General features: G+C 50.2%; 99 protein-coding genes, 2 tRNA genes and 3 rRNA genes (2 of these 104 only partly in view). 39 read left to right on the top strand and 65 right to left on the bottom strand.

The window, feature by feature from the left end; all coding sequences use genetic code 11:
* On the bottom strand, positions 1 to 185 hold the start of the coding sequence (locus F5I99_RS03235; protein WP_151053626.1) for a flavin prenyltransferase UbiX. It extends 439 nt beyond the left edge of the window; 185 of the gene's 624 nt are visible here — the first part of the coding sequence; its start codon is at positions 183 to 185; its stop codon lies off the left edge, out of view.
* On the bottom strand, positions 178 to 1,548 hold the full coding sequence (gene mpl / locus F5I99_RS03230; RefSeq protein ID WP_151053625.1) for a UDP-N-acetylmuramate:L-alanyl-gamma-D-glutamyl-meso-diaminopimelate ligase: 1,371 nt from the start codon (positions 1,546 to 1,548) through the stop codon (positions 178 to 180). Before mpl ends, F5I99_RS03235 begins: the two co-directional genes overlap by 8 nt.
* 196 nt (positions 1,549 to 1,744) lie before the next feature.
* Here mpl and F5I99_RS03225 point away from each other — a divergent pair, with 196 nt between their 5' ends.
* Positions 1,745 to 2,719: a class 1 fructose-bisphosphatase gene (locus F5I99_RS03225; RefSeq protein WP_151053624.1), complete on the top strand. Its 975-nt coding sequence runs from the start codon at positions 1,745 to 1,747 to the stop codon at positions 2,717 to 2,719.
* Positions 2,720 to 2,828: 109 nt separating this feature from the next.
* Positions 2,829 to 3,368, top strand: a complete 540-nt coding sequence (gene ppa / locus F5I99_RS03220) for an inorganic diphosphatase (protein WP_151053623.1) — start codon at positions 2,829 to 2,831, stop codon at positions 3,366 to 3,368.
* An 86-nt stretch (positions 3,369 to 3,454) separates the two neighbouring features.
* Here the strand turns inward: ppa and F5I99_RS03215 are convergent, their stop codons facing one another.
* Positions 3,455 to 4,762 carry a uracil-xanthine permease family protein gene (locus F5I99_RS03215; RefSeq protein WP_151053622.1) on the bottom strand — a complete coding sequence of 436 codons (1,308 nt, stop codon included), beginning with the start codon at positions 4,760 to 4,762 and terminating at the stop codon, positions 3,455 to 3,457.
* A 98-nt stretch (positions 4,763 to 4,860) separates the two neighbouring features.
* Entirely contained in the window at positions 4,861 to 5,487 is a 627-nt protein-coding gene (upp, locus tag F5I99_RS03210) for a uracil phosphoribosyltransferase (RefSeq protein WP_151053621.1), read from the bottom strand.
* Positions 5,488 to 5,690: 203 nt separating this feature from the next.
* Here upp and F5I99_RS03205 point away from each other — a divergent pair, with 203 nt between their 5' ends.
* Positions 5,691 to 6,251: a hypoxanthine-guanine phosphoribosyltransferase gene (locus F5I99_RS03205; RefSeq protein WP_151053620.1), complete on the top strand. Its 561-nt coding sequence runs from the start codon at positions 5,691 to 5,693 to the stop codon at positions 6,249 to 6,251.
* A 22-nt stretch (positions 6,252 to 6,273) separates the two neighbouring features.
* Here the strand turns inward: F5I99_RS03205 and F5I99_RS03200 are convergent, their stop codons facing one another.
* A complete protein-coding gene (locus F5I99_RS03200; protein ID WP_151053619.1) occupies positions 6,274 to 7,041 on the bottom strand; it encodes a ParA family protein in 768 nt (255 codons plus the stop codon).
* A 253-nt stretch (positions 7,042 to 7,294) separates the two neighbouring features.
* On the opposite strand from F5I99_RS03200, the gene aroQ reads away from it, so the two are divergent.
* From aroQ to F5I99_RS03140, 12 genes are all read left to right on the top strand, one after another.
* Positions 7,295 to 7,735 (top strand): type II 3-dehydroquinate dehydratase, encoded by a 441-nt coding sequence (gene aroQ / locus F5I99_RS03195; RefSeq protein ID WP_151053618.1) that lies wholly within the window; start codon positions 7,295 to 7,297, stop codon positions 7,733 to 7,735.
* A gap of 41 nt (positions 7,736 to 7,776) precedes the next feature.
* Positions 7,777 to 8,232 (top strand): acetyl-CoA carboxylase biotin carboxyl carrier protein, encoded by a 456-nt coding sequence (gene accB / locus F5I99_RS03190; RefSeq protein ID WP_151053617.1) that lies wholly within the window; start codon positions 7,777 to 7,779, stop codon positions 8,230 to 8,232.
* A gap of 31 nt (positions 8,233 to 8,263) precedes the next feature.
* The gene (gene accC / locus F5I99_RS03185) at positions 8,264 to 9,604 is read left to right on the top strand and encodes an acetyl-CoA carboxylase biotin carboxylase subunit (RefSeq protein ID WP_151053616.1); all 1,341 of its coding nucleotides are present in this window, start codon (positions 8,264 to 8,266) and stop codon (positions 9,602 to 9,604) included.
* Between the two features lie 60 nt (positions 9,605 to 9,664).
* Positions 9,665 to 10,561, top strand: a complete 897-nt coding sequence (gene prmA, locus F5I99_RS03180) for a 50S ribosomal protein L11 methyltransferase (RefSeq protein WP_151053615.1) — start codon at positions 9,665 to 9,667, stop codon at positions 10,559 to 10,561.
* Positions 10,562 to 10,567: 6 nt separating this feature from the next.
* A complete protein-coding gene (locus tag F5I99_RS03175; protein WP_151053614.1) occupies positions 10,568 to 11,344 on the top strand; it encodes a DUF3426 domain-containing protein in 777 nt (258 codons plus the stop codon).
* A gap of 138 nt (positions 11,345 to 11,482) precedes the next feature.
* The gene (dusB, locus tag F5I99_RS03170) at positions 11,483 to 12,463 is read left to right on the top strand and encodes a tRNA dihydrouridine synthase DusB (protein ID WP_151053613.1); all 981 of its coding nucleotides are present in this window, start codon (positions 11,483 to 11,485) and stop codon (positions 12,461 to 12,463) included.
* 24 nt (positions 12,464 to 12,487) lie between these two features.
* Positions 12,488 to 12,766, top strand: coding sequence for a DNA-binding transcriptional regulator Fis (fis, locus tag F5I99_RS03165; protein WP_151058919.1), 279 nt, complete (start codon positions 12,488 to 12,490; stop codon positions 12,764 to 12,766).
* A gap of 32 nt (positions 12,767 to 12,798) precedes the next feature.
* Positions 12,799 to 14,382, top strand: coding sequence for a bifunctional phosphoribosylaminoimidazolecarboxamide formyltransferase/IMP cyclohydrolase (gene purH, locus F5I99_RS03160; RefSeq protein ID WP_151053612.1), 1,584 nt, complete (start codon positions 12,799 to 12,801; stop codon positions 14,380 to 14,382).
* A gap of 18 nt (positions 14,383 to 14,400) precedes the next feature.
* Positions 14,401 to 15,687 (top strand): phosphoribosylamine--glycine ligase, encoded by a 1,287-nt coding sequence (gene purD, locus F5I99_RS03155; RefSeq protein ID WP_151053611.1) that lies wholly within the window; start codon positions 14,401 to 14,403, stop codon positions 15,685 to 15,687.
* 17 nt (positions 15,688 to 15,704) lie between these two features.
* Complete coding sequence (locus F5I99_RS03150) at positions 15,705 to 16,076, top strand: histidine triad nucleotide-binding protein (protein WP_225307630.1); 372 nt, start codon at positions 15,705 to 15,707, stop codon at positions 16,074 to 16,076.
* An 81-nt stretch (positions 16,077 to 16,157) separates the two neighbouring features.
* The gene (locus tag F5I99_RS03145) at positions 16,158 to 17,123 is read left to right on the top strand and encodes a bifunctional enoyl-CoA hydratase/phosphate acetyltransferase (RefSeq protein ID WP_151053609.1); all 966 of its coding nucleotides are present in this window, start codon (positions 16,158 to 16,160) and stop codon (positions 17,121 to 17,123) included.
* Position 17,124: 1 nt separating this feature from the next.
* The gene (locus F5I99_RS03140; RefSeq protein ID WP_151053608.1) at positions 17,125 to 18,309 is read left to right on the top strand and encodes an acetate/propionate family kinase; all 1,185 of its coding nucleotides are present in this window, start codon (positions 17,125 to 17,127) and stop codon (positions 18,307 to 18,309) included.
* A 56-nt stretch (positions 18,310 to 18,365) separates the two neighbouring features.
* Here F5I99_RS03140 and rlmB read toward each other — a convergent pair whose 3' ends face one another.
* Positions 18,366 to 19,103, bottom strand: a complete 738-nt coding sequence (rlmB, locus tag F5I99_RS03135) for a 23S rRNA (guanosine(2251)-2'-O)-methyltransferase RlmB (RefSeq protein WP_151053607.1) — start codon at positions 19,101 to 19,103, stop codon at positions 18,366 to 18,368.
* Between the two features lie 167 nt (positions 19,104 to 19,270).
* Between rlmB and F5I99_RS03130 the strand changes: the two genes are divergently transcribed.
* Entirely contained in the window at positions 19,271 to 19,747 is a 477-nt protein-coding gene (locus F5I99_RS03130) for a YbhB/YbcL family Raf kinase inhibitor-like protein (protein WP_151053606.1), read from the top strand.
* A gap of 69 nt (positions 19,748 to 19,816) precedes the next feature.
* Here F5I99_RS03130 and F5I99_RS03125 read toward each other — a convergent pair whose 3' ends face one another.
* Together F5I99_RS03125 and pdxR are read right to left on the bottom strand one after the other, a co-directional pair.
* Positions 19,817 to 20,839, bottom strand: coding sequence for a potassium channel family protein (locus tag F5I99_RS03125; protein ID WP_151053605.1), 1,023 nt, complete (start codon positions 20,837 to 20,839; stop codon positions 19,817 to 19,819).
* 177 nt (positions 20,840 to 21,016) lie between these two features.
* On the bottom strand, positions 21,017 to 22,450 hold the full coding sequence (pdxR, locus tag F5I99_RS03120; RefSeq protein ID WP_151053604.1) for a MocR-like pyridoxine biosynthesis transcription factor PdxR: 1,434 nt from the start codon (positions 22,448 to 22,450) through the stop codon (positions 21,017 to 21,019).
* Between the two features lie 94 nt (positions 22,451 to 22,544).
* On the opposite strand from pdxR, the gene F5I99_RS03115 reads away from it, so the two are divergent.
* Both F5I99_RS03115 and F5I99_RS03110 read left to right on the top strand, forming a co-directional pair.
* Positions 22,545 to 23,141, top strand: a complete 597-nt coding sequence (locus tag F5I99_RS03115; protein ID WP_151053603.1) for a pyridoxamine 5'-phosphate oxidase family protein — start codon at positions 22,545 to 22,547, stop codon at positions 23,139 to 23,141.
* 77 nt (positions 23,142 to 23,218) lie between these two features.
* Positions 23,219 to 23,515, top strand: coding sequence for a 2Fe-2S iron-sulfur cluster-binding protein (locus F5I99_RS03110; RefSeq protein WP_151053602.1), 297 nt, complete (start codon positions 23,219 to 23,221; stop codon positions 23,513 to 23,515).
* A 42-nt stretch (positions 23,516 to 23,557) separates the two neighbouring features.
* Here F5I99_RS03110 and F5I99_RS03105 read toward each other — a convergent pair whose 3' ends face one another.
* Together F5I99_RS03105 and F5I99_RS03100 are read right to left on the bottom strand one after the other, a co-directional pair.
* Positions 23,558 to 25,039, bottom strand: coding sequence for a sensor domain-containing diguanylate cyclase (locus F5I99_RS03105; protein ID WP_225307526.1), 1,482 nt, complete (start codon positions 25,037 to 25,039; stop codon positions 23,558 to 23,560).
* A 190-nt stretch (positions 25,040 to 25,229) separates the two neighbouring features.
* A complete protein-coding gene (locus F5I99_RS03100; protein WP_151053600.1) occupies positions 25,230 to 27,200 on the bottom strand; it encodes a sigma-54-dependent Fis family transcriptional regulator in 1,971 nt (656 codons plus the stop codon).
* A gap of 397 nt (positions 27,201 to 27,597) precedes the next feature.
* Between F5I99_RS03100 and F5I99_RS03095 the strand changes: the two genes are divergently transcribed.
* The gene (locus tag F5I99_RS03095) at positions 27,598 to 29,412 is read left to right on the top strand and encodes an NAD(P)/FAD-dependent oxidoreductase (RefSeq protein ID WP_151053599.1); all 1,815 of its coding nucleotides are present in this window, start codon (positions 27,598 to 27,600) and stop codon (positions 29,410 to 29,412) included.
* Positions 29,413 to 29,726: 314 nt separating this feature from the next.
* Here F5I99_RS03095 and F5I99_RS03090 read toward each other — a convergent pair whose 3' ends face one another.
* The gene (locus tag F5I99_RS03090) at positions 29,727 to 31,763 is read right to left on the bottom strand and encodes an NADH:flavin oxidoreductase (protein WP_151053598.1); all 2,037 of its coding nucleotides are present in this window, start codon (positions 31,761 to 31,763) and stop codon (positions 29,727 to 29,729) included.
* Between the two features lie 144 nt (positions 31,764 to 31,907).
* Here F5I99_RS03090 and F5I99_RS03085 point away from each other — a divergent pair, with 144 nt between their 5' ends.
* The gene (locus F5I99_RS03085) at positions 31,908 to 32,531 is read left to right on the top strand and encodes a TetR/AcrR family transcriptional regulator (protein WP_225307525.1); all 624 of its coding nucleotides are present in this window, start codon (positions 31,908 to 31,910) and stop codon (positions 32,529 to 32,531) included.
* A 9-nt stretch (positions 32,532 to 32,540) separates the two neighbouring features.
* On the opposite strand, the gene F5I99_RS03080 is transcribed toward F5I99_RS03085, so the two are convergent.
* The 18 genes from F5I99_RS03080 to rpoE form a co-directional block, all read right to left on the bottom strand.
* Entirely contained in the window at positions 32,541 to 32,711 is a 171-nt protein-coding gene (locus tag F5I99_RS03080) for an oxidoreductase-like domain-containing protein (RefSeq protein ID WP_151053597.1), read from the bottom strand.
* 66 nt (positions 32,712 to 32,777) lie between these two features.
* Positions 32,778 to 33,434 (bottom strand): adenylate kinase, encoded by a 657-nt coding sequence (gene adk, locus F5I99_RS03075; protein WP_151053596.1) that lies wholly within the window; start codon positions 33,432 to 33,434, stop codon positions 32,778 to 32,780.
* Positions 33,435 to 33,560: 126 nt separating this feature from the next.
* Entirely contained in the window at positions 33,561 to 36,176 is a 2,616-nt protein-coding gene (gene ppc, locus F5I99_RS03070; protein WP_151053595.1) for a phosphoenolpyruvate carboxylase, read from the bottom strand.
* Positions 36,166 to 36,978, bottom strand: a complete 813-nt coding sequence (mazG, locus tag F5I99_RS03065; RefSeq protein WP_151053594.1) for a nucleoside triphosphate pyrophosphohydrolase — start codon at positions 36,976 to 36,978, stop codon at positions 36,166 to 36,168. Before mazG ends, ppc begins: the two co-directional genes overlap by 11 nt.
* Entirely contained in the window at positions 36,978 to 39,251 is a 2,274-nt protein-coding gene (relA, locus tag F5I99_RS03060; protein ID WP_151053593.1) for a GTP diphosphokinase, read from the bottom strand. Before relA ends, mazG begins: the two co-directional genes overlap by 1 nt.
* A 27-nt stretch (positions 39,252 to 39,278) precedes the next feature.
* Positions 39,279 to 40,184, bottom strand: coding sequence for a cysteine synthase CysM (gene cysM / locus F5I99_RS03055; RefSeq protein ID WP_456093917.1), 906 nt, complete (start codon positions 40,182 to 40,184; stop codon positions 39,279 to 39,281).
* Between the two features lie 80 nt (positions 40,185 to 40,264).
* The gene (gene acpS, locus F5I99_RS03050; RefSeq protein ID WP_151053592.1) at positions 40,265 to 40,639 is read right to left on the bottom strand and encodes a holo-ACP synthase; all 375 of its coding nucleotides are present in this window, start codon (positions 40,637 to 40,639) and stop codon (positions 40,265 to 40,267) included.
* On the bottom strand, positions 40,636 to 41,409 hold the full coding sequence (gene pdxJ / locus F5I99_RS03045) for a pyridoxine 5'-phosphate synthase (protein WP_151053591.1): 774 nt from the start codon (positions 41,407 to 41,409) through the stop codon (positions 40,636 to 40,638). The genes acpS and pdxJ overlap by 4 nt, the downstream gene beginning before the upstream one ends.
* Complete coding sequence (recO, locus tag F5I99_RS03040; protein WP_151053590.1) at positions 41,406 to 42,095, bottom strand: DNA repair protein RecO; 690 nt, start codon at positions 42,093 to 42,095, stop codon at positions 41,406 to 41,408. The genes pdxJ and recO overlap by 4 nt, the downstream gene beginning before the upstream one ends.
* Positions 42,095 to 42,994, bottom strand: a complete 900-nt coding sequence (gene era, locus F5I99_RS03035; protein WP_225307524.1) for a GTPase Era — start codon at positions 42,992 to 42,994, stop codon at positions 42,095 to 42,097. Before era ends, recO begins: the two co-directional genes overlap by 1 nt.
* Entirely contained in the window at positions 42,987 to 43,676 is a 690-nt protein-coding gene (gene rnc, locus F5I99_RS03030; protein ID WP_151053588.1) for a ribonuclease III, read from the bottom strand. The genes era and rnc overlap by 8 nt, the downstream gene beginning before the upstream one ends.
* Positions 43,673 to 44,053 (bottom strand): DUF4845 domain-containing protein, encoded by a 381-nt coding sequence (locus F5I99_RS03025; RefSeq protein ID WP_151053587.1) that lies wholly within the window; start codon positions 44,051 to 44,053, stop codon positions 43,673 to 43,675. Before F5I99_RS03025 ends, rnc begins: the two co-directional genes overlap by 4 nt.
* A gap of 10 nt (positions 44,054 to 44,063) precedes the next feature.
* Positions 44,064 to 44,873: a signal peptidase I gene (gene lepB, locus F5I99_RS03020; protein ID WP_151053586.1), complete on the bottom strand. Its 810-nt coding sequence runs from the start codon at positions 44,871 to 44,873 to the stop codon at positions 44,064 to 44,066.
* Positions 44,874 to 44,880: 7 nt separating this feature from the next.
* Positions 44,881 to 46,680: a translation elongation factor 4 gene (lepA, locus tag F5I99_RS03015; protein ID WP_151053585.1), complete on the bottom strand. Its 1,800-nt coding sequence runs from the start codon at positions 46,678 to 46,680 to the stop codon at positions 44,881 to 44,883.
* A gap of 156 nt (positions 46,681 to 46,836) precedes the next feature.
* Positions 46,837 to 48,258, bottom strand: coding sequence for a DegQ family serine endoprotease (locus F5I99_RS03010; RefSeq protein ID WP_151053584.1), 1,422 nt, complete (start codon positions 48,256 to 48,258; stop codon positions 46,837 to 46,839).
* A gap of 20 nt (positions 48,259 to 48,278) precedes the next feature.
* Complete coding sequence (locus tag F5I99_RS03005) at positions 48,279 to 48,716, bottom strand: SoxR reducing system RseC family protein (RefSeq protein WP_191905936.1); 438 nt, start codon at positions 48,714 to 48,716, stop codon at positions 48,279 to 48,281.
* A 6-nt stretch (positions 48,717 to 48,722) separates the two neighbouring features.
* Positions 48,723 to 49,559 carry a MucB/RseB C-terminal domain-containing protein gene (locus F5I99_RS03000; RefSeq protein ID WP_151053582.1) on the bottom strand — a complete coding sequence of 279 codons (837 nt, stop codon included), beginning with the start codon at positions 49,557 to 49,559 and terminating at the stop codon, positions 48,723 to 48,725.
* Positions 49,560 to 49,590: 31 nt separating this feature from the next.
* Complete coding sequence (rpoE, locus tag F5I99_RS02995) at positions 49,591 to 50,181, bottom strand: RNA polymerase sigma factor RpoE (RefSeq protein WP_151053581.1); 591 nt, start codon at positions 50,179 to 50,181, stop codon at positions 49,591 to 49,593.
* Positions 50,182 to 50,410: 229 nt separating this feature from the next.
* On the opposite strand from rpoE, the gene nadB reads away from it, so the two are divergent.
* Positions 50,411 to 52,072: an L-aspartate oxidase gene (nadB, locus tag F5I99_RS02990; RefSeq protein ID WP_151053580.1), complete on the top strand. Its 1,662-nt coding sequence runs from the start codon at positions 50,411 to 50,413 to the stop codon at positions 52,070 to 52,072.
* On the opposite strand, the gene F5I99_RS19940 is transcribed toward nadB, so the two are convergent.
* The 4 genes from F5I99_RS19940 to F5I99_RS02975 form a co-directional block, all read right to left on the bottom strand.
* Positions 51,999 to 52,370, bottom strand: a complete 372-nt coding sequence (locus tag F5I99_RS19940; RefSeq protein ID WP_407670346.1) for a protein YgfX — start codon at positions 52,368 to 52,370, stop codon at positions 51,999 to 52,001. The two genes, nadB and F5I99_RS19940, sit on opposite strands and share 74 nt — an antisense overlap.
* Before the next feature lie 52 nt (positions 52,371 to 52,422).
* Positions 52,423 to 52,677: an FAD assembly factor SdhE gene (locus tag F5I99_RS02985; RefSeq protein ID WP_151053579.1), complete on the bottom strand. Its 255-nt coding sequence runs from the start codon at positions 52,675 to 52,677 to the stop codon at positions 52,423 to 52,425.
* A 289-nt stretch (positions 52,678 to 52,966) separates the two neighbouring features.
* Complete coding sequence (locus F5I99_RS02980; protein ID WP_151053578.1) at positions 52,967 to 54,073, bottom strand: alkene reductase; 1,107 nt, start codon at positions 54,071 to 54,073, stop codon at positions 52,967 to 52,969.
* Positions 54,074 to 54,076: 3 nt separating this feature from the next.
* Positions 54,077 to 55,381 (bottom strand): SGNH/GDSL hydrolase family protein, encoded by a 1,305-nt coding sequence (locus F5I99_RS02975; RefSeq protein WP_225307523.1) that lies wholly within the window; start codon positions 55,379 to 55,381, stop codon positions 54,077 to 54,079.
* A 111-nt stretch (positions 55,382 to 55,492) separates the two neighbouring features.
* On the opposite strand from F5I99_RS02975, the gene F5I99_RS02970 reads away from it, so the two are divergent.
* Positions 55,493 to 56,404: a LysR substrate-binding domain-containing protein gene (locus tag F5I99_RS02970; protein WP_151053577.1), complete on the top strand. Its 912-nt coding sequence runs from the start codon at positions 55,493 to 55,495 to the stop codon at positions 56,402 to 56,404.
* Between the two features lie 120 nt (positions 56,405 to 56,524).
* Here the strand turns inward: F5I99_RS02970 and rrf are convergent.
* The 4 genes from rrf to tyrS form a co-directional block, all read right to left on the bottom strand.
* Positions 56,525 to 56,640 (bottom strand): 5S ribosomal RNA (rrf, locus tag F5I99_RS02965).
* A 142-nt stretch (positions 56,641 to 56,782) separates the two neighbouring features.
* Positions 56,783 to 59,777, bottom strand: a 23S ribosomal RNA gene (locus tag F5I99_RS02960).
* A 327-nt stretch (positions 59,778 to 60,104) separates the two neighbouring features.
* A 16S ribosomal RNA gene (locus F5I99_RS02955) occupies positions 60,105 to 61,641 on the bottom strand.
* Together the 16S, 23S and 5S rRNA genes form the textbook arrangement of a ribosomal RNA operon.
* Before the next feature lie 466 nt (positions 61,642 to 62,107).
* Positions 62,108 to 63,400, bottom strand: a complete 1,293-nt coding sequence (gene tyrS / locus F5I99_RS02950; protein ID WP_151053576.1) for a tyrosine--tRNA ligase — start codon at positions 63,398 to 63,400, stop codon at positions 62,108 to 62,110.
* A gap of 185 nt (positions 63,401 to 63,585) precedes the next feature.
* Here tyrS and F5I99_RS02945 point away from each other — a divergent pair, with 185 nt between their 5' ends.
* Entirely contained in the window at positions 63,586 to 64,695 is a 1,110-nt protein-coding gene (locus F5I99_RS02945; RefSeq protein ID WP_225307522.1) for an anhydro-N-acetylmuramic acid kinase, read from the top strand.
* An 11-nt stretch (positions 64,696 to 64,706) separates the two neighbouring features.
* Here F5I99_RS02945 and erpA read toward each other — a convergent pair whose 3' ends face one another.
* Together erpA and argC are read right to left on the bottom strand one after the other, a co-directional pair.
* Positions 64,707 to 65,054: an iron-sulfur cluster insertion protein ErpA gene (erpA, locus tag F5I99_RS02940; RefSeq protein WP_151053575.1), complete on the bottom strand. Its 348-nt coding sequence runs from the start codon at positions 65,052 to 65,054 to the stop codon at positions 64,707 to 64,709.
* Positions 65,055 to 65,127: 73 nt separating this feature from the next.
* A complete protein-coding gene (gene argC, locus F5I99_RS02935) occupies positions 65,128 to 66,162 on the bottom strand; it encodes an N-acetyl-gamma-glutamyl-phosphate reductase (RefSeq protein WP_151053574.1) in 1,035 nt (344 codons plus the stop codon).
* A gap of 244 nt (positions 66,163 to 66,406) precedes the next feature.
* On the opposite strand from argC, the gene hemL reads away from it, so the two are divergent.
* Both hemL and F5I99_RS02925 read left to right on the top strand, forming a co-directional pair.
* Positions 66,407 to 67,690 (top strand): glutamate-1-semialdehyde 2,1-aminomutase, encoded by a 1,284-nt coding sequence (gene hemL, locus F5I99_RS02930; protein ID WP_151053573.1) that lies wholly within the window; start codon positions 66,407 to 66,409, stop codon positions 67,688 to 67,690.
* Between the two features lie 10 nt (positions 67,691 to 67,700).
* Complete coding sequence (locus tag F5I99_RS02925) at positions 67,701 to 68,333, top strand: hypothetical protein (protein WP_151053572.1); 633 nt, start codon at positions 67,701 to 67,703, stop codon at positions 68,331 to 68,333.
* Here the strand turns inward: F5I99_RS02925 and F5I99_RS02920 are convergent.
* Together F5I99_RS02920 and mrcB are read right to left on the bottom strand one after the other, a co-directional pair.
* Positions 68,327 to 68,944, bottom strand: a complete 618-nt coding sequence (locus tag F5I99_RS02920) for a tetratricopeptide repeat protein (protein WP_151053571.1) — start codon at positions 68,942 to 68,944, stop codon at positions 68,327 to 68,329. The genes F5I99_RS02925 and F5I99_RS02920 overlap by 7 nt on opposite strands.
* A gap of 10 nt (positions 68,945 to 68,954) precedes the next feature.
* Positions 68,955 to 71,315 carry a penicillin-binding protein 1B gene (gene mrcB / locus F5I99_RS02915; protein ID WP_151053570.1) on the bottom strand — a complete coding sequence of 787 codons (2,361 nt, stop codon included), beginning with the start codon at positions 71,313 to 71,315 and terminating at the stop codon, positions 68,955 to 68,957.
* 46 nt (positions 71,316 to 71,361) lie between these two features.
* On the opposite strand from mrcB, the gene F5I99_RS02910 reads away from it, so the two are divergent.
* Positions 71,362 to 72,891, top strand: coding sequence for a bifunctional aminoglycoside phosphotransferase/ATP-binding protein (locus F5I99_RS02910; protein ID WP_151053569.1), 1,530 nt, complete (start codon positions 71,362 to 71,364; stop codon positions 72,889 to 72,891).
* Here the strand turns inward: F5I99_RS02910 and F5I99_RS02905 are convergent.
* Complete coding sequence (locus F5I99_RS02905) at positions 72,888 to 74,057, bottom strand: pyridoxal phosphate-dependent aminotransferase (RefSeq protein WP_151053568.1); 1,170 nt, start codon at positions 74,055 to 74,057, stop codon at positions 72,888 to 72,890. The genes F5I99_RS02910 and F5I99_RS02905 overlap by 4 nt on opposite strands.
* Positions 74,058 to 74,261: 204 nt before the next feature.
* Here F5I99_RS02905 and dksA point away from each other — a divergent pair, with 204 nt between their 5' ends.
* The 9 genes from dksA to F5I99_RS02860 all read left to right on the top strand — a co-directional run bounded on the left by dksA (position 74,262) and on the right by F5I99_RS02860 (position 85,591).
* Complete coding sequence (gene dksA, locus F5I99_RS02900; protein WP_151053567.1) at positions 74,262 to 74,693, top strand: RNA polymerase-binding protein DksA; 432 nt, start codon at positions 74,262 to 74,264, stop codon at positions 74,691 to 74,693.
* Positions 74,694 to 74,708: 15 nt separating this feature from the next.
* Positions 74,709 to 75,587 carry a tRNA glutamyl-Q(34) synthetase GluQRS gene (gluQRS, locus tag F5I99_RS02895; RefSeq protein WP_151053566.1) on the top strand — a complete coding sequence of 293 codons (879 nt, stop codon included), beginning with the start codon at positions 74,709 to 74,711 and terminating at the stop codon, positions 75,585 to 75,587.
* A 165-nt stretch (positions 75,588 to 75,752) separates the two neighbouring features.
* Positions 75,753 to 78,683, top strand: coding sequence for an ATP-binding protein (locus tag F5I99_RS02890; protein ID WP_151053565.1), 2,931 nt, complete (start codon positions 75,753 to 75,755; stop codon positions 78,681 to 78,683).
* Between the two features lie 11 nt (positions 78,684 to 78,694).
* On the top strand, positions 78,695 to 80,044 hold the full coding sequence (locus F5I99_RS02885) for a sigma-54-dependent transcriptional regulator (protein WP_151053564.1): 1,350 nt from the start codon (positions 78,695 to 78,697) through the stop codon (positions 80,042 to 80,044).
* Between the two features lie 475 nt (positions 80,045 to 80,519).
* On the top strand, positions 80,520 to 82,019 hold the full coding sequence (gene pcnB, locus F5I99_RS02880) for a polynucleotide adenylyltransferase PcnB (RefSeq protein WP_151053563.1): 1,500 nt from the start codon (positions 80,520 to 80,522) through the stop codon (positions 82,017 to 82,019).
* Positions 82,012 to 82,500 carry a 2-amino-4-hydroxy-6-hydroxymethyldihydropteridine diphosphokinase gene (folK, locus tag F5I99_RS02875; protein ID WP_151053562.1) on the top strand — a complete coding sequence of 163 codons (489 nt, stop codon included), beginning with the start codon at positions 82,012 to 82,014 and terminating at the stop codon, positions 82,498 to 82,500. The genes pcnB and folK overlap by 8 nt, the downstream gene beginning before the upstream one ends.
* Before the next feature lie 42 nt (positions 82,501 to 82,542).
* Entirely contained in the window at positions 82,543 to 83,334 is a 792-nt protein-coding gene (gene panB / locus F5I99_RS02870) for a 3-methyl-2-oxobutanoate hydroxymethyltransferase (protein ID WP_151053561.1), read from the top strand.
* A 5-nt stretch (positions 83,335 to 83,339) separates the two neighbouring features.
* Positions 83,340 to 84,188, top strand: a complete 849-nt coding sequence (gene panC, locus F5I99_RS02865) for a pantoate--beta-alanine ligase (RefSeq protein WP_151053560.1) — start codon at positions 83,340 to 83,342, stop codon at positions 84,186 to 84,188.
* A gap of 221 nt (positions 84,189 to 84,409) precedes the next feature.
* Positions 84,410 to 85,591, top strand: a complete 1,182-nt coding sequence (locus tag F5I99_RS02860) for an acetyl-CoA C-acetyltransferase (RefSeq protein WP_151053559.1) — start codon at positions 84,410 to 84,412, stop codon at positions 85,589 to 85,591.
* A gap of 143 nt (positions 85,592 to 85,734) precedes the next feature.
* On the opposite strand, the gene F5I99_RS02855 is transcribed toward F5I99_RS02860, so the two are convergent.
* Positions 85,735 to 86,571: a 6-carboxytetrahydropterin synthase gene (locus F5I99_RS02855; protein WP_151053558.1), complete on the bottom strand. Its 837-nt coding sequence runs from the start codon at positions 86,569 to 86,571 to the stop codon at positions 85,735 to 85,737.
* Positions 86,572 to 86,705: 134 nt separating this feature from the next.
* Between F5I99_RS02855 and rsuA the strand changes: the two genes are divergently transcribed.
* From rsuA to F5I99_RS02840, 3 genes are read left to right on the top strand one after another with little or no spacing between them, the layout of a single operon-like run.
* A complete protein-coding gene (gene rsuA / locus F5I99_RS02850) occupies positions 86,706 to 87,416 on the top strand; it encodes a 16S rRNA pseudouridine(516) synthase RsuA (RefSeq protein ID WP_151053557.1) in 711 nt (236 codons plus the stop codon).
* The gene (locus F5I99_RS02845) at positions 87,413 to 88,489 is read left to right on the top strand and encodes a methyltransferase (protein ID WP_151053556.1); all 1,077 of its coding nucleotides are present in this window, start codon (positions 87,413 to 87,415) and stop codon (positions 88,487 to 88,489) included. Before rsuA ends, F5I99_RS02845 begins: the two co-directional genes overlap by 4 nt.
* The gene (locus F5I99_RS02840) at positions 88,486 to 89,142 is read left to right on the top strand and encodes a YciC family protein (RefSeq protein WP_151053555.1); all 657 of its coding nucleotides are present in this window, start codon (positions 88,486 to 88,488) and stop codon (positions 89,140 to 89,142) included. Before F5I99_RS02845 ends, F5I99_RS02840 begins: the two co-directional genes overlap by 4 nt.
* A 121-nt stretch (positions 89,143 to 89,263) precedes the next feature.
* On the opposite strand, the gene pnp is transcribed toward F5I99_RS02840, so the two are convergent.
* From pnp to ftsH, 19 genes are all read right to left on the bottom strand, one after another.
* Positions 89,264 to 91,372, bottom strand: a complete 2,109-nt coding sequence (gene pnp, locus F5I99_RS02835) for a polyribonucleotide nucleotidyltransferase (RefSeq protein WP_151053554.1) — start codon at positions 91,370 to 91,372, stop codon at positions 89,264 to 89,266.
* A gap of 180 nt (positions 91,373 to 91,552) precedes the next feature.
* The gene (rpsO, locus tag F5I99_RS02830; RefSeq protein WP_151053553.1) at positions 91,553 to 91,822 is read right to left on the bottom strand and encodes a 30S ribosomal protein S15; all 270 of its coding nucleotides are present in this window, start codon (positions 91,820 to 91,822) and stop codon (positions 91,553 to 91,555) included.
* A gap of 115 nt (positions 91,823 to 91,937) precedes the next feature.
* Complete coding sequence (gene truB / locus F5I99_RS02825) at positions 91,938 to 92,900, bottom strand: tRNA pseudouridine(55) synthase TruB (RefSeq protein WP_151053552.1); 963 nt, start codon at positions 92,898 to 92,900, stop codon at positions 91,938 to 91,940.
* A gap of 6 nt (positions 92,901 to 92,906) precedes the next feature.
* Positions 92,907 to 93,299 (bottom strand): 30S ribosome-binding factor RbfA, encoded by a 393-nt coding sequence (gene rbfA, locus F5I99_RS02820; protein ID WP_151053551.1) that lies wholly within the window; start codon positions 93,297 to 93,299, stop codon positions 92,907 to 92,909.
* 9 nt (positions 93,300 to 93,308) lie between these two features.
* The gene (infB, locus tag F5I99_RS02815) at positions 93,309 to 95,861 is read right to left on the bottom strand and encodes a translation initiation factor IF-2 (RefSeq protein ID WP_151053550.1); all 2,553 of its coding nucleotides are present in this window, start codon (positions 95,859 to 95,861) and stop codon (positions 93,309 to 93,311) included.
* 27 nt (positions 95,862 to 95,888) lie between these two features.
* Positions 95,889 to 97,379 (bottom strand): transcription termination factor NusA, encoded by a 1,491-nt coding sequence (gene nusA, locus F5I99_RS02810; protein ID WP_151053549.1) that lies wholly within the window; start codon positions 97,377 to 97,379, stop codon positions 95,889 to 95,891.
* A gap of 30 nt (positions 97,380 to 97,409) precedes the next feature.
* Positions 97,410 to 97,865, bottom strand: coding sequence for a ribosome maturation factor RimP (rimP, locus tag F5I99_RS02805; RefSeq protein ID WP_151053548.1), 456 nt, complete (start codon positions 97,863 to 97,865; stop codon positions 97,410 to 97,412).
* Between the two features lie 392 nt (positions 97,866 to 98,257).
* Complete coding sequence (locus F5I99_RS02800) at positions 98,258 to 99,634, bottom strand: GGDEF domain-containing protein (RefSeq protein WP_151053547.1); 1,377 nt, start codon at positions 99,632 to 99,634, stop codon at positions 98,258 to 98,260.
* Between the two features lie 233 nt (positions 99,635 to 99,867).
* Complete coding sequence (locus F5I99_RS02795) at positions 99,868 to 100,719, bottom strand: ABC transporter permease (protein ID WP_151053546.1); 852 nt, start codon at positions 100,717 to 100,719, stop codon at positions 99,868 to 99,870.
* A gap of 15 nt (positions 100,720 to 100,734) precedes the next feature.
* On the bottom strand, positions 100,735 to 102,039 hold the full coding sequence (locus tag F5I99_RS02790) for an ABC transporter permease (RefSeq protein WP_225307521.1): 1,305 nt from the start codon (positions 102,037 to 102,039) through the stop codon (positions 100,735 to 100,737).
* Positions 102,008 to 103,108 carry an extracellular solute-binding protein gene (locus tag F5I99_RS02785; RefSeq protein ID WP_151053545.1) on the bottom strand — a complete coding sequence of 367 codons (1,101 nt, stop codon included), beginning with the start codon at positions 103,106 to 103,108 and terminating at the stop codon, positions 102,008 to 102,010. Before F5I99_RS02785 ends, F5I99_RS02790 begins: the two co-directional genes overlap by 32 nt.
* Before the next feature lie 53 nt (positions 103,109 to 103,161).
* On the bottom strand, positions 103,162 to 104,274 hold the full coding sequence (locus F5I99_RS02780; protein WP_151053544.1) for an ABC transporter ATP-binding protein: 1,113 nt from the start codon (positions 104,272 to 104,274) through the stop codon (positions 103,162 to 103,164).
* A 333-nt stretch (positions 104,275 to 104,607) separates the two neighbouring features.
* Positions 104,608 to 104,684, bottom strand: a tRNA-Met gene (locus tag F5I99_RS02775).
* Between the two features lie 15 nt (positions 104,685 to 104,699).
* Positions 104,700 to 104,785: transfer RNA gene (locus F5I99_RS02770), tRNA-Leu, on the bottom strand.
* A 25-nt stretch (positions 104,786 to 104,810) separates the two neighbouring features.
* A complete protein-coding gene (gene secG, locus F5I99_RS02765; RefSeq protein WP_151053543.1) occupies positions 104,811 to 105,182 on the bottom strand; it encodes a preprotein translocase subunit SecG in 372 nt (123 codons plus the stop codon).
* A 4-nt stretch (positions 105,183 to 105,186) separates the two neighbouring features.
* The gene (gene tpiA / locus F5I99_RS02760; protein WP_151053542.1) at positions 105,187 to 105,969 is read right to left on the bottom strand and encodes a triose-phosphate isomerase; all 783 of its coding nucleotides are present in this window, start codon (positions 105,967 to 105,969) and stop codon (positions 105,187 to 105,189) included.
* 47 nt (positions 105,970 to 106,016) lie between these two features.
* Positions 106,017 to 107,366, bottom strand: coding sequence for a phosphoglucosamine mutase (gene glmM / locus F5I99_RS02755; protein WP_151053541.1), 1,350 nt, complete (start codon positions 107,364 to 107,366; stop codon positions 106,017 to 106,019).
* Between the two features lies 1 nt (position 107,367).
* Positions 107,368 to 108,234, bottom strand: coding sequence for a dihydropteroate synthase (gene folP, locus F5I99_RS02750; protein ID WP_225307520.1), 867 nt, complete (start codon positions 108,232 to 108,234; stop codon positions 107,368 to 107,370).
* 115 nt (positions 108,235 to 108,349) lie between these two features.
* Entirely contained in the window at positions 108,350 to 110,356 is a 2,007-nt protein-coding gene (gene ftsH, locus F5I99_RS02745) for an ATP-dependent zinc metalloprotease FtsH (protein ID WP_151053540.1), read from the bottom strand.
* A 397-nt stretch (positions 110,357 to 110,753) separates the two neighbouring features.
* Between ftsH and F5I99_RS02740 the strand changes: the two genes are divergently transcribed.
* Entirely contained in the window at positions 110,754 to 111,062 is a 309-nt protein-coding gene (locus tag F5I99_RS02740; RefSeq protein ID WP_151053539.1) for a YhbY family RNA-binding protein, read from the top strand.
* A gap of 94 nt (positions 111,063 to 111,156) precedes the next feature.
* On the opposite strand, the gene greA is transcribed toward F5I99_RS02740, so the two are convergent.
* The 3 genes in view from greA to carA are tightly spaced (at most 28 nt apart) and all read right to left on the bottom strand, a layout consistent with a single transcriptional unit that may run on beyond the window.
* Positions 111,157 to 111,636 (bottom strand): transcription elongation factor GreA, encoded by a 480-nt coding sequence (gene greA / locus F5I99_RS02735; RefSeq protein WP_151053538.1) that lies wholly within the window; start codon positions 111,634 to 111,636, stop codon positions 111,157 to 111,159.
* Entirely contained in the window at positions 111,633 to 114,854 is a 3,222-nt protein-coding gene (gene carB, locus F5I99_RS02730) for a carbamoyl-phosphate synthase large subunit (RefSeq protein WP_151053537.1), read from the bottom strand. Before carB ends, greA begins: the two co-directional genes overlap by 4 nt.
* Positions 114,855 to 114,882: 28 nt before the next feature.
* On the bottom strand, positions 114,883 to 115,343 hold the final stretch of the coding sequence (gene carA, locus F5I99_RS02725) for a glutamine-hydrolyzing carbamoyl-phosphate synthase small subunit (RefSeq protein ID WP_191905935.1). Its footprint extends 676 nt past the window's final position; the window shows 461 of its 1,137 coding nt (coding positions 677–1,137); the start codon falls outside the window, past its right edge; the stop codon is at positions 114,883 to 114,885.

Here is a 115,343-nt window from a genome sequence, read left to right as displayed (position 1 = left end):
GCGTCAGGCGTACCGGGTAGATTGATATCAGTTTCGGTTGCAACAACCACCTGAGCCGCTTTGGAAACCATCATCAACACTTGATAGTCAGCCTGCAACAGACATTGCAACAGCCGCAAACCATACTGCGCACCGGAGGCTCCAGTCAGGGCCAGCGTTACCCGTCCTTTAAACGCATCAGTCATACGGCTGCTCCTTAAGAGCGCTCAAAAGTTTAGCATGAATACCACCAAAGCCGCCATTGGACATGATCACCAGATGCATGCCTGGTCGAGCCTGCCGCACCAGTTTCTCAACCAGTTGATCTATATCATCGCAAACTTCCGAGGGCACCGGACAGTCAGCGGCAAGTGACTCAAGGGACCAGTCCATCGCTGGAGGCTGATACCAGTATACCTGGTCAGCCTGTTCAGTGGATGCCATTAGCCTGTCGCTATGTGAGCCCAGACGCATGGTATTGGAGCGAGGCTCAATAACCGCTACCAGCGGCGCATCACCGATCTGAGCACGCAGCCCTGCCAGGGTAGTTGCAATAGCAGTGGGATGGTGAGCAAAATCATCATACACACTCACGCCACCGACCTGCCCAAGCAGCTCCATACGCCGTTTGACGCCGGAAAACTCACTCAGCGCCTGTATAGCCTGAGAGGGCAGCACTCCGACATGACGTGCCGCCACCAACGCATTCAGGCCATTCATGACGTTGTGATCACCACTCAATGACCAATTAACTTCACCTAGCTTTACCCCCTGATGGTATACAGCAAAATGACTACCATCCGATTGCAACAAATGTGCCGACCACTCGGTTTGCCCATGCAGCCCCGTGAGTTGCCGCTCACTCCAACAGCCCATAGCAACCACCTCATCCAGTGCAGGCACATCAGCCGGACGGATCAACAGGCCATTACCCGGCACCAAGCGATTCAGGTGATGAAACTGTCGCTGGATCGCGGCCAGATCCGGAAAAATATCGGCATGATCGTATTCCAGGTTATTCATAATCAATGTACGTGGTTGATAATGAACAAATTTGGAACGCTTATCAAAAAAAGCTGTATCGTATTCGTCAGCTTCAATCACAAAAAATGGCGTACTACCCAGTCGTGCAGAACAATCAAAGCCCTGCGGGACACCACCAATCAAAAAGCCTGGCGCCATACCGGCCTGATCCAGTATCCAGGCCAGCATAGTTGCTGTCGTCGTTTTACCATGTGTTCCGGCAACCGCCAACACCCAGCGGCCGGGAAGCAGATGATCATGCAACCACTGCGGTCCAGAAGTATAAGGCAGCCCCTGTTCCAGCATGTACTCCACACAGGGGTTACCGCGCGACATGGCATTGCCGACAATGACCAGATCCGGTGCAGGTTTCAGTTGAACAGGGTCATATCCCTGAATCAATTCAATACCTTGCATTTCTAATTGCGTACTCATTGGCGGATAGACATTTTGATCCGAACCGGTCACCCGGTGACCCGCCTCCCGTGCCAGTATAGCCAGCGACCCCATGAAGGTTCCGCAGATACCAAGAATATGTATATGCACCTTTAACCCGTCCTCAGAAAAACGTCCCAGATCATAACAGTTTTACCTAAAGCTGTTTATCCCTTACGCAAACGCAGCATGGTCTTTTTTAACTAGACACTATTATGCATTTGTGCGTTTTTTCGCGTACAATCGACGCTATTGTAAGGAACACACAAACATCTGCCTGTAAACCATGCTGGGGACCGAGCACGCCATGCAACTGCTGAGCAACTTTCTTAAGCACAAAAAAATCGATACTGAACTCGTTGAACTCATTGACACCCTAATGCTGGCCTGCAAGGAAATTGCATTGCAACTGCGTGAAGGAGAGCTGGCGGGCGTACTGGGCATATCAGACAACACCAATATTCAGGGTGAAACCCAGAAAAAACTCGACATCATCTCCAACGAAATTTTGAAAAAAGTTCTTTTGGACAATCCCTTAGTTCGTGGTGTCGCCTCTGAAGAGGAAGATCATGCGGTCTTCGGCAACCCTGAAGGACGCTTTCTTGTCACTTTTGACCCGCTGGATGGATCATCCAATATAGATATTAACGTATCTGTCGGCACTATTTTTTCAGTACTGGAAGTACCAGCGGGTGAACATGAAGACTCCGATTCGCTGTTTTTACAGCCCGGCACTCAACAGCTGGCGGCCGGATATGTTCTTTACGGGCCTCATGCGGTTCTGTCACTGACAACCGGCGACGGTGTCAACATGTTTACCCTGGCACACACCGGTGACTTCCTGCTAACACAAGAGGATGTAACAGTACCGGAAACAACCGCTGAGTTTGCCATTAACATGTCCAATCAGCGCTTCTGGGAACCCGCCATGCGCAACTATATTGATGATCTTCTGGCAGGTACCGAAGGCCCCCGTGCTCAGAACTACAACATGCGCTGGATCGCCTCGATGGTGGCTGAAGTTCATCGTATTTTGACCCGTGGTGGTCTGTTTACCTATCCATGGGATTCCCGCGATCCGAAAAAACCCGGCAAGCTTCGCCTGATGTACGAAGGCAATCCGATGAGCATGCTGATTGAACAGGCCGGTGGTGTATCCAGCACCTGCTACCAGCGCATCATGGAAATTCAGCCTGAACACATACATCAGCGCGTCTCTGTAGCACTGGGATCACGCGAAGAGGTCAAGGCACTAGTCGAATACCATCAGAAACCTGAGTAAAGGCACAGGACTGACTGACCCTAAGTCGTATAGCGAGCGGGCAGCTCAGTCTTTAAAATACGCTGATTAGCCGGAATTATTTTTCAACTGTTATTACAGGAACCTACTCATGAGTTTTGTAAACGTACCTTCAGGCAAAGACCTGCCAAATGATATTTACGTCGTCATCGAGATCCCGGCTGAGAGCTCGCCGGTTAAATACGAAATAGACAAAGACTCTGACGCCGTGTTTGTTGACCGTTTTATGGCCGCACCAATGTTTTACCCAGCCAACTATGGCTACATCAACCACACGCTGGCCGATGATGGTGACGCATTGGACGTTCTGGTAATCACGCCTTATCCCGTTGTTGTTGGCTCTGTTATTCGCTGCCGCCCTGTTGGCATTCTCAACATGACTGATGAAGCCGGTGAAGATGCCAAACTGGTGGCCGTACCACACGAAAAACTTTCTAAAGCCTACGGCGACATTCAGGATGTCGAAGACCTGCCACAGCTGACCAAAGACCGTATTGCACACTTTTTCGAAAACTACAAAAAGCTGGAAGTCGGCAAATGGGTCAAGGTTGAAGGCTGGTCAAATGCCGAAGCCGCACGCCAGGCCATTATGGACTCTGTTGCCGCTTACGAAGCAGACGCTAAAAAATAAACCTGAATCCTAGCACCACCTCCCTCCTCCCATAGCAGTGCATGGCACTGACTTGCTGGAGAGAGGGGAGGGGGAGCTATCAAGTATTAGTCCCGGGCGTGTTTAACCAGATCTTCAACCACTTCCTGCTCCACATGCAGATCATCATCGTCCTGACGACTGGCTGGCAGAATCAGATTCAGCAGGATGGCAACAATGCCGCAGAGGCTAACGCCTTTCAGGCTCATGTCCCCATCACCTAACGCCATACCACCAATACCAAACACCAATACGGTTGCCACTATCACCAGATTACGCTGCTCGGCCATATCCACGCGCGCCTTGATCAGTGTGTTCATCCCCACCGCCGCGATAGATCCAAACAGCAGAATCAAGATGCCGCCCATGACAGGGGTTGGTATGGTTTGCAACAGCATGCCAAATTTGGCCACAAATGCCAGCAATATAGCAAAACAGGCAGCCCAGATCATAATTACCGGGTTAAACGCCCGAGTCAGCATTACCGCCCCGGTCACTTCTGAGTAAGTCGTATTCGGTGGGCCACCAAACAGTGCTGCCGCCGATGTCGCCACACCATCACCAAAGAGCGTACGATGCAGACCCGGTTTTTTGACGTAATCTTTACCCGTCACATTACCGATTGCGATCATATCGCCCACATGCTCGATAGCCGGGGCGATAGCAACGGGAATCATGAAGAGTATAGCCTGCAAGTGAAACTCCGGCATGATGAACCCAGGCATAGCCAGCAGCGGCGCATCCCGCACAGCGGCAAGATCCACCATCCCCATTATCCAGGCCGCAATATAACCCACCACCACCCCACAGAGTATCGGCAACAGGCGGAATATACCCTGTGCAAATACAGCTACAGCTCCGGTTGTCACCAATGCAGCCATCGCTACGATCATGGCATCCTGATAAGGATAGATTTCAAATGAACCATCACCCGCCTTACCCATCGCCATATTGACAGCAATGGGCGCCAGACCCAGACCGATAATCATAATCACCGGCCCTGTAACCACGGGCGGCAAAAGGCGGTGCAAAAAGCCAACACCTTTAATACGTACCAGCGCAGCCAAACACATATAGGCAACACCGGCCGCAAACAATGCGCCCATAGTCGCCGGCACTCCCCAGTGTTGTACCGAAAAAACCACCGGCGCAATAAACACAAAAGAAGATGCCAGAAAGATCGGTACACTGGCGCCAGTAATGAGATGGAAAAGCAAGGTACCAATACCTGCGGTAAACAGCGCTACACTTGGATCCAGGCCAGTCAATAACGGCATCAGCACCAACGCGCCAAATGCCACAAACAGCATTTGCGAGCCTGCCAGTGCGGTGCGCCAGTGAAAAGGCTTGTCTGTACCCGCTGTAGATTCACGCATCATTGACTCCTTTATATAATAGAATGTTCAGACAACCCTGGCTCAGCTCTCGCAAGCAACAAGCCGATGACTTTGCGCCACTGCCAAGCTGGAGCACCTTATCGAGTACCAAAAATCTTATCACCGGCATCACCCAGTCCAGGGATGATATAGCCCTGCTCATTCAGATGAGAATCTATAGACGCGGTAAAGATATCCACATCCGGATGTGCTGCGGTGACCTTTTTGATACCTTCAGGTGCAGCCACCAACACCAGTGCACGTATACTGCTGCAACCGGCGTTTTTGAGCATGTCGATAGTGGCAATCATAGAACCACCCGTTGCCAGCATCGGATCCACTATCAACGCCATACGTGAATCGATATCACTCGCCAGTTTTTCAAAATAGGTAACCGGTTCCAGAGTCTCTTCATTGCGGTATACTCCGACCACAGAGATTTTGGCACTGGGCACCAGCTCCAACACGCCATCCAGCATACCCAGACCTGCACGCAAAATCGGCACTACAGTGATTTTTTTCCCCTTGATGCGCTGCACTGTAACCGGACCATTCCAACCCTCTATTTCGTAGGACTCCAACTCCAGATCTTTGGTAGCCTCGTAAGTCAGCAGACAACCCACCTCAGCAGCCAACTGCCTGAACCCACGAGTACTTTTATCAACCGACCGCATTAATCCCAGTTTATGCTGTACCAATGGATGCTTAATTTCATGCAGACTCATGCCAAACTCCTCAATCTTTTCAGTTAATCCTGCCAAGGGCAATTCAATGCCTGCAATTCTTAGGGAAATACCGACGCATTTCAATCAATTTAGTTTTATCTTCTATAAAGACGGTTGCCCTTTGCTGATCAGAACAGTATTGTTCTGCGTTTATTGACCCGGAATGTTCCAGGGTTTTTATCCGACACAAAAGAGCCAAATGCATGACACAGGTTGAATTGGACGAAATCAAACAGATCTATCAGGAAGCCGATCTGCTGTTTAGTAGTGAACAAGTGGACCAGGCCATCAACCATATGGCCGAGGCGATCAGCGCCTCGCTGAGTGAGCAGAACCCAGTAGTTTTCTGCGTAATGAATGGTGGGCTAGTGATAACCGGGCAACTGCTAACTCGGTTGAATTTTCCTCTTGAAGCCAGCTATTTGCATGCCACACGTTACCGTAATACCACGTCAGGTCACTCCCTTGAATGGAAAGTCCCTCCCATGTCCGCGTTTCGTGGCCGCCCGGTACTGATTGTTGATGACATTTTGGATGAAGGCCACACCCTGGTTGAAATCATGGATCACTGCCGACGCGAAGGTGCCAGCGCCGTGTACGCGGCGGTATTAATCGACAAACGCCATGACCGCAAGGCCCAGCCTGGACTGAAGGCCGAATTTACCGGCCTGGAAATTGAAGATCGCTACATCTTCGGTTACGGTATGGATTACAAAGGCTACTGGCGAAACGCCCCCGGCATCTTTGCCGTCAAAGGGTTATAACAAAGGCACAAACAACTCAAGCTCAGCAATGCAACTCTTCATAAAGCGCCAGAAACTCTTGTGTCAATTTATGCGCAGGTGCCATATAAATCAATGGACTGGCCGCATTATGCGATTCTTTCATCTTTACTGATGAAGAAATGCGTGAACGCATGACTGGAACAGTTTCATTTTCTAACTCTTTCACCATACGTTGCGGCAAGGATGCCCGTGGCTGAAACTGATTGACCACTATCCCCTCCACCGTTAACGCCGCATTATGATCAGCGCGGGTTTCGTCAATATTATTCAGCAAACTGTATAGTGCCTGCCGGGCAAACTCATCGCAATCGAACGGAATCAAGCAGCGTTCAGCGCCAGCCAGAGCAGACAGAGTAAAAAAATTGAATGCGGGCGGTGTATCTATATAGATAGCATCAAAGCTTGCACACAGCTCGACCAAGGCATCGCGTAATTTATAAATTTTGTGCTTACTTTCCAACTTTGACTGCAGATCGGTCAAATCGGGGTTGGACGGCAACAGCCAGAGATTCTCAAAGGGTGTTTCATGCACATAATTCATCGGCGGATGTGGCTTAAGCTGAAAGGACAAGGTCTGCTCAAAAAAATCGCGCACATCAGTCTGGGGTAAGTTGGAGTCATCACCGAGCAGGTAATGTGTTGAATTACACTGAGGATCCAGGTCAATCACCAGTGTCCTCAACCCCTTGAATGCACTGATAGCCGCCAGGTTGACCGTAATACTGGACTTACCTACGCCACCTTTCTGATTAAATACCACACGAATCATAGCCTATACTCCGATGCGAAACGCTTTCTGCTTCTGCCCTGAAAAATCTATGGCACTATGCTACGAATAGCCCTTAGTGGTCAACGGTCTGAAAGTCTCAGAGTGAACCTATTGTTACACCTGCCTAGCTAAATGTGCTTAACTTCGGCTAACTGGCAGCTAACAGACAATTCAGTCCGAACAAAATAGACACACTGTCTAATTTCAGGCAAACTACGACTTTTATCGCATCGGGACAGAATACTGCCTGCTTATGGTTAAATTACTGCTTATTAACGGCCCCAATCTAAACCTGCTCGGCACTCGTGAACCGCACCTATACGGAAGTCAGCGCCTTCAGGATATTGAAAGTGCTTTAACCCTTGAAGCACAACAACTGGGTGCTGAATTGCATTGCTTTCAGAGTAATGCTGAGCATGCGTTAATTGAGCGTATACACCAGGCCCGTGATGAGCAAATAGACTTTATCCTGATCAACCCGGCAGCCTATACGCATACCAGCGTTGCACTTCGGGATGCATTAGCTGGCGTTGCGATTCCGTTTATTGAAATACACCTGTCCAATGTTCACGCCCGAGAGCCTTTCCGGCATCATTCCTATCTGTCGGACTTGGCAAAAGGGGTTATTTGCGGACTTGGCACAGATGGGTACCGATTTGCGCTTCAAGCTGCACTTAACAGCCTAAAGCCTTAACTGATTTTTACCGTCACTCCCAACCAGAGAAGCGAAACAGAATGGATATTCGTAAAGTTAAAAAGCTCATTGAGCTACTTGAAGAATCAAACATTAACGAAATTGAAATCAAAGAAGGCGAAGAGTCTGTTCGCATAAGCCGTGGCGCCACAGTCACCTCAGCCCCGGTTTATCAGCAAGCGCCGGTTTATCAACAGCAACCCCAGCCAATGGCACAGCCAGTCGCCGCAGAGTCAGAGAAGGCTGCAGAAGCCACTCCACGAGGCCACGTGGTTCGCTCGCCGATGGTCGGCACTTTCTACTCAGCCCCCTCACCCAGCTCACCGGCGTTTGCTGAAATCGGCAAATCCATCAAAGTGGGTGATGTGATCTGCATCGTTGAAGCGATGAAGATGATGAACCAGATTGAATCCGACAAGGCCGGTGTCATCGAAGCCATACTGGTCGAAGACGGACAGCCGGTTGAGTATGATCAGCCCCTGTTTACAATTGTCTGATCAACTATACTGACGCAAGGATCTTTTCAAGATGCTGGATAAAGTGCTGATTGCAAACCGTGGTGAAATAGCACTACGTATTCTGCGGGCATGCAAGGAGCTGGGTATTCGCACCGTTGCTGTGCATTCGCAGCCTGACCGGGACCTGATGCATGTACGACTGGCTGATGAAGCCGTTTGCATTGGTCCTGCGCCCTCCAACAAAAGCTACCTGAACATTCCTGCACTGATCAGTGCAGCCGAAGTGACTGATAGTATCGGCATTCACCCCGGGTATGGTTTTCTGGCCGAAAGCGCCGCCTTTGCTGAGCAGGTAGAGCGCTCAGGCTTTACCTTTATAGGCCCGACGGCCGAAGTGATCCGCCTGATGGGCGACAAGGTATCCGCCATTGCGGCGATGAAAAAGGCCGGCGTACCCACCGTACCAGGATCTGACGGCCCACTCCCTGATGACAGCACCGAACTTTACGCGATCGCCGAACGTATTGGCTATCCGGTGATTGTCAAAGCGGCTGCCGGTGGCGGTGGGCGCGGAATGCGAGTGGTTCATTCAGAGGCCAGCCTGCTGAACGCCATCCACGTAACCCGCTCTGAAGCCGGTGCGGCCTTTGGTGATGACACCCTGTATATGGAAAAATTTCTGGAAAACCCACGCCATGTGGAAATCCAGGTGCTCGCCGATGGACAGGGCAACGCGGTACATCTGTATGACCGTGACTGCTCCATGCAGCGTCGCCACCAAAAGGTTGTCGAAGAAGCCCCCGCGCCAATGATCGATGAACAAGCCCGTCAAAAGGTCTTTAAGTCCTGCGTTGATGCTTGTTTGCACATTGGCTACCGAGGTGCAGGAACCTTTGAGTTCCTCTACGAAGATGGCAATTTCTATTTCATCGAAATGAATACCCGCGTTCAGGTAGAGCACCCGGTGACGGAGATGGTAACCGGTATCGATATCGTCAAGGAGCAATTGAAAATTGCCTCCGGCATGCCGTTATCTTTCACACAGGAAGATATTCAGCTTCGCGGGCATGCATTCGAATGCCGTATCAATGCAGAGGATCCGAAAACCTTCTTGCCCTGCCCAGGTAAAATTTCGCATTTCCATGCACCGGGCGGCAATGGCATCCGTGTTGATTCTCACCTGTATGACGGCTACACCGTGCCGCCTCACTACGATTCATTGATCGCCAAGCTGATCAGCTACGGGGAAGACCGTGCAATCGCGCTGAAACGCATGCAGAACGCACTGGATGAAACCATGATTGATGGAATACGTACCAATATCCCGCTGCACATGGAAATTGTCCGCGATGCCAACTTTGCTAAGGGTGGCGTAAACATTCATTACTTGGAGAAAAAGCTCGGACTGTAAAGTCCGGTCAACTCTTCTAAAAGCCCGCTATTGCGGGCTTTTGTTTCAGGAACCTACGCTATGTCATGGTTGCAAATTACCATCCCCACCCCGCCCGAGCAAGCCGAACTATTTGAAGACCTGCTGCTGGAAGCCGGTTGTGCCGCCGTAACCTTTCAAGATGCTGAAGACAACCCGATTTTTGAACCCGACCTGGGAACCACGCCACTATGGCAGTCCACCGTAGTGACCGGTCTGTTTTCCGCCGAGCATGATTTGCCATCTACCCTGGCTTTCATTCGTACAGAGCTGGACGCACGTCTGGCGGATGATCAACCCACCCCACAAGTAAGTGCCGAAATCCTTGAAGACAAGGACTGGGAGCGCGCCTGGATGGATACCTACCACCCAATGCGCTTCGGTCAGCGCTTATGGGTTTGCCCCAGTTGGCGCGATGTGCCTGATCCAACTGCAGTAAACCTGCTGCTGGATCCTGGACTTGCTTTCGGCACAGGCACCCACCCAACCACCGCACTGTGTCTTGAATGGCTGGATGCTCAAACGCTAGAGGGACTCCAGGTGACAGATTACGGCTGCGGCTCGGGCATCCTGGGTATCGCCGCACTACTGCTGGGCGCAGAATCTGTTGTCGCTGTCGATATCGATCAACAGGCGCTGACCGCTACCCGTGACAACCTGTCGCGAAACCAGCTTCCAGATAGCAAACTGACGGCCTACCTACCTGAACAGGTTCCGCAGCTACAGACCGACCTGCTAATTGCCAATATACTGGCGGGTCCTCTGGTTCAGCTCGAACCAGTTTTTGCGGCGCTACTCAAACCAGGTGGTAAACTGCTTTTGTCAGGGCTGTTACAGCACCAGGCCAGCGAAATTCAGGCTGCCTATGCCGATAGTTTCATCGTCGATGATCCAGTTGAGAAAGACAACTGGATCCGCATTACAGCCATACGCCGGTAACCTGTTATGAAGAAACTGGTTGCACAATGCCCGTCCTGCCAGACACGCTACAATGTTACTCAAGGACAACTAAAAGTTGCCGATGGACGGGTCCGATGTGGTCAGTGTCTGACAGTATTTCGGGCAGTCAACTCACCTTCCAAGACCGAGACCGCTCCTTCAACAGCCAAGCCCAAAGCATCCAGCCACCCTGACACACAGAAAATACAACCAGATACTCCAAAGCCCAAAACTGACCCTCTGACACTGCTTCGACAGATGCAGCCAGACCCACCGGAACTGAGTCCGGCACCCCCCCGTTCTGCATCCGCACCGACATGGTCTATTGTCGGTTCATTTCTGGCACTAGTGTTACTGGCGGGACAATATCTCTGGTTCGAGCGTGCGAACCTGGCTCAGAAGCCACTACTGGTCCCAGTCTATATCGCACTTTGTGATCAGCTAGACTGTGCGCTACCCAGCTATCAAAGCCTGCTATGGTTGCAAACCTCACATTTGCTGGTACGCAGCCAGGCTGAACAGTCTGATACTCTGGAAGTACTAACCGGACTGGTCAACACCAGCCCTCTACCCGTGCCACTGCCCATCATGCGATTGCAATTTACCGATGCCAGTGGCCGCATAATTGCGGCCACTGATTTTCAACCAGATGCCTACCTTGGCAACAGCGATACAACCCAACTGCAGCCAGGACAACGGCAAGCAGTTCGCCTGCTACTGCAGCGCCCTGCACCTGGCCATCTGGGTTATGAACTGGATTGGTTACCGTCTGCAACTCACTGAAGCACCCAACAGATCAAAAAATCATCAGATTCGACTTGGAGCACCCGCACTTAAGGGGTATCATTGTCCCCCTTCCGAGAAACTACCCTGTTACGGCACACTAGTGTCGGATGTTTTCTGACCCCATTAAGGTATTGCATGTTCCGGATCGGCCCCTACAGTATCAACAGCAAGGTGATCCTGGCTCCCATGGCAGGGATTACTGATCGGCCCTTTCGACAGCTGTGTCGTCGGCTGGGCGCAGGCATGACTGTATCCGAAATGGTCATATCCGATACGACTTTCTGGAAAACCCGCAAATCAGCCTATCGTCTGGACCATACCGGTGAAATTACACCTCGCTCTGTTCAAATTGCCGGAGCAGACCCTGTCATGATGGCTGAAGCTGCCCGGATGAATGCAGCGCGTGGTGCTCAGATTATTGATATCAATATGGGATGCCCAGCGAAGAAGGTTTGTAACCGGGCCGCAGGTTCTGCGCTGATGCGTGAACCTGAACTGGTGAAGGAGATTCTGGAGGCTGTAGTCAAAGCAGTCGACCTGCCGGTGACGCTGAAAATGCGCACAGGCTGGTGCCACGACAGCCGCAATGCAGTTGAACTGGCCAGGATGGCTCAGGCTATAGGCATTCAAGCACTGGCAGTACATGGCCGGACGCGTGCTGATGGTTATCGCGGTGACGCTGAGTACGACACAATCATGCGTATTCGCGACGTCATTGAGATCCCCCTGTTTGCCAATGGTGACATTAACTCTCCAAAGAAAGCCAAACAGGTACTGGATGAAACAGGCGCCGATGCCGTTATGATCGGACGTGCTGCTCAGGGCCGCCCTTGGCTGTTTAGGGAGATTAATCATTATCTGCAAACCGAGCAGATACTGCCATCAGCCAGCCTGAATGAAATCAGTCAGATCATGCAGCAACATCTGCAGGAACTACACCTGTTTTATGGTGAGCTACTGGGTGTGAAAATTTCCCGCAAGCATATTGGCTGGTACATGCAACACTTCGAGCAGGGACAGGCTTTTCGGAAGCATTTTAATACAATCGAATCAGCAGAACTCCAGAGCAGTGCCTTGGCCGAGTTTTTAGCGACCCAGTGTCGCACTGCTGCCTGACATCAGGATAAGCTTATGAACGCAATGGATAACAAAGTTGTGAAAAACGCCGCTCTCACACAGCAGACAACACCGCCTCAGACACTTCGTGACAATGTGCACCAGTCCATGACCAGCTACTTCAAGCAGCTTGACGGACAGCCGGTTACTGATGTGTATCAAATGGTGCTGTCAGAAATTGAAGCACCACTATTTGAAAGTGTGATGAACTATACTAAAGACAATCAGACCAAAGCCTCTGAGTTGCTCGGTCTGAACCGCGGCACCCTGCGAAAGAAACTGAAACAGTACGGTCTCCTGTAATTTCCGAACTCACAATCTGGTCTGAATAACTTATGTCACAGCTCCCTGTCACCCAAGTTCGCCGTGCGCTGATCAGCGTATCCGATAAAACTGGTATTACCGAATTCGCCAAAGCGCTCAGCGATAGAGGCGTAGAAATTCTGTCCACTGGCGGCACCTTCAAACTGCTGCGTGAACATCAAATCCCAGCCATTGAAGTGTCTGATCACACCGGCTTTCCGGAAATGATGGATGGGCGTGTCAAAACCCTGCATCCAAAAATTCACGGTGGCATTTTGGGACGTCGTGGTCAGGACGATGCCATCATGGCCGAGCATGCCATCGCACCGATCGATATGGTTGTCGTGAACCTCTACCCCTTTGCCGAAACCATAGCCCGCCCGGATTGCGATCTGGCCATGGCGATAGAGAATATCGACATTGGTGGTCCAACCATGGTGCGTTCGGCAGCTAAAAACCACAAGGACGTCGCCATAGTTGTTAATGCAGATGACTATGACAGTATCATTCACGAACTGGATGCCTCTCAAGGCCTGACCCACGCCACTCGCTTCGATCTCGCCATCAAAGCCTTCGAGCACACCGCCGCTTACGATGGCATGATCGCCAACTACCTGGGCACCGTCATTGAAGGTGACGAGCTGGAACCCGCCAGTTTTCCGCGCACCTTCAACACCCAGTTCATCAAGGCACAAGAGATGCGTTACGGTGAAAACCCGCATCAGAAAGCGGCCTTCTATGTCGAGGCCAACCCGGCTGAACCTTCGGTTGCTACAGCGCGTCAGGTACAGGGTAAAGCTCTATCTTACAATAATGTGGCCGACACAGATGCCGCACTGGAGTGCGTCAAACCCTTCCGCGAGCCAGCGTGCGTCATTGTCAAACATGCCAACCCCTGTGGTGTGGCGATCGGTGACAATCTGCTGGAAGCCTATAACCGTGCCTTCCAGACCGACCCGACGTCAGCTTTTGGCGGCATCATCGCCTTTAACCGCGAACTGGATGGTAAAACGGCGCAGGCCATTGTGGATCGCCAGTTTGTCGAAGTTATCATTGCCCCGAAAGTCAGTGCAGAAGCCTCAGACATAGTCGCCGCCAAGCCGAATGTTCGCTTGCTTGAGTGTGGTGAATGGAGTGAGCAACGCAGTGCGGCCTTAGACTACAAGCGTGTCAACGGTGGCCTGCTGATTCAGGATCGTGATATCGGCATGATTGATGTATCGCAACTGAAAATTGTCACTGAACGTCAACCCTCCGAGCAGGAAATCCGTGATCTGCTGTTCTGCTGGGAAGTGGCTAAATTCGTCAAATCCAATGCCATCGTCTATGCTCGGGACGGACAAACCATCGGTATAGGTGCTGGCCAGATGAGCCGTGTTTATTCAGCCCGCATCGCCGCCATCAAAGCAGCCGATGAAGGACTCGAAGTCAAAGGCTCAGTCATGGCGTCAGATGCCTTTTTCCCTTTCCGCGATGGTATAGACTCTGCCGCAGATGCAGGCATTACCGCCGTGATACAACCGGGTGGCTCTATGCGTGATCAGGAAGTGATCGATGCTGCCAATGAACATGGCATGGCGATGGTCTTCACCGGCATGCGTCATTTCCGTCATTAATCCGGGTCAGGAGACAAAATGAAGGTATTAATTATAGGTTCAGGCGGGCGCGAACATGCGCTGGCCTGGGCGGTTGCCCAAGACACTAATGTACAGCAGGTTTTTGTAGCGCCTGGCAATGCAGGCAGTGCCACAGAAGCAAAAGTTAGCAATGTAGATCTGCAAGCCATGGATACCCAAGGTCTGATCGATTTTGCTCATGCCAACCAGGTGGACCTGACCATCGTCGGACCAGAAGCACCGCTGGTCGCTGGAGTTGTTGATCAGTTCCTGGCCGAGGGGTTGAAAATTTTCGGCCCCAGTGCCGCCGCGGCTCAACTGGAAGGCTCCAAGGCCTTCACCAAAGACTTCCTGGCGCGACAGCATATTCCGACAGGCACCTACGGCAACTTTACTGAAGTGGAACCTGCGCTGGCTTACCTGCGCCAGCAGGGCGCACCTATTGTCATCAAAGCCGATGGACTGGCGGCAGGCAAAGGAGTCATCGTCGCCATGACTCAGGATGAAGCGGAAGCCGCCGTCAAAGACATGCTGGCAGGCAATGCTTTTGGTGATGCTGGCCACCGGGTGGTGATCGAAGAGTTCCTGGAAGGTGAAGAAGCCTCCTTTATCGTTATGGTCGATGGTGAGCATGTCTTGCCTATGGCCACCAGCCAGGATCACAAACGTGTCGGTGATGCTGACACCGGCCCCAATACCGGCGGCATGGGTGCTTATTCACCGGCACCGGTGGTTTCTGCAGAGATTCACCAGCGCATTATGCGAGAGGTGATTATGCCCACTGTTAAAGGCATGGCCGCTGAAGGCAACCCTTACACGGGCTTTCTTTATGCAGGCTTGATGATCAGCCCAGCTGGCGAGCCCAAGGTCATCGAATACAATTGTCGCTTTGGTGATCCGGAAACCCAACCGATCATGATGCGCCTGAAAACAAGCCTGGCCGAACTCTGCCTGGCGGCGCTGGATCAGCGACTTGATCAGGTCACCGCTGAGTGGGATGACCGCCCAGCCGTGGGTATTGTGATGGCGGCTGGCGGCTACCCGGGCGACTATCGCAAAGGTGACGAAATTGAGCTGCCGGCAAATGCTGCCAGTGACTGTAAAATTTTCCATGCTGGCACCGCATTGAAAGGTGATCAGGTGGTGACGGCAGGTGGTCGAGTGCTCTGCGTTACTGCCCTTGGAGACACTGTTGGTGAAGCGCAACAACGAGCCTATCAGACGGTACATCAAGTCCGCTGGCAAGATGCCTTCTACCGTCATGACATCGGCTATCGTGCCATAGCCCGTGAGCAACAGGACTAACCTTGCAGGAGAAGATGATGGACTGTTTATTTTGTAAAATCGTCAACAACGAAATTCCGGCAGACATTGTCTATCAGGATGACAAGGTCGTAGCCTTTATGGATATCAATCCACAGGCACCCTTCCATGCCCTGATCATACCGCGCAAGCACATTGCCACGCTCAATGACATCACAGTAGCCGACTGTGAAACGGTTGGACACCTGCAATGGGTCGCTGCAAAGCTGGCCGCCGAACAGGGCTTTGCCGAAGACGGCTACCGTACCGTGTTTAACTGCAACAGCCATGCAGGGCAGACAGTCTATCATATTCATCTGCATCTTCTCGGCGGCAAACCACTGGGATGGCCACCCTATCAGGACACGCTGAAAGTTAACCTTAACAACTGAAGTGACTCTTATGCTGCAGTGCGTCATAATAGCTTTAAGTCTGTTATTATGACGCACAGTGACTAACCAAGGAGTCAGACAATGACTGAGAACAACCCATCCGCCAACTTGCGCAAAGAACGCCCACCAGTCCATGACCAGCTAGAATTTTTTATCGAGCAAGCACGCCAGGCAACCCCTATCCGCACGGCCGTTGTCCACCCGGTTGATCACAACAGTCTAATGGGTGCTATAGAAGCGGCTGAGCAGGGCCTGATTGAGCCATTACTGGTCGGCCCAGAGCACAAGATCCGTGCGGCGGCCGAGGCTGAAGGCATTGATCTTTCCCCTTACGAAATCGTCAGTACCGAGCATAGTCATGAAGCGGCTGAACGTGCTTGTGGACTGGTTCGTAGCGCAGAAGCCGTTGCCCTGATGAAAGGCAGTCTGGGCACATCCGAACTGCTTGCCGCTATTATCCACAAAACCAAAGGCATTCGCACTGAACGTCGTCTCAGTCATGTTTGGGTGTTCGACATTCCGAACTATCATAAGCCACTGGTTATCACCGATGCCGCCATTAACGTAGCACCTGACCTGCTGACAAAACGCGATATCGTTCAGAACGCGATTAATTTCTGCCATTCACTGGGTATTCACAAACCCAAAGTAGCTATTCTCGCCGCCGTCGAAAAAGTGAAACCTGCCATGCAGAGCACCATTGATGCCGCCGCGTTGTGCAAAATGGCTGATCGAGGCCAGATTACCGGAGCAATTCTGGATGGCCCCCTGGCGTTTGATAACGCCATATCCCTGCAGGCAGCAATCGATAAACACATAGAGTCCCCTGTATCAGGCGAAGCTGATATTCTGCTGGCACCTGATCTGGAATCCGCCAATATGATTGCCAAACAGCTGATCTATCTGGCTGGCGCTAAATCTGCCGGGCTTGCCGTGGGTGCCAAAGTGCCAATCATACTGACCAGCCGCGCAGAAGGCACGTTGGGACGCCTGGCCTCCTGTGCCATGGCTTCTCATATGGTCCACCATCCAGAAAAGGATAGCTGATATGAAAACGCTGCTGACCGTTAACGGTGGATCGTCCAGTCTGAAATGTGGCCTTTATAAGGTTAGCCTGGAGGGCCTAGAAAATCTGTGTGTAGTTAAGCTCGGCAACTTGCTAGGTGAAGGCGTGCGCTTTGGTGCTACTGATGCTCAGGGCGCACCACTGGAAACTCGTACTCTGGATATGGGCGACTGTGGACGGGAGCAGCGTCATCAGGCGGCACTCAATGAAGTGCTAAACTGGCTGCAGAAACAGTATCCAGGCCATGAGTTGATCGCAACGGGGCACCGAATCGTGCACGGTGGCAATGATTTCAGCAAACCGGTATTGATGACCGATGAAGTCAGCAGTCAACTGTTGCAGTTTATTCCACTCGCTCCGCTGCATCAGCCTTACAACCTGAAGCTGATAGAAGCGATCAAGAATCTGCTGCCGGAGCTACCCGCTGTGGGCTGCTTTGACACCATGTTTCATACCAGCCAATCACACTTAGAACGACTCTATGCCATTCCTAAGCATTTAACCAACGAAGGCGTGATCAAATACGGCTTTCATGGGCTGTCTTATGAGTTTATTCTGCATCAACTGCGTCAAACAGATAGTAGTCAGCTAAAAACCGTTGTATGTCACCTGGGTGCCGGTGCCAGCATGTGCGCTATCAGTAATCAAAAATCTGTGGCATCCAGTATGGGCTTTACTGCTGTAGAAGGCTTACCCATGGGCAGCCGATGCGGCAATATAGATCCAGGTGTCATTCTGTATTTGATGCGCGAATATGCTATGGATGTTGATGCCATTGAAAAGCTACTTTACAAAGAAAGCGGCTGGTTTGGTGTATCCGGTGGCATCAGCTCAGATATGCTGGAACTACACAAGGCAGGTCATCCAGATGCAGAGGAAGCTATCGACCTGTTTTGCCTGAGGATTGCTGAAGAAGCTGGACGCCTTGCCGCGGCAATGGGTGGCATAGAGCAGATCGTCTTTACCGGTGGTGTTGGTGAAAATGATGCTGATGTACGTAGCCGAGTTGTTGAACGCTGCAACTGGCTCGGAGCAGAACTTGACAGCGAGGCCAACCAAAAGAATGCCCTCATCATCAATACCGACAGTTCAACGCTGGCATTGCGTGTCATCCCTACCGATGAAGAGATGATGATCGCCATGCATACGCTCAGTAAGATCAACTAAGTTTCCGCTCATACCTTAGCCAGGTCCGGCGTACGCCGGACCAATTCTTAGATTGCTCAGAGACTGCGTTGACGCACTATCTCGAACAAGCACACCCCTGTCGCCACCGAAACATTCAGACTGCTGATACTACCCAGCATGGGAATCTTGATCAGTTGATCGCAACGCTCCCGAGTCAGACGACGCAGACCTTTACCCTCGGCACCCATCACCAGGGCAGCAGGTCCTTTCAAATTGGCTTCAAATAGCGTCTGCTGCGCTTCCCCAGCTGTACCCGTGATCCATACACCAGCCTGCTGCAATGCCTGCAGGGTGCGAGACAGGTTAGTCACCTGTATGTAAGGCACAATCTCAGCAGCACCACAAGCCACCTTACTGACGGTAGCATTCAGCGGCGCTGATTTGTCTTTCGGTGCAATCACCGCCAGCACACCCGCTGCCTCAGCCGTACGCAGACAAGCACCCAGGTTGTGTGGATCAGTGACGCCATCCAGAATCAGAAACAGTGGATTTTCCAGCTGTTGAGCAAGCAGCTTCTGTAGATCAGACTCATCACCAGCGCTGATCGCTTTACAGTCCGCCACTACACCCTGATGAACCCCATCTACCATTCCATCCAGTCGTTTCCGGGCACTGCGCTGCACGGTAATACCAGCAGCTTCGGCCTGTTCCAACAAACGGTTCAGGCGATCATCGTCACGGCCTTCTTGGACAAACAAAACTTTGATCCGCACCGGATCACGCTGCAACACGGAACTGACGGCATGAAGCCCAAACACTCGCTCTGAGGACATGAAAACCCAACCCTTGAAAATAAATACCGATTTTAGCAGAAATTAGTGCCTAGGTTGCAGTTGTCGCAAGGAACCAGGAATATTGCCGCAACACAAGCTTGAAAAGCCTGCTGCCAACGTCAATACTGAAAGCCCAACACCTTATCACTTGATTAAAGGAGCAGCGCATGGCTTTCGCACTCTCAAGCATCCAATTAACCAGCAACGCTTTCCCAGCCGGCGGCCAGATTCCCAGCAAACATACCGGTGAAGGAGATAACATTTCCCCCGCTCTGGCCTGGGATTCTGTTCCAGAAGGCACCCAAGCCTTTGCCCTGATCTGCCATGATCCAGATGCACCCTTGATTAAGCAGGGCAGCTATGGTTTTGTACATTGGGTGCTGTATAACCTGCCTGCCGATTTACGTAGTCTGGTTGAAGGCAGTACCGAAGGGACGTCTGGTGTTAACGATTATGGAAAAAACGGTTATGCAGGCCCTATGCCTCCCGAAGGGCATGGTCTGCACCACTACTATTTCTGGATCCTGGCACTGGAACGTCCGTTGCAACTACCGGCAGGACTGAGCATGGCTGAGCTGCTGGAAAAAACCGAGCCGTATTTGCTCGGTGTCAACCGGTTAGTGGGTACTTATCAGCGAGACTAAAACACCACTTCAAGCCCTGTAAGGACAAGGATACTAACCTGATTTCAGTCAGACTTGGCTGCTGGACAACTAGGCTAACAGAGCGGGGAGTCGTTTAGCAGCGATGTAAAACAAAATGTCGCCGGGCACTACCCTGAGTGTTAGTGGGGGATTGAGTTCGATCGACTGACCTCCATCCTTCCTAACTCCTATCAGGGTGGCATCATATTCGTGTTTTAGCTTATTAAACAGAGGCTCATACTCGACCTTGTCACCATTATATTTGCTACTGAACTGTGTCATTCCATCACTACTATCCAGCAGTTGTTTATGCAACTGACTTGAACCTGGATCGATAGTCGACTTGGCTAGGAGCTCAACAGATACCGACGGTATGATCTCAATACCAGGACAGTGTGACAGTAACAAATCGCCAATAGATTCATCTTGAAAATAGGCTGTTTTATGGCTGCTGGGGCTGACTTTTTGGCAATATAAGGCTGTAGTTAACGTAACATCGTCCAATGGCGTATCAATAATGATACGATCGGCGGTATCCAGACAGGCTTTAGCCATTGTTTCTTGGTGAGAAAACGACTCTACTTTCACAAACCCAATTTTATTCGGCATCGGGTTTTCAATGTCCTTGGCTACGCACAGGACAACTCGACGGTGGTGTGCATTATGTTTATCTAACAGCAATTCAATGAGTCGTATTGTACGTTGCTCGTTCCAGCCGATAATGACAGTGTGGTTTTGTGTATTCAAATGACGTAGCCCTCTTCTTCCTTTAAATGCTCGTTCAGACAAGGCAAAACTCACGCGAGCAATCAAAAATGCAAATATGCTTAACCCGACGGGAATAACCCATAAACTAACAACAACCTTACCCCAGAAAGTAGTCGGTGACAGGTCACCATAACCGACGGTTGATGCGGTGACGGCAAGCCAGTAGCCAAAGTTCTCCAAGATTATAATGTCTTGTTCACCGGCCAGGTTGAGCAGTAGGTAACTAATCAGAACATACAGCAGGGTTACTGCTAACGTTGAACTCGCGTTCGCTTTAAAAAAAACAGAAAAAACGACATGTTTGACTTTTTCAACTAATAACACCTGAAATATTACTCCTTTAATTACCCCTGAATAACAAGAGACAGGTATCGGCTCATATCTTGTGTGATAGGACTGGCATCCTCTCTAACTGATATCCCTTGCCACTTTATCATTCACTAGCCAGCACGACTTAATCCACCCAGGTTTCAACTATGGCGAACATAAGTGTACGTTAAATCATAAACTATACGCTCGAACCAAATGCGAAACAGCCTGCGCCATCCGATCAACAGGGTCTGCACTAAACCCCAGTATCAGCCCCTGTTGATCGGTCAGTGGATCATAGGCCGATAAAGGGCGAGCACCTATACCGGCATTATTGAGCCGCTGGCACAAAGGTTGATCCAGGTGGTCAGGCGGCAATGCCTGTACCAGGTGCATCCCTCCACCCGCGTCGATCATCGGCAATTCTGATAAGGGAGAAGCTGATATCAACGCCATTAATGCTTCTCGGCGCTGCTGATACAACTGGCGCATCTTTTTCAAATGCCGACTGTAATGCCCTTCAGCCATGAATTGCCCCAGCGCATGCTGAGGTAGGCGTGTCAGCCCCCCATCCTGGTATCCACGTAGCTTAAGCATACCAGGAACCAAAGCCGGTGGAAGTACCAAATACCCCAAGCGCAAGGACGGAAACATGGTGCGACTGAAGGTACCGGTATAAATAACACGCTGTTTCCTACTTAAAGCGTACAAGGCCGTGATTGGCTGTCCAGTCGCAAATTCGCAGTCAAAATCATCTTCAATAATCCAGCAACGTTGCTGTTCAGCCCAGTTAAGCAGCGCTAAACGGGCCGTTAAGGTCAAGGTATGCCCCAACGGAAAGTTACGTGATGGCGTCACGCACAAACATTTTGCCACCAGCCCACTAGGCAGCCCTTGCTGCAAAGACTGCCAGCTAATGGACTCTACCTTGGCTCCGGCGGCACGCATCACCGCTGCCGTACCAGGGTAGCCAGGAGATTCCACTAACGCTTTATCACCTGAACCCAGCAGCAACTCAGCTACAAAATGCAGGGCTTGCTGTGAACCTGAGGTAATCAGCAATTGTGATGCGTCCACCTGAATACCACGGCGCATAGCCAGATGCTTAACCAGTTCGTCCCGCAACAACGGCTCACCTGCCAGCGGGCTGTGCTGCAGCAGAGGCCGGGAAGTAGACTGATTCAAACAGCGCTTCCACTGCGGCAAGGGAAAAGCATCTAAAGCCGGTAGCGCAGGCTGCAAACGCTGAGAAACCCGTGTTTCAGGTATGCGGAAGGCTTGCAGCGCATCCAGACGATGATTCAAGTCAGGTAGAGCCTGTTGCGGATAGACATCAGGATCAGCCACGGGGGCATGACGCAACAGATGGGCAGGCAACTCAACAACGAAACTGCCTGCGCCCTGACGCGCTTCAATATAGCCTTCGGCTTGTAGTAACTCATAGGCCTCCTTCACGGTATTGCGGGACAAACCTAGTTGCCGGGCAAGATCCCGTGTAGCAGGCAACTGTTCACCACTCTTCAGCTCGGCATTGAGTATCGCTTGCTGCAGCCAGGCAAACACCTGGCGATAACGTGGCAGGCTTGGATCAGCCATAGGATTGAAAGGTGTTCGCGGTAGACGCATCAAAATTGGACCTATAAATTTACTATAAATTGGATCTTTTCCAATCCATTTTAGCTCTCTACACTGGCTTTTATCCACAGTGAAGGAAATGACTATGAGCGAATACCCGATCAATGAGCGAAACCGTGTTATCCGTGGTCCCAAGCGGGCCAATTATGATCAGGCCGTTATTCATGCCATTATTGATGAAGCCCTGGTGTGTCATCTTGCCTGTGGCGATGAGCAGACATCTTATCTTCAACCCACCCTGCACTGGCGTATAGGCGAAACTCTGTATGTACACGGCTCTGCTAAAAACGGGCTGTTCCAACGGCTGATGAACGGGGCCGAAGGCAGCATTGCCATTACCTTGTTGGATGGGATAGTGTTTGCGCGCTCAGCCTTTCACCATTCGGTGAACTACCGTAGTGTTATTCTGTATGGTAAAGCCAGATTGGTGACCGATGAGCAGGAGAAATGTGCGGCATTGGATGCGCTGATGGAGAAGTTCCATACAGGCCGCTCAAAAGAAGCACGTCCTGCCAATGCCACTGAACTGAAAGCCACCAGTGTATTGGCGTTTACGCTAAGCAACATTGCAGCTAAAGTCAGAACCGGCGGGCCAGTGGATGATCCAGAGGATATGCAACTTCCAGTTTGGGCGGGTGTTCAACCGATACAGCTGCAACTGGGCGAGATTATCTACGAATAATCAGTTTACTGGCAGGCTTTGGCAGGAGAGACTATACGCCAAGATAGCAACCAGGGTTTTGGCCAGGCCATATCGGTATGACTGAAATAACATTACAGCTGGACGATACACCTATAGTCACCTTATCCGCCCATACGGAAAAGAGTCTCTTTGACACGCTGACCGATGCGGATATTTTGCTGCGCAAAGCCTGTATAAACGGCGCCTGTGGTGTCTGCCGCTGTCGATTGATATCTGGCACTATCGATTATCGGGGGCGTCACCCCTATGGGCTCAATGACGGCGAACAGGCCGATGGCTGGATACTGCCCTGCATCGCCTTCCCGAAAACAGATCTGAAGCTGATGCGGCTAAAACCACAGGCACCCAAATAGTACGCCCCGAACCTTTGAACTTGAACAGTCAACTCGAAACATCTAACGATACCGGTCACGCTCGGCATACCAGCGTTTCTTATCCTCATACATGCGCTCATCGGCACGCTTTAGTACGTCTTCCGGCGGAACCTGATCAGAGTGCGCCAGACCAACGCTGAGTTCAATACGCACATCCATAGCAGCGCCCTGATCGGTTGACAACGACACCTTCTGTCCCTTGACGTGGTGGTCAATACGCTTCACCAATGCTCTGGCGCCTTGACCCGTTTCATCTCTACAGAGGATAACAAACTCATCCCCTCCAAATCGAAACAGACGATCATGCTCTCTACAGGTAGCGCGTAGGGCATTGGCAACGCTACAAATCAACTGATCACCCGCTATGTGCCCGTACTGATCGTTGATCGGTTTGAGGCCAATCAGATCAATCAAAATAACACTAAAGTGAGCATCCATATTGTCACGAAGCCTCGCTTCAGCATCGGCAATTTCTTGTTCCAATCGACCCCGATTATAGATGCCGGTCAGTGCATCCCGTTCAGCTGCTGATTTCAATTCCAGTGAGAGCAACTTATTGGCAATAGTGGTACTGAGTTGCTTTAGTAACAATCTCATCGATTGCCGCTCTTCCTCCGGTAGCTTCCGTCCATGAATCAGTAACAACCCTTGAAAACGATCCACACGCTGCTTCAACGGAAACACAAAACTATTATCATCCTGATCAGCGATGCTGACGAACTGCCCTTTAGGTAAATACTCGCACACGCGCGACAACTGGCAACGCAATAGGGCGCGTTGTTCCTCGTCCAGATCTGAGGTATAGGCGGCAAAGTTCAGGGTATCAGACTCGTCAGGATCCTTGAGTACAAAACCAAAAGATTGATTCGGATAGAGTCCTTGCAACACTTTCAAGGCCTCGTCGACCAAGAGTTCAAGGGTTTCAGACTGATCACCCAGATCAGTCAGTTTGAGCATGGTTAAAAAAATAACATTCTTCTTTTCGGCATCGTTTTTAGTACGAAACAGCCGCTGGTTCTGTATGGAAAGCACCCTGGCAACTACAAAAATATAGACCTGCAGCGCGACCATAGTAATGATTTCGATGCCCAGCGGGGCCTCGGGTGACCAATGTACTCCAAACAACAAGGCACCGACTAACAGGCCCAACCCATAACAGGCGGCGGCTCGTATAAATTGGGGGACGCCCCCAGTCATGGTGTTATTGAGAATGACCGTAGCCAGCAAAGTAAAGCTGACCCAGCCAGAAAACTCGATTGCAACCGTCCATAGCGCCAGCATAAATGCATCGAACAGCATGGCAGAAATTTCGATGCCCTTGGGTGACTCGCGTAAACGATCGAACCAATACACACAATGGGGGTACAGCAGAAAGTAGACAGCCGCAAGGACATAGAGTCCGGCGGACCAGTCGCGAACATAAGTCAGCCAGGAAATGGCAACAAAAATCGCACCGAACCCGAGAACTCGGGGCGTGTAATTGATGCGCGTTAACCGGGGCATGCGTTTACGGCGCAAATCTCTAGCAACCGTAGTCAGCGTTCTATCTCCTGATTATTAATTTTTGGCGTCTTTGGAGCATAATCCGCCTATTTGGAATAGGCAAACCGTCCTCCCGATCAAATAACAAGTGAAATACGCTTTCGCATCACTTTTAAGCCCGTTTTTTAACCGATAGCGTTGCAAATGGGCTTTACACATCCTTTGGCATAACAATGTTCAGCTTTTTAATCCGCCGGTATACGGTGGGACGCGATACGCTCAATTGTTTAGCAACCGCAGATATGTTCCAACGCTGCTGCCGCAGTAGGTTCAGCAGGATTTGTTGTTCAGAAGTTTGTGAGTAGCTGTCGGTAATGTCTGATTGGGAAAGCTCGTAAGGCGTTTGCATTGGGAAAGAAAAAACCGGCCGCTCAGGTTGATGTGTTGTAATTTCTTTAGGCAAGTGGTGTACGGTGATTTCACCAGCTTCACTGATGGCTTCTGCAAAGGTCAACACATTAGCAAGCTGCCTGATATTGCCAGGCCATGCATAAGCGAGTAAGGCGCTCACCGCATCGGCTCTTAGCCGGATATTGGGGTTAATCTGCTGTAGCAAGGCTTGGATAAGGTACTGCTTGTCGGCACGTGCTCTGAGTGTAGGCAGTGTTAGTGTTGCTCCGTTTAAACGATAGAATAAATCTTCGCGAAAGCGGCCCTCTGCAACAAGTTTCTGAATATTACAGTGGGTCGCCGCCAACACTCTAATGTCCAGGTCAATAGGTGTTACTGCGCCCAAGGGTAACACCTGCCCTTCTGCCAAGACGCGCAGCAAACGAGTTTGCAGATGTAAGGGCATATCGCCGATTTCATCTAAAAAGAGTGTGCCACCGTTTGCTTGCTGGATGATCCCTTTTGCACCTTTTGCACGCCCCCCAGTAAAGGCACCCGGTACATATCCAAATAACTCACTTTCGATCAAAGAGTCAGGAATAGCAGCACAATTGACAGCCATAAACGCACTGTCGGCTCGATGGCTCGTGGCATGAATCGCCTGTGCCAACACCTCCTTACCCGTGCCTGTTTCGCCGAGAATAAGCAAGCTCACATTTTTATTACGTAAGCGTTTTGCCAAACTTAGGGTTTGGCGCATGGCGGGATCATCGGCACATAAACGGTCTAATGCAGGAACTGGCTCAGCTTGCTGCGTAACGCTGGGGGCCATGAAGAACCGACTCGCTGTAGGCGACTTCGGCTCAATAAGTGTGCCGTACAAGGTTTGCTGAGTCCCCTCTACCCGGAAAGCGCGCGTGCCATCATGACAAGCATTAATGGATAAAATGTCTTGCCATTGGCACTCAAGCAGCTCAGGTAATGAAAGCTTTTGCAGATCAATTTTGTTGAGTTGCATGAGCAAGTCCCGTGCGGCGGTGTTAGCTGCCAGCACCTCACCTTGTTCATCCAGAGCAAACAACAATTGTCCGCTTACTTGTACAAGTTCTCGGGATTGATCACACTTAAACACTAAATGATGACGATAACGCCTTAAAAAATAGACGTCTTCAATTAAGCGCGCATAGAGCTGGGTCAGGTGCAAGGCAAAATTCTGGCTCTCAGGTGTGCGGGATGAATTTAGGGCAGAGATATCCAGAACCGCAAGCAACTGACCCGACGGGTCTTTTATCGGAGCAGCGGTGCAAGTTAAGCTAATGTGTGAACTATCAAAATGATCAAGCCGATGGCAGGTAAGCGCTTGCTGTTCCTGGATGCACGTACCCACTGCCGAGGTGCCTGCGTATTGCTCATTCCAGTCGGCGCCCAAGTAAAGTCCCGCCTTATGCAAGCGCTCATCACGCTTATCCCCCAGGAACTGAACAGTGATACCACGATAATCACTTAATAACAGGACATAACCCAAGCTGGCGACCTGAGCATATAACTGTTCTACGCCTGCTCGCGCCACGTTCAAGAACTCATCGACTGAATCTTGATGCTCGCGCAAGGTTTGCTGCGTGACAATGCGTGCAGGTCTCGGTTGGCAAGGATCTAAACCATATTCACTCAAACAGCGCTTCCACGAACGGCCAATGAGTTCATGTATGGGCGCATAGCGCCTAGGTGCGGATTGATGCCCACCATAGCTAAGTATTGTGTCTATATGACGACGCTGGCTTAAGTTATGCATGTTTTTCCTTGGTCCGCGACTGTTATTTTTATTGCACGGCACTCCCGAGTTTACTCTGTAAAAGACTGGCTTTCTATCTTTCTATATAGGGCTGATGTGATCGCGTTACACCTGTAAAGCTGAGCTTGGTTTCACGTTACAGTTGTGACTAGAACAGGTTACAGCTGTAAAAAAACCTGTAGCAATTCTTCAGCCCATCGCCGCCACACTCTGCGCAATAAATATAAAATATCATTTTAATTCAATGATATAAAAACTAAAACCATTGAAACACTGCGCTTTGGCACGCTTACTGCTCTATCTCTGTTATCAACATTGCCCTGTGATGCTCCTGCCCCCATGAGCAATGCTGGTGTTAACGCAGTAACAAAAACAATAGTCTGCATTGGAGAGATCTATGACTCGTACCACACTCACCCCAAATCATAAGCCGACACTTGACGCCGTCGCCTGGGTGGAAAAATTAGCGGCTGCATTGAGTTCCGACACACCGACGCAAGCGGCTCAATTATTTGAGAAGGAGGGCTACTGGCGCGACCTGGTCGCCTTTACCTGGAACATAAAAACCCTGGCTGGCCGATCAGCTATCAGTGAAATGATCGCAGCGACTATGGCAACGGTGGCCCCTAGCAACTGGCGCGTGGAACAAGATGCTACCGAAACAGACGGGGTAGTCGAAGCCTGGATTACCTTCGACACCAAGGAAGCCACAGGCCGAGGCTATCTGCGACTTCGCGATGGGCTGGCATGGACCTTCTTAACCACCATGACTGAGTTAAAGAATTACCCCGAAAAACGCAATAAGCTCCGCCCTAAGGGAGCAGAACATGGTGCCAATAAGAACCGCCAGACATGGTTAGAAAAGCGCCAGCATGAGCAAGCCACCCTGGGTTATAGCGAACAACCTTACTGTTTGATCATTGGTGGTGGCCAGGGCGGTATTGGCTTAGGCGCTCGGCTTCGACAGCTTGAAGTACCGACCATTATTATTGATGCACTGCCTAAGCCCGGAGATACCTGGCGTAATCGTTACAAATCACTCTCATTGCACGATCCCATCTGGTATGACCACATGCCCTATATCCCATTTCCCGAAAACTGGCCGGTATTCACCCCCAAGGATAAGATCGGTGATTGGTTAGAAATGTACACCAACGTCATGGAGTTGAACTACTGGGGCTCCACCCGTTGCACCCAGGCAAAATATGACGAAGATAAACAGGAGTGGACAGTTGAAGTCGATCGCAATGGCGAAAAACTGACACTTCACCCCAAGCAGTTGGTTCTGGCAACGGGCATGTCGGGTATCCCTAACATTCCGGATATACCGGGTATGGATGTGTTTGAAGGTGAACAGCATCACTCTAGTAAACACCCTGGAGGTGAAGCTTACAAAGGCAAAAAATGCGTCGTTCTTGGTGCGAATAACTCAGCTCATGATATCTGTTGTGCCCTTTGGGAAAATGAAGCTGACGTTACTATGATTCAGCGCTCCTCTACACATATCATCAAATCCGATTCACTGATGGAGCTGGTGTTAGGTGGGCTCTATTCTGAAGAAGCTGTTGAAAATGGTATGACGACTTACAAGGCCGATCTCACATTTGCATCCATACCTTTTGAAATCATGCCACAGTTCCACATTCCTGCTTACCAAGCCGTAGCGGAAAAGGATGCTGAGTTTTACCAACGCTTAACCGATGCAGGCTTCCTGCTTGATTTCGGTGAGGATGGTTCAGGCCTGTTCATGAAATACCTGCGCCGAGGTTCAGGCTATTATATTGATGTCGGGGCATCGGATTTAGTGGCTAACGGAGAGATCAAACTAAAATCAGGCGTATCGATTGAGCGCATCAAAACTAACTCAGTGGTGCTGACCGACGGTACTGAACTGGACGCAGACTTGATTGTATATGCTACCGGTTTTGGGTCGATGAATGGCTGGGCTGCTCAAATCATCTCTCAAGAAGTTGCTGACAAAGTTGGCAAATGTTGGGGTATGGGTTCGAACACCGCCAAAGATCCCGGTCCATGGGAGGGAGAGCTGCGCAATATGTGGAAACCGACACAGCAGCAAGCGCTGTGGTTCCATGGCGGCAACTTGCATCAGTCCCGGCACTACTCTCAATACCTGTCCTTACAAATAAAAGCGCGCATGGAGGGGATCGAGACGCCGGTGTATGGCATGGAACCGGTGCATCATCTGAGTTAGCAAACTGCACACTAAGCTAACAGAATGAAGACAACTGCAGTTTCTGAAAGCCGGTGAATGGGTGGAAAACCATTGATTCCAACACCGGCTTTGACGAATCCGGCTATGTTGTCTAACCTTAAACTGTTGTATTTACTAACAAGATAATTGGAGCTACCTATGTCAGCAAGCAAAAAGAAACTCAAAAGTGCAATTAAAGCCACCAAGGCCAAAGTAGCCAAGCAAGAAAAGAAAGTGCAGAAGCTGAAGAAAAAACTGAAAAAAGCCTGACTGTTCTTTGCCAAAGAAAGCCCGGCAGTGCCGGGCCGTGTTGATTAAATATCTTTAACCAGTCGCAGCGCATCATAAATTGCGGCGTGGGTATTACGCGCTGATACGGCATCGCCGATACGGTATAAGCGGAACTGTCCTTCAGGGTTAGAAATCAGTGTTTGCGGCGCTCCCGCAATCAAGGTTTCATAATCCACCGCCCCCAGGTTGACTGACTGGGGCTTGAGTTCAAAATACAGATCATCCAGTGGCAGGGTGCCGTGATTGACGACCACCTGATCGACATGACGAGTATTCAACACACCGCCATAGTCGCTGCCCAGCCGAGCCAGCAATCCCCCTTCATGACGCTCTACCGACTCTAATCGGTAGGTCACTGTAAAGGTGACATCATGCTTTTGCAGACTGCGCATATAGGGTACCAGATTCATCGCCATGACTTCTGGGGCGAAGGTTCTGTCAGGGGTCATAATCTCGACCTTGGCACCACTGGCGGCTATAACTTCAGCGGCCTGAAGCGCCGCATGATCCCCGGCATCGTCATAAATCAATACATTCTTACCTGGCCTCACATCACCGGCGATAATATCCCAGGTCGATACCACCAGCTCATTACCCTGTGCCAATACCTCGGTATGCGGCAAGCCACCGGTTGCAATAATTACCACATCGGGCGCTTCGCTCATTACATCATCGACTTCAGCCCAGGTATTGAAGCGAAAATTCACCCCCAGCGTTTCACATTCCGCCATACGCCAATCAATAATACTGATCATCTCGCGCCGCCGTTCATTCTGCGCCGTTAAACGCACCTGACCACCCGGCAAGGCCGCCGCTTCCATCACTGTCACCGCATGGCCGCGTTCAGCCGCCACGCGTGCGGCTTCCAGTCCAGCGGGTCCAGCTCCCACCACCAGAACCTTTTTATGTTCCATCGCTGGCGGAATATCATGTGGCATGGTCAGCTCACGACCTGTGGCTGGATTATGAATGCAGTAGGCATCCCCACCCTGATAAATACGGTCAAGACAGAAGTTAGCGCCAACACAGGGACGGATGCGCTCCTCCTGTCCAGCCAGAATTTTGCGCACAATATGCGGATCGGCCATATGCGCACGGGTAAGGCCCACCATATCCAGTTTGCCGGAATCGATAGCGTAACGTGCGGTAGCGATATCCGGAATTTTGGCCGCATGAAAGGTCGGCATACCGGTACGTTTACGCACCTCACCGGCAAAATCCAGGTGTGGGGCATTGCGCATCCCTTGTACCGGGATCACATCGGTTAAACCGGCATCGGTATCGATATGCCCCCGTATGACATTCAGAAAGTCGACCATACCACTGTCTTTAAAGCGATCTGAAATCAGCAGACCCTCCTCCATAGTCAGGCCACCTTGCAGCTGCTCATCGGCGGTATAACGCACACCGACAATAAACTGCTCACCGACGCGTTTACGGATTTCGCGTAAGACGTCAAACGTAAACTTGAGTCGGTTATCCAGAGAGCCACCATAAGGCCCCTCCAGCGTATTGGTCAGCGGTGACCAGAACTGATCCATCAGATGCCCGTATGCCTGCAACTCGATACCATCCAGACCCGCCGCATACATGCGCTCAGCCGCATCGGCATAATCCTTGATAATCCGTTCGATATCCCAGTCTTCCATTTTTTTCGGAAAGGCACGGTGACTGGCTTCGCGATGATGTGAAGGTGAAACCACATTTAACCAGTCACCCTTGGCCCAATGGGTCCGGCGTCCCAAATGAGTCAACTGCAGCATGATCGCCGTACCATGCTCGTGACAGGCATCCGCCAGGTCGCGCATATAGGGCACCACTTCATCCTTGTAGGCCAAAATATTGTTGAACACTGGCGGGCTGTCTTTAGACACCGTCGCCGAGCCTGCGGTCATGGTCAGGGCAATACCCGCTTTTGCCCGTTCCGCATGATAGGCACGGTATTTGGCTTTAGGCATGCCATCTTCCGGGTAAGCCGGTTCATGCGCGGTGGTCATGATGCGGTTTTTCAGCGTCAAGTGCTTCAGCTGATAGGGTTGCAGCAAAGGATCTTTGGACATGTGAACGGCCTCCGGCGATGGTTACATATAGGTTTTTAAACCCGTATGCATTGAGATTAGTTAAAATGTACACATGTGTCAATTATAAGTACATAAGTGAACATTAGATTGCCATGAACGACCAAAGACCGTATTCTTCGCGACATGAATATGCCTGAAACCGGCTGGCGCGGCTCGCCAGAAATATGGATAGATATTGCCTATGACACGCTGATAACGCGTGGTGTGGAAGCTGTGCGTATACAACCCTTAGCCAAGCAACTGGGGCTATCGCGTACCAGTTTTTACTGGTTTTTCAAGGACCGGGAGGCGCTACTAGAGGCACTGATACAACGCTGGCGAGATAAGAATACCGGCAACCTGATTCAGCAGACTCAAGCCTATGCCGAAAACATCACCGAGGCCGTACTGAATCTGTTTGACTGCTGGCTTGATCAAGCACTGTTTGATGATGCCTTTGAGTTTGCGATGCGTAACTGGGCGTTACAATCAGCCGATGTGGAAGCCGAAATCGAACAGGCAGACCAACGACGACTGCAAGCGATCCGTGAGATGTTTGAACAGTTCGGCTTTGCTAGCCAGGAAGCCGATATTCGCGCGCGTACTATTTATCTGACTCAGATAGGTTATGTTTCCATGCGCACCCATGAAAGCCTGACCGTGCGTATGACACGTATTGAACATTATGTACGGGTATTTACCGGCCAATCTGCTTCAGCAAACCAGCTTAAACGCTTTTATCATCGACATAGTGCTTCACTGGGTTGAAAGCTCAGGTTATGACTGGGATTTTTGGGACTCCTGAGCTTCAACAGTCTGTTTCTGTGCCATCCATAAACGTCGTTGTTGGTAATACACATCCCAGACACAAGGGTCGCAGGATCCGCCGCCACAGCATTCACTGGGTGCGGGTGGTAAAGGCTCATCTATTATTACGGTATCAGTCATCGAAAATCATTAGCGGTATCTGTTAAAAAAGAGGCCAAGCCCTGACTGTGCAGGGCTTGGTTGTTATCAACCTTGTAAGCTGGAAAATACTTTATCGCGGATATCTTCAACACTGCCAACACCAGCTACATATACATAAGTCGGTGCGGTAGCTGCATCCTGTTCGGCCCAGCTTTTATAATAGTTAATCAAAGGCTTGGTTTGATCATGGTAGACATTCAGGCGCTGACGCACGGTGTCTTCCTGATCATCTTCACGCTGCACCAGATCATCACCAGTGACATCATCCTTACCTTCGGTTTTCGGTGGATTAAATGTTACATGGTAGGTCCGACCAGAACCAGGGTGAACACGACGGCCACTCATGCGCTTGATAATTTCCTCATCATCCACATCGATTTCAACCACAGCATCAATTTTAACACCGGCTTCTTTTAGTGCATCCGCCTGCGGAATCGTTCTGGGGAAGCCATCGAACAAGAAGCCATTGGCACAATCTGCTTCGGTGATGCGTTCTTTAACCAACCCAATAATGATGTCATCAGACACCAATCCACCCTCATCCATGACCTTCTTCGCTTGTATACCCAGTGGGGTACCCGCTTTGACCGCCGCGCGCAGCATATCACCTGTAGAGATCTGCGGAATGCCGAACTTTTCAGTAATAAACTGTGCTTGAGTACCTTTACCGGCACCAGGTGCGCCGAGCAGAATAATTCGCATTGAGGGTTTTCTCCTGATTTATTTGTAATAAGTCACTATTCCGGCTTTTTCACCCAAGCCGGACGCAAGTAAAATAGTATCCGAGGGTAACGTCATGAGTTATCCTGCCACAATTCGACATTAGCACTAGCCGGTGTTGCGCATACCTGCCGAAATGCCAGCCATGGTAACCATTAATGCTTGCTCCAGACGCTGGTCCGGCTGGTTACGGTCTCGATACAAAAGCTCGACCTGCAAAAAATGCAATGGATCCAGATAAGGGTTTCGCACCTCAATAGACTGACGAATGATCGGATTTTCTGACAAGAGTTGCGTTTCCTGTTTAATCTGCTTAACCAGTCCAACGCAGTGCTTGAGCCGGTCTCGCAAACTGGCACCCAGTACTCCGAGTTCATCCGAAGTGAGACGTTTTTCATAATAAGCGGCAATGCTGGCATCACTTTTAGCCAGCACCATCTCCAACATATCAATATTGGTGCGGAAGAAGGCCCAATCGCGGTAAAGTTGCTGTAATCGAGACAGCTCACCACGTTCAATCGCCTCTCCCAGTGCTGTATCAGACCCCAACCAGGCTGGCAGCATCAGCCGAATCTGTGTCCAGGCAAAAATCCAGGGAATCGCTCGAAGGCTTTCCACTCCGCCGTCCACACGCCGCTTTGCTGGCCTTGAACCCAATGGTAACTTTGCCAGTTCCTGTTCCGGTGTCGTGGAACGGAAATAAGGCACAAACTGTGGATCTTCTCGGATAACAGAACGGTAACCACGCAAACCGGCGCCAGCTAACCCATCCATATACTGACACCAGGAATCATCGGCTGGTGCACCTGGGCAGAGCGTTGCCTGAAGTACCGCCCCTGTGTAGAGCTCCATATTACGAATAGCAATTTCTGGGACACCGAATTTAAACCGGATCATCTCACCCTGTTCAGTGACTCGTAAAGCGCCAGCGACTGAGCCCGGCGGCTGTGACAGAATAGCGGTATGACTGGGACCACCTCCTCGACCCACGGTACCCCCCCGACCATGGAACAGCGTCAGGTGTACACCCTCCTGCTGACATACTCGGGTCAGGGCTTGCTGGGCGCGATACTGCCCCCAGGCAGCAGCTAACTGCCCCGCATCCTTGGCGGAATCTGAGTAACCAATCATCACTTCCTGACGGTTCTCAGTATAGGCTTTATACCAATCGATATTCAGTAACGCAGCAATACAGTCCGGTCCGCCTTCCAAATCATCCAGGGTCTCAAATAGGGGGACTACACGGATATTCCAACCAATGCCCATCTCTTTCAGCAACAGGATCACGGCCAATACATCCGAGGGTTTGCTGGCCATGGAGATGACATAGGATCCCAGCGAGTCCGGCGCCGTTGCAGCCACCACCTGGCAAGTGTCCAACACCTCTTTAACGGCATCTGATGGCTGCCACTGATGGGGTATCAGCGGGCGGCGGGACTGGAGTTCGCGCAGCAGGAACGCCTGTTTATTATTTTCAGACCAACTGGCATAGCTGCCTAGCTGATAGAAGCGGGTCAGTTCATCAAACACCTCAGTATGACGATCGGCATTCTGGCGTATATCAATTTTTACCAAAGCCAAACCAAAACAGGATACCCGGCGGATAATATCTTCCAACAGCCCGGCAGCAATATTCGCCATACCGCACTCGGTCAGAGAGCGATGACACAGCAGCAGGGGTTGCAGCAACTCCTGGTCACTGGTGATCCACTGGCTGGTATCGGCTGGCAAACCACTCAACTGATCAGCAATACCTCTGCGAGTGGCTTCCAGCCGACTTCGCAACCCACCCAGCAGTGCCCGATATGGCTCGGCGGCTTGTTCACCCACCTGCTCACGTAACTCTGGTGTGGCTTGATGCATCGACAACTCTTTTCTAAGCTCATCAATATCCTGAGCAAACAGATCGGCAGCCATCCAGCGCGACAACTGCAAAACCTCCGCCGTTACCTTGGCAGTGACATTCGGATTACCGTCACGATCACCACCCATCCAGGAGGAAAAGCGTACCGGTGAACTGTCTAACGGAAGTCGATAACCTAGGGTATCCTGCAATGTCTGATCAAGGCGTTTACAAAAACGTGGGATGGCTTTCCACAAGGAATTTTCAATAACAGCAAAGCCCCACTTGGCCTCATCAACCGGTGTCGGACGCTGACGACGAATTTCATCAGTATGCCAGATCTGTGCGATCAATTGATCGAGCCGTTCGTTCACTGGCTCATTTCGATCCAGTCGTTTGAGGCAGTCAGTAATCGCATCGTACTTCTGAATTAGAGTACGCCGATTGACCTCAGTGGGATGAGCCGTAAGCACCAGATCTATTTGCAGTTGCGACAGTGTCTCGGCAATCTGCTGTGCGGATTGACCACAATTGCTATGCAACTGTTGAATCAGTTCAGCCAGATCATCAGGCTCGTTCTGCTCATCTGCATCGAGTTGGCGCCGGACGCGATGATGTTCTTCGGCTATATTGGCCAGGTTGAGAAACTGGGTAAACGCACGCGCCAAGGGTAGCACTTCATCTTTATGCAGGCTTTCTATAGCCGCTAAGAGCTCATCATGCACGGGTTTTTCAGCACTGCGCCCTTCTTTAGCCAAATGGCGTATCTGCTCGACCCGTTCTAAAAAACCTTCACCCATATCCTGCTCAATGGTTCTCCCCAGGCTATCGCCCAGCATACGTACATCATCACGTAAGGCTTCATGCAGGTTAATGCTCATCGGCTGTTTCTCTCTGTTTGGCTTGATTCCAGAACGCATCCAGCTCTTCCAGTGAGTAAGTGGAAAAATCCCCTCGCTGCTGGTTAACCTGGGTTTCAACATAGCGGAAGCGCCGTTCAAATTTACGATTGGTGCTACGCAGAGCCTGCTCAGGATCAAGTTTCAGGTGCCTGCATAGATTGACCTGGGCAAATAGAAGGTCACCGGCTTCATCGAGCACTTCACTGTGACGTCCCCCACGGATAGCCTGTCGCAGTTCGGCAATCTCTTCTTCAATCTTATCCAGCACACCCTCTGTATCAGCCCAGTCAAATCCGACATTAGCGGCACGTTTCTGCAATTTGGCTGCACGATTCAATGCTGGTAGCGCCTGAGGAACTTCGTCCAGTACAGAGTGCTGTTGTCGCTCTCCACGTTCCTGCTGTTTGATCATTTCCCAACGTTGGTTAACCTGAGCGGGATCAATTGATGGCTGTTGCTGATCGGTGTAAAGCTGCCCATCCGGAAATACATGCGGGTGACGCCTGATCAGCTTAGCCACCAACTGATCAATGATATCAGTAAATCTGAACAGTTCGGCTTCGTCTGCCAATTGGGCATAGAAAACTACCTGAAACAACAGATCACCCAGCTCATCTTTCAGATGCGGCCAGTCTTCCCGCTCCAAGGCGTCGATGACCTCATACACTTCTTCCAGGGTATGGGGCACGATTGAACTGAAAGTCTGTAGCTGGTCCCAGGGGCAGCCTTGCGGACTACGCAGTCGCGCCATCAGGAACAGCAGGTCATCCAGCGTATACATCAGTGCTTCCCGTCCCTTTCTCTGTGTACATCGATAACGTTAGGCAACTGATTGAGCTTATCCATCAGCCGCCCCAACATTTCCAGGCGAGAAATCTCTACGGTCATCGACAGACGGGCAATATTGCTGTGCTTATCTGTTTTGGTGTTGGCCGACAGAATATTTAGCTTTTCATTGGCCAGGATCATCATTACATCCCGTAGGAGTCCAGAGCGGTCATACGCTTCAACCATCACATCCACCGGATAGGTATGTTCACCCGCTTCATCCCAGTCGACTGAGACTATCCGACGGGGTTCGGTTTCCCGTAATGACTGTAAATTACTGCAGTTTTCATGATGAATCGAGACACCTCGACCTTGGGTAATAAACCCAACAATCGGGTCTCCCGGTACCGGCTTGCAACAACTGGCCATCACGGTCAACAAGTTACCGACCCCCTGAATACTGACGGCGTCACCGCTGCCCTGGGTATGACTTGTATGACGATGCTGACTCGGCAGTAGCTGCAGGTCCATCTGCTCTTCATGGTTGGGTTCAGTCTGTTTCTGTGCTTCGTTCAGCAGTTGTGACAGACGTAAATCGCCCGCACCAATCGCCGCAAACATGTCATCGACTAACTTAAAACTCAACCCCTGGGCTATCAACTTCAGATTCAGTTGATGAATATCCAGTGCCAGGCGGCGCATTTCACGCTCGACCATGTCTCGGCCAGCTTCAGCATTTTGCTCTTTGGCTTGTTGCTTAAACCAATGAGCCACTTTGGCTCGGGCTCTGGACGTGGTCACAAATCCCAGGTTGATATTCAGCCAGTCACGCCGTGGGCGCTGTTCACTGCTGGTAAGAATCTCTATCTGATCGCCGGTTTTCAGTGCATGGTTCAAGGGTACAATACGTCCGTTGACCTTGGCACCCCGACAACGGTGGCCCACTTCGGTATGCACCCGGTAGGCAAAATCCACTGGCGTTGAAGCAGATGGCATATCGATAACATGGCCATCTGGTGTAAATACATACACACGATCCTGAGTTACGTCACCACGCAGGATTTCACGCAAGCCTTCACTTTCACCCAGATCGTCATGCCATTCCAGCACCTGGCGCAACCAGGATATTTTCTCTTCATAACCGTCTCGACGTGCGCGAACATCGGTACCTTTATATAGGTGATGAGCACAAACACCCAGTTCCGCCTCTTCATGCATCTCAAAGGTACGGATCTGTATTTCCAGCACCTTCCCTTCCGGCCCGAATACAGCCGTATGCAGAGAGCGATAGCCATTGGATTTTGGCGAGGCGATATAGTCGTCAAACTCATTGGGAATATTACGCCACAGACCATGCACTATCCCTAATACGGTATAGCAGTCACGGACTTCCGGCACCAGAATACGCACAGCGCGCACATCAAACACCTGGTTGAACTCAATGTTTTTGCGCTGCATTTTGCGCCAGATACTGTAGATATGTTTGGCACGGCCATGAACATCCCCGGCAATCGCCGCATCCTCCAAACGACTGCGTAGCTGATCGACCACCTCATTGATAAACAGCTGGCGATCCAGGCGCTTTTCATCCAACAAACGGGCTATGTTTTTATAGTCATTCGGCTTGAGGTAGCGAAAAGACAGATCTTCCAGCTCCCACTTGATATGGCCGATACCCAAACGATGTGCCAATGGTGCGTAGATATCAAAGACTTCACGCGCCACCAGGTAACGTTTTTTGCGGGTATCGTCCTTGACCCGGCGAATGGCGCAGGTACGTTCGGCGATCTTGATCAACGCCACTCGGACATCATCAATCATGGCGACCAGCATTTTACGCAGGTTATCTACCTGCCCTTCGCTATCGCCCAATACCGTTGAGTCATGGCGAGGGTTCTTGCGACTGCCGATGGCCGCCATCTGCAACACACCCTGAATCAGGGTTTCTATGCTAGCGCCAAAGTCTCGTTTCACTGTTACCAGACTGAGCTTTTCTTCTCGCACAGCACGATAGAGTACAGCAGCAACAAGCGTTTCCTGATCCTGCTGAAGCTCTGCCAGTATCTGCGCCATTTCGAGGCCGATGCTGTAACAATTTTTGTGTGACTCGGTCCAATCAACATTTCCTGCAAGAGAGGCTTCATGCGCACTTCTGACAGCTTCACAAGCTCGACACAACTGCTCAGCGTCGGCAATATCAGTTTGCATCTGCAGGCGTTGCAGCCACAACTCCAGATCGACAGAGCCATCATCTCTGACAGGATGTTCGTCGCGTACCTTAACCATTAGGGTGGTTACTCCTTCCCTGACAGTTTAACGAGGGTCAAATACACCGGTGGACAGATAACGATCTCCACGGTCACAAATGATACAGACAATCGTGGCGTTCTCCACCTGCTCGGCAAGCTTCAATGCTCCGGCAACGGAACCACCGGAGGATACACCCGCAAAAATACCCTCTTCACGAGCCAGACGACGCATCATAGTTTCGGCCTCTTCCTGGGTGATATCAAACACCTGATCCACACGCGCACGCTCAAATATTTTCGGCAGATAAGCTTCCGGCCAGCGGCGAATACCCGGAATAGCGGAACCCTCAGCCGGTTGCAGTCCGGCAATACGGATAGCGGGGTTTTTCTCTTTCAAAAAGCGCGAGACCCCCATAATGGTACCCGTTGTACCCATGGAACAAACAAAGTGAGTGATCTCACCACAGGTCTGCTGCCAAATTTCTGGGCCAGTAGTTTGAAAGTGAGCTTCCGGGTTATCCATATTGGAAAATTGATCCAATACTTTCCCGAGCCCTTCGGCCTGCATGCTCAAGGCAAGATCGCGAGCGCCTTCCATACCGTCGTCCTTACTCACTTCAATTAGCTCGGCACCATAGGCACTCATAGCCGCTTTGCGCTCACTACTCATGTTAGCGGGCATGATCAGCTTGAGTTTATAGCCTTTTATAGCGGCGGCCATAGCCAGTGCAATACCCGTATTACCAGACGTCGCCTCGATTAAGACATCACCCGGCTGAATCTCACCACGCTGTTCTGCCAACTGAATCATACTCAGAGCCGGGCGGTCTTTAACAGATCCTGCCGGGTTATTGCCTTCCAGCTTGCATAACAAGGTATTATTATTAGGGACCGTAATGCGTTGCAAACGGACCAGCGGTGTGTTGCCGATGCAGTCTGCGATAGTGGGATAGTGGGATAGTGTCATCATTACAATCCTGTGCAAATATAAATGGAGTAGTCGTTAGGTGTTTTGCAAATTACTGATGGTAACGGCTTGCAGGGTTTCGCTCAACTTTCTGCAATAGCCATTGCCACAACATAGGCTTTTTCATCTGTATAGGACAAATGCCAATGACGGATGTTCAACTCGTCTGACATACTCTTGGCATAACCACTAAGTGTCACCAGGGGTTTACCCAATGCCGTTTTATCTATCTGTAACTGCTGCCATCCAACGCCTTGGCCAATCCCAGTTCCCAGCGCTTTCACCACGGCTTCTTTAGCGGCAAAACGCTTAGCCATATAACGCTCAGGATCTCTGGATTGTAAAAATAGTTGGTATTCAGTTTCAGTCAGCACGCGTTTAGCCAAACCTGGAGTACGCGTCAGCGCCTCCGCCATCCGCGAGATCTGAATAATATCAACACCCAGCCCGTAAATCATTTTGAGCCAGACTGTACAGCCTGTTCAGCACGCTGCCGAGCAGACAGAATCAGTGTTTTCATCTCTTTAACCGCATCAGATACCCCCACAAATAATGCATGAGCAATCAATGCATGACCTATATTAAGTTCATTAAGCTCACGTATCTCAGCGATGGCTTCTACATTATGGTAGTGCAATCCATGCCCGGCATTGACCACTAGCCCCTTACTGAAAGCATAGTGGGCTGTTTCACGGATGCGGGCTAACTCTTCCTGCTGTTGCAAAGGCGTGATGGCATCGGCATAGGCACCTGTATGCAATTCAATAGCGGGAGCCCCGCAGCGAATTGCCGCATCGATCTGTGCGTAATCCGGGTCGATAAACAAGGATACTTCGGCGCCTGTTGCACCCAGCATCTGACAAAAATGCTCAACTTGTGCTTCATGCGTGATCACATCCAGGCCCCCTTCTGTCGTCAACTCTTCACGCTTTTCGGGGACAAGACAGATATGTGCTGGTTGAATTTCCATAGCAAATTCAAGCATTTCCGGAGTCAGGGCCATCTCCAGGTTCATTCGGGTTTGTAACACCTCTATCAACAAACGTATATCACGTTCCTGAATATGGCGTCGATCTTCGCGCAAATGCACAGTGATGCCATCAGCACCAGCCGCTTCAGCAAGCATGGCAGCATAGACTGGATCGGGATAGCGAGTACCACGCGCCTGGCGCAAGGTAGCAATATGATCAATATTAACTCCCAGCAATAGCTGCTTTGGGTAGTTCATGCAGTTCTCCTGGTTTTCATAAACAATTCACGACTTTTTAACGGTTTTGCACCTAGCAAAGATGCCAGTGCTTCACGCATCAGGCGCTTGGCCGCACGTTTGACCTCTACCCGTTCATAGCGATCTTCGGCGATAGCTAGCAAACACTCACCAGTATAACTGGCGCTATCGGCTGCGACTTCAATCATTCCTTGCTGAACATCATATTGATAATAATGATCAGGAAGACAATGACTCAAAGCGATACCATAACCCATATTTTCCAGCAACTGCCGTTCGAAGGTTCGTAGCGCCCCTTCCAGATCTGTCGATTGCTGTAGTTCTTGAATCAAGTAGGTGTAGTAAAGGTACAGGTGCGGATGGGGATCTGCTGGCTGCAATAAGCGCTGCAACAGTTCATTTGCATAAAGACCACAAAGCAGCGCTTTGCCCACTGGCTGTGGCATGACCTGAGGTACTTCCGCCTGGCTCAGATTTTTTAATTCATGTCGTCCTGACCAACTGACATGTAGTGACTGAAAAGGCTGCAGGGTAAAACGTCGTGCTGATCCAGAGCGACGTGCTCCACGAGCGACCGCACTGATGCGGCCATATTCGAGGGTAAAGAAATCAACTAACAGACTGGTTTCCCGGTAAGGGCGAGAATGCAGAACAAAGGCTGCAGCCTGTTCAGCATGCTGAGACATTACTCGTGCCTGTATCCCAGACTATGTAGCGCACGCTCATCATCTGACCAGCCTCGGCGAACTTTAACCCATAGATTCAGCATGACTTTACTCTCGAACATTTTCTCTATGTCAAGACGCGCATCACGTCCGATACTTTTTAATACCGCACCCTTATCACCAATCACAATACGCTTTTGCCCTTCGCGCTCAACCAGAATCAGTGCACTGATCGTTAGTAGCGAACCATCGTGCTCAAACGCTTCTATCTCAACGGTGATGCCATAAGGAACTTCTTCACCTAGATTGCGCATCAGCTTTTCACGCACAATCTCAGCCACAACAAATCGCGAACTGCGATCTGTTATCTGATCTTCCGGATAATGGTGAGGGCCTTCGGGTAGATAACGACCCACTAACTGCTCCAGTTCAGCCACATTGTGCCCCTGCTTGGCAGACAGAGGCATGATCGCGGTAAACTCACGCTTATTGGCCAGCACATCAATCTGCGGCAGCAGCGCATGCTTCTCTTTCAACTGATCGATTTTATTTACCGCCAGTATCACCGGGCAAGTCACGTAACGCAGCTTTTCCAAAACAATATCATCTTCTTCTGTCCAACGGGTCCTGTCGACCAGAAACACCACCAGATCGACGTAACGAAGGGCATCAGAGGCTGTCTTATTCATAAAGCGGTTCAACGCCTTGCCCTGCTCATCATTATGCAGCCCTGGCGTATCTACATAGACGATCTGATCTGTACCCTCCGTTTTGATGCCAAGAATCTGGTGGCGGGTGGTCTGTGGCTTGCGTGACGTAATACTCAGTTTCTGACCAAGGATTTTATTCAACAAGGTTGACTTACCCACATTGGGACGGCCAACGATGGCGACAAAGCCGCAACGGGTTACTTCAGTCACGACGATTCTCCTGTTTCAACTGCGCCAGAGCCGCTTTGGCAGCATTCTGTTCGGCTTGACGGCGGCTATTGCCTTGCCCTTCAGTTGGATTGCTTAACAAGGCAATATGGCAATGTATATTGAAAGTTTGTGCATGTGCTTCACCTTCAACACTCACCAATTCATAGTCCGGCAAATCCAGACGACGGGACTGCAAAAACTCCTGCAAGCGTGTTTTCGAGTCCTTGATTGAGCCATCCAGATCCAACTCATCTAAGCGCTTTTCATACCACTGGAGTACATAAGATTCTGCAGTAGCCAGACCCGCATCACGGTAAATAGCACCGATAATAGCCTCCACAGCATCAGCCAGGATGGAGTCACGTCGGAAGCCGCCGCTTTTAAGCTCTCCGGAACCCAAACGCAAATAATCACCTAACCCAAGTTCACGGGCAATTTCAGCCAGAGTTTCTCCTTTCACCATCATTGCGCGAAGACGACTTAACTGTCCTTCGCGAGCCGAAGGAAAGCGCCGATAGAGATCCGCAGCGACGACAAAGTTCAACACTGAGTCTCCCAAAAACTCCAAGCGCTCGTTATTACGCTTTCCACAACTGCGATGAGTCAGCGCTAACTCAAACAAAGACTCGTCAGCAAACTTATGCCCTAAGCGCCGGGCCAGCTCTTCTACAGGTTTTTTCAAGGCTTTCTGGCTTCGTAGTTATCTTGAAACATGACAACCGCATCTACATTACCGAACATCGGCACTCTGACTTCATACTCTAGATCGAAAAAAATCACGCCAGCATCCTCAGTGATGCTAAGCGCATCCGGGCTTGGCAAAGAAACCTGATTGATAAGAAAACGGCGGTTAAGGCTGGAGCGTATCTGTGCAACAGGCTTACCCAGTTCTTCTCGGTCTTCACTGATGGCCTTTACTACAGACGTAATTGTTCGATACTCCCAGTAGGGTGTAAATAGTTTAAATGCCACAGCAAGGAAAATTCCGAGGACGATCAGTACACTCAGAACACCAAAAAAAGACGCACCATGTTGTCTATTGCTCGCATGAAGTTCCATTATCCTGTTCCTATCTGATTTTACGCATCACACTGAGATCAGGCAGGCTAAAGAAGTTGTCCCAATGCATCCAGACAACAACTGCTTTACCCACCAACAGTTTTTCCGATACAAATCCCCAGTACCGACTATCATTACTGTTATCACGATTATCACCGCTGGTAAAGTAATGCCCTTCCGGTACCACCCACTGCCCTGTCATCGAGGGTCGCCCCACATCCTGATAGGTTGTATAGCTATGTTCACCCAACGTTTCATTTAATAACAGTGTTTCAGGATTAACCGGGGGCAATCTGGCAAGTAGATCAGCCTGCACTTCTTCCCCGTTAATATAGAAGGTTTTATTCTGATAGCTAATCACATCACCCGGGAGCCCTATCACCCTCTTAATATAGTTGATGGATGGATTATTCGGGTAGCGGAACACAACAACTTCGCCACGCTGAGGCTCATTAATATCAACCAATTTTGTATGGGTAACCGGCAAACGCAGTCCGTAATGGAATTTATTAACCAGAATAAAATCACCAATCTGTAGCGTAGGCAGCATAGAGCCAGATGGGATCTGGAAAGGTTCAAACAGGAAAGAGCGCAACACCAATACCACAGCCAATACTGGAAACATGGATTTACCCAGATCGGCCCAGCCTGGTTGCTGCAGTATTTTTGTCCGGGCGACCTCGGGCAACTGCCCTTGCTCTGCTTCAGCAGCCGAAAGCTTCCTTTTGCGCGCGGGAGCTAAGAACACAGCATCCAGTAACCATAAAACACCGGAAAGCGCTGTCAGGCTTACCAATATCAGCGAAAAATCAAAATCCATGTAAACCTCAGCTATCAACTTTTAATACGGCAAGGAATGCATCCTGGGGAATTTCGACCCGCCCAACCTGCTTCATGCGCTTTTTACCTTCTTTCTGCTTGGACAGCAGTTTCTTTTTACGACTGACATCGCCGCCATAACACTTGGCAAGGACGTTCTTACGCAAGGCTTTGACTGTGGTACGCGAAATAACCTTTCCCCCAATCGCCGCCTGAATGGCGACATCAAACATCTGCCGGGGAATAAGCTCTTTCATCTTTTCACACAGAACCCGGCCTTTATACAACGCATTATCCTTATGCAGTATGACAGCCAATGCATCAACTTTTTCACCGTTGATCAGAATATCCAGACGGCATAGTTTAGCGGAATCGAAACGAATAAAGTTATATTCCAACGATGCATAGCCGCGGCTAGCTGATTTCAGGCGATCAAAGAAGTCCAGCACCACTTCAGCCATGGGCAATTCATAATGCAACTGTACCTGATTACCAACAAACAACATGTTTTTTTGCACGCCACGTTTTTCAACACATAACCCAATTACCTGTCCCAGGTAGTCCTGCGGCACCAAGATACTAGCCTGTACAATAGGCTCACGCATTTCTTTCATGGCTGCCGGGTCAGGCATCTTAGAGGGACTATCAATGTAAATGATTTCACCGTTGTTTAACTCAACTTCGTACACAACGGTCGGTGCGGTTGTAACCAGATCAAGATCGTACTCTCGCTCTAGGCGCTCTTGAATGATTTCCATATGCAGCATGCCAAGAAAGCCACAGCGGAAACCAAAACCCAACGCATCCGAACTTTCAGGCTCAAAGAACAGAGACGCATCGTTCAATGTCAGCTTATCCAAGGCGTCACGGAAATCTTCATAATCATCAGCACTGGTTGGAAAGAGACCGGCATAGACTTGCGGCTGTACTTTCTTAAAACCTGGCAGGCTATCCACATCAGGGGTCTTTGACAGTGTCAACGTATCGCCAACCGGCGCACCGTGAATATCTTTGATACCCGCAACGATGAAACCTACCTCACCCGCTTTGAGTGAGTCGGTTACCAGGCGCTTGGGTGTAAACACCCCGACACTGTCGACAACATGAACCTGACCGGTGGACTTCACCAGAATTTTGTCTTTTTTACGCAACTGACCATGCTTAACACGGACCAGCGACACCACACCCAGATAATTGTCAAACCACGAGTCGATAATCAATGCTTGCAGCGGTGCATCCAGATCGCCTACGGGCGGAGGAACCAGTCGCACCAACTCTTCCAATACCTCATCCACCCCCATACCACTCTTTGCAGAACAGGCTACAGCATGCGTTGCATCTATGCCGATCACTTCTTCGATTTCCAGCTTAACCCTTTCCGGCTCAGCTTGAGGAAGATCCATTTTATTGAGTACGGGCACCACTTCCAGGCCCTGCTCAATTGCGGTATAACAATTGGCTACTGACTGTGCCTCTACACCCTGAGCCGCATCGACTACCAACAAAGCCCCTTCGCAGGCGGCCAGTGAGCGTGAAACCTCATAAGAAAAGTCAACATGTCCAGGGGTGTCAATAAAATTCAGTTGGTAGACTTTACCATCCTTCGCGGTGTAATTAAGCGTGACACTTTGCGCCTTGATGGTAATACCACGCTCACGCTCAATATCCATAGAATCCAGCACTTGCTCGGCCATTTCACGCTGAGTCAGACCACCGCAGACCTGAATGAAACGGTCAGCCAAGGTAGATTTACCATGGTCAATATGGGCGATAATGGAGAAGTTGCGGATATGGTCCAGATTACTCACGTGTCAGTGTCTCAAATCAGTTTCCGGAAGGGGCAGAAGTGCCCGGACAGGGGCCGTAGTCTACCCTATTCCAGCGATTTCAGCCATCTACACTAATACAATTAACTAACCGCCCGGCAGCGGGCAGCTAGTTAATTAAACAAACACAACAAGTCACTAAGGTGTGAGACGCAGCGGTATAAACATGGCGCTCCCCCGGCGGACAATACGCATGGGCACAGCCTTATCTTGCGGTAGTTCAGATACGACTCGATAGAACTGATCTGGCATTTCGATTTGCTCACCGTTCAGCATAGTGATCACATCACCGTTGATCAAACCAGCAGCGGCACCTGGCCCTTCATTTACCTGTGTAATGACTACGCCAGCATTAATATTCCAGTGTGAGCGTTGCTCTTGCGTCAGCGATGAAACCACCAGCCCAAGAGAGGTATCAGTTGAGGGAGCGGCCGACCCCCGGCCGTTTTGAGCCAGTTGGTTTTCATCGGGCAAAGTGCCAATGGTGGCTGTAATTGTCTCGCGATGGCCATCACGAATAATAGTAATTCGTGCTTTTTCTCCGGGGTTTATGCGTCCAACCTGATGAGGCAGATCAGAAGACAAGGCAATATCATTGCCATTAAACTGCACGATCACATCCCCTTCTTTTAAACCCGCTGCCTGAGCCGGACTGTCCGACATTACATTGACAACCAGCGCGCCTCCCGGTTTATCCAACCCAAAAGATTCAGCTAAATCCCGATTAACTTCTTGAATCACGACACCAAGCCAGCCACGAATTACACTACCCGTTTCTCGTAGCTGATCTGCCACCTCCATAGCCACATCCATTGGAATAGCAAAGGAAAGCCCCATAAAACCACCGGAGCGGGTATAAATTTGGGAATTTATACCTATAACCTCACCATCCAGGTTAAATAGAGGACCTCCTGAGTTACCTGGATTAATCGCCACATCTGTCTGAATAAAAGGCACATAGGTATCGTTAGCCAATGAACGTTCAGTTGCACTAACAATTCCAGCGGTTACGCTATGATCAAAACCAAACGGTGAACCTATAGCCAACACCCACTCTCCGACCTCAACTGCCGAAGATTGTCCCACTTGGACATAAGGCAGATCATTGGCTTCCACTTTGAGCAAGGCCACATCAGAGCGTGCATCAGAGCCAACCACTTCCGCTTCTATCTCGCGACGATCACTTAATCGAACAATCACCTTCTCAGCATCACTGATGACATGATTATTGGTCAGGATATAACCATCGGATGAAATGATGAAACCTGATCCGAGTGAGCGTGGTGCTGGTGTACCGCGACGAGGTGAGGGTTCCATTTCAGGAAAACCACGGAAAAAATGCCGAAAAATATCGGGGACTTCCTCGCCACCCGGGCCACGAAACTGACTGAAAGGATCCTGACTTTCTTCCGGAACCTTCTGGACAGTACTGATATTTACAACGGCAGGGGCCGCCTCTCTAACCAGCGATTTGAAATCAGGCAGCTGCTGCGACCAGGCTTGTACTGGCAACAACCACAAAACCAATAGAAATATGAAAATTGACTGTGCTTTTTTCATAGCGAGACCCTTATCAGCGTTTAGTTGTTCACTCTCAATAAAACTGGGTAATAGCTCGGGTTGGACAACAGCTTGGCAGATATGATTTTTGCCAGCCAAAAACCACCAGCCAACCCGGTAACACCGGCCAAAATCACAGATAACTCTGTGTCAAATAACCATGAAGCCAACAATGATGCGCCTATCAGCGTCAATATAGGCATTAGATACAATAATAAAGAAGACTTGAGTATGGCCCCTTCATGCAATCCAATTACGACAGACTGCCCAGGCTTAATGAGCAGACCTTTAGGATTACCTATTGTCAGAAAAGCAGACCCGTTACCAAATAAACCCGCCAACTTTCGTTGGCCACAATTGTCGTGAGATTGACACGAATGGCATGCACTCAACCGACGCGTTTCTATCACCAAATGATCCGGATGCACCTCACTGACCTGAGCGACTTCTTCTAACACACCGATTTACCGTCCGGAAACAACAGAGGTAGCTATACGCTCAGCCACCATAATAGGCATATCTCCGACAACCGTTACGAAACGATCATCATTTCGCAATCCCAATGCAATATAATCACCAGCATCAGTTACACCCTCAGGTACAGTCTGTTTCCCGAGTTGTTCCACGCTGACAGAAAAGGCTTTATGCCCGTTAGAGAACACCATTACCTCACCAGCCTGGGTCACTTGATGACGAATATTCTGATAGCCTTCCGGCAACCAGGACAAACCCCATTGCAGTGGACGGTCTTCCATCAAAGATAAATGTTGATCTATATAACGCTGCATTCCTTCTGGTGCGCGAATCATATCGTCATCATTGGCCAACATTGAACCTTGATAAGAAGGTGCCGACGGACGTGCACCAAAGGTTACCGGCTGAACTAAACTGTTACGTGGAACATGGTTAGTCACTGTAGTTGCGACCGGCTGAGCCTGCGGCGTTTGCACATCACTCGCAATCCAACCTGGCCCCAGAATAACAACCGTGGTAACAGAAGCAGCGATAGCCATACTGGCAAGGGAACGGTACATACCCGAAAAAGCTCCGCTGGCTTCCTGCTTTTCCTGTACGGATGTCTCTGCAACATTTTCTGAAATAGCAGCCATCACTCGATTACTCAAGTCCTGACCAGACCACTCAGCAGACTCTTTTTTCAGCAACAGTGCGCTGAACTGATAGCGCTGCCATTGCTGCGCCAGTGCGGGATCTCGCTCGACGTGTTTGAGCAACCGCCTCAATTCCAGCTCATTTACTTCACCATCCATGAGCGCGGACAGGGATTCATTATGCTCACTCATGTGTCACCTCAGCTATTGCAGGTCGCTAGTCTCAGTCTGTACTGAGCAGCGGTGCTATCTCGTTGTCTATGGCCTCTCTGGCTCTGAAGATACGAGATCTCACCGTACCGACAGGGCAGTCCATCACCTTAGCTATTTCTTCATAACTCAACCCTTCGAACTCTCGTAGTGTTAATGCCACTCTAAGGTCTTCGGGTAATCGATCCAAAACCTGGTTGATCACACGCTGTAATTCATCTCTATACAAGGCGTTTTCAGGATTTTCGATCTGTCTTAAATCTGAGTCAGCTTCAAAGTACTGCGCGTCATCAGCATCAATATCCGTATCTGGCGGACGTCGCCCTCTTGCAACCAGATAATTCTTTGCCGTATTAATGGCAATTCGATACAACCAAGTATAAAACGCGCTATCGCCACGAAAATTGGGCAAGGCGCGATACGCCTTAATAAAGGCTTCCTGTGCCACATCCATCGCTTCATGGTGGTCGTATATATAACGCGAGATGAGTCCAATAATTTTGTGCTGGTATTTTTTAACCAGCAAATCAAACGCTGTTTTGTCACCTGCCTGAACCCGCTCCACCAACAGCTGATCAGCACTTACCTGGCTATCTTTAGACACTTAGAATCCTTACGAGCCGGTTGATATAACCTATTCATTTCAAAAATCAGTATGTGGTTAAGCCAGCCTTCATTCAACCCCAGCATCTCAGTTTTTAACTCTTCTAGTTCGATTCAACACAGACAGCTTAGTTCCAATAGCAGTTAAATTTTTTACAAACAAGACTAACGTATCAATGCTGGTAACGGCATAATGTTCAGAGCGTTCACAACAGGAGCTGGCTTAAGCTATGACTGAAGCAAAAAACTATGATGTACTGGTAATAGGTAGCGGTGCAGCTGGCCTGACATTGGCATTGCAACTGGCAGACAGTGCTCGCATAGCTGTCCTGAGCAAAAGCACTTTACAAGCGGGCTCTACCTGGTTGGCACAAGGGGGCATTGCCGCTGTACTGGACCCTGAAGATAACTGCGACAGTCATATTCAAGATACTTGGGACGCTGGCGCCCACCTCAGCCGGATACCGGCTATTGAACATACCATTCGTAATGGTCCACAAGCCATTGAATGGCTTATACAGCAAGGTGTTCCGTTTACACGCGACCAGGATGGCTACCACCTTACCCGTGAAGGTGGGCACTCACACCGCCGAATCATACATGCAGCTGATGCCACAGGCCGTGCAGTACATGAAGTTTTGATCCGCAACACACTGACCCACGATAGCATCGATATTTACGAACATCATATCGCTATTGACCTGATTACACGTCGCAAGCTGGGACTTGCCGGAAATCGTTGTATCGGCGCCTATGTTCTCAATCAGACCACTGGCAGAGTAAGTGCTTTTAAGGCACCTATTGTCATTCTGGCAACGGGGGGGGCATCCAAAGCCTACCTTTATACCAGCAATAATGATGGCACTACCGGCGATGGTATCGCCATGGCCTGGCGTGCGGGCTGTCGCATTGCGAACATGGAGTTCAATCAGTTTCATCCCACTTGCCTATACCATCCCAGGGCAAAGTCTTTTCTGATTACCGAAGCCGTTCGGGGTGAGGGTGGTGTATTGAAACTACCAGACGGAAGCCGATTCATGCACAAGTTTGATTCTCGAGAAGAGCTTGCTCCCCGAGACATAGTGGCACGCGCTATTGACCATGAGATGAAACGCCTTGGGTGTGACTGTGTCTATCTGGATATTTCGCACAAACCCGTGGCATTTATCCAAGAGCATTTCCCGACCATCTATGAGCGCTGCCTGGAATATGGCATAGACATTACCCGAGAGCCCATTCCCGTTGTTCCAGCAGCACATTATACCTGTGGGGGCGTGATCAGTAATGAGCATGGCTGCACCGACATACCCGGACTTTATGCTATAGGTGAAACAGCCTTTACCGGCCTGCATGGTGCCAACAGACTGGCATCCAACTCACTGCTTGAATGTGTCGTTTATGGCCGTTCGGCTGCACTGCATATATTAGCCCTCCCGGCTTCCGAGCTGAGTATCTCTGCACTCACAATACCGGACTGGGATGAGTCACAAGTAACTGACTCAGATGAAGATGTTATTATTTCTCATAACTGGGATGAGTTACGCCGATTCATGTGGGATTATGTCGGCATCGTACGCACCACAAAACGTCTTGAGCGAGCCAAACATCGTATAAATCTTCTAAAACAGGAGATTGCAGAATATTATTCAAACTACAAAATTGGTAGAGACCTGATTGAACTGCGCAACCTGGCAACCGTAGCTGAGCTGATTATTCTTTGCGCCATGCAACGTAGAGAAAGCCGCGGGCTTCATTTCACCAAGGATTTTCCCGGACAGACAGTGGAAGCCTCTGATACGATTATCACACCACTGAATTTCAGCTGGCCAGATTCGGTAAGGTGCGATGGTGTATCAAAATCACTTTCAAACGACGAAATTCATTCAAGGTAACCGCATCTCGTGGTACCAGGAACCAGTGTCTATGTCCGCCGGCTACTGTCAGCGACATAACCAGCAAGAAAGGCAGTGAGGCAGAGTGATTCAGCTGCGTGACAGCTAACCTGTCACCTTTGCGATTATAGATGTGTAGCCAGCCCGCATCCGGACAACAGGCCAATGCTGTAATAGTGTGATCGGCGAAAAGCAATTCATGTAAACAACGGAGCAACACCAGCACGCACAACATAACACCGACAACGGTGATAAACACAGGTATAGCCGCAACCAGAACAGCAAGGATGGCGCACAAGTGGACAAAGATCAGTCCAAATGTAAGTGATCTGGAAGAGTTGACTTCTATGCTAAGCTGGCTGAACCCGCTCAAGTATTATCCTCACAATCCTTTGTAGATCCGGGTCTTCAGGCACGTCCCGTTCCATAAACCAAACAAACAAATCCTGATCTTCACAAGCAAGTAGCTTAACAAAACGATCCTGATCATCTTCAGAAAGCTCACTGAAAGCTTCTTTAGCGAAAGGCTCCAGTAGAATATCCAACTCCAGCATGCCACGACGACACTGCCAAGCCAACTTTCTGATGTCAACTTCTGTATACATTATTGAGCGCTTCCATCAAGGTTGAGTAAGGCCAGTATTTAACACCTTCGAATGCGTAAAAGCAAAGTTGATATTGGCTTTTAAATCCAATTGAAAAAGCTTCTGCCTAACCTTGTGAAAATCGACAAGCAATACAAATCATAGAACAGACATTTACAGTTACTGAAACCCAAGCATACCTACGTATTTTGATACATTCTATTTTAGAAACGAAGAAACATGACGGAAATACCTTCCACAATGCCCGGATGAGCATTGTGGTTCAAGATCATCGAGACTCCCTCTTATTCTAGTTCTGCACCACAAACGGATAGTCAGTGTAACCAGCAGCCCCACCACCAAAAAGGCGGCCTGTATCGGGAACGTTGAGCGGCCAACCGTTGCGCAGGCGCTCAGGCAGATCCGGATTGGCAACGAATGGCCGGCCAAAACCAATTAGATCAGCCCAGCCACTGCACAGCGCGATTTCAGCGCGCTCGGCCGTATACTTACCCGCATAGATCAGCGCACCACGATAGATCATACGCAGCGCCTCTTTGAAAGCGGCGGGCATTTCAGGCGCGTCATCCCAATCCGCTTCAGCGATATGAATGTAGGCAACGCCAACCTCATCGAGAACCTTAGCCGCTGCCAAATAGGTTGCCTGCGGCGTATCGTCTACCGCGCCTTGCAATGTGGTCAGAGGAGCCAGTCGCACGCCAACGCGTTCGTGTCCTGTTACTGCTACCACTGCCTCAGTAACTTCGCGCAGAAAACGCAGGCGATTGTGTAATGAACCGCCATAGTCGTCGATTCGTGAATTGGCTTGCGAGTCGATAAACTGGTTAATGAGGTAGCCATTGGCGCCATGGATCTCTACGCCATCGAAATCTGCGTCTAAGGCTTTGCACGCAGCAGTAGCAAACTCCTGGACTACTTGCGCAATTTCAGTTTCAGATAACGCACGTGGAGTTGAATGTTGCACCATCTCACCGACACCGGCCTGCGGCCCCTTTCCCTCGGGATCAATGAAAACCTTGACGCCGTTGGCCACCAGCGGCGAAGACGACACCGGCGCTGCGCGGTGAGGCTGTAGTGCGACATGGGAGATCCGCCCGACATGCCACAACTGGGCAAATATACGACCACCAGCAGCATGCACTGCCTTATTAACACCACGCCAGCCAGCTATTTGTTCATCACTGTGAATCCCTGGCGTCCAGGCGTACCCCTGTCCCTGCTGGCTGATTTGCGTACCTTCAGTAATGATTAGCCCTGCTGATGCGCGCTGGGCGTAATATTCAGCCATCAACGCCGTGGGCACATTTCCGACGCCTGCACGTGAGCGGGTCATCGGCGGCATAATAATGCGATTGGGAAGATCCAGCTGGCCCAGTCGATAGGATGTAAACAGCATAATTCAGAATTCCTTTAATATTATCTGGTCCAGCAAGATATTAAGATCGACGCTCTCGGCCATCGCACGGTTGCCCGCGTCGCTAGGATGTAGCCTGTCACCGGAATCAAACTGTGGCGCAATGCGGCTCGGATGCTCAGGGTCACGGAGTACTGCATCGAAATCGATGACAGCATCAAAAGTATTACTGTGGCGTATCCAATCGTTTAGTTGCTGGCGCAAAACATTCTTATCTGGGTGGTAATAATTATCCAGTGGAGTGCCAGGTAGCGCTCCCTCAAATGGAGTCAGTGTTGTGCCGATAATCCTTAGACCGCGAGCGTGAACTTGCTCTACCAATTGGCGGTAGCCTGCAATCAACTCATCAAGTGTGGGTCTGGTACTATCCGATACGAAAGCCGTTCCCGGCCAGGCGATATCATTTATACCCAGCGCCACGATGATGCTTTGCGCTCCTGGTTGCGTCAGCACATCACGATCCAGCCGTGCTAAGGCACTGTCACCCATCCCATCAGACAGAAGCCGGGCGCCAGATATACCTGCATTAACTACGGCCACCCCATGCGGTACTAAGCGAGCGGCCAGGAAGTCTGGCCAACGGCTATCCTGGTCCAAACTTGCAGCAGCACCATCAGTAATGGAGTCTCCGATAACCACGACCGCTGGTGCAGACTGCTCGACTTCAACCTGAATCCCGGCCAACAGTGGTCTTGCCGTAGTGCTCTGAGCGGAATCATCTGTCATTTTGAGTATCGTGGATGCGGTCTGATCGCCGGGAACCACCCAACCGGTCTGACGTCCATCCCAGTGAAAGGTGTTCATGGGTGTTGCATTCGGCAGATAGAAACTCACAGCCACCTGCGCTAGTGCAGGAATAGGCAAGGCCACAGGATCGCTGATCAGTGATGCACCAGGAAGGATCACTGCCGTGTGATGGCCGCCGTATGTCACTGTGCGCAAACTGTCAGCAACTACGGCACCATCCTTGTTTGGTATGGCAACGGTTGTAGCACCGACTATGATCGGCTGACTGCCATAAGCATTCGATAATAGGATACGCAAACGCGGCCCGCCTAGACTAACACGCGCCACCTGGCGTACGGTCTGGTCATGGAGCTTGTCCGGGATATGAGTTGGAAACATAAAATCCGGACCCCAAACCGGCTGTGGACTAGCCCCCCAAGTCGCCACCCAATACGGTGTGGCGGAAACGCCAGGAACAGCCGTTATGCCAATACCCACTGCAAGTATCATAACGAGCATGAAGGTAGCGGATGTTTTATCAAGCGATTTGGAGAATATATTCATATTAGTGAACTCAATGGCTTATTTGCCATGTATTATGAATTCATAGATCTTTATAGAATAGACTGACTAGTGGAACATCATTTGTGAATTTAAATCATCAGGGAGATACGTATGGCCCGTCTAGAAGCCAACCGGTCAGGCGAATTGGAAGTATTCGTACGAGTCATCGAACTGGGCGGCTTTTCTGCTGCCGCCCGGGCCTGTGGCAAAACACCCTCGGCTGTCAGCAAGCTGGTCACACGTTTGGAACAGCGTTTAGGCACACGATTAGTGAACCGCTCTACCCGCCAATTTCAGCTTACACCCGAGGGGTGTGCCTACTACGAGCGTGGTGTACGCATCCTAGCCGATCTGGACGAAGCAGAGCGCTGTGCTAGTGAACACACCACACCACGCGGCCGGTTGCGGGTGAATGCCAATATTCCCTTTGGTCATCATTTCCTATTGCCGCTAATGCCCAAATTCCTGGAGCGCTACCCTGACATAACACTAGACATCATGCTGACCGATGAAGTTATCGATATCCTGGAGCAGCGTACCGATGTCGCCGTGCGTGCAGGCCCGTTGAAAAGTTCAAACTTGGTCGCACGCAAACTGGGCGGGACGCGCATGGTGATCGTTGGCGCGCCAAGCTATCTGGCTCGTAACGGCATGCCAGCCACGCCCAATCAACTGCTTACACACAATTGCCTGGGCGCAAACTATGTACGGACCCAGTCCGGCTGGCCATTCAGGTGCGCTAATGAAAGCATCGTTAAACCCATAACCGGCAATGCACAAACCAGCGATGGCGAGGCGCTACGCCGACTGACGCTGGCCGGCTTGGGACTGGCGCGCCTGGCAGCTTTTCAGGTGCGCGAGGATATTGAAGCGGGTCGTCTACTACCAGTGCTTGAAGAGTACAATCCGGGTGACATCGAGGAGGTCCACGCTGTGTATGTAGGTCAAGGCGGTTATTTACCGTTGCGTGTGCGAGCCTTCCTAGACTTTCTTGCCGAGCAGGTTGATATCGGTCAGGGCTGAACGCACTGCGCTCTGTTATTAGCATGGCCCTTGGGTACACCTGGACCATGTGCGAGCAGCTCAACAAATAAATATAAAAAAAGGGCCATCCTGCGGATGACCCTTTCTTTAGTATTAAGTGCCTGGCGATGACCTACTCTCACATGGGGAGACCCCACACTACCATCGGCGATGACGCGTTTCACTACTGAGTTCGGGATGGGATCAGGTGGTTCCACGTCTCTATGGTCGCCAGACAAAACTGGAACAACTCGGACTGGTTCGAAATAGATGTATTTAACTCTGTCTTATAGCACTACAAGCAACAACCGTGTATCGATCATGTGGTTCTTTAGAACCTGTGTTACCAGCTCACCAACCAAACGCCTTGGGCGTTATATGGTCAAGCCTCACGAGCCATTAGTACAGGTTAGCTCAACGCCTTACAACGCTTACACACCCTGCCTATCAACGTCCTGGTCTCGGACGACTCTTTAGGGGCCTCAAGGGCCCAGTGAGATCTCATCTTGAAGGGGGCTTCCCGCTTAGATGCTTTCAGCGGTTATCCTGTCCGAACGTAGCTACCCGGCAATGCCACTGGCGTGACAACCGGAACACCAGAGGTTCGTTCACTCCGGTCCTCTCGTACTAGGAGCAACTCTTCTCAAATCTCAAACGCCCACGGCAGATAGGGACCGAACTGTCTCACGACGTTCTAAACCCAGCTCGCGTACCACTTTAAATGGCGAACAGCCATACCCTTGGGACCGGCTTCAGCCCCAGGATGTGATGAGCCGACATCGAGGTGCCAAACACCGCCGTCGATGTGAACTCTTGGGCGGTATCAGCCTGTTATCCCCGGAGTACCTTTTATCCGTTGAGCGATGGCCCTTCCATTCAGAACCACCGGATCACTAGAACCTGCTTTCGCACCTGCTCGACGTGTCTGTCTCGCAGTCAAGCACCCTTCTACTCTTGCGCTCATTGGCTGATTTCCGACCAGCCTGAGGGTACCTTCGTGCTCCTCCGTTACGCTTTGGGAGGAGACCGCCCCAGTCAAACTACCCACCACACAATGTCCTCAATCCGGATAACGGATCTAAGTTAGAACCTCAAAGTTGTCAGGGTGGTATTTCAAGGTTGGCTCCACGCAGACTAGCGTCCACGCTTCTAAGCCTCCCACCTATCCTACACAAACAAATTCAAAGTCCACTGTGAAGCTATAGTAAAGGTTCACGGGGTCTTTCCGTCTAGCCGCGGGGACGCTGCATCTTCACAGCGAGTTCAATTTCACTGAGTCTCGGGTGGAGACAGTGTGGCCATCGTTACGCCATTCGTGCAGGTCGGAACTTACCCGACAAGGAATTTCGCTACCTTAGGACCGTTATAGTTACGGCCGCCGTTTACCGGGGCTTCGATCAAGAGCTTCTCCGAAGATAACCCCATCAATTAACCTTCCGGCACCGGGCAGGCGTCACACCCTATACGTCCACTTTCGTGTTTGCAGAGTGCTGTGTTTTTAATAAACAGTCGCAGCCACCTGGTATCTTCGACCGACAAAAGCTTACGGAGCCAGTCCTTCACCTTCATCGGCGTGCCTTCTCCCGAAGTTACGGCACCATTTTGCCTAGTTCCTTCACCCGAGTTCTCTCAAGCGCCTTGGTATTCTCAACCTGACCACCTGTGTCGGTTTGGGGTACGGTCGTCTGTAACCTGAAGCTTAGAGGATTTTCCTGGAAGCAGGGCATCAACCACTTCAACTCATACGAGTCTCGTCATCAAGTCTCAGCCTTAGCAGAGCGGATTTACCTACTCCACCAGCCTACACCCTTAAACATGGATAACCATCACCATGCTGGCCTAGCCTTCTCCGTCTCCCCATCGCAGTTACAGCCGGTACGGGAATATTAGCCCGTTTCCCATCGACTACGCATTTCTGCCTCGCCTTAGGGGCCGACTCACCCTACCCTGATTAACATTGGATAGGAAACCTTGGTCTTCCGGCGGACGAGTTTTTCACTCGTCTTATCGTTACTTATGTCAGCATTCGCACTTGTGATACCTCCACGATGCCTCCCGGCTTTCGCTTCAACGGCTTACACAACGCTCCTCTACCATGCGTGCATTTCCTTAAATACACTTAATTGACACTCCTCACCCGACTCAACGTTCGGGGGGCGCTTGGTCGTGCGCTTCGCGCCCGACAATCGCTTCTGTGTACTTAAGTGAAATGCACGCATCCGCAGCTTCGGTACTAAGTTTGAGCCCCGTTAAATCTTCCGCGCAGGCCGACTCGACTAGTGAGCTATTACGCTTTCTTTAAAGGGTGGCTGCTTCTAAGCCAACCTCCTAGCTGTCTGAGCCTTCCCACATCGTTTCCCACTTAACTTAGATTTTGGGACCTTAGCTGGCGGTCTGGGTTGTTTCCCTTTTCACGACGGACGTTAGCACCCGCCGTGTGTCTCCCATGATTGCACTTCTGGGTATTCGGAGTTTGCATCGGGTTGGTAAGTCGGGATGACCCCCTAGCCGAAACAGTGCTCTACCCCCCAGAGTGAGACATGAGGCGCTACCTAAATAGCTTTCGAGGAGAACCAGCTATCTCCGGGCTTGATTAGCCTTTCACTCCGATCCACAGGTCATCCGCTAACTTTTCAACGGTAGTCGGTTCGGTCCTCCAGTTGATGTTACTCAACCTTCAACCTGCCCATGGATAGATCGCCCGGTTTCGGGTCTACTCCCAGCGACTTGACGCCCTATTAAGACTCGGTTTCCCTACGCCTCCCCTATGCGGTTAAGCTTGCCACTGAAAGTAAGTCGCTGACCCATTATACAAAAGGTACGCAGTCACCGTATTAAAACGGCTCCCACTGCTTGTACGTACACGGTTTCAGGGTCTATTTCACTCCCCTCACAGGGGTTCTTTTCGCCTTTCCCTCACGGTACTGGTTCACTATCGGTCAGTCAGGAGTATTTAGCCTTGGAGGATGGTCCCCCCATCTTCAGACAGGATATCACGTGTCCCGCCTTACTCGTTTTCACTACGTTTAGGTTTTCAAATACGGGGCTTTCACCCTCTACGGCCGCACTTTCCAGAGCGTTCTTTTAACCATAACGCAGCTTAAGGGCTGCTCCCCGTTCGCTCGCCGCTACTTAGGGAATCTCGGTTGATTTCTTTTCCTCCGGGTACTTAGATGTTTCAGTTCCCCGGGTTCGCCTCTCAAGTCCTATGTATTCAGACAAGAGATACCTAATAAATTAGGTGGGTTTCCCCATTCGGACATGTACGGATCAAAGCTCGTTTGCCAGCTCCCCGTACCTTTTCGCAGGCTACAACGTCCTTCATCGCCTCTGACTGCCAAGGCATCCACCGTGCACGCTTATTCACTTGACCATATAACCCGAAGGCGTCTGTTCAATTGATGTTTGCTAGTAACGATCGATTTCGCCGGTTGGCGCTTGTATTTCTACAAGACAATCTATTTCTTTCAGTTCGAATTGTTAAAGAGCGATGTCCATGGATGGACTGAATGTCGCAAGGAGGCATGGATGCCGATGCGACTGTCTAAAATTAGCACAAGGCTTATTTAAACATTTATCCAAGAACACAAAAGTCAATAAAGAGTGCTTTCCAGCTATCTTTATTCACTGCTGTATTCTCAGCCGCTTAACTTTCAATCAGGTAATGCGTGTGGACACTTGAACAGGCCAAGCTATCGTTTAAGGAGGTGATCCAGCCCCAGGTTCCCCTAGGGCTACCTTGTTACGACTTCACCCCAGTCATGAATCACACCGTGGTAACCGTCCCCCTTGCGGTTAGACTAGCTACTTCTGGTGCAACCCACTCCCATGGTGTGACGGGCGGTGTGTACAAGGCCCGGGAACGTATTCACCGCGACATTCTGATTCGCGATTACTAGCGATTCCGACTTCACGCAGTCGAGTTGCAGACTGCGATCCGGACTACGACCGGTTTTCTGAGATTTGCTCCACCTCGCGGTCTTGCGGCCCTCTGTACCGGCCATTGTAGCACGTGTGTAGCCCTACTCGTAAGGGCCATGATGACTTGACGTCGTCCCCACCTTCCTCCGGTTTGTCACCGGCAGTCTCCTTACAGTTCCCGGCATTACCCGCTGGCAAGTAAGGACAAGGGTTGCGCTCGTTACGGGACTTAACCCAACATTTCACAACACGAGCTGACGACAGCCATGCAGCACCTGTCTCAGAGCTCCCGAAGGCACTTCAGCATCTCTGCCAAATTCTCTGGATGTCAAGAGTAGGTAAGGTTCTTCGCGTTGCGTCGAATTAAACCACATGCTCCACCGCTTGTGCGGGCCCCCGTCAATTCATTTGAGTTTTAATCTTGCGACCGTACTCCCCAGGCGGTCAACTTATCGCGTTAGCTGCGCCACTAAGACATCAAGTGTCCCAACGGCTAGTTGACATCGTTTACAGCGTGGACTACCAGGGTATCTAATCCTGTTTGCTCCCCACGCTTTCGCACCTCAGTGTCAGTATCAGTCCAGAGAGTCGCCTTCGCCACTGGTGTTCCTTCCTATATCTACGCATTTCACCGCTACACAGGAAATTCCACTCCCCTCTACTGTACTCTAGCTCAGCAGTATCAGGTGCAATTCCCAGGTTGAGCCCGGGGATTTCACATCTGACTGACTGAACCACCTACGCGCGCTTTACGCCCAGTAATTCCGATTAACGCTTGCACCCTCCGTATTACCGCGGCTGCTGGCACGGAGTTAGCCGGTGCTTCTTCTGTGGCTAACGTCAATGTATAAAGGTATTAACTTTACACCCTTCCTCACCACTGAAAGTGCTTTACAACCCGAAGGCCTTCTTCACACACGCGGCATGGCTGGATCAGGGTTGCCCCCATTGTCCAATATTCCCCACTGCTGCCTCCCGTAGGAGTCTGGGCCGTGTCTCAGTCCCAGTGTGGCTGATCATCCTCTCAGACCAGCTAAGGATCGTCGCCTTGGTAGGCCTTTACCCTACCAACTAGCTAATCCTACGCAGGCTCATCTGATAGCGAAAGGTCCTAAGAGCCCCTCCTTTCCCCCGTAGGGCGTATGCGGTATTAGCGTCCGTTTCCGAACGTTATCCCCCACTACCAGGTAGATTCCCACGCGTTACTCACCCGTCCGCCGCTCTCAAAAGTAGCAAGCTACTTTCTACCGCTCGACTTGCATGTGTTAGGCCTGCCGCCAGCGTTCAATCTGAGCCATGATCAAACTCTTCAGTTTAAATTTCGACAACCAATCACAAAAGCAATCAGCCGTCTAAGTCATGCTCAAAAACGTACATCTAAATGAATTCACAGTTAGGTTGCTTGTTTTTGATTAAGCTTTAATGCCTAACCTGAACAAGCGCCCACACGCATTACCTGATTAATTTGTTAAAGAGCGGCTTGAGCTGCCCGGTGTGTTGGGCTGTTGTCTCAAGCGAGGTGCGTATTCTACCGAATCACACCAGAGAGTCAAGCAATTTGTTTCGAAATTTTTAATTTAAAAACTCAAAAACAGGCTTGAAACCCATCACCTTAAAATTTGATTAATGCTTAAATATCAACCAATTACTAATAAAGTGACGCTTTGTTTCGGCAGCTGATTTGACTGCTTCCGTCCCAAGCGAGGCGCGAATATTACAGAGGTCTTACAAGGAGGTCAACAGGCTTGTACAACTTTTTTTACAAGCCGGTCTTTGACACCCTTAGATATAGAAAAGATGATGCTTTTTCTTACCCAGCTTAACCAGAAAGTAGCGCTCATACCGCGCATTAGCAACTGAGAACAGCGTTTCAGCCGCCATATTCTGCTCTGAGCCACATTCGTTATCATTAATCACCACGGCTTTTCGCTGCAAGGCATCCTTAACCTGCTTGCCATTGGTCGCCACACCGGCATCAACCAGCAAACTCGTCAGTGGTAACTCATTCAGCGAATCAGGTAATTGAGTTGCTGGCAACCCATCTAACTGCAACTGTTCAAAGTCCGCACAGCTTAAGCCCTCCGTATTTCCTGAGAACAATGCCTGGGTAATTCGGCGCGCACCTTCCAATGCCTGCTCACCATGCACCAGACGGGTGACCTCTTCAGCCAGAATACGTTGCGCTTCAGGCCGACCTTCAGCTGCCTTATCTGCTGCCTCTATAGCATCAATCTCAGCCACATCCAGAAAGGTGAAGAATTTCAAAAAGCGGTACACATCCGCATCCGGGGTTTGCAGCCAGAACTGGTAGAAAGCATAAGGCGATGTTTTCTGTGGTGACAACCACACTGCCCCGCCTTCCGTTTTACCAAACTTGGTGCCATCCGACTTAGTAATCAATGGCAGGGTTAAACCATACACCTGTACACCATTCATTCGCCGGGTAAGATCAATACCACCGGTAATATTGCCCCACTGATCTGAACCACCTATTTGCAGGCTGCATCCATAAGTTTTATTCAACACCTGGTAGTCGTAAGACTGCAAAATCTGGTAGGTAAATTCGGTAAAGGAAATGCCCGAATCTTCGCGTTCAATCCGCTGACGCACGGATTCTTTGGCAATCATCTTATTGACAGTGAAATGCTTACCGATATCCCGGAGAAAGCTCAGCACATCAACCGATGCCGTCCAATCATAGTTATTGGCCAGCACCGCACCATCCTCACCGTCAAAGGTGATGAACTGACTGATCTGCGCCTTGAGCTTTTCACTCCACTGCTGCACGATATCGGCCGAGTTTAATTGCCGCTCTTGTGCTTTGAAGCTGGGATCACCGATCATACCGGTGGCGCCACCCACCAGTGCAATAGGACGGTGGCCTGAGTCCTGAAATCGTTTCAGCATCAATAAAGGCACCAGATGCCCAAGATGAAGACTGTCAGCGGTCGGGTCGAAGCCGCAATAAAGCGTCACAGCCTTTTCATTGAGCTGTTCAGCCAGGGCGGCTTCATCCGTCAATTGTGCAATAAGGCCACGGGCTTTCAAATCTTCTATCAAGGGTTGTGTTTTCATTGTCCACTCAGTCCAAAATATAATTTAGAGCCGCGTATTCTAACGCCTGACAGGCAACAATAACACACCCCTTGCTGCATCAACTCCTCGCTTTCTGCTAAGCTCTGAGCCAAAGCTCTAGCTGCCATAAAAACAAGGTTAAAAGAGCCGCCAAGAAATTAATAGCTCAGACAGGAATATCCCACGTGACAAAACCTCAGCTTTATATTGGCCTGATGTCCGGCACCAGCCTGGACAGCATAGATGCAGCACTGGTGTCATTTGAATGTGACGGCCCGTCGCTGCTAGCCACCCACTCTTTGGCGCTTCCCGCTGAGCTCAAGGCACAAATACTGGCGTTAAACTCACCTGGCGCCAATGAAATTGAACAACTGGCCGAGCTGGATCCGCTGCTAGGATGCTATTTTGCTGAAGCCGTCAATCAGCTACTAAACAAATCAGGCACAGATAAACAACAGATCACCGCCTTAGGCAGCCACGGCCAAACCCTCAGGCATCGCCCTGAAAAGGGCTATAGCCTACAAATCGGTGATCCCAATGTCATAGCTGAACGAACCGGGATTACTACCGTCGCCGACTTTAGACGTCGAGATCTGGCCGCAGGAGGTCAGGGTGCACCACTAGTACCCGCATTCCACCGACACTGCTTTCACAGCAAACAACATGACAGAGTCATTGTAAATATCGGTGGCATGGCTAATCTGACGCTATTACCTGCCGACCCTCATGCTGAAGTCATCGGTTACGATACCGGTCCGGGGAATGTATTAATCGATAGTTGGGCTCTGGAGCATACCGGCCAGCCCTTTGATCATGACGGCCAATGGGCCACCTCCGGCATATTACTGCCAACCTTGCTGGATTTTTACCTTGAAGAGCCATTTTTTTCTGCCGCCTACCCCAAAAGCACCGGGCGGGAACTATTCAATGCCGACTGGGTTAACACGCAGATCAAGCGGCTTCACGGTCCAGTGCGACCCAAGGATGTTCAACACACACTGACAGAACTCACCGCCATCACTCTGGCCAATGCCATTAAGCAGCATAGACTCAGCTCAGCTGAAATATTCCTCTGCGGCGGCGGTAGTCATAACCGGTTTTTACGTCAGCGCTTATCTGCACACCTGCAAACTGAAGTTCAAACCACGCAAGCTCTGGGGCTTGATCCAGACTGGGTTGAGGCCTGCGCTTTTGCCTGGCTAGCCTACAGAACACTACAAAAACAGAGTGGCAATCTAGTTGCGGTTACAGGTGCCGCAGGAGAGCGCATCTTAGGGGGAATCTATACGGCCTAAAATCGGCGGTATCAGATGGAAAATGAGGAACCGCAGCCGCAGGTGGTAGCAGCATTCGGATTAGCCACACTGAACTGTGCACCGTGCAAACCCTCTTTATAATCGACCTGAGCGCCAATCAGATACTGAAAGCTCATGGGGTCCACTAGCAGTGTCACCCCATCTGTCGTAATCGCGGTATCATCTTCAGCCTGATCTTCATCAAAGGTAAAGCCATAGGAAAACCCCGCACAACCACCACCGGTGATATACACCCGCAATTTAAGGTTGTCGTTTGCTTCTTCATCCATCAGCGACCTGACTTTTGCCGCCGCTGAGGGTGTAAATTGAACACCGGGATCCTGCATACTTTCTGTCATTATTCATCACCTCTGGAACAGGCAGGCATTCTGCCTTAACCAAGCAAAACAGTCAACTATTGCTAATTGACAATCAAGGCATCAAGGCAATTTGCTGCAAGCCCTCAGCTTCAGGTCGTTCAAACATGATATTCATTACCTGGATCGCTTGGCCAGCCGCCCCTTTAACCAGGTTATCAATCACCGCCAACACCACAACCGTGTCATCATCCTGTGGACGATGCACGCTGATACGACAGAAGTTGGACCCCTTAACACTGCGGGTTTCCGGACAGCTACCTGCGGGCATCACATCCACAAACGGCTCATTGGCATAACGCTCTTCAAACAACTGCTGTAAACCGGGATCAACCGGGTCACGCAATACCGAATAAAGCGTTGTGTGAATACCGCGAATCATCGGCATCAGATGCGGTACAAAGGTCAAGCCAACAGGGCGTCCGGCAAGTTGCGTCAGACCCTGACGAATTTCAGGCAGGTGGCGATGACCCGACACACCATAGGCTTTAACACTCTCACTGGTTTCGCACAACAAGGTGCCGATGCTCGCACCGCGGCCTGCACCACTGACGCCCGATTTACAGTCGGCAATCAGACGGCGGTGATCAATCAGCTGCTTTTCCAGTAGCGGCAGATAACCCAATTGCGCGGCTGTCGGATAACAGCCGGCACAACCGATCAACTGCGCCTCACGAATTTGTTCGCGATTCATCTCCGGCAAGCCGTACACAGCCTTAGCTACCAGATCCGGGCAAGTATGCTCATGGTTGTACCAGGTTTCCCAGAGCGCCACATCCTTGATGCGGAAGTCTGCGCCCAGATCGATCACCTTAACGCCACGTGCAATTAATTCAGGAGACATATTCATGGCGACCCCATGCGGTGTGGCAAAAAACACCACATCACACTGTGCCAGCTTTTCTACATCAGGAACGCTATAAGCCAGATCCAGATGACCACGCAAGCTGGGGAACATATCCGCAACTGGAATACCGTCTTCAGAACGTGAGGTAATCACGTCCACACTCACGCCAGGGTGTGCTGACAATATTCTCAGCAGCTCGACCCCTGTATACCCCGTACCGCCTACTATACCTGCTTTAATCACCCTAACCTCCAATCTGATAGCTCTGCGCATCCCCTACTGTACCAATAATCCCACAACAATAGGTTTAGCTGTATTAAAAGCTATGATACTAACCCTGAGCACCAATAACTATCACTGGCAACACGGAATTTCAAATCTATTCCACTGCCATATCATTAAAGAACGCTGCCTTTTAGCTTATACTAGGCGGCTTAGACACTATTTATCAGTTATTTTGCTTAAACAGCATAAAGGATACCGATACATGTCCAGATCAGAATCACTTTTTCAGGCAGCCCAGGTGCACATCCCTGGTGGCGTAAACTCTCCTGTACGTGCGTTTAAAGGTGTCGGTGGCACCCCGTTGTTTTTCAAAAGCGGTAAAGGGGCTTATATTTTCGACGAGGATGATCGCCGCTATATCGACTACATCGGCTCCTGGGGCCCAATGATTCTGGGGCACGCGTTTCCACCGGTTATTGATGCGGTCAGAAAAACACTGGATAACGGTCTGGGGTTTGGCGCACCAACCGCCATTGAAACCACCATGGCTGATAAAGTCTGTGAACTGGTACCCTCTATGGATATGGTTCGGATGGTCAGCTCGGGTACCGAGGCCACCATGAGCGCCATTCGTCTGGCTCGCGGTTACACCGGACGCGACAAGATCGTTAAATTTGAAGGCTGTTATCACGGCCACTCGGATTCACTACTGGTCAAAGCCGGCTCTGGCGCGCTAACACTGGGCGAACCAAACTCACCCGGCGTTCCGGAAGCGCTAGCGGCCCATACGATCACGTTGACATTCAATGATATCAGCAGTGTTCAAGCGGCTTTTGCAGAGATAGGCGATCAGATTGCCTGCATTATTGTAGAGCCGGTGGCCGGCAATATGAACTGTATCCCACCGGTACCTGGATTCCTCGAAGGCCTGCGTGACATCTGCAATCAATACGGTAGCGTGTTGATTTTTGATGAAGTCATGACCGGTTTCCGTGTTGCCCTGGGAGGTGCCCAGGCACATTACGGAGTCACGCCTGATCTCACCACGCTAGGTAAAGTTATCGGTGGTGGCCTGCCTGTAGGCGCCTTCGGTGGTAAGAAAGCCATCATGTCGCATATTGCGCCCTTGGGGCCTGTGTATCAGGCGGGCACCCTGTCAGGCAACCCCTTAGCCATGGCCGCAGGCCTGGCAATGCTCAATGCCCTGTGCGAACCGGGTATCCATGCACAAATCTCGGCCAAATCAGAATACTTAACTGAAGGCATACAAACTATGGCCGACAGGCACGGCGTCCCGTTTACTACTACCTGTGTCGGTGGCATGTTTGGGCTGTTCTTTACTGATAAAGACGAAATTACCAGCTTTGCCGATGCTACCAGCTGCGATACACAACGCTTTGGTCGCTTTTTCCATGGCATGCTGGAACAGGGCATCTACCTCGCCCCCTCGGCCTTTGAAGCCGGCTTTATTTCCAACGCGCACACTGAAGCAGACCTGGATGCCACGCTTGCTGCCGCGGATACTGTATTCGCCAACCTGAGCTGAGAGTTAGTTAATGCAGGATCTGCTAGCTAGCGCAGCATTACTGGTGAGCAGCCTGACCAGCGCGGTCTGGCTGCTATATGGGCACAAGCAGGACATACCCGAAAGCCACTACAAGGTTAGAGTCTTTGCGTTGAGCTGTTTTTTTATTGGCGCTTATGCACTAACGCGGTTGATATGGAGCAACCCGGGAAGCCACACCAGTACATTGCTGCAAATGACTGATAACCTGTCATTTTTTGTTGCCTTACCGTTTATTGCCACGGTTTTTCTCGCTGCGGGAAAAAACTGGCACTGGTCAATGGCTGGCTGGGGACGCTGGTTATTGGGCCTAATCGCTTTTTTTGAGCTTACCCGACGAACCGATTATGGCGTGATTTACAGCCAGGTTTTGGTGCTACTGCTACTGCTCGCCCTGGTGATTGGCGCCCTGCTGCTAAAAACAAACCAGGCACGACTGTTATCGCTAGGAGGTACTGCGCTAACGGGCATTGCGCTGCTATTCTTTAGCCCCCACCCCTTATTAGCAGCGAGCGGTAACACACCCCTGCTGATGCTGATGCTGGCTGTCAGCTTGCCATTATTAGCTCTAGGGCTGCACAGCCAGTTCGAGCATTCGACACTGAATAAACGCGATAATCAGTGACGAGCGGCCTGTTGACGAGCATCATCAGCACCCGCCAGATCCCCCGCTTCGGTCCGGATCTGGCTAATCAAGGCCCACAAACGTCTCAACATCCCACCCTGACCGCTTGCAACATCGATACCTTTTAAAGCGACCTGTTCAGCATCCATAAACTGCCCCAACTGACGCTTCACATCGGCCAGTTGGTAATAGACCTCCGGCTCTCTTGGCGAAATGCGCTGAGCGCGCTCCAAACGTGTTTGGGCCGCACGCAAGTCGCCCCCGGCGCTTTCCTGTTTAGCGCTATCAAGCAGCGCTAACACAGCGGTATTTTGAGAGGACGGCTGTTGCCCGGCAGGCTCCGATACTGGCTGTTGAGTTGGCTGCCAAACTTCATCTGCTGGCGGCAAAACGTCACGCTGAGCACGTATGACCGGTTCGGACTCAATTGGCCTGACCGAAATACCCGGATCTGACGGCGTCACCACCACACCCGATGAGCCAGGTTGGGTTGACTCACCTGCCTGACCTGAACGATCTTCAACCGGAATATTGCTGAATGGATTCGATGTTGCACAGCCTGTTAATAACAAACCAGCAGCAACCGCCAAGCCAATTTTTTCCCAATTCATTTAATAACCCTCACCGAAACAAATTTCTGAACCAGCCACCAGAATCATTCTCTTCTGACTCACCCGGATCAGACCGAGGCTGAAATTGACCACAATCTACGCTGATGGTCGGCACTGTACCAGTTATAAACGGCAGCTGACGCGAACCTTCACACATAGGATCGGATAATAGTCCGGTTTTTTCATCAATCCAGGCTGATTCAATACCAGCTGGACGACGTGAAATCAATGGCTCAGGTTGATCCTGATGCATAAACTCCGTCCAGATTGGTAAGGCGCCACCGGTTGAGGTGAAGGGTAGTTGCTGATTGTCATCACGCCCTACCCAGACAACAGCCAGACGATTACCGGTAAACCCTGCAAACCAACTATCACGCTGATCGTTACTGGTACCTGTTTTACCAGCAAAGTTTAAGTCTCCAGGCAAACGCTGGTAAGCACTGCGAGCCGTTCCTGTACGCCCGACTTCTTGCATAGCATGACGAATCAGATAAATGGACTTTGCATCCACCTCCTGGCGTAACTGGAAAGGATAACGTGATAGTTCTTCACCCTCAGCGGTTGTTACCATACGGATAGAGCGCAGCGGCATTCTGAAGCCATCCGCTGCCAGCGTTTGATAGACCTCAGCCATCTCCATCGGTGTCATCTCCTGCGATCCCAGAAACAGAGAGGGCAATGCCTGAATATTACGTTCAACCCCCAGACGTTTGAGCACATCGATGACTTTAGGCAAACCTACATCCAGCCCCAGGTGGACTGATGACTGATTCAGTGAGCGCGCCAGTGCCGTAATCAGGATCACATCACCATGGCTTTGCCGGTCAAAGTTCTGTGGTGACCAGACATCCCCGTTTGGCATACGTAAATCTACAGGCTCATCCGTTAACAAACTTGCCAGTGTGTAGCCCTGCTCGATAGCGGCCAGATAAATAGCCGGCTTAATCAACGAGCCAACGGGGCGACGAGCATCCAAACCACGGTTAAATCCTTCAAAGCGAGTATCCTTACTACCGACTAAGGCCAACACTTCACCCGTACGAGGATCGGTAACCACCATCGCCCCTTCCAGGTCACCGGCACGCTCCCCATGACGTTGCTCAAGATCTGCTAACACCTTAGACACCGCCGAATCGGCTCTTGATTGTGCCAAGGGATCCAGTGAGGTGAAAATCAACAGCCCTTCAGTACTCAAGTCTTCGTCACGGTATTCAGTTTGCAACTGGCGCTTGACCAAATCCAGATAAGCCGGATAGCTGCCGGTGTGCAGCCGTCGACTTTCGCGCACACCTAATGGCTCGGCCAATGCCTGATCCCGCTCATCCTCAGAGATATGGCCATGTTCAGCGAGCATATTAATCACCAGATCCCGCCGCGCCTTGGCACGCTCCGGATTACGTCGCGGATCATAAAATGAAGGCCCTTTCACCAAGGCCACCATCAAGGCCACCTGATGTAATTCAAGCTCAGCCGCCGGGCGCCCAAAATAGAACTGACTCGCCAGCCCAACGCCATGCACGGCTCTGACGCCAGACTGCCCTAAATACACCTCATTTAAATATGCCTCCAGGATTTCATCCTTGTCGTATCTGAAATCCATAGCCAGCGCCATAGGCAGCTCCAGCAGCTTACGCGACAGGGTACGATCAGAAGAGAGATAGAAGTTTTTAATCAATTGCTGTGTCAGTGTGCTCCCGCCCTGAACAAAGCGACCAGCACGTACATTGACAACCATTGCCCGTAACATCCCTTTGGGAGATATGCCAAAGTGTTGATAGTATTCACGGTCCTCGACAACAATCAGGGCTTCCTTCAAGTAAGGAGGCGCTTCTTCCAGCCGGATCAAATCACGATCTTCGTTCGAACGCGGATAAATCCCGCCTACCTGCACCGGCTCCAGTCTGGCCAGCGCAACATTTTGCCCCGCACGCTCATCCACAACTCGCTGTAGACGTGAACCGGAAAATTCCAGCAGTAACTGCCTTGAAGGTTCAATCTCATCTGGAAAGGCAAAGCCTCGGGTAAAGATCCGCACACGGGAAGATGCGAACTCAGCGGTGCCTGCACGGCTCGCTGAAGCCACGAAACGGTAGCCCAGCAAACGCAACTCTTCACGCAAAGAATCTATCGACAGGGTTTGACCGGCATAAAGTTCCAGCGGGCGTGAATACACTTTTGCCGGCAGCTCCCAGCGTTTACCTTCAAATTTTTCACGCACCTGTCCATCAACATAAATCAACAGAACTACGCTGAAAATACTGAACAACAGCCCCAGCTTGATCAATAAACCCAGCAGGTAAGCTTTGAATGAACGTCGCTTTTGCGGCTTACGACGACGTGATTGACTTTTTTGGACTCTCTTTTTTGGCATTGGGCAAGTATAATCTCTGATAACTTGGTGCAACAGTAGAAAAGTAATGTTTTATAAACTAATCAGTACTCTACAAAATTCAGCACACTTTCCACATGCGTGCACAAGCATTGAGGTGATTGAAACACACATCTCATGGATCCTGTTGACTGGTGAGTATGCGTATAAATTCAAAAAGCCGGTCAACTTTGGCTTTCTCGATTTCACCACACTGGAACAACGCCGCACCTTTTGTGAAGAGGAACTGCGCCTGAATCAGCGTCTGGCACCGGATATCTATCTGGAAGTGATTCCCGTCAGCGGTACAGAAGATCAACCGCTGATTGGCGACAACTCGGCTCCCTTTGAATATGCCGTTAAAATGGCACAGTTTAATCCACAACTGCGCCTGGATCGCAGACTGGCCGAACAGCTATTCGAAGCACGCTGGATCGATATGCTCGCTGAACAGATTGCTGACTTCCACCAGCGCATTCCAATTGTAGCGCAGGACAGCCCCTGGGGTGAACCGGACACACTCTGGGAATTGATGGCCGACAATTATCGGCACTGTTCCACTGTTGTCGACAACCTGGAAGATGCATCACAACTGCACCGCTTGCTGCAATTAACGGCCGCAAATTTCAGGGAGCTGGAAAAAAACCTGCGCAGACGCAAACGCAAAGGACATGTCCGCGAGTGTCATGGCGATCTACACCTGGGTAACATCACCCTGTTTCATGATGAATTGCGTTTATTTGACTGTATCGAATTCAATCTGCAGTTCCGTTGGATCGATACCTTATCAGACTTAGCCTTTTTGCTGATGGATCTTGAAGCGAATGACCAGCCGCACTGGGCCAATCGCTGTCTGAATTACTACCTTGAAATAACTGGCGACTATCATGGCGTTCCCCTGTTAAACCTTTATAAAGCCTATCGTTCAATGGTAAGAGCTAAGGTTGCACTGATGGGTGAACAACCAGACTTTCAGGCGTTTCGCCACTATTTACAACTGACTAATAACTACTGTACGACACCGCCCCCGGTACTCTACCTAATGCACGGCGTCTCAGGCAGTGGCAAAAGCTATCTCAGCAGCCAACTGGTTGAAGCTATTGGCGGCATACGTTTACGCTCGGACTGCGAGCGCAAACGCTTGCATCGAGAACTCAGTCGCCAGGGTGAAAATCTCGAGCTTTATGGTGCTGATATGAACATGCGAACCTTTCATCACACCTCAGATCTTGCACGTATACTTCTCAAAGCAGGGCAATCGGTCGTCATCGACGCTACGCTGATTCGCAAGCGCACCCGCAGCAACTATATCGCTATGGCAGAAAGCCTGGGTATTCCAGTCAGGATCATCAGTTGCAGTTGCAAACTACATCTGATTGAAGCTCGCCTGGCGCGGCGCATTGCTGATGGAAAAGATCCATCAGATGCTGACATTGAAGTCATGCATCAGCAGCTTGCTTCCGGGCAACCCTTGTCGTCTGAGGAACAGATGCTAACCCTGCCGGTTGACACAGAAAACGATGAGGCTATTGAGCAGCTGCTGGCACAACTGCGCGCGCAAAACCTCTTGATCAACTAGCGGGTCGCCGAAAACCGCTTAGCCATACGCTGTAAGGCTTTTTCTATCTGCACCAGGCCAGTGGTATAAGAAAAGCGCACATAACGAGAAGCTTCAAATTGGCCAAAATCAGCGCCTGGCGTGACGGCAATATGATTTTCTTCCAGCAGCGACCAGCAAAAATTGAAGCTATCATCTGTCAGATGAGAGGCATCGGCATAGACGTAGAAAGCGCCATCTGGCATGGCTGGCACAGCAAAGCCCAGTGATTTCAACCCTTGCACCAAAAAGTTTCGGCGCTCCTCAAAAGCCTGTCGTCGGCCTTCAAAAATAGCCAGGCTATCCGGTTGAAATGCTGCTAAGGCAGCATATTGCGACACAGTCGTCGGAGAAATAAACAGATTCTGCGCCATCTTCTCCATCATTTTTATAGCTTCCGGAGGTGCAATCAGCCAACCCAGACGCCACCCGGTCATACCAAAGTACTTGGAAAAACTGTTGATCACAAATACATCCGGATCAACCTGCAGGGCGGTCATGGCATCAGCGCCATAGGTCAGGCCATGGTACAGTTCATCAACAATTAATTGCCCGCCTAGCTGACGCACTCGCTGTGCAATAGCTTGCATTTGCTCTGGGGGCACCAGCGTACCGGTTGGATTGGATGGTGATGCCAATAGCACACCTGCCGTCTGAGACTGCCAGTGTTCGCTGATCAAGGCTTCGGTTAATTGAAAACGTTCAGCCGGACCGGTGGGTACCAACTGGGCCCCAGCTTGTAAAAATCGCAGAAACTGGCGGTTACAGGGGTAACCCGGATCACTCATCATAAACGTTTGCCCGGTATCGGCGAGTAAGGCGAATGCCAGCAGCAAGGCACCGGATGCGCCCGGTGTGACGAGTACCTGCACTGGATCAACGTTAAGGTCATAACGGGTTTGATAATATCCGGCAATAGCTTCCCGCAACTCAGGAATACCCGCAGCGGGGGTATACTGAGTGCGCCCCGCACGAATGGCGGCAATAGCCGCTTCGGCAACCGGTTCAGCCGTAGCAAAGTCGGGCTCACCCACTTCCAGGTGCACCACATCGCAACCCTGCGATTCTAATTCACGAGCGCGCTTCAATAGATCCATGACCTTAAACGACTCAATATTAGCAGCCCGCTGTGAGCATTTTGTGAACATCTTCACCGTCCTGATATACCTTGTAAAACACGCAATTATACAATAATCGTTGATTATTATCCGCGCCTGCCACTAAAGCATCGGAAAGAATATCTACGTAAAGACTGGTGTATTGCTTCATCATCTGGTAATTTCAGCGCCTTTTAAAATCTCCGAACAGCCAAACCGGAGCCTACAACCCTCTGTCTGATGTGAGGCTATATCATGCCAGCAAATAACGAATCTCAGATTACTCATCCAGCACCTTACCAGGCCAGCGAAGGTGAAGAGTACATGAACGAAACGCAGAAAGAGCATTTCCGCGAGATCCTGCTGGCCTGGAAAAAGGAGTTGATGGAAGAGGTGGACAGCACTATTACCCACCTGAAAGAGGAAGCTACTAACTTTGCCGACCCAACTGATCGCGCCAGCCAGGAAGAAGAGTTCAGCCTTGAACTGCGCACCCGTGACCGTGAACGCAAGCTGATTCGTAAAATCGATGAAGCACTGGACCGCATCGATGACGATGACTATGGCTACTGTGAAGCCTGTGGTGTAGACATTGGCATACGCCGTCTTGAAGCCCGCCCAACGGCCACGCTTTGCATTGACTGCAAGACACTGGCCGAAATTAAGGAAAAACAGCTCGGCGGCTAATCCGGTAAAACTACTGTGAGCTACACGGGCCGCTTCGCTCCATCCCCGACCGGCCCCCTGCACTTCGGATCGTTGCTGGCGGCATTAGCCAGCTATCTGGATGCGAAACACCAGCAGGGGCGCTGGCTGCTTCGCATCGAAAACCCCGACCCACTTCGTGAACAACCCGGCGCAACTGACCAAATCCTCTACACCTTGGATACCTACGGTTTGCACTGGGATGGCGAGGTCATCTACCAGAATCAGCGTCAGGATTATTATCAGCACCTGCTCGAAAAATTGATACAGCAGGATCTCGCCTACCCCTGCGATTGCTCACGAAAACAACTGAAATTACGTAATGCACTGCAGCATTACGACCGTCACTGCCTTAAGCACCCACCTGATAAACAAGCACAAACAGCTATTCGTGCCAGATACACGCTTGAAAACCTGTGTTTCAATGACCGTATTCTCGGTATTCAGCAAGCCAATAATTGTGTGCAAGGTGACTTCATCATTTTCCGACGTGATGGCCTGTTCGCTTACCAACTGGCTGTGGTCGCCGACGATCATGCCCAGAAGATCAACCAGGTGGTACGAGGAGCCGATCTATTGCAGGAGACCTTTGCCCAGATTCAGTTACAACAACATTTAAATTTAACGTCACCTGACTATGCACATATTCCACTGGCGACTACAGCCGATGGCCAAAAACTCAGCAAACAGAATTTAGCGCCAGCCCTTGAAAACCGCAATCCTGCTATCGAACTACTTCAGGCACTACGTATCCTAAACCAGGAACTCCCACCGGAGCCGCTAAGCCAGACAGTGGAAAGCCTGCTACAATGGGCGATCAGCCACTGGCACATTGAACGAGTGCCTGCCATCCAGTCAATTCCGATAGGGGCCTAGTATGCATCAGCACCGGATACTTTTGCTTTTATCCCTACTAGGTCTTGCCCTACTCCCCCCACTAATAAATGCCTGGCTTTATAAGGGTCCGATATGGCTACCCTTTGCCATCTGGGGAATGATGATTCTGCTAACGGCTCTCCATAGCAACGGCGGGGGGCAAGCATGACACTTAATCTTTCACTATTGCTGCTGGTGGGTATAGGCTATCTGCTATTGCTTTTCGCTACAGCCTATTTAACCGAAAGAGGCCTGCTACCAGCCGCCTTAGTGCGCCACCCGATGATTCATGTACTCTCTTTGGCGGTCTATGCCAGTGCCTGGACCTTTTATGGCGCTTTCGGGATTGTCGCCGAATCAGGGTTTACCTTTTTAGCTTCCTACCTCGGCGCTACAGTCACCTTTGTTCTAGCCCCCCTGATCCTGTTACCTTTACTGAGAATTGCTCGCACCCATCAGTTAAGTTCACTTGCTGATCTGTTTGCCTTTCGTTACCGAAGCGCCATGACTGGCAGCTTTATAACCCTGCTGATAGTCATCATCAGCATGCCGCTGATCGCCATACAAATTCAGGCTTTTTCAAACAGCCTGAGTCACTTTGATGAACGCGTATCCAGTGAACATGTCGCACTGATTTTCTGTCTTATCATTTCTGTATTCTCCATGCTTTTCGGGGCTCGTCAGGCATCTATTCGCAGTCGGCACGACGGTCTGATGGTTGCCATCGCACTAGAGTCAGTGGTCAAAATGCTGGCATTATTATCCATGGCCGGCTTTATAATCTTTACCCTGTTCGGTGGAACAACTGAACTCGCCAACTGGCTCAATGAACATCCCGATCAACTGCACCGGCTACAGGCCCTACCCGCTGGAAACAATTGGCAGATTCTACTGGTAGCTTTTTTTGCTGCGGCCTTTATCACACCACACATGTTTCACTTGTTATTTAGTGAAAATGCATCTGAGCGCAGCCTGATGCTTGCCAGTTGGGTAATGCCGCTGCTTTTGCTGGTCATGGCAATCTGTATACCAGTATTACTCTGGGGTGCAGCCAAGCTGCATATCAACACAGATCCAGACTTCCTACTGATTCAATTGGGGCATGTGCTGCAAAAGGACTGGTTTATTGTTGCTGCTTTTGTCGGTGGTTTATCCGCTTCCAGCGGGGTCATTATTGTTGCCAATGTTGCACTGGCTTCAATGCTACAGAATCACTTATTGCTACCAGTGATCAAACTGCCCGATACAGAACGTTTTTACAGCTGGTTGCTATGGTTACGCCGTAGTTTAATCCTGCTGGTCATGGCCGGTAGCTATTTAGTCTATCTTTTAGTCGGCAATCGTTTTCCGTTGGCTCAACTAGGTTTAATTACCTTTATCGGTTTTCTGCAATTTCTACCCGGACTAATGGCAACCTTATACTGGCAAAAAGCCAGTCGCTTTGGCTTTTTGCTGGGCCTGTGTGCTGGCATGCTGATCTGGTTCATAGCCATCCTCGTCCCAATACTGAGCCCGCAGCTAAGTGAAATCACACCAGGACTTCTGGATCAATGGTATTGGTGGGCCATTATTTCACTGGTGATCAATGCACTGCTGCTAATTACTGGCTCCTGGTTAATTAAGCTTTCAGCCGATGAAGAAGAAACAGCAGTCGCCTGTGTGTTGAATGCACTACCCCGGCCCAAGTCCAGCTTTGGACCCGACAATGACTCAATTGAAGATCTGCAGTTCCGTCTAACCAGCCGCTTAGGGGCAACATCCGCACAACGAGAAATTGAAGTTGCCCTGAAGCTTCTGGATCTACCCATGACCAACAAACTCAGGCCCCTGGATCTGCTCAGGCTACGCAACATTCTGGAAAACAACCTATCCGGTCTACTGGGGCCAGCCGAAGCTACTGCTTTACTACGCCCACAAACACTTTCCGGCGGGAACGCCTTCCGTGGCCGAGAAATACATTTACTGGAAGAACAACTGGAAAGCTATAGTGAGCGCTTATCCGGACTGGCGGCTGAGCTGGACAAAATCCGCCGCTACCATCGTTCCACCCTGCAACACCTCCCTATTGGTGTGTGCACCCTGAATGAGCGCCAACATATTCTGTTCTGGAATCAGGCTATGGTGGACTATACTGGCATTGCTCCTGAAGCTGTCCTCGGACTGAAGCCAACTGAACTCCCCTCACCCTGGTCTGAGTTACTAAGTCACTTCTGCCAGCAAAACACTACGTATCAACCAGCACTACGCCTTGAACTGAAACATCAGCAATACTGGTTTAGTCTGCACAAAACCGATATTGAAGGCGGACAACAAGGCTGTATTATTCTGATTGAAGATGAAACTGAACATAAACTACTGGCCAACCGCTTGGTTCATAGCGAGCGCCTGACATCAATAGGTCGGTTTGCAGCAGGTGTAGCACATGAAATTGGCAATCCGGTTACCGGTATCGCCTGCCTGGCACAAAACCTCAAGCTGGAAACTGAACAACCGGAGGTCCTGGACACCGGCGAAGCTATTCTTGAGCAAACACAACGTATCAGCCGTATCGTTCAATCACTGATACGCTTTGCACATACAGGTCAAACTGACCATATCGGCCACCTCTCCGCTGTATCATTAAATGCCTGTATTCAGGAAGCCATTGACCTGATGCGCTTTGATGAAACGCGCCGCTCAGTCAATATACTGACCGACCTGGAGCCTGCGCTCTACTGCACCGGTGACTATCAGTTGCTTTTGCAGGTGCTGGTCAATTTATTGAATAATGCCTGTGATGCGTCTCCCGATTACTCAACCATCCGAGTGACAGCAAAAACTGAAGAGAGCTGGGTCGCCTTGAGCATTATTGATGAAGGCTGCGGCATAAGCCCCGACCTGCAAGAGCGAATTTTCGAACCTTTTTTCACCACCAAGGAACCCGGCAAAGGAACTGGCTTGGGATTAGCACTGGTCTACAATATAATTACTGAACATTGTGGTAATATTGAGTTCATCAGTCCTGCCGACAAAAAACAGAAAAAAGGCACTCAGGTAATTATTCAGCTTCCCGCCTGGACGGAACCAGATTCTCCGACCGGCCAGGGATTAGAGTAACAGGTCCAATTATGAGCCGAATTCTGATTGTTGAGGATGAACTTGTCATCCGCGCCGCACTGAAACGTCTGCTGGAAAAGCACAGCTATACCGTGGACGATGCAGGCAGTGTCGCCGAAGCCCTCCCGCTGACAGCCAAGCATCACTATGATCTGATCATCAGTGATCTGAGACTCCCGGGCGCGCAGGGCACCGACTTAATTGCACACGCAGGAACCACGCCCGTATTGATCATGACTAGCTACGCCAGCATGCGTTCTGCTATTGATGCAATCAAAATGGGTGCAGCGGAATATATAGCAAAACCCTTCAGCCACGAAGAGATGCTGGCGGTTATCGCCAAGCTGATACAACCCGATGAGACTGAAGCACCTGCCCCGAATATAATCAAACCCTTACTGAATGGCTCCTGTGAGCCAATTCAGGACTTAATCCGGCGCATCAATAAAATAGCATCGACCAATGCGACAGTGCTGATTCTAGGTGAGTCCGGGACCGGCAAAGAGCTGGCTGCTAAAAGCATTCATCAACAGAGCTCCAGAGCGGCCTCTCCCATGGTCTGCGTCAACTGCGCGGCAATTCCGGAAACATTGATTGAATCAGAGTTGTTCGGCCATGAGAAAGGTGCGTTCACCGGGGCCGATACCCCCCGTAGTGGTCTGATTGAAGCCGCTGATGGTGGTACTCTGTTCCTGGATGAGATCGGCGAGCTGCCACTTGAAGCTCAGGCGCGCTTGCTGCGCTTCCTGCAGGAGGGAGAAATCCGCCGAGTGGGTTCAGTCCATGCAAAACGTGTTGATGTACGTTTAATTGCAGCAACTCACCGGGATTTAAAAACCCTGGCTCAGGAAGGACGCTTTCGTGAAGACCTCTACTACCGACTCTATGTCATGGAACTGAAGATGCCTCCTCTGCGCGAGCGTGGCGAAGACATTATCGAGCTTTCACAGGTATTTTTAAAAGAGCAGTGCAGCAAACACCATGTTAGCCTGAGCTTCAGTCCAGCAGCTGTTCAGACCATGCTACAGCACACCTGGCCCGGTAATGTCAGGGAGCTACAAAATGCCATTGAACGTGCCGTTATTCTGGCTGACAACCACACGATAACACCGGAGCTACTTGGACTAGACACAACGCAACAGACCTTAACGCCCTCTGAACCCCATACAGCAACACCAGCCCAGCCCAATAAAGCTGAGCACACCCTGGATGATTATTTTCTTAAATTTGTATTGGAAAACCAGCACCTCATGAATGAGACTGACCTGGCGAAAAGCCTAGGCGTGAGCCGCAAATGCCTCTGGGAAAAGCGACAAAAATTGGGCATACCCCGAAAATCCAAAAACACAGCCCAACCCTAATACTAAAGTCTAACTATATGAAATCAGTAGGTTTTTAACTGTTACCTTTCTACACAAGCAGGTAACATATGTTGTGCAGAAGGGTAACAAACTAAGGGCGCGTTCAGATCAAAAAAGCATACATTTTTTAACTAACACAATAAAAACAACAAATTAAAAAAACTGGCACAGTTACTGCTTTATATAAAGCAATAAAAATAAAAAAAGTTTCATACTGACACCAATAAAACTAATAACGTCAGACAGGAAGAGAAAATACTTAAAAACCTCGAATAAAAATAACAACGGGGCTTAGCTGATAGCAGAGTGACAACAACACTCAGGACAGTGCTCAAACAAAAACAAGCTTTGTTGCACTCTGCTTTCAGCACTCCACTCCTTTATACCCACCGCTAAACTAACACCCCTGCGCGCTAAACTGGTATCATCTGCCAAAATTTTCCATTTTAAGTCACCTCTGGAAGAATAACACCTGATGTTTGAAGAACTATCACAAGAGCAATGGCTAATCATCGCTACTGTAATTGCTATAATAATTTTGACTGCTATCGTGCTTTACAGACGATACAAACAACAAGTAGCACCCAACAAGACAGTCGCAGAGTCAAACATCAAAACTCAAAGTGCTCAAGCAGAGGAGCCCACAAGCTACCCACGCTTACCGCTGGGCGAAAAGCGCATTATTCCAGAGAAAGAACACCGTATTCCACGACAGCGCTTAGACGATAACGCCATGAAAGTGGTCTACCGTTTACATGATGCCGGTTATGACTGCTTTTTGGTCGGCGGCTGTATCCGCGACATATTACTGGGACAGAAACCTAAAGATTTTGATGTCGCTACCTCAGCACACCCAGAACAAGCGGTTGAGCTTTTCCACCGCGGCCGCCTCATTGGTCGCCGCTTCAAGCTCCTGCATGTCCGCTTTGGCCGCGAGCTGATCGAAGTGGCAACCTTCAGGGCTGGCCATGACAGTGAAGATAATGATGACGGAGAACAGGGGCGTCAGTCAGCTAGCGGCATGATCCTCAGAGATAATGTCTACGGCAACATTGAAGAAGATGCACTGCGCCGTGACTTTACCGTCAATGCACTCTACTACTGCGCCCGCGATTACAGCATTTATGATTTTGCCAACGGTTATCCGGATCTGCAGCAACGCATCATTCGCATGATTGGCGAACCGGCACAGCGTTACCGTGAAGATCCGGTCAGAATGCTCCGGGCGGCACGCTTTGCTGCCAAACTGAATTTTGACATAGAACCTGCCACAGCCGCACCGATCCACGAACTCTCGCCACTGCTGGGCCGCATAGCGCCGGCACGTTTATTTGATGAAGCGCTGAAGCTGCTTCAGTCAGGCTACGGTGCGGCGGCCTATCGGCAGATGCAACGTTTCGACCTGTTCCGCTACCTGTTTCCGTTAACACAAGAGATACTGGACAATCCGGAATGGCCGACCCCAATACTGATTCAACATGTACTCAAGAATACAGATAGACGCCTGGAGCAGGGAAAAAGTGTAACGCCGGCCTTTATGTTTGCGGCCCTGTTGTGGTACCCGCTTTATCAGCGCTACCTGGAGATTCTCGACGAGGACGATCTCCCGCCACTGCAGGCGTTGCATGAAGCCGCCAACCAGGTACTTTCAGCCCAGGTCAAAGCCACCGCCATCCCTCGGCGTTTTTCAGCACCCATGCGTGAAATATGGGAGCTGCAGCTCCGTCTACCAAGGCATCAAGGCAGAAAGGCTGACCAACTGATGGCACACCCCAGATTCAGAGCTGCTTATGACCTGATTCTGCTGCGGGAATCAGCAGGCGAGGATCTGGACGGACTTGGTCACTGGTGGACAGAGTATCAGAAGGGTAATGAGGTTCAGCGTCGGGAACTTAACACGGACATAGCCGCTGATGAACAACCACGCAAACGTCGCCGCAGACGTCGTAAACCGAGCAGCAAACCCAATGAGTGAGGTACGGTGCTTTATTGGCCTTGGCAGCAATCTGAACAACCCGGTTGAACAGGTTCGAAGTGCGCTGACCGAGTTGAACGACCTTCCCGGGATCCGAGTCACACGGCACTCTGCGTTGTATCGCTCAGAACCTGTAGGTCCTGCCGGCCAACCTGATTATATAAACGCCGTTGCCGAACTGAAAACTTCACTACAGCCCCTTGAACTGTTGGATGCATTGCAACAACTGGAGCAGATGCATCAGCGTAAACGTATTCAACACTGGGGACCCCGTACCCTGGACTTGGACCTGCTACTCTATAACAATGAATCTATTAATAATGAGCGCCTGAAGGTGCCACACCCTTACATGACACAGCGCAACTTTGTATTGCGGCCATTGGCTGACCTTGAGTCGGATCTCACTCTGCCGGACGGTAGCAAATTAATGCCCTACCTAGCAGATTGTCCAATGGGCACTCTTGAACAGTTACCGCTATAATACAGCGCTTACTGACAGATCGAATTAGTCTGGAACCCCTCTATGAGTAACATCACACTTCACACACTAACAAGCCTCAAACAGAAAGGCCGTAAATTTTCGGTACTGACCGCCTATGATGCAACTTTTGCACACTTGGTAAGCTCTGCCGGTATTGAAATGATTCTGGTTGGCGACTCGCTGGGCATGGTATTACAGGGGCACGACAGCACGCTGCCAGTGACCCTGGAGGACATGATCTACCACACCGCCGCAGTAGCCCGGGGCAATCAGGGGTCCATGATTATGGCTGACTTGCCCTTTATGAGCTATGCCACAGTTGAGCAGTGCATGCAAAGTGCCGGAAAACTGATGCAGTCCGGTGCACACCTGGTCAAACTGGAAGGCAGCGCCTGGCTGGCAGAAAGCATCAGTCTACTGTCCGAGCGCGGCATTCCTGTCTGTGCTCACCTGGGTTTGACGCCGCAGGCGGTCAATCGCTTGGGTGGCTATCGCGTTCAGGGTAAAGATCATGCCGCTGCGCAGCAGATGATTGAAGACGCCCGCTTACTCGAAGAAGCGGGTGCCAGCTTATTACTGCTAGAGTGTGTACCGACCTTGCTGGCCGAAGAAATCACTCGCAATGTGGACATTCCCGTAATCGGTATAGGTGCTGGACCGCATACCGATGCACAGGTACTGGTGCTGCATGACATGCTCAACATTACCACCGGACGCAAGCCTCGCTTCACTCGAAATTTCATGGCTAATGCTGACAGCATCGAGACAGCTATACGTCGATATGATGAAGCGGTAAAAGACGGCAGCTTCCCCAATCAGGATGAGAGTTTTTAAGTCACATGCGAACGTTTGATACTATTGCCCGGCTGCGTGATGAGCTGAGAAGCTGCCGCCATTCTGGTAACACTGTCGCCCTGGTCCCCACTATGGGTAACCTGCATGACGGCCACATTCGACTGATTGAAACAGCGGCCGCCGCCGCCGATACCGTGGTTGCCAGCATTTTCGTGAACCCTTTGCAGTTTGGTCGTAATGAAGACCTCAGCAGCTACCCTCGTACGCTGATTGAAGACCAGAACAAACTCCAGGAAGCTGGCTGTGATCTATTGTTTGCACCAACTGAACAGGAAATCTACCCACGTGGCCGTGACAGCCAGACCCGAGTGGAAGTGCCTGTGCTATCTGACCTCTACTGTGGTGAAACACGACCCGGCCACTTCAGCGGTGTGACCACGGTTGTATGTAAATTATTTAATATCGTCCAGCCGGATATCGCCGTATTTGGTGAAAAAGATTATCAACAGCTGCGTATCATCCGTAAAATGGTCAGTGACCTTTGCATAGCCACTGAAATTATCTCAGTACCCGTTGTACGTGCCGATTCGGGTCTGGCTCTCAGCTCCCGTAACGGTTATCTTTCTACTCAGGAGCTTGAACAGGCACCTGCACTGCAACGCATCATTCGCACAACAGCAGAAGCGCTGACACAAGGACGCCGGGATTTCAGCCAACTGGAACACGAAGCCACCCTACGACTAGAAGCCGCCGGCTTTCGCCGCGACTACTTTCGTATTGTCAGACGCAGCGACCTGGCACCAGCAACAGATAGCGATTCAACTCTGGTGATACTGGCAGCTGCCTGGATGGGCCCAGCAAGACTGATCGACAACCTTGAGCTGGAACTCTGAATTGAAACGCCAACAAGACAATGGTCTAAGCTCTATCTGCTTGACAGAAACAAGCCTGTTCACGCAGACTCAAAACCTACTGACACCTTACATCAGGAATTAGTTACACTTGCGTGAATGCGGCTCAGCCGCGCTTGTCCCCCGATGTCATACCCTATTCATCATTACTGGCGTATCATCGGTACAGTATGTCATCAAAGTCACAACAATGAGGAATACCTATGCGTGAAGTTGTTATCGTTGCTGCTGGTCGTACAGCGGTAGGTACATTTAATGGCGCCTTAGCGTCCCAGCCTGCTGCTATATTAGGTGCAACCGTCATCAAAGGTTTACTAGAAAAACATGCTATAGACGCTGCCAACATCGATGAAGTCATCATGGGGCAAGTCCTTACGGCAGGTTGTGGACAAAACCCAGCCCGCCAGGCGCTGATTCATGCAGGCATCCCTCAGGAAGTCCCTGCAATCACTATTAATAAGGTTTGCGGTTCCGGCCTCAAGGCGATCCAGATGGCGGTACAAGCCATACGCTGTGGTGATGCCGATATGATCGTTGCAGGTGGACAGGAGAACATGTCCTCGTCTCCACACCTTCTGCCTAACTCCCGCAACGGCGCCCGTATGGGTGACTGGAAGATGATTGATTCCATGATTACCGATGGCTTGTGGGATGCGTTCAACAATTACCATATGGGCATTACCACCGAAAATATCGTCGATAAGTACGGTTTTACCCGTGAAGAGCAAGATGCATTTGCCAGCGCCTCTCAAAATAAAGCTGAAGCCGCTGTCACCTCCGGGCGCTTTAAAGATGAGATTATTCCCGTCACCATCCCGCAACGTAAAGGCGACCCGGTTGTTTTTGATACCGACGAACAGCCTCGTTTCGGCTGTACGCCAGATGCACTAGCCAAGCTGCGCCCAGCTTTCAAGAAAGATGGCACAGTAACGGCGGGCAACAGCTCAACCATTAACGATGGTGCTGCCGCTGTAATTGTCTGCTCTGCTGAAAAAGCCGCTGAACTGGGCCTGAAACCTCTGGCTCGTATCAAGGCCTATGCATCTGCTGGTGTGGATCCAGCTATTATGGGTACCGGCCCTATCTGCGCCACTCAAAAAGCACTGGAAAAGGCCGGCTGGAATGTCAGCGATCTGGAGCTGGTTGAAGCCAATGAAGCTTTTGCCGCACAAGCCATGTCGGTGAACAAAGACCTGGGCTGGGACACCAACATCGTCAATGTTAACGGTGGCGCCATTGCCTTAGGCCATCCTATTGGAGCGTCCGGCTGCCGCATTTTCGTGTCGCTAGTACACGAAATGAACAAACGTGATGCCAAGAAAGCCCTGGCAACACTTTGCATCGGTGGTGGTATGGGTACGGCGCTGGCAATTGAGCGCGACTGAGTCCAGTAACACTTGAGCTAGCAAACGCCTAGCTACTGATAGTATTAAGCCAGATCCATGCAAGCGGATCTGGCTTTTATGTACAGGATGTACGGACACTGCATACGCGTCGTCCATGGTGCTATATGCCGCGAGGTCATAGGCTATTTTGTAGCAATAGCGCCCTTACCTACCCCTTCATAAGCCCGCACTTCAATCGTCGAATCCGGATATTCTGACTTAATCGCCTGAGCCAGATGATCAGCTATCTGCTCTACCGTCGTTTCTGTTTCCATCATGTAACAACAACGCATCGGCAGTAATAGCTCAAATCGCCCCTGTGGTGCTTCATAGACAAACAGAGCATGATTATCTTCACTGCTAAGCAAGTGCGCTTGGGTACCTAAATAGATATCTTCAAACTGTTGTGACCAATACAACTCAAGATCCTGGCGACGTTTCTGATCAACACGGACCTGCATCCGCGAACGATGACCATGAGCAATGCGCTGACAATTACCTCGATGCTGCTGCAAGCCATGACTGTAGTGATAAAAAGCGCCTTCTATGGCTTCGGCCACGAAGCGCAACTCCAAAGACTCAACCTGCTCAGGGAACAGCGCCAATAGTTGCGTTTCACACCATTTAGCGACCGCTTGCTGCTGTATTTCCATCACAGGAATCAGTGCAATCGCCTGATCCGGCGCCTTGCAAACAAAACGCTCTCCAGTGGGATAGGTCCAGTCGACTTGTGTTTCTCCTGTCGACTGCTGCCAACTTAGTCTACTCATTCCAGTAGCAACCACCAACATATGGTCGACATGCGTATCCAGCCAGGTTTTGATGCGTTTTTTTACCACACCAAAATCACAGATCATCCCCTGCTCATCCAACTTGCCCTCCAGGACCAGTTGCACTTCCCAGGATTCGCCCATCAAGCCCCGCTGCGGGTGCAGGTAGGAAAAATCTACATGGGTCAGGTTATCGACAAATAGCTTCACACACGCCTCTCTGCATTGCTTTAGTAAGATCTGTATTTTAGCCTAAAGCCACCGGGTTTTCATGATACAAACTGTAAGGAATACCTCAGCCCCGGCTTGCGCTATAATGGCGCTTTTAGCAAGAGTTAGCTGTTATGCGTCTGGATAAATACTTGGCACAAGCCACCGGCATGTCGCGAAAAGAGGTTAAAAAGCAACTACATGCAGGCTGGGTACTGGTCAACGATCAACTCGAGCGTGACAGTGGTCGTCATATCAATTCAGATGATCAGGTGGTACTGGATGGGCAGTTACTCTCAGAGCCCCGCCCGCGTTTTTTAATGCTGCATAAACCTGTTGGCTATATCTGCTCTAATGATGATCCCGTCCATGCCACTGCCCTCACATTAATAGATTTACCTGCAGCAGAGAAATTACTCATTGCCGGGCGTCTGGATCTGGACACTAGCGGACTACTGCTGCTCACCGATGATGGCCAGTGGACACACCGCATCACGTCTCCCAAACACAAACTGCCAAAACGTTACCGCACCTGGCTTGCCGAGCCCCTGGAAGCTAACGCCGAAATGCTGTTGCAGCGTGGAATAATGCTCAAGAGCGAAAAACAACGTACTAAACCAGCCCAGCTTGAGCGTATCAGCGATACGGAAGTACTGATCACGCTAACAGAAGGGCGCTATCATCAGGTTAAGCGTATGTTTGCAGCACTTGATAATCGGGTTGTCGCATTGCACCGAGAGCAGATAGGTGAAATTACACTGGATGACGCTCTGGCACCTGGAGAATACCGGGATTTAACCCAGGCTGAAATCGATTCTGTCTATGCGGGAGCCACACCAACGTGACTAACCGAGCGCACGTAGATCCAGCGTCTTCACTCATGTTCAGGACACTGCAAAACTCGCCTGAAAACAGTCTGTGGTTTGTGGATGAAAATATCAGCCTGCCACTGCCCGCCGCACAGACACAGATTCAGGTTATCACTAACCGATTTGATCTATTCCAGCAGCTGCAACAGGCAGGCTGGCACAGTCGCTTTAGTGATTTTGACACGAGTCACATTACTCCTCGCAGTCTTACGCGAATATTACTACGTATTCCCAAGGAAAAGCCGCTAGCTCACTATTTAATCAACCAGGCCGCTAAGTTGCTGGATGATCAAGGTGAGTTAGTACTGATTGGGGATAAATCAGAAGGCATTCGCAGCTACGGCAAACGCGCCAGGGAACGACTGGGCGGCCAGTTAAATGAAACTAAAATCAATGCGGGCCTGTGGTTCACCAGCATTACCCATGATGCACAGGCAAACACGCCTGAACTGGATGATCAGCAGTACACCCAGTTGCGACAGCTCAGCGATAGAACTGGCTTCAGTTTTATCAGCAAACCCGGTCTGTACGGCTGGCAAAAAGTGGATCAAGGCAGCGCGTTCCTGTGTGATGAGTTAGTGGTACTGCTTGATCAGCCACTGCCACTTTCCGGTCGTGTATTGGACTTGGGTTGCGGCTTTGGCTATCTCAGTCTACGCAGTGCCAGCACGAAGACACTACTCACCTGCACAGATAATAATGCTGCCGCTCTGCGGGCCTGCCAGGCCAATATCGATATGCAAGGCCTAAGGGCCGACGTCATTGCCAGCGATGCTGGCGATACCCTGCAGGGTCCATTTGACACGATCCTGTGCAACCCGCCGTTTCACTCCGGCTTTGCCACCAACAGTGATTTAACCAGTCGCTTCGTTGCCGCTGCGGCACGCCTGCTATCAGCTGAAGGCCATGCCTTCTTTGTGGTCAACAAACATATTGCCCTGGAGCACAAAGCGGCCTCACACTTTGGTAAAATCCACCTGCAGGCTGATAATGGACATTTTAAGCTCATACATTTGAGTCAACCCAGACACTACAGGAACTTGTCATGACGTTCGAATACCTTCGCCAGTCGCTTTTCTTTTTCAGACAACATCTACTGACTCTGGCTGCCATTCAATTGCCTTTTTTGGCCCTGATTGGCCTGTTGAGTTTTTTTCTGCAGGGCGATCTAACCAGCGGTGAAGACGTTGCAAGTGGTAGCTTTTTGTTACTCGGCTTGCTGCAACTATGTCTGCTGCCACTCTACTGGGGTGCCACGATTTTCTACATGCAGTCGGTTCTGGATGGCAAACCCCTGACCGTCATGAGCGCCATCAGCCTGGGCATGACTAGCTGGGGGCGTTTACTTCTGACTTACATACTCAATGGCTTTGCCGTGTTACTAGGCTTAATTATGCTGATCATTCCTGGTGTTTATGTCGGTGTGCGTCTGGCCTTTGCCGATTATGTCTGTGTACTCGAAGGTAAAAGTGCCACTCAGTCACTGAAGCAAAGCTGGTCACAAACGCAGCCCTACTTTTGGATGCTGGTGCAGGGCTTCGTGATTATTTTCCTCTGCTTGTTCCTGCTCCAGATGCTGATTCAGCAGTTATTCGGATCAACGCTTCCAGGCACTCTGCTGTCTTTACTGGTGGACTTCGGTGGGGTCATGCTGACTGTATTTGGCTTTCGCGTGTTCAGTGTGATGCGAGAAGAGCAATAGGGAGAGCAATAGACTGCGCCACTCCTGCGCATCCATGCGCTCGTGGCATACCGTACATCCTGTACATAAAAAAACCCGGGCAGCTTAGCTGCCCGGGTTTTTTTATTATAGTCGCCGGCGCTTAAGCGCTGACAGACTCATCTTCATCCATATCTTTCATGGACAGTTTGATACGTCCACGAACATCTACATCCAGTACTTTAACCTTAATCACATCATCCATTTTGATATAATCAGTAACGGCTTTGACGCGCTCGTTGGCGATCTGTGAAATATGCACCAGACCATCTTTACCTGGCAGAATATTTACAAAGGCACCGAACTCTTCGATACGCACAACTTTACCTTCGTAGATTTTGCCAACTTCGGCTTCAGCGGTGATCGCCAGAATACGCTCTACAGCTGCTTTGGCATTTTCTTTGTTGTCAGCATAGACACGCACAGTGCCATCATCTTCGATATCGATGGAGGCGCCAGTTTCTTCAGTCAGTGCACGGATGGTCGCACCACCTTTACCGATCACGTCACGGATTTTCTCTGGATTAACTTTCAGCTGCGTCATCGCTGGTGCATTATCAGGCAGTTCTGGACGGCTGTAGCCTATCACTTTCGCCATTTCACGCAGGATATGCTTGCGCGCATCCATGGCCTGACCCAGAGCGATCTCCATGATTTCTTCGGTAATACCGGTGATCTTGATATCCATCTGCAGTGCCGTAACACCACTTTCAGTACCAGCTACTTTAAAGTCCATATCACCCAGGTGATCTTCATCACCGAGAATATCGGTCAGAATGGCAAAACGATCGCCTTCTTTAACCAGACCCATGGCAATACCGGCAACAGGTGCTTTCAGAGGCACACCGGCATCCATCAGTGCCAGCGAAGCGCCACAGACAGAAGCCATAGAGCTGGAACCGTTGGATTCAGTAATCTCGGAAACCACACGAATGGTGTAAGGGAATTCTTCCAGTGTCGGCAGCATTGCCTGCACACCACGACGCGCCAGACGACCATGGCCGATTTCACGACGACCTGGGCCCATCATGCGCGAGGTTTCGCCTACTGAGTAGCCTGGGAAATTGTATTGCAACATAAAGTTGTCTTTGCGCTCACCTTCAATGGCGTCGATAATCTGCATGTCACGCGCGGTACCCAGGGTACAGGTGACGATCGCCTGGGTTTCACCACGGGTGAACAGTGAAGAGCCATGCACGCTTTTCAGTACATCGATTTCAACATCAATCGGGCGTACGGTTTTGGTATCACGACCATCAATACGCGGCTGACCATCCAGAATACGACCACGGACAGTGTCTTTTTCGATGCTACCGAAGACTTTTTTAACATCTTCATCAGACGGAGCGTCATCGGCGCCGGTTACAAGTGCAGTAACCACTTCATCACGCAGCGCACGTACAGCGTCCTGGCGCTGAGCTTTATCAGCCACCTGGTAAGCATCACTCAAGCGAGAGCCCAACAGCTGCTCTACCTGTGCAGTCAAAGACTCATCTTTAGCCACTGGCTGCCAATCCCAGGTAGGCTTAGCAGCAACAGCGGCAAATTCATTGATCGCCTGAATAACGACCTGCATCTCCTGGTGCGCATACAACACAGCACCCAGCATTTCATCTTCAGTCAACTCTTTGGCTTCAGATTCAACCATCAGTACCGCATCAGCGGTACCGGCAACCATCATATCCAGCTCAGAGGTAGCTAGCGTGGCGTAGTTCGGGTTAAGAAGATAGCCCTGCTCTTCGTTAAAGCCGACACGCGCGGCGCCAATCGGACCCTGGAAAGGAATACCTGAAATAGCCAGGGCCGCTGAGGTACCAATCATCGCCGCCACATCTGGATCCGTGCCTTTATCAGACGAAACAACCTGACAAATCACCATGACTTCATTCATGAAGCCTTTCGGAAACAGCGGACGAATTGGACGGTCAATCAGACGAGAGGTCAGCGTTTCTTTCTCGGTAGGACGGGCTTCACGCTTGAAGAACCCTCCAGGAATGCGGCCAACCGCATAGTATTTTTCCTGATAGTGCACAGTAAGCGGGAAAAAAGACTGACCAGGTTTGGCCTCTTTCATACCGACAACGGTACACAGAACCTGGGTTTTTTCATCCACAGTAACCATAACGGCACCGGTGGCCTGGCGCGCAATGCGTCCAGTTTCAAGCGTGACGGTCTGCTGACCGAATTGAAAAGTTTTGGTAATCGCTTGCACGATATTCTCCTATTAGGTATTGAGGTATCAGTGCTGCAAACCAATCATACAATTCTTTGAGCCAGTACTCAGCTATACGCTGTATGCAACGTACAGCTGAGTACGGGCTAGATGATTGTCAATGTTCACAGTGCTGAAAAAAACAGGGCCATACAAAGTATGGCCCGGGTAACTCTTAGCTTAGCGACGCAGACCCAGACGGGCGATCAGCTTAAGATAGCGATCAGCGTCTTTGCGCTTCAGGTAATCCAGCAGCTTACGACGCTGGTTTACCATGCGAATCAAACCACGACGTGAGTGGTGATCCTGTTTGTTCGCTTTGAAGTGACTCTGCAGGCCAGTAATGTTAGCTGTCAGCAGGGCTACCTGAACTTCCGGTGATCCGGTATCGCCAGTGCCACGACCGAATTCAGCGACAATCTCGGCTTTCTTTTCTGTTGCTAATGCCATTTTTTTCTCCTTTAACAATATGCACACAGCCAACAGGCTGCTGGTTTATAGACGCGCAGAGCCGGGCATATTTCCAGTACTGCGTCAGTAGTTATAACCCGATGGCTATAACCGTTTAATCATTCAATTGGGTGTCAGTCCGAACCAGACGCTTACCTTTCAGGCGCGCTTCTGAATCCGTTTCTGCCAAACCCAGAAAACGTCCACTGGACTGCTCAAATACCCGCCACTCAGAGGCAGGTATCAAGTCAAGATCAACCAGTGTACGCCCTTGTAATAGCGCAACTGCTTGCTCGTCTGTCAGGTGACAGTCGGGTAAGGATTCTATTGCGCTCCAAGGAGGTAATAATAACGTATCCAGACTATTTTGTATGCAGTGCGGATCATCCGTCTGTAAGGCTTTAATCTGCTCATCCAGTGCCTCAAGAGACAGCATTTGAGATTGATCAAACTGCCCAGTGCGAATGCGGCGCAGTCGACTAACATGTGCGCCACAGCCAAGCAACTCTCCAAGATCCTGCACAATACTACGAATATAGGTGCCTTTAGAGCAATGAATTTCAAGATCCAGCTCCTGATCACGCAACGCCAGCAAACGGATTTTGTCAATCCGCACCTGGCGAGGCTTAACCTCAACCTGAATGCCTTTTCTGGCCAGCTTGTACATCGGCTGCCCTTGCACTTTCAGCGCTGAATAGATCGGTGGTACCTGCTCTATTTCACCCTGAAAATGTGCTTGCAACAAGGCTTCAACCTGTGAGGCTGTCAGATCATCAGGAACGGGACGTGTTTCTGTCACCTCACCATCGGCATCGGCTGTATCTGTTTTTTCGCCTAATCTGGCGGTAGTCAGATACGCTTTGTCAGCATCCAGCAAGTACTGGGAAAACTTGGTCGCTTCTCCCAGACAGATAGGCAGCAGCCCCGTTGCCAGAGGATCCAACGCACCCGTATGGCCAGCCTTGGCAGCACCATAGAGGTGTTTGATTTTCTGCAATACCTTATTCGAGCTCATCCCGGCGGGCTTATCCAGCAAGAACACCCCGTCAACCGCACGACCTTTAGGTTTACGCGCCAAGCCGCCTTACTCCTCAGACTCGGAGCGCTTTTGCTCCCGCTGAAAGGCCTGTTCAATCAGGCTATGCAGACGACGTCCGCGGTCGACGCTTTCATCAAAGTGAAAACGCAGCTGTGGCATGACGCGCAACTTAATACCACGCGATAATTCCTTGCGCAAAAAACCCGCCGCATTATTCAATACAGCGAGAGACTGAGGAACCACGGATTCTTCATCCTGCTCACCTATCGGCATTACGGTAACGTAGGTATCAGCATAGCCAAGGTCTTTACTGACCTTGACATAACTGACCGTGACCATACCCAGGCGGGGATCCCTGATCTCACGCTGAATCAGCATGGATAGATCCCGCTGGATCTGATCCGCTACCCGATCGGTTCGTTTAAACTCGCGAGCCATATCTCTCCATTACAGCGTGCGCTGTACTTCAATGGTGTCAAAGACTTCGATCTGATCGCCGACTTTAACATCGTTATAGTTTTTCACCCCGATGCCGCACTCCATGCCATTACGCACTTCTGCCACGACTTCTTTAAAGCGACGCAGTGATTCCAGCTCACCTTCGTAAATGACCACGTTGTCACGCAGTACACGAATGCGCTTGTTGCGGTGCACTGTACCCTCAGTCACCATACAACCGGCAATCTGACCCAGCTTCGGTGAACGGAACACATCACGCACTTCTGCAACACCGACAATTTCTTCACGATATTCCGGTGACAACAGCCCTACCATCGCCTGTTTAACATCATTGATGATGTCGTAAATGACGCTGTAATAACGCAGTTCCAGCTCTTCACGCTCAACGATAGCTTTCGCCTGGTTATCGGCACGTACGTTAAAGCCGATCATAATGGCAGAAGAAGCCAATGCCAGGTTGGCATCAGTCTCACCGAAGCCGCCAATACCACTGGAAACAATATTCACTTTAACTTCGTCAGTGGACAGATCTTCCAGCGAGCTTGTCAGCGCTTCCAGAGAACCACGAACATCCGCTTTCAGTACAATGTTCAGGGATTTAACCTCACCGGCTTGCATATTCTCAAACAGATTTTCCAGTTTGGATTTTTGCTGACGGGCCAGTTTAATTTCACGGAATTTACCCTGGCGGAACATCGCCACTTCACGGGCTTTCTTCTCAGAAGACACCACAGTGAACTCGTCACCGGCATCCGGTGTACCATCAAGACCCAAAATCTCAACTGGTATCGCCGGGCCAGCAGATTCTACTGGACGTCCAGCTTCATCAAGCATGGCGCGAACTTTACCGTAATGCAGACCAGCCAGGACGATATCACCTTTGCGCAGCGTACCATTCTGTACCAACAAGGTAGATACTGATCCACGGCCTTTATCCAGACGCGATTCAACCACTACCCCTGACGCGGGCATATCCGCAACGGCCTTGAGTTCAAGCACTTCAGCCTGTAGCAACACTGCATCCAGCAGCGCATCAATCCCTTCACCAGTTTTCGCTGAGACATGCACGAATTGCACATCACCGCCCCACTCTTCAGAGATGACATCGCGCTGCGCTAACTCATTACGTACGCGATCCGGATCAGCTTCGGGCTTATCAATTTTATTCACAGCAACAACTAACGGCACACCGGCCGCTTTGGAATGCTGAACCGCTTCTTCCGTCTGCGGCATCACGCCATCATCAGCCGCAACAACCAGAATAACGATATCCGTCAGTTTGGCACCACGTGCACGCATAGCGGTAAAGGCGGCGTGTCCTGGAGTGTCCAGGAAAGTCACCATGCCGTTTTCCGTTTCAACATGGTAAGCACCAATATGCTGGGTAATACCACCCGATTCACCCGCAGCCACTTTGGCTTCACGGATATAGTCCAGCAATGACGTTTTACCATGATCGACATGACCCATGACCGTAACAACTGGCGCACGGGAAGTGCCTTCTCCTTTGTGCTGTTGCAAGCCTTCAAGCAAAGCATCTTCAATGGCATTTTCCTGCAGAGGAACGGCTTTGTGGCCCATCTCCTCAACCACCAGCACGGCGGTGTCCTGATCCAATACCTGATTGATGGTTGCCATAGCGCCCATCTTGAACATCACTTTGATGACTTCAGCGGCCTTGATCGACATTTTTTTAGCCAGATCTGCCACAGTGATGCTTTCAGGAACACTAACTTCATGCACTACAGGTGCAGTCGGCTTTTCAAAACCATGCTGGTTTGCACTGGCGCGTCCGCGTCCCATTGCACGCTTCGGGCTTTTACCCGGACGGCGTGTTCCACGCGGACCTTCTTCATTCAGGCCAGGGCCCTTACGGGTTGCGGCCGGCTTACCACGACGAGGAGAATCATCTTCATCGCGACGGCCACCACCTTTAGGACGATTTTCCTTGGTTTTGGTACGAGCAGGCCCCTTTTTCTCTTCAACCGGCTCAGTCACAACCGCGATATCAGGCACTGTAGTAGCCGCCGCCACTTTCTGGGCCACGGGTGCTGCTTCTGCTTTATCAGCAACACTCGCATCCGCAGCCTCTGCGGCTTTCACCTCAGCAACCGCTTCAACATTTGACACTACCGGCTCAGCTGAGACGCCCGTTTCTGCAACGACATCTGGCTGTGCTATAGCCTCATTAGCAGCAACTTCAATTTCCGGACTGTTACTGGCTTCGTCCAAACCTTCACGCTTCACATAAGTACGTTTTTTACGTACCTCAACATTCACTGTTTTACGTTTGCCTGCAGCACCGGCAACTTTGAGCTGCGATGTAGTCTTGCGTTTCAACGTAATTCGACTGGGTTCAGCCACAGCACCCTCATCACCATGTGATTTTTTCAGGTGAGTAAGTAGTGACTGACGCTCTGTTTCAGAAACCATTGAGGTTTCTGACTTACCTTTGATTCCGGCATCCTGCATCTGATTGAGCAAACGCTCAACGGATACACCAACCACATCGGCAAGTTGTTTAACGGTTACTTCTGCCATAAATGGGTTCCTCTTCTCCGTTGACTGTTACTGACTTTCTGAAAACCATGGAGCGCGCGCAGTCATTATCAGCGCAGCGGCCCGTTCTTCATCCAGCCCCTCAATTTCTGTTAATTCATCGACGGACTGCTCTGCCAGGTCTTCCATAGTAATGACACCAATCGCTGCTAGCTGATAAGCCAGCGCACGATCCATGCCTTCCATGGTCAAAAGATCTTCTGCAGGTTCCGTAGACCCTAATTGTTCTTCATTTGCGATCGCCAGATTGAGCAGTGCATCTTTGGCTCTAGCTCGCAGCGACTCAACGATTTCTTCGTCGAAACCATCAATTTCAAGCATTTCATCAACCGGCACATAAGCCACTTCTTCCAGTGAAGTAAAGCCTTCTTCGACCAGTATCTGCGCCAGCTCATCATCAACATCCAGGTGTACCATAAACAGATCCAGCACACGGCCGACTTCAGACTGATGCTTTTCCTGTGCCTCGGCTTCACTCATCACATTGAGTTTCCAGCCAGTCATTTCACTGGCCAAACGCACATTCTGACCATTACGGCCGATTGCCATTGCCAGCGCCTCTTCTGCCACAGCAACATCCATAGAGTGGCTATCTTCATCAATCACGATAGACGCAACCTCTGCAGGCGCCATGGCATTGATGACCAATTGCGCTGGATTATCATCCCAAAGGACAATATCCACACGTTCACCACCCAGCTCATTGGTCACCGCCTGTACACGTGAACCACGCATACCTACGCAGGCACCGACTGGATCGATACGACCATCATTGGTTTTAACCGCAATTTTGGCACGTGATCCAGGATCGCGTGCAGCTGCTCTGATTTCAATCACTTCTTCAGCAATTTCAGGCACTTCAAGACTGAACAGCTCAACCAACATTGCAGGTGCTGTTCTGCTCAAAATCAATTGTGGACCACGGCCTTCGGCGCGTACTTCTTCAAGCACGGCACGTACCCGATCACCCATGCGAAAGCTTTCACGCGGCAACAGGTGCTCACGGGGCAACAAGGCTTCAGCATTATTACCCAGATCAATAATGACATTGTCACGTGTCACTTTTTTGACGGTGCCAGCAATCAATTCCCCTTGACGATCACGGTATTGATCAACCACTTTAGCCCGTTCAGCTTCACGCACTTTCTGTACGATGACCTGTTTGGCTGTCTGTGCAGCAATACGTCCAAACGCAACGGATTCGACCTGCTCTTCGTATACATCGCCAGGTTTCAGTGCCGGATCAAGTTCTAACGCTTCCTGAAGCGTCAGTTCTGTGCCCAATGTAGGCACGCCCTCATTATCCATAACCAACCAGCGACGGAAGGTATCATAATCACCTGTAGCGCGATCTATCTGCACGTGGATATCGGCTTCTTCGTCGTAACGTTTCTTGGTTGCAGTCGCCAGCGCCACTTCAATCGCTTCAAATATAACTGCCTTTGGCACATCCTTTTCATTGGATACTGCTTCAGCAACCAGCAAAATCTCTTTATTCATTACCCAGCCTCACCTGAACCTTACAAACGCTTAAAATTGCGGAACCAGTCGCGCCCGATCTATAAAATCAAGGGGCAACAAGTATTCATGATCATCCACTACTAGCAGTATCTCATCACCTTCAACGCCATTCAGTACACCTTTGAAGCGCCGACGCCCTTCAAAAGGGACTCGCAGACGAACTTCCAACTGGTGACCCAAATGAGCCTGATACTGCTCCAGTGTGTATAGGGGCCTGTCCATTCCTGGCGAGGAGACTTCCAGCAGATATTGCTCTGCAATCGGATCTTCTACGTCAAGAATACCACTGACCTGATGACTAACCCGGGCACAGTCATCCACCGTGACACCCTCCGGGCCATCTATATAAATTCTCAGAGTGCTCTGTTTTCCTGCTGACCGAAATTCAACCCCCCACAGGTCAAATCCCAGCGCACTGATTGCAGGTCTAATCAAACTTTCCAGCTGCTTAATCTTAGCTGACACGCTACTTACCTCTTACTGACACCGCGACAGGGGCGTCCCATCTACTATCGGTAACAAATCGCATTGACTGCGCTGTTACGAGTTGACCCACGCCAAACAAAAAATGGGTCGCAACCGGACCCATTTCTGAAAGACATAGTGCCATGATTCACCTACGAAAAAGCCCCTATAGAGGGGCTTTTTCCTAATCCAGAACGGGCTGTGTATCAATAACACCGCTGCTCATGGTTTGAAACCTGACCATAGATACCGCTATTCCACAGCAGCACTTACCATCAGCCTACGAAGTTACACAGCACTGTGTTATATCAGAAATGAGCGCCATCTTCGTAAAAAACTGATTTATTATAGCAACTGACGCGGTTTGTCACAATATATAGATCGAATCACAATCAAGTCACCGTCAATTGAGCATATAATTTGAAATTATTTCGTCCATCTGCCTTGGCCGCGTACAGAGCTTTATCCGCCTGAGTCATCATCTCTTCCAGTGAGAGTGTTGACTCTGTTAACTGACTAATACCTATACTCGCTGTAATTGTGTGGTTGGTAAATGGCACAATGACCTTTTCAATACACCCACGCAAGCGTTCAGCGACCACAGCTGACTGTTTGGTATCGGCATCATCCAACAGCAAGACAAATTCCTCGCCACCTAACCGAGCATGCAGATCTGTCTGACGACACGCATTACGACAGCATTCAGCCACTGCCATCAGCACTTGATCGCCACACTTATGGCCCCAGGTATCATTGACGGTTTTGAAATAGTCCAGATCAACCATCAACAGCGCTAAGTCACGCTCATGCCTGCGCGCGCGTTCAAACAAAGCGGTGCCCTGAGTAAAAAATGCTCGTCGATTCATCACCCGCGTCAAAGGATCATGAGCTGCATCAAAACGCGCCTGTTCACGCTCCTCTAATGAAGCACCTAAAATCATTGACATGATAACAGTTACAACAAATAACAGCTGGAAATCCATTACCGGGTAATTATCCAGATCCAGTAGTATATAAGCCGTTACTGCCGATAGATTTACTACTAAAGACGTCAGTAGCGCAAAGCGCATCCCATAGACAGTAGCCGCCCAGGCCACTGGCAGTAATATTAGATAACCCACGCGCCCGACCACATCCGCGACACCTATCACCATAAAATATACGACAACAACTAAGGCGGTTAAAAGCAGCAACATTAACGGCCAAGCCACTCGCCGCTCAAACACATCACCACGATAGACATGATGCCCTTCGTAAAGATCAATAAATAACGTTGCGGCCGCCATAAACATCAGAGCACCACCCAGATCGCCGATCCAGAAATTGAAAAATATCGACGGCATTCCATCGGGCGGCAATGACATAAAATATTTCAGTGAAACAACTGCCATGGCAGAAGATGCCAGTGTAGTGACTGTCAGTACTAAAATCAGCCCACTGACATCATGAATAGTTTTAACCGGCAATGAGAAAACGGTCAAACGACGAGCTACTAGTGCAGCAACGGAGTAAACCAATAACTGCCGTATCGACATGACAAAATTTTCTATTTGCCAATCCCAGAACTGATCATAGGGAAAACCACCCAGCATAATAGCCAAGGCGGCCACAGGGATATAGCGCGCGCCATAATGAAATACAAACAATAAAACGACACCAGCGGCAGGATAAAATGCACTGACATGAGGGGCTATTTCAAACAGACTGGCAAAATGCCACATTAGGTAATAGAGCAGCACGAATACTAGAGAGCGCGAAAAAAATTCCATTTATAACCTGTTAATAGCCTATACCAGAGCTAACATCTCCGAGATTCAATTTAGAATTTCTGAGAAGCACATAACACAGTATCTGCCATTTGAAGATTTCTGTATAGATTAAAACACAGCTCACTTACACCCATGTTTGTAAGTCACAGATAAGACAATCAAAAAAATATTAATATAAAGGAAGGAACCGAACCTCTTGCCACTTCTGCGCAGGAGGTTCGGGCAATCTAGGCTCAAGCTGGCGAAATACCTCTGATTCTTTCAGAACGACGTCGCAACAACTCAACCGTTGTCAGCATCGCTATCGACAGGAGTACCAGAATCGTAGCTACGGCCAGAATAGTTGGACTGATAGATTCCCTGATACCCGACCACATCTGTATCGGCATGGTGGATTGCTGCGGCCCGGAAATGAACAACACCACAACAACTTCATCAAACGAGGTTGCGAAAGCAAACAACGCGCCGGATATTACCCCAGGTAGCACCAGGGGCAATATCACTTTGAAAAAAGTCGTCGTAGGGTTTGCCCCCATCGAAGCTGCCGCCCGGACCAGGCTTTGATCAAAACCGGTCAAGGTGGCGGTAACCGTAATCACCACAAAGGGGATACCCAGTGCCGTATGTGCCAAAATCACCCCGAGGTAGGTTTGCGCCAAGCCTACATCTGAGAAAAAGAAGAACATACCGGCACCGGAAATTATCACCGGTACGATCATTGGCGATATCAGCACCGCCATCACTACCGACCGATAGGGCATAAAGCGACTGGATAAACCCAGCGCCGCAATCGTACCCAATACGGTTGCCAGAATGGTTGAGGCTATGGCAATGAGAATACTGTTCTTGATCGAATGCAACCAGGCCTCTGAGGTAAAGAAGTCCTGATACCAACGCAATGAATAGCCCTCTGGATCCAATGTGAGCATCTTCTGGGTAAAAGAGAAGTAAGGCTCAGCATTAAAACTCAGTGGAATTATCACAAACAATGGACCAATCAAAAAACAGAATATCAAACCACAGATAATTCTGAAGATGTAATACCAAGCCTTTTCAAAAGGCGTTGCATAAGCAGGTACAGCCATAAGTTTTGCTCCTCCTTATCCCAGCTTCAGATTATCTGAACCGACCAATCGGTTGTAGATCAGATACAGGGCGATAACCAGCCCCAACAACAAAGATGCAATCGCTGCCGCCAGCCCCCAGTTGAGGGAAACCTGCATGTGATAAGCGATAAAGTTAGTGATAAAGCGACCTGACTCACCACCCACAAGCGCGGGGGTAATGTAGTAACCTATCGCTAAAATAAACACCAGAATGGCACCCGCACCTATGCCAGGCAAGGTCTGCGGAAAATACACCCGCCGGAAGGCTGTGAAGCCAGTTGCTCCCATCGACCGCGCCGCGCGCATGTATGAAGGCGAAATACTCTTCATCACTGAATAGAGCGGCAAGATCATGAATGGCAGCAGAATATGCGTCATTGCAACGATCGTGCCTATCTCGTTATAGATCATCTGCAAACGCGATTGATCATCGATAATACCCATTGAGACCAGCATATTATTCAATATACCCTGGCTCTGTAATATCGCTATCCAGGTAGTCGTTCGCACCAACAACGATGTCCAGAAAGGCAAAAGCACCAGCATCATCAGCAAGCTGGATGTCCGCATAGGCAAACTGGCCAATAGAAAAGCAACCGGATAACCGAGCAGAAAGCACAAGAAAGTGATCAGCAGACTCATCCAAATTGTCTTGATCATCAAGTCAACATAGACTCGCCGAGACTCTGGCTGACGAACAATACTGCCATCAGCGTCATAACGCATATCCATCGCTGCCAGATAATAGCTTAGGGTATATCCACTGGATTCACGTTTGATTACGCGCCACACATTGGTCTCTTCCCAATTACGGTGTGCATCTATCAGCGTGTCTTTCCAGGAATCAGGGTTCTCGACCCTGGTAATACGCCTGGCTGTGCCGGTAATGGTAGAACGCATACCGGAGTATTCGTAATTCAATCGACTGGCAACCCGCCCCAGATTTCGGTTGCGCTGACCCTCTTTAAGATCATGCGCTAGCGCCGCATAAACGGATTCATCGGGTAATCCTTCACCGTCCCAACTCCGCAAAGCAGAGGACGTAGTCGGCATGATAGTGGCGACTTCATTACTTTCAACACTGCGTGTCAACATGCTGAAAATAGGTAAAATGAAAGCAACCAGCAAAAATATCATTAACGGCGCAACTAATAGGATTGCGCGCAACTTGTTCTTGAACAACGCCCGCCTGAGGCTCGTTTTAAGCGGACGACCATCGGCAGCGACCAACGGTGCCGAAGCACCGTTGTCACCGTTCCCGGATGGATTACTGTGCGAGCCAGGCATCGAAGCGCTCATTCAACTCATCCTGATAGTCAGCCCAGAATTCATCATTCTTCGGCAAAGCCGTAGCGAAGTTGGGTTCATAAGTTGGCATATGAGGAGTCATATCTATACCCGTCGGAATATGATCGCCGACTAAAGCTGCACCACTCTTACGCGCTGGACCATAGGAAATATAACTGGCCTGCGCTGCATTCTGCTCTGACTCAGTAGAAAAACGCAGGAAGTCTTTGGCAGCATCCATTTTCCCTCTTGGCACTACCCAACCATCCAGCTCAAACACCTGAGCATCCCAGATGATTTCGAAAGGCTGCTCTTCATTAACCTGTGCAGAGAAAATACGGCCATTGTAGGCAGAAGCGAATGCAACTTCCTGGTCAGCCAATAGCTGTGGCGGCTGAGCCCCTTCAGACCACCAGATCACTTCATCCTTGATGGTATCCAGCTTGGCCAAAGCACGCTCTACCCCTTCATTAGTTGTCAGCAGATCATAAACCTCTTCATGCGGTACACCATCAGCAATCAACGCCCATTCCAGGTTATTGATCGGACGACGTTGCAGCGAGCGTTTACCAGGGAAGTTTTCCAGATCAAACACATCTGCGATGGTTGAAGGCTTGTTATCTTCCGGGAACATTTCAGTATTGAATGCAACAATATTGGAGTAAACGATAGTCGCTACAAAGCACTCGTCTAGCGCACCTGGAATAAAGTCTTCACTGGGTAGCGTACCATCTGGCGCAGGTGCCAGCAGCTCATCATGATCCAGTATTTCAATCAGACCTTCAGCACAGGCTATTTTGGCATCAGCAGGAAGCATATCCACCAAATCCCAGGTGACATTTCCAGCTTCAACTTGCGCGCGCAGACCTGCCAGGCCAGTTGCAGAACGGTCGATATTAACGATGCGCTGACCGGTTTTTTCTGTCCAGGGTTTAGAGTAGGCCTCCTCCTGGCTCATGGTATAAGCACCACCCCATGACACTACATTAAGATCCTCTTGGGCATGGGCTGTCGAAATAACAGTGGCTGTTGATAGCATCACAGCGGCTGTCAGAGCGGATTTACGAAAAGTTCTAGTCATTTGTAACTCCAGCATTCAGATTTATTAGTGGGCAATAAGCCTGTTGTTATTATTTACGCATCAAGTGCGCGACAATCACTGACGGTCCAGCCTACGGTGATCTTATCGCCAGCCGTATAACGATGGACAGCAGATGAATTTGGTGTTTTTACGATAAACTCGTTGTTACCTGCCACTTCAAACCGGGTTCTGAGATGATCACCCATATAGATAACTTCCCTGACTTTAGCATCAAGGATATTGGGAACAGAGCCAGGTTCCGGATTAATACACACGCGCTCAGGACGCAGAGACAGCGTACTCTGCTTACCCTTGCCTGCAACATTTACAGGCAACGAATGCACGACTTCACCGGTTGGTAAACGCACATCTGCCTGCTCATCCGTCAGTTCCAGCACTTCTCCAACAAACGCATTATTCTCACCAATAAAGCTGGCGACGAATGCATTTTCAGGACTTTCATACAAATCTTCTGGCGTTGCCAGTTGCTGCACAATGCCATCATCAAACACAGCGATACGATCAGACATGGTCAAGGCTTCTGTTTGATCATGCGTCACGTAGATCATACTGATCCCCAGGTCCTCATGCAGGTATTTGATTTCAAACTGCATCTCTTCTCGCAAGTTTTTATCCAGTGCACCCAGAGGCTCATCCATCAAAACCAAAGCTGGCTCAAACACCAGAGAACGCGCCACTGCAACACGCTGCTGCTGCCCACCGGAGAGCTGAGCAGGTCGTCGATCACCAAAGCTTTCCAGCTTAACCATCGCTAGCGCACGTTTAACTTTTTCTTCAACGGTAGATTTGGGAATATTGCGAACTTGTAGCGGAAAGGCGAGATTTTCCGCAACAGTCATGTGGGGAAATAGTGCATAGTTCTGAAACACCATGCCTATACCACGCTTGTGTGGCGGCAGCCGCGTGATGGGCGTGCCATCCAGCAGAATTTGCCCATGCGTAGGAACCTCAAAACCCGCCATCATCATCAAGCAGGTGGTTTTACCCGACCCAGATGGGCCTAACAGCGTGATAAATTCACCCTGATCCATATCGAGGTTAAAATTTTTAACTACCAGCGTTTCACCATCGTAAGTCTTCTGAACACTATCGAAAACTACGAAGGATTTTTTCTTTTCTGAATCAGCGCCAATCGGCTTTTCCATCGGAAATTATCCTCCCGTCAATCAGGCGGGGCAGATGACCTATCTGGGATAACAGCCACCCAACAAGGCCTGTAATTATTTTTCTTGGAATTAGGTATAACCGATTCAGATAAGGATGTAAAACCCGCACACCATTTTTTTTGGGAAAAACAGCTCCAATTCCTAGGGTTACAATGCCCTAAGCCGCGCAGCTTGTGGCAATACGGCTAAGAAAAAAATTCATTGGAAGGATAATTTAAAACGGCGACATGACGAATGATGACTTGCTCTAGGAGCTGTAGCGCATAAGAAATGTGTATAAAAAAACCAGCTGCTACCAACTGGTTTCTTAAATGGTAGCGGGGACAGGATTTGAACCTATGACCTTCGGGTTATGAGCCCGACGAGCTACCAGACTGCTCCACCCCGCATCAAACTGTAAAACATGGTGCCGACGGCCGGACTCGAACCGGCACGAGCATAGCTCACCACCCCCTCAAGATGGCGTGTCTACCAATTTCACCACGTCGGCTAAAACGTTACCCAAGCAGACCGATTTACTCGGCTGTTGGAATATCACTTGAAGAAGCTGCGCCAGATGAACTCGGCACTTCAAGTGCAGGAAGCTCTTCAGCCCGCTCTGCTGCAGATTCAATAACCTGCATTGACGGAATACCTGCATCGTTCACATTAGAGGCACGCTCTTTAGCGAAGTAGGCAAGCGCAAAACTGGTCGCAAACAAAACAGCTGCTACCAGCGCTGTAATCTTGACCATAAATCCAGAATTGCCGGTACTGCCAAACACAGTCTGGGAGGCTCCCGCACCGAAGGAAGCACCCGCTTCTGCGCCTTTGCCCTGCTGCAGTAACACCAAGCCAATAATAGCCGCTGCCAGCAATACGTGAACGATCAGAACCAGTGTTTCCATTATATCAACCATTTATTGTGCTAAGTGCCGCAGCGCGACAAATAGCAGTAAATTCATCAGACTTTAACGACGCACCGCCAATCAGGCCGCCATCTATATCAACCTGCTCAAACAAAACCGCAGCATTGGTAGAGTTAACACTACCACCATACAAGAGCGTAACGCCCTGCGAGAGCTCCTCATCGAATACCGATGTCAGATACTGTCGAATAAATGCATGTACTTCCTGAGCTTGCTCAGGCGTTGCCGTTTTACCCGTACCAATTGCCCAGACAGGCTCGTAGGCAATTACAAGCCTTTCTGCTTCAGATCGCCGCAGAGAACTTATTGCACCCTTAAGCTGCCTACTGATCACATCGGCAACCTGATCAGCTTCACGCTGTTCAAGCGTTTCTCCAACACAAACAATCGGCGTTAATTCAAGGGCTAACGCATTAACCACCTTGGTTGCTACCTGATCATCAGTCTCGTCATGTTCGCTTCGACGTTCAGAGTGACCAACAATCACATAACGAACGCCAAGATCAGCTAACATTTCAGCAGAAGATTCACCAGTATGAGCGCCATCGCTGGAAAATCTGGAAACATCCTGCGAGCCAAGGGCAACACTACTGCCTTTAATCAGGGCCTCTATCTGCGCAAGATATACCAGCGGTGGACAAATCACCACGTCAATATCAGCTTCAGGAAGCCCGGACAACTGAGTTAAAAGCCCATCAAGCAGAAGTTTATTCTGTTCAATTCGCCCGTGCATTTTCCAGTTTCCTGCTACCAGTGCTTTACGCATTGATATCACTCCTGATAAAAGAGGCGCAAATCTTAACTGAGTTGGAATCAGGATACAAGACTAGATAACGCTTTTTCCACCGCCTCTGCCAACGAGCCACAAAGGGCCTTTACCAGGGTCGAATTTTCTCCCTCCACCATCACCCTCACCAAAGGTTCCGTTCCGGATGGACGTAACAGCACACGCCCGGTATCACCCAGCTTAGCCTCGGCCTCAGCAACAGCAGCTTGAACAGCAGCCACACCAAGTGGATCAACCCCCTTCGGCACGGCGACATTAATCATCTTCTGAGGCAACTTAACCACACCTTTTTTCAACTCAGCCAGTGAAGCCCCTGCATCAGACATAGCTTTGAGAACCTGCAAGGCGGCCACTATCCCATCTCCTGTCGAGCTCACTTGCTTGCAGACGATATGCCCTGAACTCTCGCCACCCAGATCCCAACCCCTGGAATGAAGCTGCTCCATAACATAGCGGTCACCGACCTTGGCTCGCACAAAAGGAATTCTTTCACGCTTAAATGCCTGCTCAAGGCCAAAATTTGACATCAGGGTACCTACCACACCACCTGCCAGAATACCCTGATCATGCATAGCCTTGGCAATGATATACAGTAGCTCATCACCATCAACGACCGTGCCATTATGATCCACCATAATCAACCGGTCGCCATCACCATCCAAGGCGATCCCCAGATCAGCCTCTTCAGCCTGAACAACTTTTCTAAGACTAGTAACATCCGTAGCACCGGAGCCCTCATTAATATTCAATCCATCGGGTGCCGACGCGATTTCTATCACCTCCGCACCCAGCTCCTGAAATACACAGGGAGCCACATGATAAGTAGCACCATTGGCACAATCGAGTACAACTCGTAACCCTTTAAGCTTTAAATTTCCATTTACTGTTCCCTTGCAGTATTCAATATAGCGTCCAGATGCATCTTCAACCCGCCGAACTTTACCCAACTGCCCTGAAGGAACGGTTGTCATGGACAAGTCCATCTGAGCCTCGATGGCCAGTTCAACTTCGTCGGGCAACTTGGTACCCTTGGCAGAAAAAAACTTGATACCATTATCCTGGTACGGATTATGTGAGGCACTGATCACAATGCCCGCATCAGCCCTGAAGGTACGGGTTAAATAAGCGATAGCCGGTGTCGGCATAGGGCCCGTCAGCAGCACATCAACGCCTGCTGCAGACAAGCCTGCCTCAAGCGCTGACTCAAACATGTAACCGGAAATACGCGTATCCTTGCCGATTATAATTTTGCTATGTCCTTCACGGGCAAATACACAACCAGCCGCCCAACCCAGCTTAAGCACAAAATCTGGCGTTATCGGAAAAATGCCAACTTCACCCCGGATACCATCAGTTCCAAAATATTTACGTGTCAAACTATATCTCCCAGCTTTCCTGACAAACGGCTTCAAGCACATTCAATGCATCGACAGTTTCTGCAACATCATGTACACGTATCAATGCCGCACCCTTCTGAGCTGCAAGCAGTGCAGTAGCCAAACTCCCGGCTAAACGCTGACCCACATCCCTACCCGTAATCTGGCCCAGCATTGTTTTGCGCGATGTACCACTTAACACCGGAAATCCCAAGTCCACTATTTGGTCCAGCCGATTTAACAAGGTGAGATTATGCCTCAGGCTTTTACCAAAACCAAAGCCTGGATCCAGCAGAATTTGATCTGCGGCAATACCGGCATCCAGGCAACGCGTGACCTGCTGCTGCAGAAAGCCCAACACATCCTTAACAACATTGTCATACTCTGGCTTAAGCTGCATAGTAGCGGGACTCTCCCCCTGCATATGCATCAAACACACAGGCAGCTCAGCCTTAGCGGCCACTTCCAGTGCACCAGGGAGGCTTAAAGAGCGCACGTCATTAATCAGACCAAGGCCAAGCTTGCTCGCCGCCTCTATCACCTGCGGCTGACTGCTATCCAGAGAGATTACTACATCAAATTGTTGATTCAGTTGTTCGATAACCGGTAGCACACGATCCATTTCCTCTGCCACTGTTACTGGGGCGGCACCCGGCCGGGTTGACTCGCCACCCACATCCAGCACACCAGCGCCGGACAACAGCATACTTTCCGCTTGACGCAAAACCACATCAATCGATAACTGGCTCTGTCGATAATATTTACCGCCATCAGAAAAGGAGTCCGGCGTCACATTTAGCACCCCCATAACAACAGGTCGCGAAATATCAAGTGTACGCTGACCACAGCGCAGGGTTTTTACTAACATATCCAAGCCCTAACCTAACTAGTACTGATCACCGCATTTGCACATCCAGGCATCCACGGTATCTATTAAAAAGCCGGCACATGGCCGGCTTATTCTATCTGTAGCACTGACTTAATCAGCGTTGATCGGGGGCATCCTTATCATCGCCACCTGGCTCAACCCAAGGATTAGGATTAGCAGTATCCGAACTACCGCCTTCAGCATCAGTTGATTCACCCTCACCGGCATCAGGCATATCAGCATCGGCTACAGCCGAAGAAGACGCTACTGGTTTGTTTTCAACAGTGTCTTCACCAGGCTCCTGCCAACCTTCAGGAGCACTCACTGGCTGCCGCTCCATCAATTCATCCAACTGCGTGGAACCGATAGTTTCATACTTGATCAGCGCTTCAGTCATTGAATCCAGAATATCACGATTTTCTGTCAGAATTTTATAGGCTTTAGCATAGCAGTCTTCAATAATCTGCTTCACTTCAGCATCAATGGCACGCTGGGTTTCCTCTGACTTGGCTTTCGCACCACCGCCGGCACCACGGCCAAACGGATCATCATCTTCTTCGGCATAGAGCAATGGCCCCAAGGTCTCACTTAAGCCCCACTTGGTAACCATATTACGAGCCAGCATCGTAGCACGCTGAATATCATTAGATGCACCTGTTGTCACACCGTCTTTACCCAGGGTCATTTCCTCGGCAATACGTCCACCATATAGCGAACAGATCTGAGAAATGATCCCCTGACGGCTGTGGCTATAACGATCCTCAGCAGGCAAGAACATGGTCACACCCAACGCCCGTCCACGTGGAATAATAGATACTTTATATACTGGATCATGCTCAGGCATCAAACGACCAACTATCGCATGACCGGACTCATGGTAGGCAGTATTCAGGCGCTCTTTATAAGACATAACCATGGAGCGGCGCTCAGCACCCATCATAATTTTGTCTTTAGCCTTTTCGAACTCGTCCATGCCTACCACGCGCTTACCGAAACGCGCTGCAAACAAAGCGGCTTCATTGACAAGGTTAGCCAGATCGGCACCAGAGAAGCCCGGGGTACCACGTGCAATAAGATCGGAGCGAACATCATCACCCAATGGTACTTTACGCATATGTACTTTAAGGATCTGATCACGACCACGAATATCCGGCAAACCGACATGTACCTGACGGTCAAAGCGACCTGGACGCAACAGCGCTGGATCAAGCACGTCAGGACGGTTAGTCGCCGCGATCACGATAACGCCTTCGGTTCCTTCAAAGCCATCCATCTCAACCAATAATTGGTTCAATGTCTGCTCACGCTCATCATTACCGCCACCCAGTCCAACACCACGACTACGACCGACAGCATCTATTTCATCAATAAAGATAATACAAGGGGCATGTTTTTTTGCCTGATCAAACATATCACGTACGCGGGACGCACCCACACCAACAAACATTTCCACAAAATCAGAACCGGAAATGCTGAAAAATGGCACTTTGGCTTCACCGGCAATAGCCTTCGCCAACAGCGTTTTACCTGTACCAGGCGACCCGGCCATCAGAACACCACGGGGAATATGTCCACCCAGGCGCTGGAACTTCCCTGGATCACGCAAGTAGTCGACCAACTCAGCCACTTCTTCTTTGGCTTCTTCGACACCTGCAACATCATCAAACGTGGTCTTAATCTGATCTTCACTCATCATACGTGCTTTGGATTTACCAAAGGACATAGGACCACCCTTGCCGCCGGTACCACCTTGCATTTGGCGCATGAAGAACATAAAAATAGCAATGATGATGAGAATCGGGAAGGCCGCAACCAGTAACTGACTCCAGATGCTCTGTCCTTCGGGCTGTTTGCCTTCAATCAAAACATTATTGGAGAGCAGATCATCAATCAGCTTAGGATCCTGTACAGCAGGACGGATGGTGGTAAAGCTTTCACCCGTTTGTCGCTGTCCAGTAATCGTGAATCCGTCGATAAGAACTTTGGAGACACGACCTGCCTGCACCTCTTCGACAAATTCGGAATATGACAACTTGCCAAGCTCAGGCTCAGTGTTGAAATTATTGAAAATAGTTAACAGTACTGCCGCTATTACGAGCCACAATACTAAATTTTTTGCCATATCGTTCAAAGGTCCACCCTCAGTTCTACTTAACTTTATGACCGGCCGGTCATGATACCACAGCTAAAGCTCTCTGCCTGAATCTTTACCTATAGATTTATTAATCGCGTTGATAGCCTATAGCTTACAAATATACCCTCATCTAAACTCAGACTTTGTCGCTTCGCTAACATTCAGTCATGTTTTACGCTCTCAATCAGCAGAGCGATCAAACCACCTTCGTTTGATATAGGAATGGCTATAATGTTCCCTGCTATTCACATCAGCACCCATTATCTGAACTCCTTTTACAGCAGATCGCCATTCTTTGCTACTCAGCGCCGGTTCAGTGATGTAAAATCAGCCTAAATCAACAGGCAACATGCCTCCCGAAAACCCACGAGGCACATATTCTAGTATGAGCTTAACAACCGAGCAAAAAAAGCACCTGCGTACTTTGGGCCACCAGCTAAATCCCATCATTATGGTAGCGGGCAATGGTCTAAGCGAAAACATTCAACTGGAAACCGATCGGGCACTCGCAGATCATGAATTGATCAAGGTCAAAGTCACTGTCGGTGATCGCCAACTGAAGCGCGACCTGATCAAAGAACTCTGTCAGATCGTTGAAGCGACCCTGGTCCAGGAGATTGGCAATATCGCACTGCTTTACCGCAAGTCAGATAACCCTAATCCAAAGTTATCCAATCTACAGCGCCTGAAATAACAGACCGGCTGCAACATTTAGTCACTTTTTACCAGGTAACAAATAAGCAAAGGCCACCTTCGCTATCACGGAGGTGGCCTTTTTTCTATCGGGTTCAGCTTGCGTGAAGCACCTCAGTAATTTCGTACTCTGAAACGCCACTCGGCGTATTAACAGCAGCGATATCTCCCTCCTCTTTACCTATCAGGCTTCGGGCGATTGGAGAATTAACCGATATTTTGCGTGCCTTTATATCAGCTTCATCATCACCCACAATCTGATAACGCACAGTTTCATCCGTATCCAGATTAATCAGTTCAACCGTCACACCAAAAATGACCTTACCTGTGTGAGGGATCTTGCTAACATCAATGATCTGCGCTTGTGAAAGTTTGTATTCCAACTCGCGGATACGACCCTCAATAAAGCCTTGCTGCTCACGTGCGGCATGGTATTCAGCATTTTCTTTCAGATCCCCATGGGCGCGTGCTTCAGCAATATCAGCAATCACCTTGGGACGATCTTTGGTTTTCAGCCTTTCCAGCTCTTGTCTCAGGGTCGCTTCACCACCCACAGTCATAGGCACACGGCTCATGAGAAGTCTCCTTTGTGTAAATCCTGTAGACGACGTACTACTTTTTCTTTACCAAACTTGAGTGCTTCGGTAATCGCAACTGCACCCGCCAGCGTGGTTGTGTATGGCACTTTGTGCTGAAGTGCCGTACGACGTATAGCAGCCGAGTCAGCAATAGCTTTTCGTCCTTCAGTGGTATTGATGACATAGGCAATTTCGCCATTTTTCATCACATCGACGATATTCGGACGTCCTTCCATCACTTTATTAATACGCTCAATCTTCAGCCCATTATCTTCGAGTAGCACAGCTGTTCCAGATGTCGCCACGATCGTAAAGCCCAATTCAGCCAGATCACGGGCAACACTAATCACACCGGGTTTATCAACATCACGAACTGAAATAAACGCCTTGCCTTTAGACGGCATTTTTTCACCGGCACCCAGTTGCGCTTTCATGAAGGCTTCGCCAAAGCTCTCACCCACACCCATCACTTCGCCTGTAGACTTCATTTCAGGGCCAAGGATCGGATCAACACCCGGAAACTTGTTGAATGGGAACACAGCTTCTTTAACACTGAAGAATTTTGGAACGATTTCCTCAGTAAAGCCAAGCTCAGTCAAGGACCGGCCAGTCATCACCAATGCGGCAATTTTTGCCAGAGAAACACCGATGCACTTGGAAACGAAGGGTACTGTGCGTGAAGCACGCGGGTTGACTTCGATGACATATATTTCGCCATCCTGATAGGCCAACTGCACATTCATCAAGCCAATAACACCTAATTCCAGTGCCATCTTACGGACCATTTCACGCATCGCATCCTGAACATCAGCCGCAAGACTATAGGGTGGCAATGAACAGGCGGAATCACCCGAGTGAACGCCAGCTTGCTCGATATGCTGCATAATGGCGCCGATTACAACAATTTCACCATCGCATACCGCATCAATATCAACTTCAACCGCCGCGTTCAGGAAGTGATCCAGCAGCACCGGTGCATCATTGGAAACTTTAACGGCAGACTGCATGTACTGACGCAGCTCGGATTCCTTATAGACTATTTCCATAGCCCGACCACCCAGAACATAGGAAGGGCGCACGACCAGCGGATAGCCAATTTTAGCCGCTTCGATAATGGCTTCTTCAAGACTTCTGACAGTCGCATTTTCGGGTTGTTTCAACCCCAGACGCATCAGCATTTGCTGGAACTGCTCACGGTCTTCGGCACGGTCAATCGACTCCGGTGAGGTACCAATAATGGGCACACCCGCCTGCTCCAATGCCACAGCCAGCTTCAGCGGCGTTTGGCCGCCGTACTGAACAATCACCCCTTTGGGCTTTTCAACAGCAACAATTTCCAACACATCTTCGAGTGTAATCGACTCAAAGTAGAGACGATCCGATGTATCATAGTCGGTTGATACGGTTTCCGGGTTACAGTTAACCATGATGGTCTCATAACCATCTTCACGCGCAGCCAGGGCCGCATGTACACAACAATAATCAAACTCGATACCCTGGCCGATACGGTTAGGCCCACCGCCGATAACCATGATTTTTTCACGACTGCTCGGATTAGCCTCGCACTCTTCTTCATAGGTTGAGTACATATACGCCGTATCGGTCGAGAATTCGGCTGCACAGGTATCAACCCGCTTATATACCGGCCGAATATTAAATGCGTGACGCTGTTTGCGCAGCTGCTTTTCGCTTACCCCCAGCAGGGTTGCCAGACGCGCATCCGCAAAGCCTTTGCGCTTCAAGCGATACATCTGCTCAGCAGTCAGATCTGACAAGGCCATCTGCGATACAAGTTGCTCATCCTTGATCAGATCTTCGATCTGCACCAGGAACCAGGGGTCGACACCTGAAAAAGCATAGATCTCATCAACGCTCATACCCATGCGGAAGGCATCGCCTATGTACCAGATACGCTCACTACCCGGCTGCTGAAGTTCACGAATCAGATCTGTGCGTGCATCTTCAGCATTCAAATCGATGATTGGATCAAGTCCGGTTGCACCCACTTCCAGACCACGCAAGGCTTTCTGCAATGACTCCTGCTGAGTACGACCGATTGCCATCACTTCACCCACAGACTTCATCTGGGTGGTCAGGCGATCATTAGCCTGGGGAAACTTCTCAAAGGTGAAGCGAGGTATCTTGGTGACAACATAATCGATGGAGGGCTCAAATGAGGCAGGGGTACGCCCACCGGTAATCTCATTTTGCAACTCATCGAGGGTATAGCCGACGGCCAGCTTGGCCGCTACTTTGGCAATAGGGAAGCCGGTCGCTTTGGATGCCAACGCTGACGAACGAGAAACACGCGGATTCATCTCGATAACAACCATACGGCCCGTTTCGGGATCAACACCGAACTGCACGTTGGAACCACCGGTTTCTACGCCGATCTCACGCAGCACGGCCAACGAGGCATCACGCATAATCTGGTATTCTTTATCTGTCAGTGTCTGTGCCGGTGCCACAGTGATACTGTCGCCGGTATGCACACCCATGGCATCAAAGTTTTCGATAGAGCAGATAATGATACAGTTGTCTTTTTTGTCGCGGACAACCTCCATCTCATACTCTTTCCAGCCGATCAGAGACTCATCAATCAGCAGTTCTTTGGTAGGAGACAGCTCCAGACCACGCTCACAGATCTCAATAAATTCTTCGCGATTATAGGCAATACCGCCGCCGGAGCCACCCATGGTAAAGGAGGGTCGAATGATAGAAGGAAAGCCTATGGAATCAAGAACCTGAAGCGCCTCTTCCATGCTATGCGCCATGGCTGAGCGCGGGCATTCCAGACCGATATTCTTCATCGCCTTATCGAATCGCTCACGGTCTTCGGCTTTATCTATGGCATCCTGGGTAGCACCGATCATCTCGACACCGTATTCAGCCAGCACACCCTCGCGATCAAGATCCAGGGCACAGTTAAGCGCGGTCTGTCCACCCATGGTTGGCAATAGCGCATCCGGGCGCTCTTTTTCGATTATCTTGGCAACCGTTTGCCACTGAATCGGCTCAATATAGGTTGCATCCGCCATTGATGGGTCGGTCATGATAGTCGCTGGGTTGGAGTTCACCAGGATGACCCGGAAACCTTCTTCACGCAGCGCCTTACAAGCCTGAGCACCGGAATAGTCAAACTCACACGCCTGACCGATAACGATAGGGCCGGCTCCGAGGATAAGGATACTTTTAATATCTGTACGTTTTGGCATCAGTAATAACCAGTCTCAATAATTCAGTTCAGGCACGTTTACGGGCTTGCATCATTCCGATGAACTTGTCGAACAAAGGCGCAACATCTCGCGGGCCAGGACTTGCTTCAGGGTGCCCCTGAAAACTAAACGCCGGGCAATCAGTACGCTCAATACCTTGTAGCGATCCATCAAACAGTGACTTATGTGTCGCACGCAAACAGCTCGGCAGCGAGTTTTCAGATACCGCAAAGCCATGGTTCTGGCTGGTAATCATCACCTGACCGCTATCAAGATCCTGCACTGGGTGGTTTGCACCGTGATGGCCAAATTTCATTTTCTCAGTGCTCGCGCCACTGGCCAGGGCCAGCAACTGATGGCCCAGACAGATACCAAAAACCGGCAAGCGGGTTTCCAGTATTTCACCGATAGCCTGGATGGCATAATCGCAAGGCTCTGGATCACCCGGTCCATTGGACAGGAAAACACCATCCGGCTGCAGGGCTAGCA

Origin of the sequence: Nitrincola iocasae (genome assembly GCF_008727795.1) — a bacterium.
GTDB lineage: Bacteria > Pseudomonadota > Gammaproteobacteria > Pseudomonadales > Balneatricaceae > Nitrincola > Nitrincola iocasae.
Note: the sequence above shows the minus strand (reverse complement) of the source record. Positions and strands in the feature narration are given on the sequence as shown.

What these genes read in the sequence shown, in the direction of transcription:
- F5I99_RS03225 (WP_151053624.1), top strand. Translation starts at nt 1,745, where the DNA reads ATGCAACTGCTGAGCAACTTTCTTAAGCACAAAAAAATCGATACTGAA.
- ppa (WP_151053623.1), top strand. Translation starts at nt 2,829, where the DNA reads ATGAGTTTTGTAAACGTACCTTCAGGCAAAGACCTGCCAAATGATATT.
- F5I99_RS03215 (WP_151053622.1), bottom strand. Translation starts at nt 4,762, where the DNA reads ATGCGTGAATCTACAGCGGGTACAGACAAGCCTTTTCACTGGCGCACC.
- upp (WP_151053621.1), bottom strand. Translation starts at nt 5,487, where the DNA reads ATGAGTCTGCATGAAATTAAGCATCCATTGGTACAGCATAAACTGGGA.
- F5I99_RS03205 (WP_151053620.1), top strand. Translation starts at nt 5,691, where the DNA reads ATGACACAGGTTGAATTGGACGAAATCAAACAGATCTATCAGGAAGCC.
- F5I99_RS03200 (WP_151053619.1), bottom strand. Translation starts at nt 7,041, where the DNA reads ATGATTCGTGTGGTATTTAATCAGAAAGGTGGCGTAGGTAAGTCCAGT.
- aroQ (WP_151053618.1), top strand. Translation starts at nt 7,295, where the DNA reads ATGGTTAAATTACTGCTTATTAACGGCCCCAATCTAAACCTGCTCGGC.
- accB (WP_151053617.1), top strand. Translation starts at nt 7,777, where the DNA reads ATGGATATTCGTAAAGTTAAAAAGCTCATTGAGCTACTTGAAGAATCA.
- accC (WP_151053616.1), top strand. Translation starts at nt 8,264, where the DNA reads ATGCTGGATAAAGTGCTGATTGCAAACCGTGGTGAAATAGCACTACGT.
- prmA (WP_151053615.1), top strand. Translation starts at nt 9,665, where the DNA reads ATGTCATGGTTGCAAATTACCATCCCCACCCCGCCCGAGCAAGCCGAA.
- F5I99_RS03175 (WP_151053614.1), top strand. Translation starts at nt 10,568, where the DNA reads ATGAAGAAACTGGTTGCACAATGCCCGTCCTGCCAGACACGCTACAAT.
- dusB (WP_151053613.1), top strand. Translation starts at nt 11,483, where the DNA reads ATGTTCCGGATCGGCCCCTACAGTATCAACAGCAAGGTGATCCTGGCT.
- fis (WP_151058919.1), top strand. Translation starts at nt 12,488, where the DNA reads ATGGATAACAAAGTTGTGAAAAACGCCGCTCTCACACAGCAGACAACA.
- purH (WP_151053612.1), top strand. Translation starts at nt 12,799, where the DNA reads ATGTCACAGCTCCCTGTCACCCAAGTTCGCCGTGCGCTGATCAGCGTA.
- purD (WP_151053611.1), top strand. Translation starts at nt 14,401, where the DNA reads ATGAAGGTATTAATTATAGGTTCAGGCGGGCGCGAACATGCGCTGGCC.
- F5I99_RS03150 (WP_225307630.1), top strand. Translation starts at nt 15,705, where the DNA reads ATGGACTGTTTATTTTGTAAAATCGTCAACAACGAAATTCCGGCAGAC.
- F5I99_RS03145 (WP_151053609.1), top strand. Translation starts at nt 16,158, where the DNA reads ATGACTGAGAACAACCCATCCGCCAACTTGCGCAAAGAACGCCCACCA.
- F5I99_RS03140 (WP_151053608.1), top strand. Translation starts at nt 17,125, where the DNA reads ATGAAAACGCTGCTGACCGTTAACGGTGGATCGTCCAGTCTGAAATGT.
- rlmB (WP_151053607.1), bottom strand. Translation starts at nt 19,103, where the DNA reads ATGTCCTCAGAGCGAGTGTTTGGGCTTCATGCCGTCAGTTCCGTGTTG.
- F5I99_RS03130 (WP_151053606.1), top strand. Translation starts at nt 19,271, where the DNA reads ATGGCTTTCGCACTCTCAAGCATCCAATTAACCAGCAACGCTTTCCCA.
- pdxR (WP_151053604.1), bottom strand. Translation starts at nt 22,450, where the DNA reads ATGCGTCTACCGCGAACACCTTTCAATCCTATGGCTGATCCAAGCCTG.
- F5I99_RS03115 (WP_151053603.1), top strand. Translation starts at nt 22,545, where the DNA reads ATGAGCGAATACCCGATCAATGAGCGAAACCGTGTTATCCGTGGTCCC.
- F5I99_RS03110 (WP_151053602.1), top strand. Translation starts at nt 23,219, where the DNA reads ATGACTGAAATAACATTACAGCTGGACGATACACCTATAGTCACCTTA.
- F5I99_RS03105 (WP_225307526.1), bottom strand. Translation starts at nt 25,039, where the DNA reads ATGCCCCGGTTAACGCGCATCAATTACACGCCCCGAGTTCTCGGGTTC.
- F5I99_RS03100 (WP_151053600.1), bottom strand. Translation starts at nt 27,200, where the DNA reads ATGCATAACTTAAGCCAGCGTCGTCATATAGACACAATACTTAGCTAT.
- F5I99_RS03095 (WP_151053599.1), top strand. Translation starts at nt 27,598, where the DNA reads ATGACTCGTACCACACTCACCCCAAATCATAAGCCGACACTTGACGCC.
- F5I99_RS03090 (WP_151053598.1), bottom strand. Translation starts at nt 31,763, where the DNA reads ATGTCCAAAGATCCTTTGCTGCAACCCTATCAGCTGAAGCACTTGACG.
- F5I99_RS03085 (WP_225307525.1), top strand. Translation starts at nt 31,908, where the DNA reads ATGAATATGCCTGAAACCGGCTGGCGCGGCTCGCCAGAAATATGGATA.
- F5I99_RS03080 (WP_151053597.1), bottom strand. Translation starts at nt 32,711, where the DNA reads ATGACTGATACCGTAATAATAGATGAGCCTTTACCACCCGCACCCAGT.
- adk (WP_151053596.1), bottom strand. Translation starts at nt 33,434, where the DNA reads ATGCGAATTATTCTGCTCGGCGCACCTGGTGCCGGTAAAGGTACTCAA.
- ppc (WP_151053595.1), bottom strand. Translation starts at nt 36,176, where the DNA reads ATGAGCATTAACCTGCATGAAGCCTTACGTGATGATGTACGTATGCTG.
- mazG (WP_151053594.1), bottom strand. Translation starts at nt 36,978, where the DNA reads ATGTATACGCTGGATGACCTGCTGTTCCTGATGGCGCGACTGCGTAGT.
- relA (WP_151053593.1), bottom strand. Translation starts at nt 39,251, where the DNA reads ATGGTTAAGGTACGCGACGAACATCCTGTCAGAGATGATGGCTCTGTC.
- cysM (WP_456093917.1), bottom strand. Translation starts at nt 40,184, where the DNA reads ATGATGACACTATCCCACTATCCCACTATCGCAGACTGCATCGGCAAC.
- acpS (WP_151053592.1), bottom strand. Translation starts at nt 40,639, where the DNA reads ATGATTTACGGGCTGGGTGTTGATATTATTCAGATCTCGCGGATGGCG.
- pdxJ (WP_151053591.1), bottom strand. Translation starts at nt 41,409, where the DNA reads ATGAACTACCCAAAGCAGCTATTGCTGGGAGTTAATATTGATCATATT.
- recO (WP_151053590.1), bottom strand. Translation starts at nt 42,095, where the DNA reads ATGTCTCAGCATGCTGAACAGGCTGCAGCCTTTGTTCTGCATTCTCGC.
- F5I99_RS03025 (WP_151053587.1), bottom strand. Translation starts at nt 44,053, where the DNA reads ATGGAACTTCATGCGAGCAATAGACAACATGGTGCGTCTTTTTTTGGT.
- lepB (WP_151053586.1), bottom strand. Translation starts at nt 44,873, where the DNA reads ATGGATTTTGATTTTTCGCTGATATTGGTAAGCCTGACAGCGCTTTCC.
- F5I99_RS03010 (WP_151053584.1), bottom strand. Translation starts at nt 48,258, where the DNA reads ATGAAAAAAGCACAGTCAATTTTCATATTTCTATTGGTTTTGTGGTTG.
- F5I99_RS03000 (WP_151053582.1), bottom strand. Translation starts at nt 49,559, where the DNA reads ATGAGTGAGCATAATGAATCCCTGTCCGCGCTCATGGATGGTGAAGTA.
- nadB (WP_151053580.1), top strand. Translation starts at nt 50,411, where the DNA reads ATGACTGAAGCAAAAAACTATGATGTACTGGTAATAGGTAGCGGTGCA.
- F5I99_RS02985 (WP_151053579.1), bottom strand. Translation starts at nt 52,677, where the DNA reads ATGTATACAGAAGTTGACATCAGAAAGTTGGCTTGGCAGTGTCGTCGT.
- F5I99_RS02980 (WP_151053578.1), bottom strand. Translation starts at nt 54,073, where the DNA reads ATGCTGTTTACATCCTATCGACTGGGCCAGCTGGATCTTCCCAATCGC.
- F5I99_RS02975 (WP_225307523.1), bottom strand. Translation starts at nt 55,381, where the DNA reads ATGAATATATTCTCCAAATCGCTTGATAAAACATCCGCTACCTTCATG.
- F5I99_RS02970 (WP_151053577.1), top strand. Translation starts at nt 55,493, where the DNA reads ATGGCCCGTCTAGAAGCCAACCGGTCAGGCGAATTGGAAGTATTCGTA.
- tyrS (WP_151053576.1), bottom strand. Translation starts at nt 63,400, where the DNA reads ATGAAAACACAACCCTTGATAGAAGATTTGAAAGCCCGTGGCCTTATT.
- erpA (WP_151053575.1), bottom strand. Translation starts at nt 65,054, where the DNA reads ATGACAGAAAGTATGCAGGATCCCGGTGTTCAATTTACACCCTCAGCG.
- hemL (WP_151053573.1), top strand. Translation starts at nt 66,407, where the DNA reads ATGTCCAGATCAGAATCACTTTTTCAGGCAGCCCAGGTGCACATCCCT.
- F5I99_RS02925 (WP_151053572.1), top strand. Translation starts at nt 67,701, where the DNA reads ATGCAGGATCTGCTAGCTAGCGCAGCATTACTGGTGAGCAGCCTGACC.
- F5I99_RS02920 (WP_151053571.1), bottom strand. Translation starts at nt 68,944, where the DNA reads ATGAATTGGGAAAAAATTGGCTTGGCGGTTGCTGCTGGTTTGTTATTA.
- mrcB (WP_151053570.1), bottom strand. Translation starts at nt 71,315, where the DNA reads ATGCCAAAAAAGAGAGTCCAAAAAAGTCAATCACGTCGTCGTAAGCCG.
- F5I99_RS02910 (WP_151053569.1), top strand. Translation starts at nt 71,362, where the DNA reads ATGTTTTATAAACTAATCAGTACTCTACAAAATTCAGCACACTTTCCA.
- F5I99_RS02905 (WP_151053568.1), bottom strand. Translation starts at nt 74,057, where the DNA reads ATGTTCACAAAATGCTCACAGCGGGCTGCTAATATTGAGTCGTTTAAG.
- dksA (WP_151053567.1), top strand. Translation starts at nt 74,262, where the DNA reads ATGCCAGCAAATAACGAATCTCAGATTACTCATCCAGCACCTTACCAG.
- F5I99_RS02890 (WP_151053565.1), top strand. Translation starts at nt 75,753, where the DNA reads ATGACACTTAATCTTTCACTATTGCTGCTGGTGGGTATAGGCTATCTG.
- F5I99_RS02885 (WP_151053564.1), top strand. Translation starts at nt 78,695, where the DNA reads ATGAGCCGAATTCTGATTGTTGAGGATGAACTTGTCATCCGCGCCGCA.
- pcnB (WP_151053563.1), top strand. Translation starts at nt 80,520, where the DNA reads ATGTTTGAAGAACTATCACAAGAGCAATGGCTAATCATCGCTACTGTA.
- folK (WP_151053562.1), top strand. Translation starts at nt 82,012, where the DNA reads ATGAGTGAGGTACGGTGCTTTATTGGCCTTGGCAGCAATCTGAACAAC.
- panB (WP_151053561.1), top strand. Translation starts at nt 82,543, where the DNA reads ATGAGTAACATCACACTTCACACACTAACAAGCCTCAAACAGAAAGGC.
- panC (WP_151053560.1), top strand. Translation starts at nt 83,340, where the DNA reads ATGCGAACGTTTGATACTATTGCCCGGCTGCGTGATGAGCTGAGAAGC.
- F5I99_RS02860 (WP_151053559.1), top strand. Translation starts at nt 84,410, where the DNA reads ATGCGTGAAGTTGTTATCGTTGCTGCTGGTCGTACAGCGGTAGGTACA.
- rsuA (WP_151053557.1), top strand. Translation starts at nt 86,706, where the DNA reads ATGCGTCTGGATAAATACTTGGCACAAGCCACCGGCATGTCGCGAAAA.
- F5I99_RS02840 (WP_151053555.1), top strand. Translation starts at nt 88,486, where the DNA reads ATGACGTTCGAATACCTTCGCCAGTCGCTTTTCTTTTTCAGACAACAT.
- rpsO (WP_151053553.1), bottom strand. Translation starts at nt 91,822, where the DNA reads ATGGCATTAGCAACAGAAAAGAAAGCCGAGATTGTCGCTGAATTCGGT.
- rbfA (WP_151053551.1), bottom strand. Translation starts at nt 93,299, where the DNA reads ATGGCTCGCGAGTTTAAACGAACCGATCGGGTAGCGGATCAGATCCAG.
- infB (WP_151053550.1), bottom strand. Translation starts at nt 95,861, where the DNA reads ATGGCAGAAGTAACCGTTAAACAACTTGCCGATGTGGTTGGTGTATCC.
- nusA (WP_151053549.1), bottom strand. Translation starts at nt 97,379, where the DNA reads ATGAATAAAGAGATTTTGCTGGTTGCTGAAGCAGTATCCAATGAAAAG.
- F5I99_RS02800 (WP_151053547.1), bottom strand. Translation starts at nt 99,634, where the DNA reads ATGGAATTTTTTTCGCGCTCTCTAGTATTCGTGCTGCTCTATTACCTA.
- F5I99_RS02795 (WP_151053546.1), bottom strand. Translation starts at nt 100,719, where the DNA reads ATGGCTGTACCTGCTTATGCAACGCCTTTTGAAAAGGCTTGGTATTAC.
- F5I99_RS02790 (WP_225307521.1), bottom strand. Translation starts at nt 102,039, where the DNA reads ATGAGCGCTTCGATGCCTGGCTCGCACAGTAATCCATCCGGGAACGGT.
- F5I99_RS02785 (WP_151053545.1), bottom strand. Translation starts at nt 103,108, where the DNA reads ATGACTAGAACTTTTCGTAAATCCGCTCTGACAGCCGCTGTGATGCTA.
- F5I99_RS02780 (WP_151053544.1), bottom strand. Translation starts at nt 104,274, where the DNA reads ATGGAAAAGCCGATTGGCGCTGATTCAGAAAAGAAAAAATCCTTCGTA.
- secG (WP_151053543.1), bottom strand. Translation starts at nt 105,182, where the DNA reads ATGGAAACACTGGTTCTGATCGTTCACGTATTGCTGGCAGCGGCTATT.
- tpiA (WP_151053542.1), bottom strand. Translation starts at nt 105,969, where the DNA reads ATGCGTAAAGCACTGGTAGCAGGAAACTGGAAAATGCACGGGCGAATT.
- folP (WP_225307520.1), bottom strand. Translation starts at nt 108,234, where the DNA reads ATGTTAGTAAAAACCCTGCGCTGTGGTCAGCGTACACTTGATATTTCG.
- ftsH (WP_151053540.1), bottom strand. Translation starts at nt 110,356, where the DNA reads ATGGCAAAAAATTTAGTATTGTGGCTCGTAATAGCGGCAGTACTGTTA.
- F5I99_RS02740 (WP_151053539.1), top strand. Translation starts at nt 110,754, where the DNA reads ATGAGCTTAACAACCGAGCAAAAAAAGCACCTGCGTACTTTGGGCCAC.
- greA (WP_151053538.1), bottom strand. Translation starts at nt 111,636, where the DNA reads ATGAGCCGTGTGCCTATGACTGTGGGTGGTGAAGCGACCCTGAGACAA.
- carB (WP_151053537.1), bottom strand. Translation starts at nt 114,854, where the DNA reads ATGCCAAAACGTACAGATATTAAAAGTATCCTTATCCTCGGAGCCGGC.